General features: G+C 60.0%; 106 protein-coding genes and 1 pseudogene (2 of these 107 cut by a window edge). 64 read left to right on the top strand and 43 right to left on the bottom strand.

Features of this window, described 5'->3' with window-relative positions; translation table 11 throughout:
• Together ACFQJC_RS07405 and sod are read right to left on the bottom strand one after the other, a co-directional pair.
• Positions 1-64: the start of a Rieske (2Fe-2S) protein gene (locus tag ACFQJC_RS07405; protein ID WP_390222679.1), read on the bottom strand. 365 nt of this gene lie to the left of the window's left edge; the window shows 64 of its 429 coding nt (coding positions 1-64); the start codon lies at positions 62-64; the stop codon falls past the left edge of the window.
• An 85-nt stretch (positions 65-149) separates the two neighbouring features.
• Entirely contained in the window at positions 150-752 is a 603-nt protein-coding gene (gene sod, locus ACFQJC_RS07400) for a superoxide dismutase (RefSeq protein ID WP_390222678.1), read from the bottom strand.
• Between the two features lie 130 nt (positions 753-882).
• Here sod and ACFQJC_RS07395 point away from each other — a divergent pair, with 130 nt between their 5' ends.
• Positions 883-1635, top strand: coding sequence for a pirin family protein (locus tag ACFQJC_RS07395; RefSeq protein WP_390222677.1), 753 nt, complete (start codon positions 883-885; stop codon positions 1633-1635).
• 51 nt (positions 1636-1686) lie between these two features.
• Here the strand turns inward: ACFQJC_RS07395 and ACFQJC_RS07390 are convergent, their stop codons facing one another.
• Positions 1687-3750, bottom strand: coding sequence for a hypothetical protein (locus ACFQJC_RS07390; RefSeq protein WP_390222676.1), 2064 nt, complete (start codon positions 3748-3750; stop codon positions 1687-1689).
• A 337-nt stretch (positions 3751-4087) separates the two neighbouring features.
• Here ACFQJC_RS07390 and ACFQJC_RS07385 point away from each other — a divergent pair, with 337 nt between their 5' ends.
• The 5 genes from ACFQJC_RS07385 to ACFQJC_RS07365 all read left to right on the top strand — a co-directional run bounded on the left by ACFQJC_RS07385 (position 4088) and on the right by ACFQJC_RS07365 (position 8028).
• Positions 4088-4231 carry a hypothetical protein gene (locus tag ACFQJC_RS07385; RefSeq protein ID WP_390222675.1) on the top strand — a complete coding sequence of 48 codons (144 nt, stop codon included), beginning with the start codon at positions 4088-4090 and terminating at the stop codon, positions 4229-4231.
• A 61-nt stretch (positions 4232-4292) separates the two neighbouring features.
• Positions 4293-5111: a transcriptional regulator TbsP domain-containing protein gene (locus ACFQJC_RS07380; protein ID WP_465261407.1), complete on the top strand. Its 819-nt coding sequence runs from the start codon at positions 4293-4295 to the stop codon at positions 5109-5111.
• A 77-nt stretch (positions 5112-5188) separates the two neighbouring features.
• The gene (locus tag ACFQJC_RS07375; RefSeq protein ID WP_390222673.1) at positions 5189-5755 is read left to right on the top strand and encodes a hypothetical protein; all 567 of its coding nucleotides are present in this window, start codon (positions 5189-5191) and stop codon (positions 5753-5755) included.
• Positions 5756-5957: 202 nt separating this feature from the next.
• On the top strand, positions 5958-7034 hold the full coding sequence (locus ACFQJC_RS07370) for a 2,3-butanediol dehydrogenase (protein ID WP_390222672.1): 1077 nt from the start codon (positions 5958-5960) through the stop codon (positions 7032-7034).
• Positions 7035-7419: 385 nt separating this feature from the next.
• Entirely contained in the window at positions 7420-8028 is a 609-nt protein-coding gene (locus ACFQJC_RS07365) for a hypothetical protein (RefSeq protein ID WP_390222671.1), read from the top strand.
• 545 nt (positions 8029-8573) lie between these two features.
• On the opposite strand, the gene ACFQJC_RS07360 is transcribed toward ACFQJC_RS07365, so the two are convergent.
• Both ACFQJC_RS07360 and ACFQJC_RS07355 read right to left on the bottom strand, forming a co-directional pair.
• Positions 8574-9416, bottom strand: a complete 843-nt coding sequence (locus ACFQJC_RS07360; RefSeq protein WP_390222670.1) for an ArsR/SmtB family transcription factor — start codon at positions 9414-9416, stop codon at positions 8574-8576.
• Positions 9417-9464: 48 nt separating this feature from the next.
• On the bottom strand, positions 9465-11570 hold the full coding sequence (locus ACFQJC_RS07355; RefSeq protein WP_390222669.1) for a methyl-accepting chemotaxis protein: 2106 nt from the start codon (positions 11568-11570) through the stop codon (positions 9465-9467).
• A gap of 598 nt (positions 11571-12168) precedes the next feature.
• Here ACFQJC_RS07355 and ACFQJC_RS07350 point away from each other — a divergent pair.
• The 3 genes from ACFQJC_RS07350 to ACFQJC_RS07340 all read left to right on the top strand — a co-directional run bounded on the left by ACFQJC_RS07350 (position 12169) and on the right by ACFQJC_RS07340 (position 15244).
• On the top strand, positions 12169-13080 hold the full coding sequence (locus ACFQJC_RS07350) for an ABC transporter ATP-binding protein (RefSeq protein ID WP_390222668.1): 912 nt from the start codon (positions 12169-12171) through the stop codon (positions 13078-13080).
• A complete protein-coding gene (locus tag ACFQJC_RS07345; protein WP_390222667.1) occupies positions 13081-14547 on the top strand; it encodes a fluoroquinolone export ABC transporter permease subunit in 1467 nt (488 codons plus the stop codon).
• A gap of 76 nt (positions 14548-14623) precedes the next feature.
• The gene (locus tag ACFQJC_RS07340; protein WP_390222666.1) at positions 14624-15244 is read left to right on the top strand and encodes a TetR/AcrR family transcriptional regulator; all 621 of its coding nucleotides are present in this window, start codon (positions 14624-14626) and stop codon (positions 15242-15244) included.
• Here the strand turns inward: ACFQJC_RS07340 and ACFQJC_RS07335 are convergent.
• From ACFQJC_RS07335 to ACFQJC_RS07310, 6 genes are all read right to left on the bottom strand, one after another.
• A complete protein-coding gene (locus ACFQJC_RS07335) occupies positions 15223-17355 on the bottom strand; it encodes a type B DNA-directed DNA polymerase (protein ID WP_390222665.1) in 2133 nt (710 codons plus the stop codon). The genes ACFQJC_RS07340 and ACFQJC_RS07335 overlap by 22 nt on opposite strands.
• Positions 17355-17690, bottom strand: coding sequence for a DUF8156 family protein (locus ACFQJC_RS07330; protein ID WP_390222664.1), 336 nt, complete (start codon positions 17688-17690; stop codon positions 17355-17357). The genes ACFQJC_RS07335 and ACFQJC_RS07330 overlap by 1 nt, the downstream gene beginning before the upstream one ends.
• Positions 17677-18354 (bottom strand): P-loop NTPase family protein, encoded by a 678-nt coding sequence (locus ACFQJC_RS07325; protein ID WP_390222663.1) that lies wholly within the window; start codon positions 18352-18354, stop codon positions 17677-17679. Before ACFQJC_RS07325 ends, ACFQJC_RS07330 begins: the two co-directional genes overlap by 14 nt.
• A gap of 98 nt (positions 18355-18452) precedes the next feature.
• Positions 18453-19454: a Cdc6/Cdc18 family protein gene (locus ACFQJC_RS07320; protein WP_390222662.1), complete on the bottom strand. Its 1002-nt coding sequence runs from the start codon at positions 19452-19454 to the stop codon at positions 18453-18455.
• 615 nt (positions 19455-20069) lie between these two features.
• Complete coding sequence (locus tag ACFQJC_RS07315) at positions 20070-21785, bottom strand: LamG-like jellyroll fold domain-containing protein (RefSeq protein ID WP_390222661.1); 1716 nt, start codon at positions 21783-21785, stop codon at positions 20070-20072.
• Between the two features lie 193 nt (positions 21786-21978).
• A complete protein-coding gene (locus ACFQJC_RS07310; RefSeq protein WP_390222660.1) occupies positions 21979-22758 on the bottom strand; it encodes an SDR family NAD(P)-dependent oxidoreductase in 780 nt (259 codons plus the stop codon).
• Between the two features lie 135 nt (positions 22759-22893).
• Between ACFQJC_RS07310 and ACFQJC_RS07305 the strand changes: the two genes are divergently transcribed.
• Together ACFQJC_RS07305 and ACFQJC_RS07300 are read left to right on the top strand one after the other, a co-directional pair.
• Positions 22894-23850 (top strand): mannonate dehydratase, encoded by a 957-nt coding sequence (locus ACFQJC_RS07305; protein WP_390222659.1) that lies wholly within the window; start codon positions 22894-22896, stop codon positions 23848-23850.
• On the top strand, positions 23847-24731 hold the full coding sequence (locus tag ACFQJC_RS07300; protein ID WP_390222658.1) for an SMP-30/gluconolactonase/LRE family protein: 885 nt from the start codon (positions 23847-23849) through the stop codon (positions 24729-24731). Before ACFQJC_RS07305 ends, ACFQJC_RS07300 begins: the two co-directional genes overlap by 4 nt.
• A 294-nt stretch (positions 24732-25025) precedes the next feature.
• On the opposite strand, the gene ACFQJC_RS07295 is transcribed toward ACFQJC_RS07300, so the two are convergent.
• From ACFQJC_RS07295 to ACFQJC_RS07280, 4 genes and pseudogenes are all read right to left on the bottom strand, one after another.
• On the bottom strand, positions 25026-26984 hold the full coding sequence (locus tag ACFQJC_RS07295; RefSeq protein ID WP_390222657.1) for an FAD-dependent oxidoreductase: 1959 nt from the start codon (positions 26982-26984) through the stop codon (positions 25026-25028).
• A 12-nt stretch (positions 26985-26996) separates the two neighbouring features.
• Positions 26997-27512: an ImmA/IrrE family metallo-endopeptidase gene (locus tag ACFQJC_RS07290; RefSeq protein WP_390222656.1), complete on the bottom strand. Its 516-nt coding sequence runs from the start codon at positions 27510-27512 to the stop codon at positions 26997-26999.
• Positions 27509-29653, bottom strand: coding sequence for a hydantoinase/oxoprolinase family protein (locus ACFQJC_RS07285; protein ID WP_390222655.1), 2145 nt, complete (start codon positions 29651-29653; stop codon positions 27509-27511). The genes ACFQJC_RS07290 and ACFQJC_RS07285 overlap by 4 nt, the downstream gene beginning before the upstream one ends.
• A gap of 6 nt (positions 29654-29659) precedes the next feature.
• Positions 29660-31024 (bottom strand): annotated as a pseudogene (locus ACFQJC_RS07280) (transporter permease); the annotation flags it as partial.
• 343 nt (positions 31025-31367) lie between these two features.
• On the opposite strand from ACFQJC_RS07280, the gene ACFQJC_RS07275 reads away from it, so the two are divergent.
• The 18 genes from ACFQJC_RS07275 to ACFQJC_RS07190 all read left to right on the top strand — a co-directional run bounded on the left by ACFQJC_RS07275 (position 31368) and on the right by ACFQJC_RS07190 (position 47791).
• On the top strand, positions 31368-32135 hold the full coding sequence (locus ACFQJC_RS07275) for an IclR family transcriptional regulator (protein ID WP_390222653.1): 768 nt from the start codon (positions 31368-31370) through the stop codon (positions 32133-32135).
• 616 nt (positions 32136-32751) lie between these two features.
• Positions 32752-33450, top strand: coding sequence for a nucleotidyltransferase domain-containing protein (locus ACFQJC_RS07270; protein WP_390222652.1), 699 nt, complete (start codon positions 32752-32754; stop codon positions 33448-33450).
• Positions 33447-33932 (top strand): hypothetical protein, encoded by a 486-nt coding sequence (locus ACFQJC_RS07265; protein WP_390222651.1) that lies wholly within the window; start codon positions 33447-33449, stop codon positions 33930-33932. The genes ACFQJC_RS07270 and ACFQJC_RS07265 overlap by 4 nt, the downstream gene beginning before the upstream one ends.
• Before the next feature lie 129 nt (positions 33933-34061).
• Positions 34062-35270 carry an ABC transporter substrate-binding protein gene (locus ACFQJC_RS07260; RefSeq protein WP_390222650.1) on the top strand — a complete coding sequence of 403 codons (1209 nt, stop codon included), beginning with the start codon at positions 34062-34064 and terminating at the stop codon, positions 35268-35270.
• Positions 35271-35340: 70 nt separating this feature from the next.
• Entirely contained in the window at positions 35341-36357 is a 1017-nt protein-coding gene (locus ACFQJC_RS07255; protein ID WP_390222649.1) for an FAD-dependent monooxygenase, read from the top strand.
• Positions 36358-36359: 2 nt separating this feature from the next.
• Positions 36360-37466 carry a FecCD family ABC transporter permease gene (locus ACFQJC_RS07250; protein ID WP_390222648.1) on the top strand — a complete coding sequence of 369 codons (1107 nt, stop codon included), beginning with the start codon at positions 36360-36362 and terminating at the stop codon, positions 37464-37466.
• A complete protein-coding gene (locus ACFQJC_RS07245) occupies positions 37466-38350 on the top strand; it encodes an ABC transporter ATP-binding protein (RefSeq protein WP_390222647.1) in 885 nt (294 codons plus the stop codon). Before ACFQJC_RS07250 ends, ACFQJC_RS07245 begins: the two co-directional genes overlap by 1 nt.
• Before the next feature lie 144 nt (positions 38351-38494).
• Positions 38495-39763 (top strand): ABC transporter substrate-binding protein, encoded by a 1269-nt coding sequence (locus ACFQJC_RS07240; RefSeq protein ID WP_390222646.1) that lies wholly within the window; start codon positions 38495-38497, stop codon positions 39761-39763.
• Between the two features lie 2 nt (positions 39764-39765).
• Positions 39766-41001, top strand: a complete 1236-nt coding sequence (locus tag ACFQJC_RS07235) for an ABC transporter substrate-binding protein (protein WP_390222645.1) — start codon at positions 39766-39768, stop codon at positions 40999-41001.
• 2 nt (positions 41002-41003) lie between these two features.
• A complete protein-coding gene (locus ACFQJC_RS07230; RefSeq protein WP_390222644.1) occupies positions 41004-42260 on the top strand; it encodes an ABC transporter substrate-binding protein in 1257 nt (418 codons plus the stop codon).
• Positions 42261-42262: 2 nt separating this feature from the next.
• Complete coding sequence (locus ACFQJC_RS07225) at positions 42263-43507, top strand: ABC transporter substrate-binding protein (protein ID WP_390222643.1); 1245 nt, start codon at positions 42263-42265, stop codon at positions 43505-43507.
• Positions 43508-43509: 2 nt separating this feature from the next.
• Positions 43510-44766: an ABC transporter substrate-binding protein gene (locus tag ACFQJC_RS07220; protein WP_390222642.1), complete on the top strand. Its 1257-nt coding sequence runs from the start codon at positions 43510-43512 to the stop codon at positions 44764-44766.
• A gap of 45 nt (positions 44767-44811) precedes the next feature.
• A complete protein-coding gene (locus ACFQJC_RS07215) occupies positions 44812-45738 on the top strand; it encodes a DUF7551 domain-containing protein (RefSeq protein ID WP_390222641.1) in 927 nt (308 codons plus the stop codon).
• Complete coding sequence (locus ACFQJC_RS07210; RefSeq protein ID WP_390222640.1) at positions 45735-46538, top strand: DUF7260 family protein; 804 nt, start codon at positions 45735-45737, stop codon at positions 46536-46538. The genes ACFQJC_RS07215 and ACFQJC_RS07210 overlap by 4 nt, the downstream gene beginning before the upstream one ends.
• The gene (locus tag ACFQJC_RS07205; RefSeq protein ID WP_390222639.1) at positions 46535-46669 is read left to right on the top strand and encodes a hypothetical protein; all 135 of its coding nucleotides are present in this window, start codon (positions 46535-46537) and stop codon (positions 46667-46669) included. Before ACFQJC_RS07210 ends, ACFQJC_RS07205 begins: the two co-directional genes overlap by 4 nt.
• Positions 46669-47049, top strand: a complete 381-nt coding sequence (locus ACFQJC_RS07200) for a metal-dependent transcriptional regulator (RefSeq protein ID WP_390222638.1) — start codon at positions 46669-46671, stop codon at positions 47047-47049. The genes ACFQJC_RS07205 and ACFQJC_RS07200 overlap by 1 nt, the downstream gene beginning before the upstream one ends.
• A 79-nt stretch (positions 47050-47128) precedes the next feature.
• Entirely contained in the window at positions 47129-47293 is a 165-nt protein-coding gene (locus ACFQJC_RS07195; RefSeq protein ID WP_390222637.1) for a hypothetical protein, read from the top strand.
• Between the two features lie 48 nt (positions 47294-47341).
• Complete coding sequence (locus ACFQJC_RS07190; RefSeq protein ID WP_390222636.1) at positions 47342-47791, top strand: DUF5518 domain-containing protein; 450 nt, start codon at positions 47342-47344, stop codon at positions 47789-47791.
• 78 nt (positions 47792-47869) lie between these two features.
• Here ACFQJC_RS07190 and dpsA read toward each other — a convergent pair whose 3' ends face one another.
• Positions 47870-48400 carry a DNA starvation/stationary phase protection protein DpsA gene (gene dpsA / locus ACFQJC_RS07185; RefSeq protein ID WP_390222635.1) on the bottom strand — a complete coding sequence of 177 codons (531 nt, stop codon included), beginning with the start codon at positions 48398-48400 and terminating at the stop codon, positions 47870-47872.
• 403 nt (positions 48401-48803) lie between these two features.
• Between dpsA and ACFQJC_RS07180 the strand changes: the two genes are divergently transcribed.
• Positions 48804-49559 carry a histidine kinase gene (locus ACFQJC_RS07180; RefSeq protein ID WP_390222634.1) on the top strand — a complete coding sequence of 252 codons (756 nt, stop codon included), beginning with the start codon at positions 48804-48806 and terminating at the stop codon, positions 49557-49559.
• Between the two features lie 14 nt (positions 49560-49573).
• Here the strand turns inward: ACFQJC_RS07180 and ACFQJC_RS07175 are convergent, their stop codons facing one another.
• Both ACFQJC_RS07175 and ACFQJC_RS07170 read right to left on the bottom strand, forming a co-directional pair.
• The gene (locus tag ACFQJC_RS07175; RefSeq protein ID WP_390222633.1) at positions 49574-50050 is read right to left on the bottom strand and encodes a hypothetical protein; all 477 of its coding nucleotides are present in this window, start codon (positions 50048-50050) and stop codon (positions 49574-49576) included.
• Positions 50051-50115: 65 nt separating this feature from the next.
• A complete protein-coding gene (locus ACFQJC_RS07170) occupies positions 50116-51621 on the bottom strand; it encodes a sodium:solute symporter family transporter (RefSeq protein WP_390222632.1) in 1506 nt (501 codons plus the stop codon).
• 329 nt (positions 51622-51950) lie between these two features.
• Between ACFQJC_RS07170 and ACFQJC_RS07165 the strand changes: the two genes are divergently transcribed.
• Together ACFQJC_RS07165 and ACFQJC_RS07160 are read left to right on the top strand one after the other, a co-directional pair.
• Positions 51951-54749 (top strand): cation-translocating P-type ATPase, encoded by a 2799-nt coding sequence (locus tag ACFQJC_RS07165; RefSeq protein WP_390222631.1) that lies wholly within the window; start codon positions 51951-51953, stop codon positions 54747-54749.
• Between the two features lie 92 nt (positions 54750-54841).
• Positions 54842-55231, top strand: coding sequence for a pyridoxamine 5'-phosphate oxidase family protein (locus ACFQJC_RS07160; protein WP_390222630.1), 390 nt, complete (start codon positions 54842-54844; stop codon positions 55229-55231).
• Between the two features lie 25 nt (positions 55232-55256).
• Here the strand turns inward: ACFQJC_RS07160 and ACFQJC_RS07155 are convergent, their stop codons facing one another.
• Positions 55257-56828 carry a PAS domain-containing sensor histidine kinase gene (locus tag ACFQJC_RS07155; protein WP_390222629.1) on the bottom strand — a complete coding sequence of 524 codons (1572 nt, stop codon included), beginning with the start codon at positions 56826-56828 and terminating at the stop codon, positions 55257-55259.
• A 120-nt stretch (positions 56829-56948) separates the two neighbouring features.
• Here ACFQJC_RS07155 and ACFQJC_RS07150 point away from each other — a divergent pair, with 120 nt between their 5' ends.
• Both ACFQJC_RS07150 and ACFQJC_RS07145 read left to right on the top strand, forming a co-directional pair.
• On the top strand, positions 56949-58622 hold the full coding sequence (locus ACFQJC_RS07150; protein ID WP_390222628.1) for a sensor histidine kinase: 1674 nt from the start codon (positions 56949-56951) through the stop codon (positions 58620-58622).
• 384 nt (positions 58623-59006) lie between these two features.
• A complete protein-coding gene (locus ACFQJC_RS07145) occupies positions 59007-59939 on the top strand; it encodes a sensor histidine kinase (RefSeq protein WP_390222627.1) in 933 nt (310 codons plus the stop codon).
• 260 nt (positions 59940-60199) lie between these two features.
• On the opposite strand, the gene ACFQJC_RS07140 is transcribed toward ACFQJC_RS07145, so the two are convergent.
• Entirely contained in the window at positions 60200-60652 is a 453-nt protein-coding gene (locus ACFQJC_RS07140; protein ID WP_390222626.1) for a methylated-DNA--[protein]-cysteine S-methyltransferase, read from the bottom strand.
• A gap of 256 nt (positions 60653-60908) precedes the next feature.
• On the opposite strand from ACFQJC_RS07140, the gene ACFQJC_RS07135 reads away from it, so the two are divergent.
• Positions 60909-61229, top strand: coding sequence for a hypothetical protein (locus tag ACFQJC_RS07135; RefSeq protein WP_390222625.1), 321 nt, complete (start codon positions 60909-60911; stop codon positions 61227-61229).
• 53 nt (positions 61230-61282) lie between these two features.
• On the opposite strand, the gene ACFQJC_RS07130 is transcribed toward ACFQJC_RS07135, so the two are convergent.
• The 3 genes from ACFQJC_RS07130 to ACFQJC_RS07120 form a co-directional block, all read right to left on the bottom strand.
• Positions 61283-62773 (bottom strand): aldehyde dehydrogenase family protein, encoded by a 1491-nt coding sequence (locus tag ACFQJC_RS07130; protein WP_390222624.1) that lies wholly within the window; start codon positions 62771-62773, stop codon positions 61283-61285.
• A gap of 289 nt (positions 62774-63062) precedes the next feature.
• The gene (locus ACFQJC_RS07125; RefSeq protein ID WP_390222623.1) at positions 63063-64265 is read right to left on the bottom strand and encodes an FAD-dependent monooxygenase; all 1203 of its coding nucleotides are present in this window, start codon (positions 64263-64265) and stop codon (positions 63063-63065) included.
• Positions 64266-64406: 141 nt separating this feature from the next.
• Positions 64407-65039 (bottom strand): MBL fold metallo-hydrolase, encoded by a 633-nt coding sequence (locus tag ACFQJC_RS07120; protein WP_390222622.1) that lies wholly within the window; start codon positions 65037-65039, stop codon positions 64407-64409.
• A 109-nt stretch (positions 65040-65148) separates the two neighbouring features.
• Here ACFQJC_RS07120 and ACFQJC_RS07115 point away from each other — a divergent pair, with 109 nt between their 5' ends.
• The gene (locus ACFQJC_RS07115; protein ID WP_390222621.1) at positions 65149-66561 is read left to right on the top strand and encodes an SLC13 family permease; all 1413 of its coding nucleotides are present in this window, start codon (positions 65149-65151) and stop codon (positions 66559-66561) included.
• Between the two features lie 73 nt (positions 66562-66634).
• On the opposite strand, the gene ACFQJC_RS07110 is transcribed toward ACFQJC_RS07115, so the two are convergent.
• Complete coding sequence (locus tag ACFQJC_RS07110; protein ID WP_390222620.1) at positions 66635-68179, bottom strand: class I adenylate-forming enzyme family protein; 1545 nt, start codon at positions 68177-68179, stop codon at positions 66635-66637.
• A 183-nt stretch (positions 68180-68362) separates the two neighbouring features.
• Between ACFQJC_RS07110 and ACFQJC_RS07105 the strand changes: the two genes are divergently transcribed.
• On the top strand, positions 68363-69229 hold the full coding sequence (locus ACFQJC_RS07105; protein WP_390222619.1) for a UbiA family prenyltransferase: 867 nt from the start codon (positions 68363-68365) through the stop codon (positions 69227-69229).
• Positions 69230-69271: 42 nt separating this feature from the next.
• Here ACFQJC_RS07105 and ACFQJC_RS07100 read toward each other — a convergent pair whose 3' ends face one another.
• Positions 69272-70039, bottom strand: coding sequence for an IclR family transcriptional regulator (locus ACFQJC_RS07100; protein ID WP_390222618.1), 768 nt, complete (start codon positions 70037-70039; stop codon positions 69272-69274).
• An 865-nt stretch (positions 70040-70904) separates the two neighbouring features.
• Between ACFQJC_RS07100 and ACFQJC_RS07095 the strand changes: the two genes are divergently transcribed.
• Complete coding sequence (locus ACFQJC_RS07095; RefSeq protein ID WP_390222617.1) at positions 70905-74021, top strand: FAD-binding and (Fe-S)-binding domain-containing protein; 3117 nt, start codon at positions 70905-70907, stop codon at positions 74019-74021.
• A 78-nt stretch (positions 74022-74099) separates the two neighbouring features.
• Here ACFQJC_RS07095 and ACFQJC_RS07090 read toward each other — a convergent pair whose 3' ends face one another.
• From ACFQJC_RS07090 to ACFQJC_RS07065, 6 genes are all read right to left on the bottom strand, one after another.
• On the bottom strand, positions 74100-75179 hold the full coding sequence (locus ACFQJC_RS07090) for a cupin domain-containing protein (RefSeq protein WP_390222616.1): 1080 nt from the start codon (positions 75177-75179) through the stop codon (positions 74100-74102).
• Positions 75180-75277: 98 nt separating this feature from the next.
• Entirely contained in the window at positions 75278-75454 is a 177-nt protein-coding gene (locus ACFQJC_RS07085) for a hypothetical protein (protein WP_390222615.1), read from the bottom strand.
• A 75-nt stretch (positions 75455-75529) separates the two neighbouring features.
• On the bottom strand, positions 75530-75937 hold the full coding sequence (locus ACFQJC_RS07080; protein ID WP_390222614.1) for an acyl-CoA thioesterase: 408 nt from the start codon (positions 75935-75937) through the stop codon (positions 75530-75532).
• Entirely contained in the window at positions 75934-76638 is a 705-nt protein-coding gene (locus ACFQJC_RS07075) for an acetate--CoA ligase family protein (RefSeq protein WP_390222613.1), read from the bottom strand. Before ACFQJC_RS07075 ends, ACFQJC_RS07080 begins: the two co-directional genes overlap by 4 nt.
• On the bottom strand, positions 76631-78019 hold the full coding sequence (locus ACFQJC_RS07070) for an acetate--CoA ligase family protein (RefSeq protein ID WP_390222612.1): 1389 nt from the start codon (positions 78017-78019) through the stop codon (positions 76631-76633). The genes ACFQJC_RS07075 and ACFQJC_RS07070 overlap by 8 nt, the downstream gene beginning before the upstream one ends.
• A gap of 113 nt (positions 78020-78132) precedes the next feature.
• Positions 78133-79011: a fumarylacetoacetate hydrolase family protein gene (locus ACFQJC_RS07065; protein WP_390222611.1), complete on the bottom strand. Its 879-nt coding sequence runs from the start codon at positions 79009-79011 to the stop codon at positions 78133-78135.
• A gap of 117 nt (positions 79012-79128) precedes the next feature.
• On the opposite strand from ACFQJC_RS07065, the gene ACFQJC_RS07060 reads away from it, so the two are divergent.
• From ACFQJC_RS07060 to ACFQJC_RS07030, 7 genes are all read left to right on the top strand, one after another.
• The gene (locus ACFQJC_RS07060; RefSeq protein WP_390222610.1) at positions 79129-79638 is read left to right on the top strand and encodes a gamma carbonic anhydrase family protein; all 510 of its coding nucleotides are present in this window, start codon (positions 79129-79131) and stop codon (positions 79636-79638) included.
• 289 nt (positions 79639-79927) lie between these two features.
• Positions 79928-80431, top strand: coding sequence for a hypothetical protein (locus tag ACFQJC_RS07055; protein WP_390222609.1), 504 nt, complete (start codon positions 79928-79930; stop codon positions 80429-80431).
• Entirely contained in the window at positions 80428-81939 is a 1512-nt protein-coding gene (locus tag ACFQJC_RS07050; RefSeq protein ID WP_390222608.1) for a UbiD family decarboxylase, read from the top strand. Before ACFQJC_RS07055 ends, ACFQJC_RS07050 begins: the two co-directional genes overlap by 4 nt.
• Positions 81936-83441: a UbiD family decarboxylase gene (locus ACFQJC_RS07045; RefSeq protein WP_390222607.1), complete on the top strand. Its 1506-nt coding sequence runs from the start codon at positions 81936-81938 to the stop codon at positions 83439-83441. The genes ACFQJC_RS07050 and ACFQJC_RS07045 overlap by 4 nt, the downstream gene beginning before the upstream one ends.
• Positions 83438-84448 (top strand): MBL fold metallo-hydrolase, encoded by a 1011-nt coding sequence (locus ACFQJC_RS07040; RefSeq protein WP_390222606.1) that lies wholly within the window; start codon positions 83438-83440, stop codon positions 84446-84448. The genes ACFQJC_RS07045 and ACFQJC_RS07040 overlap by 4 nt, the downstream gene beginning before the upstream one ends.
• 25 nt (positions 84449-84473) lie before the next feature.
• Entirely contained in the window at positions 84474-85628 is a 1155-nt protein-coding gene (locus ACFQJC_RS07035; RefSeq protein WP_390222605.1) for an acyl-CoA dehydrogenase family protein, read from the top strand.
• A gap of 9 nt (positions 85629-85637) precedes the next feature.
• Positions 85638-86069, top strand: a complete 432-nt coding sequence (locus tag ACFQJC_RS07030) for a pyridoxamine 5'-phosphate oxidase family protein (protein WP_390222604.1) — start codon at positions 85638-85640, stop codon at positions 86067-86069.
• Positions 86070-86102: 33 nt separating this feature from the next.
• Here ACFQJC_RS07030 and ACFQJC_RS07025 read toward each other — a convergent pair whose 3' ends face one another.
• Genes ACFQJC_RS07025 through ACFQJC_RS07005 form a run of 5 tightly spaced genes read right to left on the bottom strand, consistent with a single transcriptional unit; the run spans position 86103 to position 88590 of the window.
• Positions 86103-86366, bottom strand: a complete 264-nt coding sequence (locus tag ACFQJC_RS07025; protein WP_390222603.1) for a PaaD-like zinc ribbon domain-containing protein — start codon at positions 86364-86366, stop codon at positions 86103-86105.
• On the bottom strand, positions 86363-87142 hold the full coding sequence (locus tag ACFQJC_RS07020; RefSeq protein ID WP_390222602.1) for a Phenylacetic acid catabolic protein: 780 nt from the start codon (positions 87140-87142) through the stop codon (positions 86363-86365). Before ACFQJC_RS07020 ends, ACFQJC_RS07025 begins: the two co-directional genes overlap by 4 nt.
• The gene (locus ACFQJC_RS07015; protein WP_390222601.1) at positions 87139-87342 is read right to left on the bottom strand and encodes a phenylacetic acid degradation PaaB family protein; all 204 of its coding nucleotides are present in this window, start codon (positions 87340-87342) and stop codon (positions 87139-87141) included. The genes ACFQJC_RS07020 and ACFQJC_RS07015 overlap by 4 nt, the downstream gene beginning before the upstream one ends.
• The gene (locus ACFQJC_RS07010) at positions 87339-87713 is read right to left on the bottom strand and encodes a metal-sulfur cluster assembly factor (RefSeq protein ID WP_390222600.1); all 375 of its coding nucleotides are present in this window, start codon (positions 87711-87713) and stop codon (positions 87339-87341) included. The genes ACFQJC_RS07015 and ACFQJC_RS07010 overlap by 4 nt, the downstream gene beginning before the upstream one ends.
• A gap of 1 nt (position 87714) precedes the next feature.
• Positions 87715-88590, bottom strand: coding sequence for a Phenylacetic acid catabolic protein (locus ACFQJC_RS07005; RefSeq protein ID WP_390222599.1), 876 nt, complete (start codon positions 88588-88590; stop codon positions 87715-87717).
• 200 nt (positions 88591-88790) lie between these two features.
• On the opposite strand from ACFQJC_RS07005, the gene ACFQJC_RS07000 reads away from it, so the two are divergent.
• The 4 genes from ACFQJC_RS07000 (at position 88791) to ACFQJC_RS06985 (ending at position 91475) form a co-directional block, all read left to right on the top strand.
• Positions 88791-89276, top strand: coding sequence for a GNAT family N-acetyltransferase (locus ACFQJC_RS07000; RefSeq protein ID WP_390222598.1), 486 nt, complete (start codon positions 88791-88793; stop codon positions 89274-89276).
• Between the two features lies 1 nt (position 89277).
• Positions 89278-89562 carry a 2Fe-2S iron-sulfur cluster-binding protein gene (locus tag ACFQJC_RS06995; RefSeq protein ID WP_390222597.1) on the top strand — a complete coding sequence of 95 codons (285 nt, stop codon included), beginning with the start codon at positions 89278-89280 and terminating at the stop codon, positions 89560-89562.
• A 307-nt stretch (positions 89563-89869) separates the two neighbouring features.
• The gene (locus tag ACFQJC_RS06990) at positions 89870-90691 is read left to right on the top strand and encodes an enoyl-CoA hydratase/isomerase family protein (RefSeq protein ID WP_390222596.1); all 822 of its coding nucleotides are present in this window, start codon (positions 89870-89872) and stop codon (positions 90689-90691) included.
• A 4-nt stretch (positions 90692-90695) separates the two neighbouring features.
• Positions 90696-91475, top strand: coding sequence for an SDR family NAD(P)-dependent oxidoreductase (locus ACFQJC_RS06985; protein WP_390222595.1), 780 nt, complete (start codon positions 90696-90698; stop codon positions 91473-91475).
• Positions 91476-91517: 42 nt separating this feature from the next.
• Here ACFQJC_RS06985 and ACFQJC_RS06980 read toward each other — a convergent pair whose 3' ends face one another.
• The 3 genes from ACFQJC_RS06980 to ACFQJC_RS06970 form a co-directional block, all read right to left on the bottom strand.
• Positions 91518-93143: an acyl-CoA synthetase gene (locus ACFQJC_RS06980; RefSeq protein WP_390222594.1), complete on the bottom strand. Its 1626-nt coding sequence runs from the start codon at positions 93141-93143 to the stop codon at positions 91518-91520.
• A gap of 106 nt (positions 93144-93249) precedes the next feature.
• Positions 93250-94089 carry an acyl-CoA thioesterase gene (locus ACFQJC_RS06975; protein ID WP_390222593.1) on the bottom strand — a complete coding sequence of 280 codons (840 nt, stop codon included), beginning with the start codon at positions 94087-94089 and terminating at the stop codon, positions 93250-93252.
• Positions 94090-94264: 175 nt separating this feature from the next.
• Complete coding sequence (locus ACFQJC_RS06970) at positions 94265-94717, bottom strand: MaoC family dehydratase (RefSeq protein WP_390222592.1); 453 nt, start codon at positions 94715-94717, stop codon at positions 94265-94267.
• A gap of 342 nt (positions 94718-95059) precedes the next feature.
• Between ACFQJC_RS06970 and ACFQJC_RS06965 the strand changes: the two genes are divergently transcribed.
• The 3 genes from ACFQJC_RS06965 (at position 95060) to ACFQJC_RS06955 (ending at position 98301) form a co-directional block, all read left to right on the top strand.
• Positions 95060-96328, top strand: coding sequence for an ABC transporter substrate-binding protein (locus tag ACFQJC_RS06965; RefSeq protein WP_390222591.1), 1269 nt, complete (start codon positions 95060-95062; stop codon positions 96326-96328).
• An 87-nt stretch (positions 96329-96415) separates the two neighbouring features.
• On the top strand, positions 96416-97276 hold the full coding sequence (locus tag ACFQJC_RS06960) for a branched-chain amino acid ABC transporter permease (protein WP_390222590.1): 861 nt from the start codon (positions 96416-96418) through the stop codon (positions 97274-97276).
• Complete coding sequence (locus tag ACFQJC_RS06955) at positions 97273-98301, top strand: branched-chain amino acid ABC transporter permease (RefSeq protein WP_390222589.1); 1029 nt, start codon at positions 97273-97275, stop codon at positions 98299-98301. The genes ACFQJC_RS06960 and ACFQJC_RS06955 overlap by 4 nt, the downstream gene beginning before the upstream one ends.
• Positions 98302-98433: 132 nt before the next feature.
• Here the strand turns inward: ACFQJC_RS06955 and ACFQJC_RS06950 are convergent, their stop codons facing one another.
• The 3 genes from ACFQJC_RS06950 to lhgO form a co-directional block, all read right to left on the bottom strand.
• Entirely contained in the window at positions 98434-99126 is a 693-nt protein-coding gene (locus ACFQJC_RS06950; RefSeq protein ID WP_390222588.1) for an ABC transporter ATP-binding protein, read from the bottom strand.
• Positions 99123-99848, bottom strand: a complete 726-nt coding sequence (locus ACFQJC_RS06945) for an ABC transporter ATP-binding protein (RefSeq protein ID WP_390222587.1) — start codon at positions 99846-99848, stop codon at positions 99123-99125. The genes ACFQJC_RS06950 and ACFQJC_RS06945 overlap by 4 nt, the downstream gene beginning before the upstream one ends.
• Before the next feature lie 615 nt (positions 99849-100463).
• Entirely contained in the window at positions 100464-101675 is a 1212-nt protein-coding gene (gene lhgO, locus ACFQJC_RS06940; protein WP_390222586.1) for an L-2-hydroxyglutarate oxidase, read from the bottom strand.
• A 215-nt stretch (positions 101676-101890) separates the two neighbouring features.
• Between lhgO and ACFQJC_RS06935 the strand changes: the two genes are divergently transcribed.
• The 9 genes from ACFQJC_RS06935 to ACFQJC_RS06895 all read left to right on the top strand — a co-directional run bounded on the left by ACFQJC_RS06935 (position 101891) and on the right by ACFQJC_RS06895 (position 111376).
• Entirely contained in the window at positions 101891-102397 is a 507-nt protein-coding gene (locus ACFQJC_RS06935) for a hypothetical protein (RefSeq protein ID WP_390222585.1), read from the top strand.
• A 73-nt stretch (positions 102398-102470) separates the two neighbouring features.
• The gene (locus tag ACFQJC_RS06930) at positions 102471-103037 is read left to right on the top strand and encodes a TATA-box-binding protein (protein WP_390222584.1); all 567 of its coding nucleotides are present in this window, start codon (positions 102471-102473) and stop codon (positions 103035-103037) included.
• An 801-nt stretch (positions 103038-103838) separates the two neighbouring features.
• Positions 103839-104600 (top strand): IclR family transcriptional regulator, encoded by a 762-nt coding sequence (locus tag ACFQJC_RS06925; RefSeq protein ID WP_390222583.1) that lies wholly within the window; start codon positions 103839-103841, stop codon positions 104598-104600.
• A 167-nt stretch (positions 104601-104767) separates the two neighbouring features.
• A complete protein-coding gene (locus ACFQJC_RS06920) occupies positions 104768-106114 on the top strand; it encodes an ABC transporter substrate-binding protein (RefSeq protein WP_390222582.1) in 1347 nt (448 codons plus the stop codon).
• Between the two features lie 18 nt (positions 106115-106132).
• Positions 106133-108106 carry an ABC transporter permease gene (locus ACFQJC_RS06915; protein ID WP_390222581.1) on the top strand — a complete coding sequence of 658 codons (1974 nt, stop codon included), beginning with the start codon at positions 106133-106135 and terminating at the stop codon, positions 108104-108106.
• A complete protein-coding gene (locus ACFQJC_RS06910) occupies positions 108103-108861 on the top strand; it encodes an ABC transporter ATP-binding protein (RefSeq protein ID WP_390222580.1) in 759 nt (252 codons plus the stop codon). Before ACFQJC_RS06915 ends, ACFQJC_RS06910 begins: the two co-directional genes overlap by 4 nt.
• On the top strand, positions 108858-109595 hold the full coding sequence (locus tag ACFQJC_RS06905; protein WP_390222579.1) for an ABC transporter ATP-binding protein: 738 nt from the start codon (positions 108858-108860) through the stop codon (positions 109593-109595). Before ACFQJC_RS06910 ends, ACFQJC_RS06905 begins: the two co-directional genes overlap by 4 nt.
• A gap of 178 nt (positions 109596-109773) precedes the next feature.
• Entirely contained in the window at positions 109774-110817 is a 1044-nt protein-coding gene (locus ACFQJC_RS06900; RefSeq protein WP_390222578.1) for a WD40/YVTN/BNR-like repeat-containing protein, read from the top strand.
• A 166-nt stretch (positions 110818-110983) separates the two neighbouring features.
• Positions 110984-111376, top strand: a complete 393-nt coding sequence (locus ACFQJC_RS06895; protein ID WP_390222577.1) for a DoxX family membrane protein — start codon at positions 110984-110986, stop codon at positions 111374-111376.
• A gap of 108 nt (positions 111377-111484) precedes the next feature.
• On the opposite strand, the gene ACFQJC_RS06890 is transcribed toward ACFQJC_RS06895, so the two are convergent.
• Positions 111485-112621, bottom strand: a complete 1137-nt coding sequence (locus ACFQJC_RS06890; protein ID WP_390222576.1) for a 3-keto-5-aminohexanoate cleavage protein — start codon at positions 112619-112621, stop codon at positions 111485-111487.
• 146 nt (positions 112622-112767) lie between these two features.
• Here ACFQJC_RS06890 and ACFQJC_RS06885 point away from each other — a divergent pair, with 146 nt between their 5' ends.
• The 3 genes in view from ACFQJC_RS06885 to ACFQJC_RS06875 are tightly spaced (each overlapping or abutting the next) and all read left to right on the top strand, a layout consistent with a single transcriptional unit that may run on beyond the window.
• The gene (locus ACFQJC_RS06885; RefSeq protein WP_390222575.1) at positions 112768-114030 is read left to right on the top strand and encodes a CaiB/BaiF CoA transferase family protein; all 1263 of its coding nucleotides are present in this window, start codon (positions 112768-112770) and stop codon (positions 114028-114030) included.
• Positions 114027-115166 carry a thiolase C-terminal domain-containing protein gene (locus ACFQJC_RS06880; RefSeq protein WP_390222574.1) on the top strand — a complete coding sequence of 380 codons (1140 nt, stop codon included), beginning with the start codon at positions 114027-114029 and terminating at the stop codon, positions 115164-115166. Before ACFQJC_RS06885 ends, ACFQJC_RS06880 begins: the two co-directional genes overlap by 4 nt.
• A protein-coding gene (locus tag ACFQJC_RS06875; protein ID WP_390222573.1) for a PhlB family protein crosses the window boundary here: on the top strand, positions 115163-115343 show its 5' portion. Its footprint extends 188 nt past the window's final position; the window shows 181 of its 369 coding nt (coding positions 1-181); its start codon is at positions 115163-115165; the stop codon falls past the right edge of the window. The genes ACFQJC_RS06880 and ACFQJC_RS06875 overlap by 4 nt, the downstream gene beginning before the upstream one ends.

Below are 115343 nucleotides of genomic sequence, written 5' to 3'. Positions count from 1 at the left end.
TGAAGAGGTACGACCCGTTCTCGGGAACGTCTTCGACAGCAACGATTCGTGTACGTTCAGTCATTGCACAATGTGGTACCGTGGTAGTCAAATGCGCATCGGCGTTCGACCCGAAAAAAGTTCGTCGGAGTCGAATTCAGGACGAGAGATTACTCGAACAGTTCGACGGCCTGCTCGTAGCGAGCAGACGGCTCTTCCCAATCGACGACCTCAAAGAAGTTCGAGACGAAGTCGCCGCGGGCCGGGCCGTAGTCGTGGTAGTACGAGTGTTCCCAGACGTCGAGCGCGAGAATCGGGTGGCTACCCCAGAGTGCACCCTGGTCGTGCTTGTCAACGACGACGTTTCGCAGTTGGTTCGAGAACGAGTCGTAGACGAGCAGCGCCCAGCCACCTGCTGCGCCCGCGGCCGCTTCGAATTCGCCCTTCCAGGCGTCGTAGGAGCCGAAGTCTTCGGCGATGCGGTCTGCGAGCGCACCTTCTGGCTCGTCGCCGCCTTCGGGCGACATGGAGTTCCAAAAGAGGTCGTGCAGGATGTGACCCGAGCCGTTGTGGGTCACGTTGCGAAGTGCGCCGGCAGACGAACCGAACTCGCCCGCTTCACGGTTTTCGGCGAGCGTCTCTTCGGCGGCGTTCCAGCCGTTGACGTAGCCCTGATGGTGGGTGTCGTGGTGCCACGTGAGAACCTGCTCGGAGATGTGTGGTTCGAGCGCGTCGTAATCGTACGGCAGTGGGTCGAGTTCGTAGTCAGACATGTGTATCGACGTTCGAAACGAGGGATGGAAACCCTTTGAACGTTCCCTGAATCGTATTTTAGTAACAATACTTTCACGTTCGATTTCCGCTTGCGTGCCGGTTATCTGTGGCAGGTCCCTTGGCTCTCGCATGGACCCCAGTCATTCGGGTCACGACGCCGAGCGCGGACCGGTTTCCGGGCAGATGGTTCGCCACGGGACTGGCGTGAACTCGAACCGTGCGTTCCCGACGAACGACTACCCCGCCAACCTCGACCCCTTCGTCCTGTTCGAGCGCTTTCACATCGACCCCGACAAGGGGTTTCCGATGCATCCACACCGGGGGTTCGAAATCGTCTCCTACATGCTCGACGGAGGGATGGAACACGAGGACTCACTAGGTGTCTCGCACACCGCCTACGAGGGCGATACGATGCGCATCACGACTGGGTCGGGAATTCGCCACTCGGAGTTCCCCGCCGACGGTGCGGCCTGCAACGGACTCCAGTTGTGGGTGAACCTCCCGCGCGAGAAGAAGGAAATCGACGCTGACTACGCCGATGCGAGTGCGTCCGAACTCCCGACCACCGAGTACGACGGAGCGACGGTAACGACGGTCGTCGGCGACGGGTCACCAATCGAACTCCAGACGCCCATGGAGTATCTCGACGCTCGTGTCTCCGCGTCGTGGACGTGGAGCGTTCCGAGCGACTGGAGTGGGTTCCTCTACGGCGTGTCCGGTTCGGGAACCGTAGATAGAGATTCATTTTCGGAGGGTGACGTGCTCCCGGTCACCGGTGGCGGTGAAATCGACGTTCGAACAGAGGGTGCACTCCGTGTCGTCGCCGTCAGCGGCCGTCCCCACGACGAACCGATACGGCAGCGCGGCCCGTTCGTGTTGTAACGCAGTCTGTTCGTGTCGGAATCCGGTTTTCGCCCCTCGTCGAGTTCCCGCCTACAACTCGATTTCACTACTCCACCGAAGTATGTTATCGACCCTGACAGGTGCTTGCTCCAACGAGAGGAAGTTCGCCAACTTCTCGGCCGAGAGGTCGAACGGTCCGTGAGTGTCCGATGTCAGGTAGTACCTTCCCGACGGGCCGATTTGAAGCGAAAAGAGCGACCCCATCCCGAACGTCTTCGTCGGGTACGTCTCGACGGTCGTTCGCCACCCGTCCGACGTCTCTTCGAGTTCGACGAGATACGGCGTCCCGCTCTCTGCTTGGACGAGTTCGACCCCGGCATCGCCGACGGTCGAGTACTGCCCGCCGGTGATGCTCATCGACCGAGCAATCTCCAGTCCGGACCGAATCGTGAACCCTTGGTTCAGCAACTTCGCCAGCATCGCACCGACGTCGGTGGCGCTGTGGCTGTTGATATTCGAGAGGGTGACAACGCCCCCGACCGCGCCCTTCTCGACGAGGTGTCTCCCCTGAGTGTACGACTGGCACGCGTTCAAGAAGAACGTCTCAATCGCAACGTCGTCCAGCGTCTCGACGTCGAGATAGCCGTCGGTACACTCGATTCCCTCGTGAGTCGCGTGGCCGATGTAGTGTAAGAAGTCGATATCCGATTGCAGTATCTCAGCCAACTGCTCGCGCGAGACGGCCTCGTACGTTTGTAACTCGAACTCGAACTGTTTGTGAGTCCCGTAGACGGTTCGGACTTGTTTCGCCTCGGCAATCATCTTCGCGTCGTTGTGGACGACGACGACGGTGATTGGCTGGTCTGACAGCGGCCGGTTCTCACGATTGAGGTACCCCTGCCGGATGAACTCGTTCGCGTTGAGGCAGATGTCGTCACTGACGCTCGTGTGGTGTTTCGAATCGTCTTTTTCGATTCGGACGAATCGCTCGCTCTCGGGCCACTGCTCGCCGTCACCACTCCGTGTCAGTGGGCTTCGAAACGGTGTTCGAAGGAAGAGGTCGAGTGCCTGCGACTCCAGCGTCTGTTTTGGAATCTCCACGAACGGTTCCGTTCGGATGATGGCGAGTTCGTCGAGTAGGTGCGGTATCGCCTCGATCGTCTTCGGGTTCGAACTCACGTACGCGGTCAACAACCACTGTGGAAACCGCGGCCGAAGCTGGTCGATATCGACGGCGAGATAGTGTCGTAACTGGGTGGCGGTATCCATCTCGTACAGCGTGTCGAATCCGACCGAAAAGTGGTCTCTGACGTTCTCCAGCCCGTCCAGTTCGACTTGGTAGAGTCCCTCCGTTCGGACCAGACAATCGCAGTAGAAAACTTGCTTGAGGATATCTGCGAGCGTCTCTTCGTACTGCGCTCCGAGGTCGTACCGCCGGTCACCGACGACGAACGCCGGGTCGCTGTCGAATTCGATGTTCGATTTCAGGTAGTACGCCAACGGTGCTGCTGCGAACACGCCCTTGGGTGTCTCCGGGACTTCGATAGTTAGCTCGTCGTTCGGTCGTGAATCGACCGCGGAGAGGTCCAGTCGGTCAGATAGCTCTATCGCTGGTGGGTGAGGCCGATGCGCGGGATACGAGCGCTCCGGCGAGTCTAACTGCCCGGCCGAGAGTGCAGTAATCGCCTCGGCGAGGTGCGCAGGGTCTTCGGTCGTTTGAATCGTTGCCGTCGGCTGGTTCACGTGAGCGCGCGACGCTAACTCGACCGGAACCTCCGCTTGGAAGCTGATTTGCACCTGTTCCTCGGTGGATTGGACGTCGAACGCGCTGGTGAAGTGGAGATACGACTTGACGGCAGTGTTTAGTTCGACGTAGTATTCGTCTGCCGGAAAGCTATCACTCGATTGGTGTGAAACCTGACCCAGCATCTCTCGGTCTCCCGTTCGAACCACGACGGCAACCGAATTCGGAATCGTCACTGCCGCGGTGCTGAGTGAACACTTCGCCATCGCCGGGAACGGGAACCCCACGGCGTCAGACTGCTGTGGTTCGATGAGGTGCTCGAAGTGAAACGTGCTCTGTCTCGAGTTGACGGTATCGCGCACCACTATCGCCGACTCTTCGAGAACTGGTTCGAACACTACCTCATCCATCTATCATCCATGAAAAACACGCTTACTCAGTAATATCTAACGCTTCAAGCTCTCTATCTGTCATTTAGACATATTTCAATTAACAGGAAAACAGAACTTTTCTATCTCTTTTCAGTATCGAGAATTCGATTTGCGATTCAAAAAACACGTCGAATAATCCAAAGTTGCGCTAAATACGCCCGGATTCGACTACGTTGAACGGAGTTTGTCAGTAAATTCCACCTTCTGACGACGAATTTTACCAGCGCTACCGATAATCTAACGAGAATATTTTTAATGTTATATTCTTCTACCTCAAATTCGAATATTAGATTCTCGGTCCATCGTTCAGCCGGCGATGACCGAAAACAAGCTCAAAACATGGCTCGAATCGCACCCACGCGCGCTGTCACTTGCATTCAGCACGGTGACGTTCATATTCGCAGCGACGACCACCGCCGTCGCCACCAATGGCGGCGGCTCGACCATTGGCGGCCTGTAAAACCAACTACTCGGCCGATTCAATTATAACATTTATTTTTCTATGAGGTAGTGTACTACATATGACGGAGTCTTCGCGGGTGGGTTTATACGGTAATTTAGTCAGGAGTACACTTTCAGCCGCTGTCGATGAGATGGTGATTGCGACCGCTGAAATCGAATTGATCGAGTCGGTCGCCGAGACGCTTCACACGCTCGACGAGCATCCTCGCCGACTGCGACTCATCACGAACCGAGAGACGATCAAAGACGCAGATAACGATTTTGTCATCTCGAGTCGATTGAACCAGTACATCGAAGACGGGACGCTCGACCTCAGAGTCAACCGTGAACGGCACCCTTCGTCGGTCTTCGTCACGGCCGACGACCTCACGTACGTACACCCGACGACGGGAGAGGAAGCGGTCGCCCTGTCGTCTGACGACGAGGACGTCGTCATCGCCGTTCGTGAAAAGTACATCTCGCAGTGGAAAGACGGGCGTAGGTTCCAACTATCGAAGCCCTCCTACGCTCGGATGCTGGAGAGCCTCGGCGACGACTTAGGTGAGTCGATGGAACAGAGCGTCCAGAGCGTCTTCGAGTCCGCTGGGCTGACTCACCGCGGTGACAACCAGATGGACGAAGTCGATATCTACCTGCTGGTTGGTGCCCAGAACAACCAACAGTTCTACGACATCTGTAACTGGGGCGAGGACATGGGAATCGCCAGTCGCGCGAAGTTCTCCAAGCACAAGCGAGCACTCGAAGAAGCCGGGTTGATCGACACGGAGAAAGTCGCCACCGACATCGGCCGCCCGCGCCAGCGATTGATTTTAGCGAACGACTCGCTCACGACGCTCTCCTCTGTGGAAGTCATCCAAGCCGCACAGTCGGTGATGTAACGGACGCCTCCTTCTCGGCGTGATATTCTCGGCTACGACGACTTCGATTGATACTGTTGTGGCGCGACTCTCTCGGTATGGTGGGTTTTGGTTACGAGGGAACTGCACCACGACGAGCGCGTTCGTTCCCTGCATACGGTCCTGTCGATACCGCGATTAGCTACGCCGTGTTCTACATCTTCGTTGACTATGCGACGCCGACCGTCGTAGACGCGGCAGCGATTGTCTTCCCGTCGGTATCGCCGTCGAGCGTACGGTTCGGGCTCGCTGCACTGCTGTGGTTCGTCCTCGTCGTGACGCTTCTCGATCAGGCTCGCCGGCAACTCGCAGCACTCGGCGTCGGTGTGAAAGACGCCTACCAGAGTCGTGGACATCCCGGCGTCCCATCCGCGACGTGGATGGTCGTGTACGGTGGTCTGGCGCTCGTCGGTGGTGCTATCGCGTCTCTCACGTTCGATAGAGCGCTCGAGACCGGCCGAGAACTGATTTTGTTCTTCGCCACACTCGACCTCGCACGCTTCGTTCCCGCCGACTTCGTCCTGCTCGTCGTCTTCTTCGTCTCGTTCGGCGTGGCGACGTTCGCACTCGATAGACTGGTCATCGGCGGGGTTAGAGCGGTCGTTCCACCCACCGGCGGAGTGTAGCTGACGGCTTGCCTCTGTTCTGCGTAAGTTTCCACTCTCCAATTTCCTCTCCAAACAGGTCCCCACGTTCCTGTCTCATGCCCACTTCGTTGCCCAGACATCCAGCGAAATGAGACACTCACGAACGACAACTCGGAATTTATTGAATTATTCAAATAACTGAACCAACACTTAATCTCCAATCTGACGACTAGAGAACGCCATGCGAGCAGCAGTTTACCACGACCGAAAGGACATTCGAATCGAGGACGTCGAAGAATCGGCTGTCGGTGCGGACCAGGTTCGTATCCAAGTCGATTCGTGTGGAATCTGTGGCACAGACCTCCACGAGTACACGGCCGGCCCGATTTTCGTCCCAAGCGGTGAGCCACATCCCATCTCTCAGGAGAAAGCCCCGATTAGACTCGGCCACGAGTTCAGCGGCATTATCACCGACGTCGGCGATTCGGTGACGGACCTCGACGAAGGCGATGCCGTCGCAATTAACCCGATTCTCTACTGTGGCGACTGTCGCCAGTGCAACGAAGGCAACTACCACATCTGCGAGTCGATCGGGTTCCTCGGCCTGTCCGGCGGCGACGGCGGATTCGCCGAGAGCGTCGTCGTGAACGCCGAACACGCCGTCCCGCTCGGTGACGACATTCCAATCGAGTACGGCGCGTTGGTCGAACCACTGACGGTCGGTCTGCACGCCGTCCGGCGCTCGGGACTCAAGGCTGGCGACGCCGTCGCCGTCTTCGGGAGCGGGCCGATTGGCCTGTCGGTGATTCAGTGTGCCCGTGCGGCGGGAGCCGGGACGATTTATGTCTCCGAACCGCGGGAAGCACGACGCGAGCGCGCCCGCTCGTGCGGTGCCGACGAAGTCATCGACCCGACGGAGACGGACGCCGTCGAGTACATCAAGTCGCAGACCGACGGCGGTGCAGACGTCACCTTCGAAGTCGCGGGCGTCGAAGCCTCGTTCAACGACGCCGTGATGAGCACCGCGCCGTCCGGCCGGACGACAATCGTGAGCATCTGGGAGAAGGAAGTCAACACCCACCCGAACAACCTCGTCCTCGGCGAACGGACGATTACCGGCACGCTCGCCTACACGGGTGGTCCCCGCTCTCGTGAAGAGTACGGAATGGTCATCGACATGCTCTCGAACGGACGCCTCGACCCAGAACCATTCATCACCGACCGAATCGCCCTCGACGAACTCGTCGAGAGCGGGTTCGAACGACTCATCGACCCGCAGAGCGAGCACGTGAAGATTCTCGTCAAGCCGGGCGAATAGTCTGAACCGTCCAATTTTTCGACTATTCTGTCTGTGTATCCCGTTCGTTCGTCGGTTCGGGAGTTAACGTTGTGTCGGGTTATTGAATGGCTCTACTTCTGCGGATAGCAGCGATTAGGCTGAGACGTGATGGTTACCCAGTCCGGCCAGAAGTCAACATTGAAATTTCAGGACCCAGTGCATTGATTTCCAGTCGTCGAGCGTACGCTAGCAAATTCGAAAGGGAATGTCACAATTACAATCTAATTCACGAATCGAAGAAGGGGCGTATATAATCTGAAAATTAGTGTATTCATGGATCTCCACACAAGAATCTCAGATGTACCCGCATTACTGATTATTTATTTACACGTATCGCCTATGTTCCCATCGGTGGGTGTGAACTATGACAAATAGCCTTAATGTTGCAGATTATTTGTTGAACCAAGATGGAAGTGTAATAGAAGTGGTGTCTGTATTAATTTTAGCCATCATAGCAGCCATTGGCAAATTGTACGGAGCTAATGTTTATAACTTAATTAATGATGGTTGGGTACAGATAACAACCGGAAGAGAATATTCTGATTCAAAATTGATTACAGAAATGGAAAATCTTTCTATGCAGTTAAGAGAACTTGGTGACGACCTTAGATTCATCCGACTTTCTGAAGATGAATATGAGTTATTTGTTGATTCAGGAGAATACTACAAGGAACAATTTTATCCAAGGTTTAACGAAATCAAAAGAGAATTGAGAAAAAGGAACATTTACGTTGGGGAATTGTCAAAGCAAGAAACCATGGTTGGGACCTGGATAGAAGTGGATTTAGAGTATTGGGAAAGGTGGTTTAATTCCACAACATGGGTAACGCCTGAAAGACTGCTGCACAGTGAAATCAATTCTGACTATCTTATTGAAAAAAGAAACCATTTCTATGACCGAGTTGACCGCATTCCTAGTGCACTTGATGGATTGGCAGAGATGATAGAAGAGACTGCTAAAAAAATCAACTAAGAAGACTTGGCTGTTTAGTGCAGATCAGAGGTGGTAAGGCTGGCAATCGAGAATCCAAACTCCGAAGTCTTGGTTGAAACCCCTGACCATTCTGTATAGCGGTATGTAGCTCATATGTCGATTGCCATTCTATAACCCAATTTTACTAATTGCGGTTGTGTATGACCCACTGCAGCGTATTATCTTGTCCCCGTTATCTGGTCTCCCGACCCGCCGAGCTTCAGTGTTGGGAGCAATTTCTAACTCGTCTAAAACTACTCAACCAGGCCATCTCTATACACCACTTCCCGTCACTGACACGTCGATATTCTGTTCGGAAAAAACCTCTATACCACCGACTGAGACTGCAATCGTTTTTCGACGCTCAGAAGATCACTCCTATTCTTTGCATCACTCGTTTCCCGAACGCTACGTCCTGCGACGAACGCGCTACTCAGGCTCGAACAGGTCCTCGATTCGGCACTCGAAGAAGGCGGCGAGACAGAGAACGCGAGTTCGCCCGACGGTTCACGGTCTCTGCCGGAATCCCGGCGATAGGCGACGCGCTACCATTCGACCGAACTCACGCGCCCCGTCTCGTCGATATGTCCCACCAACTCGTCGCCGTCGATGGTGACGGTGACCGTCGCGCCCGTCTCGTCTGCTTCGTACGTTAGCGTTTGCGGAGTGAGCACTCGCCACGTCGGCGTCGAAGACACGTCGATACCGTGCTCGAAGAAGAAGCCCTGTGTCGCCGGGTGGAACAACAGCGGCATCGAGGCGCTCGCCCGAGACTTGTCGCCACACAAGTCGCAGGTCCACGAGATTGCCGGCGGCTCTCTGTCGGGTTCGAGTTCGCCGGTCAGTCGCCCCGCACAGTTCACACAGAACCCTGCAGTGGTCTGCTGAAACAGCGTGTACATCCATCGGTCGAAGATTTCCGGGAGTTCTTCGGGTTCGTACTGGTCGAGTGTCCCACTCGGGAACCAGAACGTCGAGACGAACTCCTCACAGTGCTGGCACTCGATTTCGACGTGCTCGCCTTCGTAGGTAACCGTGAGAACCGACTCATCGCACAGCGGACAGCGGTCGGTCGTCTCCACTGTCGGTATCTCGGCGTCCGCGGTGTACGTCCCGGCGATGAGTGCGCCCACGACCTGATGGCCGGCGATAGTCAGTTCGTACCCATCTTCGGTTCGTCGGACGAACGTCCCTTCGAGTTTCCCGAGGTGGTAGTTGAACTTCCCCGAGTCGCGCTCCTCGACGCGTGCCCGCAGTTCCGAGAACGTCTGGGGTTCGTCACGAGACTCACTTAGCGCACGGAGAATCTCGATTCGAAGTTCGTTACCGAGGAGCGAGAACACCGCCTCGGGCTGCTTTCGAAGTACGTGAATCGCATCATCGCTCATGAATTTTCAATCGGGCGCGGCCGCTATCATGGTTGTCGTCGAGCGGCCCTACTTCTCGTTTACTCCTCCATCAGCAGAGAGCGACGTCACGGGTTTCCCGCTCTCTTCGTTGACTGGTTCTGTGTGACCGAGACGGTCGGTTCCATCTGCAACCGTCGAACCGCGAGTGTCGAATGCTGCGAGAAGCGTCCGGAGTTTGCCCGCGCGTTCGGTGAGCGTGTCGGCGCTCGTTCGAACCTCGCTGGCCGACGCGACTTGCTGTTCCGTTGCGACCGACACCGTCTCCGCTTGTGCGGACGTCTCTTCGCTCACGCCGGAGACTTCGGTCACCATCGACGAGACTTCCTCGGTCGATTCGGCTTGCTTTTTCGTCGCTTGCGTAACTTCGTAGACGCTCGATTCGGTCTCCTCGATGCGGGTGCCCATCCGTTCGAGCGAATCGATTGCCTCTTCGACCGACTCGGTGCCGTCTTCGACACGGTCGTTCATCTGCGTGACGCTCTCGACGATGGTCTTACGCTGTGCCTGCACGTCTTCGATGAGTTCCGAGACGTCTTCGGCGGAGTTCGACGTCTCTTCTGCCAACTGTTTTACCTCGTTGGCGACGACGGCAAAGCCGCTCCCTGCTTCACCTGCACGGGCCGCTTCGATGTTCGCGTTGAGCGCGAGCAGGTTCGTCTGCTCGGCGATGTCTTGAATTACTGCCACGATATCTCCAATCTCGGCAGTGAGGGCTTCGAACGCACGAACGTCTGCCGCCGTGGTCTGTGTCTCTTTTCGAATCGCGTTCATTCCCGATAGCGCGTCCTCTGCGGCGATACGGCCGTCTGCCCCGACCGTGGCTGCCTCGGTCGCGTTCTCCGCCAAGCCCTCCGCCGAACTTGCAATCTCTTCGACCGTCGTCGAAAGTTCGTCCATCTCCATGGCGACCGACGAGAGTTGGCGCGTCTGTTCTCTCGCTCCGTCGGAGATTTGGCTGACAGACGTTGCGACTTCCTCGCTGGCGTCGTTCATCTCGGTCGCGCCCGTATTGACTTGTTCACTGAGTAACTCGACATCGACGGCGAACTGGTTGACATCTTGGACCGTCGATTCGATATCGTCCATCATCGAGTTGAACGACGTGGCGACGTCGGCCATCTCTTCGCTCTCTACATCTTCGTCGAGTCGTCGTGTAAGGTCTCCCGCCGCGCACTGCTCCATCGTTTTACTGTACGAATCTGCCGACGTTCGGAGTCCTTCGACAGTCTCTTCGAGCGCATCACGCATCCGACCGAATCGGTGATACAACTCGCCGACTTCGTCTTTTCGACCCGTCTCGAGACCGACTTCGAAGTCCCCGTCTTCGAGTCGCTTGGCTTGCGAAGAGAGTTTGTTGATCGACCGCGACGTGTTGCGGACGAAGGTGACGCCAACGACGGCGAGTCCGGCAGCGATCATCACGAAGACCACCACTTCGTAGGTCAACGTCTGCGTGTCAACCCCGAAGACGCTCGTCGGTGCCTGCACGACGAGTCCGTACGTCCCATCGAACGGGACGTACGCGGTCGCAGTCCCGTTCTCGACGATGAGTCCCTGTTCGCCGGCGATACTCCTCTCGACCGCAGCGCTTGGACCGGTATACGCCGTCTGAATCCTCGCCGAATCCTTCGAGAGGACGACTGTTCCATCTCCCGTGACGAGGTGCGTTTGGGCACCTTCGACTGCGGTTTCGAACTCGAAGCCTTTTGCGAGATTAACCACGACGGAGACGGCGTGGGTGTCGTCTGCTGTGGTCGGACTCACGAACGCGAGATAGTGATTCCCGTCCCGCGAATAGATGTCCGTCAGTGCGACTTCGCTACGCTCCGAGAACGTGAGTGACCCCGCCCACGGTGCTGTTTCGGTGACTCCCCCTGTGCCATTCGCTGCGATGACCTCTCCGGTCGTCCGGTCAACGTATTGGATTGCTTCGACCTCTGCTGGCAGGAGTGGACGCTGTGCATCGAACGCCCGTTCGACGGCCGCTGGCTCTCCGCTTGTGACCGCATCGAGCGAAGAGAGCATCTGCGCGCTCGATTGGTGTTCTCGCGCCCAGTCACCGATTTCGACTGCACTATCACCAGCGTCTGTGAGCATGTTCGTGGCGACAGTTTCGTTTTGGCCCTGTGCCACGTCCGCATAGATTCCAACGAGTGCAATAGCGACGACGAACAGAATCGCTGCCGAGACGGCGACGTACCGACGAATGTAACTCCTTTGAATCCAGTTTACAATTTCAATTATGTAATTGTTCACGTTTCGTATTGTCTCTGATTCGAGGATGTAATAACAACTCTCTCCTGAGAATCACGGATGATATTCACTTGGTATGCGAGAGTGCAACCGACAAAAACACCCCACATTCCAGTACGCGTCAATCGTTGGCATGTGGCCTGCTGACCGACTACGTCTCTCGTACTCGTTTTTTAGGTTGGAGTTGACTCCTCGCCTGATTGGTTGACGTGGCGTCGAGAATCACTATCTCGCTCATCCGTGGTGGTTCGCTACAATCGATTGGAACCCGACGAATAGCATCGACCACGACACGCTTTACGTGCTTGAAACAGCACGACAATTTATTTCTCGCTGCATGTACGTACAGGGAGGTTCGTCGTTTGAAGCGTCTAACCCTGCTTCGCCCCGACTTTTCGCAGACTGTCGTCACGTCCGAGTCTGGTTCAAAAATACAAAACAGAAATATTCATAGATTCTCAGAACGTTGTGGCATACGATGGAGTCTACGCAGGCAGACGCGACGACCACCGAATCGACCGAGCGCACTGCCGCCGTGCTCGACGTAGCGGGGTTACGATACACGTATCCGGGAAGCACCGAGCGGACGCTCTACGGATTGGATTTCACGATTCACGAGGGCGAAGTGTTCGGCTTCCTCGGCCCGAGCGGTGCCGGAAAGAGCACGACGCAGAAAGTCCTCATCGGTCTCCTCGAAGACTACGACGGCCGGGCGGTGACCCTCGGGAGAGAAGTCAGCGAGTGGGGAAAAGACTACTACCAGCACGTTGGCGTCTCGTTCGAATCACCCAACCAGTACCTGAAACTCACCGGCCGAGAGAACCTCCAACTGTTCGCGTCGCTGTACGACGGAGAGACGGTGGACGCCGACGAGTTGCTGTCGATGGTCGGCTTGGACGACGCCGCGGACATGCGCGTCGAAGCCTACTCGAAGGGGATGCGGATGCGGTTGAACTTCGTCCGCGCGCTGGTTCACTCGCCGGAACTCCTCTTTCTCGACGAACCGACGACGGGTCTCGACCCCCGTAACGCACGCATCGTGAAGAACATCGTCCACGACTTACAGCAACAGGGTACCTCCGTCTTTCTCACGACGCACGACATGACCGTGGCAGACGAACTCTGTGACCGAGTCGCGTTCATCGTGGACGGCGAAATTCCCGTCATCGACACCCCGTCGAACCTCAAGAAAGAACACGGCGCGCCGCTCGTCAACGTCGAGTACCGACAGAACGGCCTGCTCGAAACGGCGCAGTTCACCCTCGATTCGATTGGCGACGACGAGGCGTTCCAGCGACTCCTCGCCACGTCGAACGTCGAGCGAATCCACTCCAGCGAAGCCACGCTCGAAGACGTGTTCATCGACGTGACCGGCCGGGAGTTGGTCTAGATGAGCGTCCGGTCGATGACCGAGTGGGACGCCCGTCTCCAGTACAGATACGGCTTCTACGCCATCTACGCAGTCGTGACTGCCTTGTTCATCGTCGGGTTGAAGCAACTCCCCGCGAGCGCGCAAACCTCCGGACTCGTGCTCATCCTCTTCAGCGACCCCGGATTCCTGGGCTTCTACTTCGTGGGCGCACTCGTCCTCTTCGAGAAGAACGAGGGCGTCCTCGACGCGCTCGTGAGTTCGCCGCTCTCGGTTCGTGACTACCTCGTCTCGAAAGCCGCCTCGCTGTCGTTCATCGCCCTCCTCGGTGCGACCACCGTCGCGCTGTTCGTCTACGGACCGGGGTTCGACTGGGTGTGGTTCGTCCTCGGAATCGGTCTCACCGCCGTCGTCTTCACCCTCCTCGGGTTCGTCGCCGTCGCTCGATTCGACACGCTGAACACGTACTTCATGACGGCGATTCTCTACTTGACGCCGCTGTCGCTTCCCCTGCTCGATTTCTTCGGCATCGTCGAACACCCGCTGGTCTACTTGTTTCCCACGCAGGCCTCGCTCGTTCTCATCACCGCCGCGTTCGAGGCGGTTCCGACGTGGGAACTCGCCTACGGCGTCGGCTATCTCGTCGTCTGGATGGGGCTGAGCTACCTCCTCGCTCGCCGAGCGTTCGTGAGACACATCGTCCGCGGAACCGGCGACGGTGGACAACCCTCTCGACGACACCGTCCCGGACTGTTCGCGGGCCGGTCGCTCGGCCCGACGGCGACGCTCATCGTGACCGACCTGCGGAACTGGAGCCGTGACCCCCTCTTGCTGTACATCGGTTTTTTCCCGATTCTCCTCGGTCTCCTCGTCCGCTTCGGCCTCTCGCCGCTCGACGCCGCTTTGACGTTCGTGGACCTCTCGGCGTACGCTGGCATCCTGCTCGCGGCAATCCTCTTGCTGCCCGGTGCGACGTTCGGCTTCGCCGCTGGTATCTTCATGCTCGAAGACCGCGAACAGGGAATCCTGCAGGCGCTCCGAACGACGCCGCTCACGGGCGACGGCTACCTTCGCTACCGCGGTCTCGTCTTCCTCACGCTCACGTTCCTGATGACGCTCGTCGTCGTCCCGCTCGTCAACCTCGGAACGCTCTCGCTCGGCACCCTCGTCGCACTCGCCGCAGTCGGGTCGTTCCACACTGCCGTCACCGGGTTGTTGATGGCGAGTCTCGCCTCGAACACCGTCGAGGGCGTCGGCGTGAGCAAGGGGCTCGGCTTCCTGATTATCGGGCCGATGGTCGCACTCGCGCTCGTCGCAGAACCACTCCAGTTCCTCGCTGGCGTCTTCCCACCGTTCTGGGTGATGAAAGCGACCGTTCTCGCACTCGCCGGTGAGGGTGGTGTGCTCACTATGCTCGCTGTCGGCGTACTCTACAACGCGCTCGTCATCGCCGGACTCCTCCGCCTGTTCAATCGGCGCGCCGACTGAGTGTCCCGTACGGCGGTGCTACTTCCGCCCGACTCGAGAACTCACGATTTATGTATTTTTGATTCCTACATCCTCCATGCGAGGCTTCTCCGACGACGAACGCGAGCGGATTCGAACGCGCTTCATCGAGGCCGGTCGAAAGCTCTTCTCTCAGTACGGCATCGGCAAGACCACGATTGCGGACCTGACCGGGGAAGTCGGTATCGGGACGAGCACGTTCTACCAGTTCTACGATTCGAAAGAGGAACTCTACCTCGCGGTGCTCGAAGACGAGGGCGAGGACATCGCCGAGCGGATGGCCGCGGAGGGATTCTTCGAACTCGACGACCCGCGAGAGACGGTCGAGCAGTTCCTTCGGTTCGTCATGGACGAAATCGAGACGAACCCGCTCACACGACAGCTGCTCGTCGGCGACAACATCGACCGCATCCGCGACCAACAGTCACCGGCAGACCGACGCGAAGAACGACAACAGGATATCGACTTCGTGCTCTCGTTTCTCGGCCCCTTCATCGAAGACGGGCGCGTGTTCGGCCAGGACCCCGAAATCATCGCCAGCGCTGTCGTCTCCATTCCGTATCTGACGCTGCATCAGGAAGATATCGGCACCGAGCGCTATCCCGAAGTTCGGGACTACGTCATCGAGTCGTTCGCCCGTGGCATGGTTCGGGAGGGTCACTCCGCCGCGAACGACTGAATCGTCACGTCTTCGGTGTCGGAGAGCGCCCGTTCGATTCGCCGCGCTCGCCATCCGAGCGGCGACAACACGCTCTCACACGCGCGAACGAGTTGCATACGATAGAACTCGAAGTCGTAGGTCGTCGGCCCCTCCTGCACCAATCGGACCCGCTCTCGTGACCGCGTTTCGTCGTCGGCGACGACGTACGAGATCGACTGCCCGGGATGGCGAGCGAGTCCCAACTCGTTCGCTCGTTCGAGCGCCGCCACGTTTCTGGTGTACTGTGAGTAGGCTTCCAGTGGCTTCGAGACGCGGTTCGTGATGGCGAGCGCCGACGGGTCGATAGCGCCGCGTCGAAGACGGTCGATGTGGACCTGGAGGTGCTCGCAGACGACGGCGGGGTCGCGCGACTCGTCCAAGACGCGAATCAACTCTTTCTGTGCGTCTTCGACGAACGAGGGCGTACTTCGCTGACGGCATTCGATTCCGCGGAACTTGTAGGCGTCTTCGCCGACGCTCGCTTTAGTTGCCTCGATAGCTTTCTTCCCGAAGTACTTCGTGAGCGCACCGGTCTCGCCGGTTCGAAGGGGGACGAACGCAATCCAATCGTAGCGCGCCTCGTACTCCAAGCGAATCCCGACGCGTTCGGAAATCTCGTCCGCAACGTCGTCGAGCGGGGTCTGTGACTCGCCCTCGCTCGGCGTCACCCAGACGCTGTCCACGATACCGTGGACGACGTGCCAGCCGTGTCGTTCGAACGCGGCTTTCGCATCGAGGAGTATCTCGCGGGCGAACGCGTTGATGGCTTCGTGGCACTCGATACGTCCGAACTTCGCGTTGGCGAACCCCTGATAGCCGAAACACGAGACGAGAATCCACTTGATTGCGTTCGACCGGCCCTTCAGTTCGGCCGCTCGCTCGGGGTCGTCCGTCTCTCGGAGCTCGGCTTTGATGGCATCTCTGTCTTCGACGAGCGGCCGGAGGACTTCCGGAAGGAAGCCGTCCTCCTCACAAATCGAATAACCGAGTTCGGGGACGTCGCTCCGGTCGGCGTGGCAGTCGCATCGAATCCGCTCGGGACTCACGTTTCGAGAGACGATGATGTTCGGGTAGAGCGACGAGAAGTCGAGTTCGTGCACGTCCTCGTGGAGCCCGACTTCGGGGGCGAACGTGAATCCGCCGCGGTCGGCGTCTCGGAGTTGGCGCATCGTCTTGAACTGCTCGTGACGCCACGAGCGCCACGGAACGAGAACGTTACGCCGGCGTGCTTCCTGAATCTGGATGCCGGTGAGAATCGTTCCAATCGACGACCGCGCCAACTCTTGGAGGGGTCGCCCCGAGCGCGAGACGAGGTCCAGACAGCCGTCGAGGTTCGTCTGGTTCCACATGAACGTGTTCGAGCGGTCGATAATCGCCCGCCCGGGGAGATTGTATCTGGCGGGGGAGTGGCCAACCATTCCGTAGTGCGTGTACGTCGATTGCCCGGCGAGTCGCTGAAAACCGGGCAGCCGGCCGAGTTGGAAGTCGGCAACGTCGAATCGTTCGGCCTGTTCGAACAGGGTGGGAATCACTTCACTCGTGTTTACCAGCAGTACGTCGGGGTCCGTCTCGGAGATGGACGTGGAGAGCCGTTCGAGGAGGTCAGCGGGGGTGCTCGTGAGTCGCTCGCCGTCGAGCGTGAGTTCGGTAATCGGGCCGTGGGCGAGCTGGAGTTCGTCCACCGAGAGCGACGTCGTGGTGGGCTTGCGCGCCGGTGTCGGGTCGATTCCCGCTTCGAGGCAGTACCGAAACTCCCGCGAGAAATCGACGTTGTAGAGGCGATGGTCGCCGGGATTTCCCCATCCACCGAGCGTTCGTGCGAGTCGCTTCACGCCGTCGAGGGTCGCAACGTCGATTCGGAGTACGGGGCTTGCATCGTGCCGAAACGAGATTCGTCGCTCTTCGATACGCGTCCGCTCGGTCAGGGGGTGCTCGCGCACCGCCGCCTCGACATCGGAGAGCGTCTGGTCGCCGTGGACGGAGACGTACAGCGTGGGGGTGTACGAGCCGTCGCGGGTCGCAGTCGCCCCGTCGTCGGTCAACGACCACCGGACGACGTCGCCATCGAGGTAGTCGATTTTGTAGCCCATCAGCGTCTGTGGGGTCCGGGGTCGTTCGCGTCGTTCGTACTCTTCTCGTCACCCTCGCTACTCTCACCACGCTCGTCGTCTCTCTCTTCGAGTGCATCGAGGCGTTCGGCGAGTGTGTCGAGGCGTTTCTCCTGTTCGAGCATGACTGAGACGAGAAACGGCTGTTCGACGAACTGGTGGTTCAGATACCCGCTCGCGTCGGCGTGCTCTCGCGCCTGTTCGAACAGTCGGTCGAAGTGCTGCTGGTCGGGACGACGAAGTGCCCGCCGATACTTCGACCAGTCCCGCTCGATTGCCCGCAGGGAGTCGCGGTAGGTCGGGTTAGTACGACCCACCGACGCTCACCTCCGGCGAGACGGGCGCTTCCGCGAGCGACGGGTGCCGTTCGAGGAGGACGCGCTTCCAGAACGCGAGGGTCGTCTGTATCCAGCCGTCACCGAGCGGGTAGACGAGCGTCTCGAACTCGTCGCCGGTGAATCGCGGACCGAACTGCGTCGATTCGCACGCGAGCGTCTCGTCCGCGACGGATTCGAGCGGTGCCGAGAGGCTGTCTCGTTGCGAACGCGAACAGAGTACCGAGATGTCGAACGCTTCGGCCACTCGTGCGACGAGTTCGACGCCGTGCTCGAACAGCCGTTCGGCCTCTCCCCGAGCGAGGTCGTCGTCTCGGTAGGGACGGTCGAACTCCGGAACGACGACGAGACCAATTTCGGGCGTAATCGCCTCTCCCAGGTCTCGGAGGAGGCTACAGTGCTGCCACGGAGTGAACGACCGGGCGATGCGGATTCGGTCGAGTACGCGCATCGACGGGACGAGTTCGACGAGCGGTTCCGTACAGCCGTTTCCGTGTGTGTCTATCCACAGCGCTCTGCCAGCGCCCAGTAGCACCTGGTCGAGGACGAGCGAGTGGAGCGCACCCATCGTTCGGGTGGATTGCTCTAAGAGCGTGATTCCGCTCCCGAGCGAGGGGAGTTCGGGTCGATTTCGGTTACCCATCATCGTAGCTCACTGTTCGACTGCCATTCATTTAGGCAAGACAGGGCCGCTTCCGGAAGTTCCGAAAGCGGTGCGGGACAGTCGTGGACGACCGACGCTCTCTACTTCACTCGATACGTCCGCGCCCGGTTTTCGCCCTCGGCGGCGACCAACCCGTACTGGTCCATCTTCGAGAGGTAGTTCCGAACCGTGCGCTTCGTCTTCGGGCTGTCTACGGCCTCGGCGTAGGCGTCGTACAACTCGCCGGGATGGAGTTCGCCCTGCTCTTCCAGTATCTCGTAGAGCGTGCGCTGGTGGTGGTGCAGTTGCTCGATCGTCTTCTGGCGCACCTCTCTTCGTCCGTCGGGGACCGCTTCTCGAACCATCGCCGTCGAAATTGTCGTCGCGTCCTCCTGGTCGGCCCGGCGGGCAGCGTTCCGGAGAATGCCAATTGCGACCCGGGCGTCACCCGCCGCGGCGTCGGCGATGAGTTGCAGTTGCTCGGTTCCGATTGCGTCTTCCGATAGCCCCCAGCGGGCGCGGGCGGCGAGAATCGACACGAGTTGAGTGAGGTGGTACTTTTCGAACGAGACGCGAACACTGCTGTACAGACGACTCGTGAGTCGGTCGTCCAACTGGTTGAACAACTCCGCCTCCCGATTTGCGATGAGGACCATCGTGATACCGCGCGTGCGATACAGGTCGTAGAGCACGCGCTTGTCTTCGAGTTGGTCTGCCTCGTCGAGGATGACGACGTACTGCGGGCCGTCGTAGTCGCGGAGGCGGTCCAAGAGTTCGTCTTTCGGCGTCGAACGGCGGTGGATGTCAACCGTTCGGTCGATGCCTTCCAACAGGCGATACAACACCTGAAACCGCGTGTAGTCCTGCCAGCAGTTGACGTACTGCGTGTTGATATCGAGGACGTTCTCGCGGAGTTGCTCGGTGGTGTACTTCGCAATGCAGGTCTTGCCCGCACCGGAGGGACCGAAGAGAAGGCTCGTCTCACCCGGTTGGCCGTCCATTATCGGGCGAAGCGCGTTCGACAGCGTATTGACTTCTTGGTTGCGATGCTCTACTTCCCGCGGAATGAACTCCTGCTGGAGAACCCGAGCATCGTTAATCATCGGTTGTGGTGTCTTTCGGTGCTGGATACATAAGCGGAAGCGTGTGGGTTCCGATTCTTCCGATTGCGTGTGGATGTGGAATCGATGGGGAGATACGGGATCCCGATATGTGGGTGCACCTACACGTGACACTGATCACCAGCCGCAGATACCACGAGAACCTCATCCGAACTATCGAATGATGAATGATGTCGTCTATCCGACACTACAGTCACTCAGAACTGCACCTCTCCAATTGTAACTGAAACGACTATTTACAATTCCTTTCTGAAAAGTGATGACTCCCACTAAACCGAATATTCTAAAATCCTAGTGAATATTCGATGTATGGGAGGCATTTTGAAACTATATGGCGAAAACGATGCGGGATACTGCTGAATAATTAACCATCCCGAATTTAGACTCGACTAATGTCTCTTAATTTACTTATATTCCACATCGACATTCCGCAGTCTCGAACGCAATGTACTACATTAAATTATCTTCCTGCCACATGGCGTACTTCTCGCCTCCCCCACGTCTGTCCTCACTTCGGTACCTCGTGGACCGTCGAGTTTGGGGGACGGCCTCGACGAGAAGAAACGAGTTCGGACGCTAACCAGTGACTTCCGCTACTTACGAGAGGTCGAAGAGCGACAAGTTGGCTGCGTCGTCCGAATCGGTGAGCTTTTCGACGGCGATAGCCGCGTCGAGTCGGTCGTCGGATTCGTAGTACATCCACGGTTGGCCACTCTCGTCTGTGACCAAGAACGGCGAACTACACCGACCGTTGTCCGGGTCCCCACTCGTCGATTGGTTGAACATGCCGAGGTGGTTCTCCATGTCGATGTTCTCACCGACCTCTGCGACCCACTGATTGCCGTCCGATGCGTGGAATGCGAGATAGTAGGACCCAGCGTACTCGAAGAAGAACGGGCCCGAGACGTTCCCGTCGTGTTCGGGTTGTGGTGAAATCACCTCGTCGGGATCGACGCTCCAGTTTTTCCCGTCGTCGGATGTCGCAAGCCGAATGTGGCGGGTACCGCCCTGATTGGACATGAAGAACATCGTGTAGCTGTTCGACCGATTCGGAATCGAGTAGTTGTACACCCGCGCGTACGACGTCTCGGACGACCCGGCGTACATCGAGGTGTCCACGGCGACGCCACCGTAGTCGAACGTCGCGCCGTCGTCTCCGCTGCAGTACCACCACCGCGTCTTATCGTTGTCCCCGTGCGCATAGAGCAGCACTTTGTCGTACTCGTCGGCGTAGATCGCGTGTGGTGACGAGATGTGCGAGACGCCGCCGAAGTCCGATGGGTCGATAATCGGGTTTCCGGAGTACTCTGTCCACGACCCGTCGCCGAGGGTGTCCGAGTAGTACAACGCGACGCCGACCGTTTCACCGTCTTTCGTTTCCGACGTTCCGTGAGGCGCACAGTAGAGGTGATACTTCCCGAGTGGATTATCGATTTTCGACGTTTCGATGATGGACGGGAAGATGAACTCGTCTGCCGGCGAGTAACTCTGGGCGCTCGGGTCGAACGCCACCCCCTGATTGGCGAACTCGATGTCGGTCACCGTGTCGTTTCCGTCGAGGTCTGCCGACCCGGGGTTCGAGTACAACTCGGAGACATCTGCTGCAGAGAGACCACGCGAATACGTGCGAACCTCGTCGATTCTGCCGTCCCAGTAGTTGTGGTCTCCGTTGTCGCTCCCGATTTGAATGTCGGAATCAGACGCGAGAGTGCCGCTTACCGACGTGCTATCGACGCTCGTTCCATCGACGAACAGTTCGAGGGTGCTCCCGTCGTACGTCACCGCGAGGTGGACCCACGAACCGGTCGTCGGAGAGCCACCGGTCACCTTCTGTATCGTCCCATCGAACCGCGCCGCGAACCCCCAGTGGTCGTCTCCGATATCGTACCACATCGAGAGGTCGGCGTTCGGCCAATCGCCGAGTATCGCCTTGTCCTCGGTCAGTGAATCCGCGTTGACCCACACCGAATACGAACCGCTCGCACTCCCCGAGAGGACGTGCGGGACGCTAATCGTATCGCCCGTCCCATCGAAGGAGAAACAGTCGCTGGAGATTCCAGCCGAACCGGGCGAGGCACCGTTGACCGTCCCGTCGTTTCCGTTCCCGGACGAGTCCGTGGCAGACGTCCCATCGAGTTTGTAGTAGGATTCGAGGGCGCTGTCGTAGGCGGACGCCGTCCCGGCTACCGATGTCCCGAGTCCGAGCCCACCCAATCCGAGCATGCCGAGTGATTTGACTACTGTTCGCCGACCGATGTCGAAGTGTTCTTGCATAGCTGCTGCTACCTCGTGGCCCACGCTATCGTGACCCATGACACTATCATCTTTCTTTCTGATAAATCCTTTGTAGCCCAAACTGTGGTTCTGTGACTCGAACGACGTGCCGAGCCACCCGATAGATACGTTCGACCACCTCTCGCAGAAAAGGCGTTCGACCACCCCACAGAAAGTCAGTACTGTTCACACGGACGGGACCTGCTGGTGTTCGACCGCGAATTCGAGCCGATTAGTACCCGCCGATTGAGTAGCCGCCATCGACGAGCAACTCCGCGCCTGTGACCCACTCAGCTTCTTCGCTCGCAAAGAACCGGACGACCTTCCCGACGTCTTCCGGGTCGCCGACGCGAGGAAGCGGCGTCTTTTCGGCCTGTCGTTGGCGTGTTTGCTCGTCGTTTTGGTCCTGCATCGGCGTCTTCACGACTCCGGGGAGGACGGCGTTCACCGTCACTCCCGCCTCGGCGACTTCGAGCGCCAGGTCGCGTGTGAGGTTGACGATTCCCGCCTTCGTGGCCGAGTACGGCGGTCCGCCACCGCCCATGTAGGCGTTCACGCTGCTGATGTTGACGATGCGGCCGTGTTCGGACTCGACGAGGTGGGGAATCGCGTACTTCGCGGCCAGAAAGTAGCTCGTCAAGTTGACGTCTACGACGTGGTGCCAATCCTCGGCGGTAATCTCCTGTGTGCCACCCAGGACTTGCGTCCCGACGTTGTTGACGAGAACGTCCAGCCCACCGAACTCCTCGACCGCAGTTTGGACCGCGAGTTCGATATCGGACTCGTTCTTGACGTTCGTCTCGACGAACGTCGCGTCCACGCCGAACTCCTGTTCGACGAGGTCGGCCGTCGGAACGTGTACGTCCGTCTGGTAGTATTCGCCTTGTTTCGGTGATTCGCGGATGTCTGCGACGACGATGTTCGCGCCCGCTGCTGCGAGTTCGCGTGCGATTCCTCGACCGATGCCAGAGCTTGCGCCGGTAATCAGCGCCGTTCTCTCTGCTAACGACATGTGTGACACCTTGACGTGCTCGGCACCGCCACATTACTGTTTTGGTGGATGTCGTGTTCGCGGGACGTCCGAGACCACCCAGCGAACGGTGATTCGTGTACGAATCTTTATTGCGAGGTATTCGCATGGTGAGGTATGGTTCGACCAGCGCTAGTGCTACCGCCAGCCCCGGACGACAGATGGCAACTTGCGACACAGATGGGCGTCACGGACGCCGTCATCCACACCCTCGAAATCGGTGACGGGACGCAGTTTTGGGACTACGACCACCTTCGGCGCATCTGCAACTGGTTCGAGGATGCCGGCCTGTCGGTCTCGGTCGTAGAGGGAAGCGTTCCACTGACCGATACGACCCGTCTCGGACTCGACGGGCGCGACGAGGAAATCGCCGCGTTCCAACAGTTCCTCAGAGCGTGCGGCGACCTCGATATCGGCGTCGTCTGCTACGACTGGATGGCGGGCATTCGGTGGGCGCGAACGAGCGCCCACGTCGAATCGCGCGGTGGGTCGTACGTCACGGCCTACGAGAACGACAAGATGCGCGGCGGCCCGACCCACGAGGCCGCCAGCCGTTCGAGAGAAGAACTGTGGGAGAACCTCGAATACTTCCTCGAACGCGTCGTTCCCGTCGCCGAAGAGGTCGGTGTGAAACTCGGACTCCACCCCGACGACCCGCCACGCGAGGAGGTACGAGGCGTTCCCCGTATCATCAACAGCGTCGATGCGTACGACCGAGTCCTCGGGATTTACGAGAGCGAACACAACGGCGTGACGTTCTGTCAGGGGAACTTCGCGGCCATGGGCGTCGATATCCCGGCGACGATTCACCACTTCGGTGACCGAATCAACTTCGTCCACTTCCGCGACGTCGAGGGCGACGCCGACGAGTTCGTCGAGACGTGGCACGACGACGGCCCGACGGATATGCTCGCCGCGATGCAGGCGTACAGAGAGGTGGGCTTCGACGGACCGATGCGCCCCGACCACGTCCCGACGATGGCGGGCGAGCAGAACGACAATCCCGGCTACCACACGAAGGGGCGACTGTTTGCCATCGGCTACATGAAAGGACTCCTCGAACAGACACGATGAACGTCGATTCGCCGACGATGTTGGTCGATTCTCACTGCCACACTGGCGAGGGGCCGCTTTGGCACCCTGACGAGGAACGTCTGTACTGGGTAGACATACCCAACGGCGTTCTCTACCGCTACGACCCACTGACTGGAGAACACGAACGATGTTACGAGACGAGTGTCATCGGCGGATTCACGATTCAGACCGATGGTTCGCTCCTCCTTTTCGAAGACGGCGGACGAATCGAACGGTGGCAGGACGGGTCTGTCGAACTGGCCTGGCGCGGAGTCCCCGGCGAATGCGAGTCGCGGTTTAACGACGTCGTCGCCGACCCCAAAGGCCGGGTTTTCGCCGGGACGATGCCAACAGAGGACAGGTTGGGACGACTCTATCGATTCGACACGGACGGAACAGCGACACGGGTGCTCGATGGCCTCGACATTCCGAACGGAATGGCGTTTACCCCCGACGGCGAGCACTGCTACGTCACCGAGTCGGTTCCCGGGACGATATACCGCTTCGACTACGACGAACCGACGGGCAGCCTCTCGAATCGAGAGGTATTCATCGACCGCACCAACGAACGAGGCGTCCCCGACGGTCTCGCCGTGGACGAAGATGGATACGTTTGGTCCGCGCAGTGGAACGGTGGCTGTCTCATCAGATTCGCTCCCGATGGGACCGAGGACCGTCGAATCGAACTCCCCGCTCGAAAAGTGTCGAGTCTCACGTTCGGCGGCGATAGACGCAGCGACGTCTACGTCACGACCGCGCTTGGGCCGGGTGACGGCCCACCAGGTGACCGGGCTGACGAAGGAAGCGGGGCTGGCGCACTCTTCGGGTTCCAGAGCGACGTTTCCGGACTCATCGAGCATCGTTCTCGAATCGACGTTTAATTTTCAGCGACGCGGTCTTTCGGCGTCCTCCCTCGACGCGTGCGAGCGAACGGTCTGTCGAACTCGAATTCGAACCATCAGCAACTGAAATCACAGGAAGTGCATCAAAAGGGGGGCAGAATAGTTCGGCCTCACTGGGAGGCCGTACGGAAAGTGTGGTGGAGTTAGTCACCGACGTAACCCACTCCACGTTTCGGTTGCCTGTCCACGCACTCGGCGGCGAGTGTGGTTACCGTCGTTCGCCGGCGGGGTCGGATTCGGCGGCTATCCCCGTCGCACTCGATTCGGATGCGACTATGCGACTGCGGCGTAGATGAGGCGACAGGCCTCACCACGACTGATCGCTTCGTCGCCTTCGCCCTCGCTCTTCACGTCGGCGCCGACCCGTTCACGAAGTAACTCGGCAAACTCTTGGTGAGTCAGCGGAGGGTCGCTACTCGACGTGTTGACCGCTTTCGCGCGGTCGGTCGGGTCGAACGACGCCCCCGAAACGAGCTTCGTAGCCGTGTCGATCCACTCGGTGGCAACCGAGCGTTCGAGCGGGTCGGTCGGTCGAACGTCGTACGACTCGAAGAAGCCCTTCGTGGCGAGGTACTGAACGGCCGGTGCCCACTCCTCGTCGGCCTCGGCGTTCACGTCGTTGAAGAACGACAACGAGAGCCCTGCGGCGGCAAGCCGTCGCTGAAGCGCAGAGACGTCGAGCGACGCGGGCGCAACGTCGGTTTCGTCGGCGAGCACCGCGGCGTAGCCGGCCGCCTCGCCGATGTGCATCCACGTCGGTTCGAGCCGAATCGTCCCGTATCCGACGTGCGTGGACGACAGCGGGACGGGTACGAGCAGGTTGTTCACTTCCCTCGGGAGGAGTGCTCGGTACGGAATCTGTGATGGCCGAGTCACCTGCGAGGCGTAGAAGAACCCCTCTGGCTCACCGCCGGTTCGTCGAACTTCTCGACAGGCGTGCGAATCGAGCGGATACTCCGCATAGGCGATTGCATCGCCGTGAACCGGTGCCCGGTCGAGTCCGGGTGCCAACCGTGCGTCGCTCTCGGAGAACGTGTACCGGCCATCGAGGCGGCGCGCCTCGCGGACGTAAAACTGCCACGGGAAGTTGTCGTTGTCTACGAACTCGTCCGTAGGGAGTCCCCATCGTCGAGCATCTGCGCGGATGTCTTCCGGGACTGCGTCGTCGTTCTGGAGGAAGTACAGGAGTCCGAGCGCGTACTCGCGGTGTCGCTCGGCAATCGCCTTCCGCGTCTCCCACGACCCTTCGGGGTAGTCGTAGTTCTGGCCGGGCAGGTCGGCGGCGTTCATGTCCGCCTTGTCGTTCGGGAGGTACCGAAGCGTCAGATACGACCGGAGTCCGGACTCGATGACCGCGGGGAGTTCTTCGACGAACTCCTCGCGGTCGTAGTTCGCGGGTCGCTCCGGTAATCGTCGGTTCTCCGGGTCACGCGAGAGACAGAGTCGGTAGTTGTACGCCTGGATGGCGTCGTCGCCGCTCCCGTCGCTCCCGGGGAATATCTCGGTGAGACCCGCCGGGTGGGGAACGAGGTCGAGGGTTCCTTGTCGCTTCTCTTCTGCGACGTGAAGGGGGCCACGTCGGTCCATCGGCGCAGTATCGTCCGCGTGCCCGACGGCCTCGCGGGGGTAGTATCGGTCTCCTCGGATGCCCGTGAAGATTCTCCCCGCGAACTGCTCGTCGTACGCCGACCGCGACTCGCGGCCGACCCGATACGACGACCCAATCGTCGCCATGAGGTCGCCCTCGTAGGTGGCTTCGACGAACACCGACCCCTCGACCGTAACGGAGTGGTGGGTCTCGAACGATTCGAACGTGACCGATTTCACCGTCTCGTTCGTTCGCTCCACGGAGGTGGGATAGTACCCGCGGACGACGGTCAGGTCGTCCTCGTCGGCGACGAGCGTTTCGAACGTCTCTTCGGCCACGTGTGGCTCGAAGATGTAGCCGTCTTCACAGTACTCGTACTGCGTCGAATCCCGTCCGTAGGTCGTCTCGTAGTGCTCTCGCACTGCTTCGAAGAACTCGTCGAGAATGGGGGCGCGCGGCTTCATCACCAGCGTGTCGGTGTAACTGAGCCCGCCCGCCATCATCCCGCCGAGTCGTTCGTTGTAGGTCACCAACAGCGTCGATGTCCCTTCTCGTGCGGCGCGAATCGCGGTCGCAATACCTCCTGCCGACCCGCCGACGACGACGGTGGCGTACGCTTCGTCCTGCAATGTGTGTGTTTCCATGTGGTAGTTGTGTTACGTCGTATCTTCGACTCCTCGGCGGAGTTTCCGACGGGCCGTCTCGGGGAGACGGTCGCCGAGGAGTTCGAGCGCGAACCAATGTGTAGCCTGTTCTTCGATTGCTCGCTCTGTTTCGGCGCTACTGCCCCACGGCGACAGCATCTTGCGCCACGGCGAGCGTGGTTTCGACGCGAGTTCGGACGCGTCGAGGACGTGGTGACCGAGTTCGTGGGCCAAGACGAGTTCCGTGGCGAGCGACTCCTCGATTTCGAGGGTCTCGGAGAGCGCGGGAATCTGTGCGTCGTAGAGCGTGATGACGCCGTCGGCGTACGTGCCGAAGAGTCGCAGTCGATCGACGCCGTCCCAGTCACTCCGTCGAACGGTGACTCCCTCTCTCGCAGCGAGTTCCCACACGTCGGTCGTCTCGTGTACCGACCGAAGTTCGCTGGCTTTCGACTCACCGAACTGCTTGCATTGTGGGCTGACCGCCTTCCCCGCCTGACCGGACCGGAGGGTGTCGCCGAAGTTCATGGTTTCTCCGCGAGGATGACCAGTTCCTCGTCTGCTTCGGTATCTTCCAGTTCGATATCTACCAGCGAGAGCACCTGGTCCCGCGTAGACATCCCGCTGATATCGACGAGGCGGTTCCCCCGCGCGATGTAGATGTTGGGGAGCTTCGTCGCCGAGTTGCTGAACACGGACTCCTTGTTCAGTACTCGTTCGACCGTCCGTTGGAGTGAGTCCCCACGCGCCTCGTAGACGGCCGCGTCTTCGAGTTTCATCTTGACGACACCCGCGTTATCGACGACTGTCGTCTTCGATTTCGTCTTCGAGAGCAACCCGAACAACCGCGTCGTGGTCTCGTCTGCGAAGTACACGTGGAGACCGTCGGTCGATGCACCGGCGTCGATGACGCCGGGTTCGACGTCCAGTGCTGCCGCGGCCGTTTCGCGTCGCTCGTCGGCAGTGACCGCCCCTTGGGACAGGTCACGCGTCTGTAGCTCGGTCGAACCCTCCGCTTCTGCGCGAAGGAGGTTCCGAGACGCGTCGTACTCGACTCGTGCCTCGACCGTCTCTTGATTGGCACCCATCCCGATGACGGAATCGACTGCCTCTCTCCTGAGGTGTTCGATTTCGTCTTCCGAGGGGTCCATCACGTTCCGTTCGACCACGTCTCTGACCATCGCCAATCCGACGCCGATGGTGCTGATGGTCTCGTGGTTCGTCGCCAGATGGACGTCGTAGTCCGTCGTCTCGGCGAGGTACGGGAGCAGTGCGGCGCTCCCACCACCACCGCCGACGAGTTCGAGCAGGTTCGGATTCAGGTCGTACTCGTCGATGATGTTCTCGATGACGGGTTTGATGGTCTGGACGCTCACTTCGAGGACGCGTTCTGCGGCAGTCTCGACGTCGGTACCGAGCTCGGCGGCGACGGGTTCGAACGCCCGTCTCGCTGCGTCCGGATTGCCTGCGGCGTACATGTCCGCATCGACCAAGCCGAGGAGGTTCGCCGCGCCACTCGGTGTGATGGCGTACCGGTCACCGTCGGCTGTTTCGATAGCGACGTACGCCGGGTCGTTCTCCTTCGGACGGACGCGGACGAGTCTCGGGTCCGTGATGTCCTCCGGGTCCGCGTACACGGCGTACGGGAGGTCCGCGATGTGTGCGCTCCGCGGTCCAGAGGCGACGACATCGCCGTCTTCGATTCGAATCATCGACCCGCCGGCGACACCCTCCGTACGGATGTCTAACGTTTCGAGGAACGTCGTGTGGTTACCGATTTCCGCTGGCTTCCACTTCGGTTGGCCCTTCTCGATGACGCTGATGTCGCTGGACGTGCCGCCGACTTCGATGAAGATGCCGTCGGTGACGTTCTCGTACATGAGCGCGCCCGCGACGCCCGCCGCCGGGCCGGACAGAATCGTCTGAATCGGTCGGCGGCGCATTTCGTCTATCTCCATCACACCGCCGTCGGACCGCATTATCATCAGCGGTGCGGTGACACCCATTCCTTCGATACCGTCTGCGGTCGAACGCGACGTCTCCATCATGCGAGGGAGAATACTCGCGTTCACGACGGCCGTTCTCGTGCGGACCTTCAGGCCGTACCGCTTCGAGACGACGTTCGCCCCGATGGCGGCGAAGCCTTCGTCGCGTGCGATGTCGCAGACCCGTTCTTCCGCACGTGGGTCATCGACGCCGAACACTTGGCTTGCGACGATTGCTTCGACGCCGTCCGATTCGAATCTGCCGAGTGCGTCTCTGATTTCGGCTTCGGGAAAGCCGTCGTCGAGGGAGACGAACTCGTGTGCCGTCTCGATAACCTGGTCGTTCTTCAGGTCGATATCATCGACGTTCGTCTCGGTCTTCCCTCGCCGACCTTTCAACCCTTTGCCCATGCCGATGACGCCGACCGTTGCAACGTCACCTTCGAGGAGGGCGTTCGTCGCCTGCGTCGTTCCGTGAGCGAGGAACACGACGTCTTCGGGGGAGGCGTCGATGTCGTCCAAAATCTGCGAGGACGCTTGGACGATACCCGCCGCGACTCCCTCGTCGGCGTCGTGCGTCGTCGGTACTTTCACTTGCTCGAGGAGTTCGAGCGATTCGCTGTCGATAGCGACCGCGTCCGTGAAGGTGCCGCCGACGTCGATTCCGACTCGAATGTTCGTCATTGTTCGTTAGAGTCCGAAGAGGTAGACCGAGGCGATAATACCTGCGGCTGCGGTTATCCACGCGAACGGAAGGACGCTCTTCGTGATACTGTTGACGTTGACACCCATCTCGTCTGCGGTCCACGCGTTGTGGGTGTTCGTCGGGTCGGCCGGGGCCTGCACGCGAAGTGCGCTCACCGCCGTCGTGGTGATCAGTGCCGGATTGACGCCGATGGCAGCGAGCACGCCGATGATTCCGCTCCCGAGGCCCCAGAGATTGAGGGGACCACGGTAGAGCGCCAGGGGGGCCAATGCGATGAACATCACCGCGTAGAGCAGCATGCTCTCGGGGATGATTGCGGAGAGAAGCGGTTCCATCGTCGTCGCAACGGACTCGGCGAACACCGCTTTCAGGAGCCAGCCGATGGCGACCATCAGGGCGATAGCCGGCGCGGCACTCGAAATACCTTGGTGGAACGCGTGAGTCACCTGGTTGAGCGTCTGTCCGGGGTTCTTCAGGCCGTTGAGACCCGGTTTACTGGCGATTGCAGCGAACAGGATGCCGACGACGAACGCCGGAAGCACTGGGATACCAGCGATAACCAGACCTACTGGGATGACTGGTGAGAGAAGCGCGTACGTGGGGACGTTGGAATCGAACTGGGAGACCTCGCTCGAACCCCCGTCAGTTTCCATCGTCCACGTCGCTTGGAGTGAGGACGTTCGCGTCTGGAACGTGATGTATCCGAGGCCCGCGAGGAGTGCGGCCGCACCCGTTGGGAGCGCCCAGACCATCACGCTCTGGAGGTTGATTCCCGTCACGTCGGCGTAGAACACCCAGTTCGCTGGGTTGAACATCACGCCGTTCGCGTAGCCGAGGAGAACGATCCCCGCAGCGACTTTGCGCGGGAAACCGAGACTCACCATAATCGGGAAGACGATCGTCGCAATCATGATGAACGCTCCCAGCCCGGAGATACTCGTTGCGATGACCGCCACCGCGACGTACAGGAGGATTGCGACCATGAACGGACTGTCGCCGCCGAGTTCGGCGGCCGACTTGACCAGGTCTTCGGCGATGCCCGTCTGCTCGACGATGGCACCGAGTGCCGCGCCGAAGAAGACGGCCACGAACGCCGCACTCAACCGCGTTGACCCGCCGACGATGACTTCGTTCAGAATTTGTTCGTAACCTAGACCACCGACTGCTGCGATTCCGAGAGCCATTGCAGCGAGTGCGACAAACGTCGGCACCAACTCAGTCATCATGAGGATGCCGAATATTGCGAACACTACAAGGATCCCGATTGCACCTATCATACTCATTGGTGTGTTACACCACCACAATGTGTAGACTAATAGTATAAATAACCATGGGGAATTACATTCTGCTAGAAAGTTAAGCCAATAGGTACTTTTCGCGTGTGACTTCGATTGTGCGCTCGGCTGGCCCGAAAATGTGGGCTCAACTCATCTCTCCTCTTCGAATGACCGTCGAACTTCGTCTGAACTACACCCGTCCGTAAATGAAATTCAAATTACCATAGACAATTAATACATCGGGATGATTCCGCATGGTGGAACGAATGTTCCAAAACATTGTGAACGCGCCGAAATCTGCCTTATCAATTATTAAGAACTTGCCAACGAACCAATCTTTTCCACGATGTGGGATACATATCCTACGACACAGAACAATGTTTTTGAATGTGGTCTGCAAACGAGTAGACAATCCATGACAAACGACGACACGCCCCCGATGAAATCGGTCGCCACAGCGATGGAGATTCTCGAAACGGTCCAGGACCTCGGAACCGGAGGGGTTTCCGAAATCGCAGAAGTGAGCGGTCAGCCGAAAAGTACCGTACACCGCCACCTCGACACGTTTCGTCAGTGTGGCTACGTCGTGAAGGACGACCGCTCGTACAGCGTCAGTCTGAAGACGCTTCGACTCGCGTCGAGCGCCCTCAGTCGGCAGCTGGTCTACCCCGTGACCAAGTCGGTGGTGAACGAACTCGCCGAAGAGACGGGTGAATCCGCCGCCGTCGCCGCCGAAGAGAACGGTCAGGCGGTCTATCTCTATTACGACCGGACGGACCAGGCGATTCGAACTGATGCCCGACTCGGCATTCGTCTCTACCTTCACTGTACCGGCGCGGGGAAAGCGATACTCGCCCACCTCCCGGAGGAGCGACGAGATGCCGTCATCGCAGAGTTCGGGCTTCCAGCGAAGACCGACCAGACGATTACGGACCGCGACGAACTCGAAACCGAACTCGCGGAGATTCGGGAAACGGGCGTGGCGTTCGACGACGAAGAGCGAGTCGATGGGATGCGAGGTATCGGTGCGCCGATTCAGAACCGCGAAACGGGCGAACTACTCGGGGCACTGACCGTCGCGGGACCGACCCGTCGAATTCACGGTGAGCGGTTCAGAGAAGAACTTCCAGACCTTCTCCAACGTGCGTCTAAGATGGTCGAAGTCAACATCACGTACTCGTAGGCTCTGGCTCGTTCATTACAGATGTATGCCTGTAATTTTGGTTCGTCATCGAGGCGATTCCCTCATTCGTCGGGCGAGTTTCGAGCGCGCATCACGTGCTCGTACTTCTTTACTAGTGTCTCTCGGCTGGCGAGCTACTGCTACCTCGGAAGGAACTGTAGTGCAAATATAACACAACATTAATTTTCTAAATACTGATTACATGATCGGTTGATGATGGTGGACGGTCTGCGTGGTGGTGAGCGATATCGCTTCTGCTCGATTCTTTGAATAATGTGCCTTTCAGTATCGAACTCTCATTTTTCAGGCTCATTTTCGATTTACTAGGAAAAATTGGGACTATTTTATCCATTCTGACGTTTCACATGTAGTGGGTCGAACCTCGGTTGTGGAGTCTATTTTATTTGATTTGAAATTTATATTACCATGAATTGGTGGTCTTATATTGTAGAAATAATACAATGCTTGCTGCCGTCATTTATTATTCCGAACCTCTCAATTCAGCCATCGCTGCACTACCGACTCCGTTGCCACTGTTTGGGTCGCCACGTCCAGTCTCTTCACGTTCCGTGATTCACACCAACCCTTATTATAAGTCGTTGCATACAACGAAACAGTGTCCGACGAAACGAAACACGTGCGAGTCTGCCTTCGCGTCCCGCCGGGAGACGACACGAAGATATTCAGGCTCCGCGCGGCCGACGACGTGCTCCGACTCCTCGTAGACGCCCACGAGTCGGAGTTCACGATGAGCGAACTCGCCGACGAGACCGACCACAGTCGCTCGACGGTCTGGCGAGCGGTCGAACTCTTGGACGAACTCGACGTACTCCAGATACGACAGACGACACAGCGAAAGTACGTCGCCATCGACAACGCACACCTCGAAAAGGACGACCCGATACTCGCTCTCGAGCAGACCGAGTACCACGACCCGATTCGCGCGTTCGTCACGCGAGTCGAGGACGCCGTCGCAGCGACGAGCGACATCGACCGCTTGCTCGGCGTGCTCGTCTTCGGGAGCGTCGCCCGCGGCGAAGCCGACCGCAAGAGCGACATCGACGTGTTCGTCCTCGTCGAGGGCGACCGAACGAGTGCTCGACGCATCGTTTCCGGAGTTGCAGCCGACCTCGGCGAGGAGCGATTCGACGGCGACCGCTACACCTTCGAACCGTTCGTCGAGACGGCCGAGAGCGCCCAGCGCGTGGGAGACAAACTCCGCGAACAGTTCCGTGAAGGCGTCACAGTCTACGGGACCGACGAGTTCCAGCAGGTCCGAAAAGCGGTGATGAAGAACGGAGTCGATGAGCGATGAGCGGGAATCGAATCGAGGAGTTGATAGACGAGGTACAGGCGGCGTTCGACTACCGACCCGACGAGATAGAGACGGGTCTCGACACCGACGAAGCCGACGTGCTGCAACTCCGCAAGTCGTGCCGTCTGCTCGCAGGCGCGGAGTCGCTGCTCGAAGCGGGCTACTACACTATCGTCATCGAGACGTCGTTCGTCGCTATCGAGCGTGTCGTCGAGTTCAAACTGCTCGAAGGCGGCGTCGAACCGCGAGACCTCCCGGGGACCCACCCAGGTGTCTACACCGAAGCGGCGAAACGCGGCATCCTCTCGGAGCGAGTCGCATCCAATCTACGGGACTTGTGGCGAAACCACCGAGCGAAGACGTACTATCAAGATGGGCTCGCTGCGAGAGGGCGTGCCGAGAAACTGTTCGCCCTCGCCTCTGAGACGCACGCGTTCGTTCTGAACCAGTCCACGAAACGGCACGACTGCATCTGTAAGTGAGCTTTCGGTGCGATTTCGGCGGGTGGGCGCGGTATCGACGGGGGGTTCTGTGGGTCTCTGTCACTTCTACTGGTTTAGGACTCCCTAAAATTCGTAAGGCATTTATTGGTTTAGGATAGCCTAAAACCAATGGCATTCGATGAACCGGATTCCGAATCGCTCGGACGCCGCGACTATCTAAAGTACACGGGGGCAGCGATTACGGGTGCTGCACTGGCCGGGTGTACTGGCAGTAGCGGCAGTGAGACGACCACGGAATCGGAGACGACAGAAGCCACGACGACGACCGCGGCGGCGACAGAAACGGAGACGGAGACCGAACCGACGACCGACGAAACCGAAATCGACTCCTACACGGTGTCGATGGTCCCCGTCGGCGACGTGGAGTTCGAATCCGTCCCCGAGACGTGGGTCGCCAACAACGGCAGTTGGGCCGACATGGGTATCGCACTCGGCCTCGAACCGCCGAAGGGCGTCTGGCTCACGAGTCGCTACCACACCCAGTACTACGACGAAATTCCGGGCGTCTCGGTCGATAAGAGCGACATGGTCTCGCTCTATCAAGACGGCGTCAGCAAGGAGTTGTTCTACGAACTCGACGCCGACGTACACGTCATGGACCCCAACTTCCTCATGAACCGCTTCAAGGGCTGGGAGCAGGGTGACGTGGACGAAGTCGCCGAGAACATCGGCCCGCTCTTCGGGAACTGCATCTACGCACAACACTACCCGTGGCACGAGGACTACCGCTACTACTCGCTCTACGAAGGCTTCGAGAAACTCGCGGAGGTCTTCCAGCGTACCGACCGCTTCGAGGCGTTCGAGGAGGTCCACGCCGACTTCCAGGCCAACCTCGCGCCGGTCGTCCCCGCGCGCAGTGAGCGCCCCGCCGTCGCCGTCCTCTGGGGCGTCGGCAACGAACCCGAGCAGTTCTACCCGTACATCGTCGGCGACGGAACCGGCTTCAAGCACTTGACCGACCTGCAGGTCAAAGACGCACTCGCCGAGACGGACATCAAGGACTTCCACGGCAGTCGCGCCGCTATCGACCTCGAAACGGTCCTCGAAGTGGACCCCGAGGTGCTGATGCTCCGCGGATACGAATCGATGACGAAAGAGGAGTTCCAGAGCACGGTCGTCGAGTACCTGAAGAACCACGACACCGCGAGCGCGCTCACCGCGGTCCAGAACGACGACGTCTACCGCGCTGGCGGCCTGTATCAAGGCCCGATTACGAACCTCGTGCTCACCCAGCGGACGGCCGAACAACTCTACGACGTGGACGAACCGCTCTACGACAAGCAGCGCGTCGCCGACATCGTCAACGGAGAGTTCTGAGGATGCACCGAACGCAGGCGAATCGGCGTCTGAACGCCCGCAATGGGTCGATTTTAGAGGAACGTACGCAATGAATTCTATCGCACTTGATACCCGAATCACCGACGATGCTCACATCGATTTCGACTACGACGTGGTCGTCGTCGGCGGTGGCCCGACTGGCTGTTCGGCGGGGATTTTCACCGCACGCCACGGTCTCGACACGGTGATTTTCGACCGCGGGAACGCCGCACTCAAACGCGCTGCATACATCGAGAACTACCTCGGGTTCCCGGGTGGCATCCACATCGAGACGCTCTACGACCTGATGCACGACCACGCCCGCGACGCCGGGTGTGCGTACGTTCCCGATATGGTCGAGGCGGTCACCCACGCCGACGGTGACAGCGACGGCGGCACCGACGCCGACTGCGACGGATTCGTCGTCGAGACGACGGACGGCGAGCGGGTGACGACTCGGTACGTCGTCGCGGCCTCGTGGTACGACGGCGAGTACATGCGCCCGCTCGGCGGCGACGAGATGTTCGAAGAACACGACCACGGCGACGGCGAGGTGCACGAACACTTCGACCCCGACTATTCGGACGAAGATGGTCGAACGCCAATCGACGGTCTCTACGTCGCCGCCCCCGCGGGTGAGCGAAACGCACAGGCAATCGTCGCGGCCGGCACCGGCGCACACGTCGCTCGGTGCCTGCTCGAAGACTACCGACGCGAACTCGGCTTCCCCGAAGCCGTTACGGCGCACTACGATTGGCTCCGCCGGGAGTCGGAACTGTCGGGCGAGTGGGCGACGCGTGACCGCTGGCGCGAGTGGTTCCACGCGCAACTGCCGGAAGACGACCCGGCCCACGACTACGACGAAGACGCAGACTACGACGAGCGACTCGTCGAACTCCGCGAGGCGTACCTCGACCGAGCGTTCCGCACGCAAGTCGCGCCCGACGAAGTCGAGGCTCGGTGGGAAGAGGGCCAAGACCGCCTGTTGGACTACATCGACGACGAACGAATCCTCGAACGCGCTCGACGGCTCGAAGCCGACTCTCAGTCGGACGAGGCGGCGACACAGTCGGAGGAGGCACGTTAACGATGGCGAGTGAGACGACTACTTCGACCGACTCGCAGTCGGCGACCGAGCGATGGTTCGACGGCTCGCTCGTCGCGGTCATCCTCGTGAGCCTCGCGGTCATCCTCGTCGGTGGCCTGTTGCAGGTGAGTTTCGGCGCGTTCTCGATGACGCTCGTCGAGGCGTGGCACGCCGTCTTCAACCCCAAGGTGGTGTTCAGCACACAGGCGTGGAACGCCTTCCTCTTCGGGGGCGAACTCCCGGAGATGAGCAGAGAGAGCCTCATCGTCTGGAACATCCGCCTGCCGCGGGTGTTCGTCGCCATCCTCGTCGGCGCGAACCTCGCCGTCTCGGGTGCGATTTTTCAGGCAGTCACGCGGAACGAACTCGCCAGTCCGTTCATCCTCGGCGTCTCCTCGGGTGCCGGGTTGATGATTCTCCTGACGCTCGTCGTCTTCTCCGGCCTGACGGCGTTCCTCCCGCTCATCGCGTCGTTCGGCGGGGCGCTCGCGTTCCTCATCGTCTACGCAATCGCGTGGAAGAACGGCACGTCGCCGGTGCGACTCGTCCTCGCGGGCGTCATCGTCGGCACCGTCTTCGGCAGCCTGCAGACGGCGATGTTCTTCTTCGCCGACAACATCGGCATCGTCCAGAGCGCAATCGCGTGGACGACCGGGTCGCTGACGGGAACCGACTGGGAGCAGGTTCGGATGGCGCTCCCAGCGACTATCTTCGCCCTGCTCTTTGCACTCGTTGGGTCCCGACAACTCAACGTGCTTCTCTTGGGCGAGCGCACGGCACAGGCACTCGGGATGTCGGTCGAGAAAGTCCGGTTTCTCCTCTCGGGGGTGGCGGTTCTCGCCGCCGCCGCGAGTATCTCAGTCGCCGGCATCGTGGGCTTCGTCGGACTCATCGTCCCGCACATGGTCCGAAACCTCGTCGGCAGCGAGTACAAACGCCTCATCGTCGGGTGTATGTTCGTCGGCCCGGCGCTCATGGTCGTCGCGGACGTTGGTGCCAGACTGGCGCTCAATCCGGTGCAGATTCCGGTCGGTATCGTCACCGGTCTCATCGGTGGGCCGTACTTCCTGTATCTCATGCGCAAACAGACACAAATCGGTGAAATCTGATGACGACGCAACGCTCAACGCCTCGGAAGGACGGGCAGAACGCCGAAGAACTCGTCTCCGAGACCGACTACGAGGGCGACTCCCCGGCGAGTCGTCTCGTCGGCGAAGACCTCGCAATCGGCTATCCGACCACCGACGAACCGATCGTCGAGTGTGAGAAAGTCGTCATCCCCGAAGGCGAAATCACGGCGCTCGTCGGCCCGAACGGCAGCGGCAAGAGTACGCTGTTGAAGGCGATGTCGAACCAATTGACGCCCGAACGCGGGAACGTCCTCCTCGACGGGACCGACGTGCAGTCGCTCAAGCCGAAGGCGCTCGCGCGACAGTTGGGACTGCTCTCGCAGGAGAACCAGTCGCCGGCCAGTCTCACGGTCGAAGACCTCGCGTACCACGGTCGATACCCCCACCGCGGGTTCTTCGAATCCGTCACCGAAGACGACAAGGCCGCCGTCGAACGCGCACTGGCCCTCGCCGGCGTGAACGACATTCGAGACGAGGGTGTCGGCAACCTCAGCGGCGGGCAGAAACAACTCGCGTGGATTGCGATGGTGCTCGCACAGGAGACCGACGTGCTCCTTCTCGACGAGCCGACGACGTACCTCGATTTACACCACCAACTGCGTGTCATGGAGGTCATCGAGACGCTCACGACCGAACGCGACATCACCATCGCCGTCGTCCTCCACGACATCGGCCAAGCCGCACGCTTCGCCGACAACCTCATCGCAATGAAAGACGGCGAACTCTACGACTGGGGACCGCCGAAGACGGTGGTCACCGAAGAACTCCTCGCCGACGTGTTCCGCGTCGATGCGACCGTCGATAACGAGAGTCCGACGGGACCACACATATCGCCGCATCGCGCGATTTCCGACGACCGGTAGCGACGAATCGCTCGCCCTCCATCGAAACCGTACGCTGTCGAACTTTTGCTGGGCAACTCACACCGTGAGAACCGAAACCATCTCTTATTTTAGGCCGACCTAAAAACCGAAGAAGCTAAATTGTTTTAGGCCAGCCTAAACTGTATGTCAGACCAATCCGACGGACGTTCACGTCTCGGACGGCGTGCGTATCTGAAGTACAGTGGTGCACTCGCCGGGGGTAGTTTGCTCGCCGGGTGTACCGGAAATAGCCAGCCGGAATCGGCCGACGACGAGACGGCGACGACCCAGACACCAACTGAGACGACGGTGACCGATACCGAGACCGAAACGACTGAGGCGACCCCCGAGGACACCAGTTACTCGGTGTCCATCTCGCCCGTCGGCGAGGTGACGTTCGACGAGGTGCCGTCGAAGGTGATGGCGTACAGTCCGCAGTACATCGACATGCTGGTCGCGTTCGGACACGAAGACTCGCTCACCAGCGTGGGCTTCCCCGAAGACTACGTCGGTGGACTCGGCTACTTCTACGACGCTCTCGACGGCGTTTCGGCGTCGGCCGACGGTCTCACGCAAGTGTACGACGGCGGGATGGACAAGGAACTGTTCTACGAACTCGACAACGACGTTCACCTGATGGACCCCGCGTGGGTCGTCACGTTCAAAGGGTGGAACCAAACAGATGTTGACGAGATAGCCGAGAACGTCGGCCCGTGGTTTGCGAACCGTTACAGCAGACAGCACGCGCAACCGCCGGCAGCGTACCGCGACGACTACCGCTACTACACGCTGTGGGACCTGTCGGGCAAGGTCGCCGACGTCTTTCAGGAACGAAAACGGTTCGAGGCGCTCAAAACCGAGTACGAGAAGCTCTACGGGCACATTCGCGCGAACCTCCCGCCGAAGAGCGAGCGTCCGACTGTCGGACTCCTCTCGTACTGGGATGGAGAGTTCTACCCATACAAGATCAGCGGCCCTGGCTTTGGGAAAGCGCACGTTCGGCCGATGGGCGCACGAGACGCCTTCGCGGACAGCGACAAGACGTACGCAGAGAACTACGACGCGGCGTACAGCACGGAGGGTCTGCTCGAAATCGACCCTGACGTCATCCTCCACATCTTCGCGGTCGGACCGTGGTACGATTGGGACGAGATTCAGGAGACGGTATCGACGGACCCGGTTGGAAAGGAACTCACTGCGATACAGAACGACCGCTTCTACGCGTCCGGCGGGTCGTTCCAAGGGCCACTGAAGAACCTCTTCCAGCTTGAGATGACCGCCAAGCAACTCTATCCCGAGCAGTTCGGCGAATGGCCGCGCTTCGAGGAGGGTCAGTCGTACCCCGACCTCCCCGAAGAAGAGCAGTTGTTCGACCACCAGCGCGTCGCCGATATCGTCAACGGGGAGTTCTGAACATGAGTCGTGACAACCCGACCCGACGAGACTACCTCAAATACGGCGGGGCCGTCATCGGTGGCGGACTGCTCGCGGGGTGTACCGGGAACACCGAGTCAGACTCGGCACCGACGCAGACGACGACGGAGACGCAAACCTCGACCGAAGCGACGACCGAGACCGAAACGGCGGAGGCGACCCCCGAGGACACGAGTTACACGGTCGAGTTGTCGCCCGCCGGCGAGGTCACGCTCGAAGAGCCACCGACTAACGTGTTCACTCACTTCCCGTGGTTCCCCGATATGGCCAGCGCGCTCGGTCAGGGTGACACCATCAACAACCACTGGTGGGAGGGAATGACCGCCGGTCTCGAGTACTTCACGTCCGGATTCGACGACTTCGAAATCGAGTGGGCGGGCAAGGCGACGGGGTGGGGCTTCACGAAAGAGCAGTTGTACGAACTCGACAGCGACCTGCACCTCGTTGACCCGTCGTGGGTGACGACGCAGGACAACTGGAACCAGAGCGACGCCGACGAAGTTGCGACCAACCTCGGGCCGTGGCTGGGGAACTACTTCAGCTGTTATCACGCCGCGCCGCCCGAGGGGTGGGCCGACTCGTACGAGTACTACTCGCTGTGGGACCTGTTCGACCGCGTCGCCACGTTGTACGACGAGCGAGACCGGTACGACGCGCTCGCGTCCGTCCACGAAGAGCAGCTTTCGACCATCGAAGACGGACTTCCGCCGGAGTCGGAGCGACCGTCCGTCGCCTACCTCTCCATCTCGGAGGACCTCTCGGCAATCTACGTACTCCGGCTGAACGCGCCCGGCTACTGGAACTCTCATACCCGGCCGCTCGGGGCAGTCGATGCCTTCGCCGACGCGGACATCTCGGGACCGTTCAAGGAAGTCGATATGGAGGCGTTGCTCGAAGCCGACCCGGACGTGATTCTCGCGCTGTGGACGGTCACGGAGACGTTCGACTTCGGTACGCTGAAACAGAACCTCGCGGACGACCCGGTCGGACGCGAGTTGTCCGCGGTGCAGAACGACCGCGTGTATCCGCAAGGAACGCGGTGGCAGGGACCGCTGATGAACTTCTTCCAATTGGAGATGACCGCCAAGCAACTATACCCCGACCAGTTCGGCGCGTGGCCGACCTACGAGAACGGTGACGCCTATCCGGAGTTCAGCCCCGACGAGCAACTGTTCGACCACCAGCGCGTGGAGAAGGTCATCGACGGAGAGTTCTGAAGATGAGTGACGACGACACGACGACCCACGAATCGACCCGGCGCGAGTATCTCAGATACGGCAGCGCAGTCGTCGGCGGCGGTCTGCTCGCCGGGTGTACCGGTCAAACAGACTCCGGTTCGACCGACACCGCAGAGCCTACTGACTCGACCGACGAGCAGACCGAGACCGCCACAACGACGGCCGAGGAAGCCACTGAAACCTCAGAATCAACCGAGTCGTGGACCGTCGAAATGAAACCGCGGACGTCGGTCACCTTCGAGTCAGTCCCCGAGTCAGTCGTCGTGTACCGCGCCGACTACGCAGATATGCTGATTGCGCTCGGACACGGCGACGCACTCGTCGGGATGCAGGACACGCAGAGCCTTCCGATGGACGTGCTCGACGTACTACCGGGAGTCTCTGTCAACCCTGAGCAGATTTCGCCGCTCAGTCAGGACGGTGAATACGACAAAGAGGTGTTCTACGAAATCGACGCGGACCTTCACCTCATCGACCCGAACAACGCGAAGCACTACTTCGGCTTCGATGAGGAGGACATCTCGGAGTTGGAAACCAACGTCGCACCGTGGCTCGGCAGTTTCATCCGGAGGCCACAGGAGTCGATTGGGCCGAACTACCCACATTATACGCTGTACGAAGCGTTCGAGAAGGTCGGTGCCGCCTTCCGTGAAGAAGCACGGTACGATGCACTCTCGACGATTCACGACGACCTACTGACGACGATTACTGAACAACTGCCAGCCGAAGCGGAACGCCCCAGCGTCGGGCTTGGGTTCTTCATCCCCGGTGAGCAGTACGTCGGTTCCGGTGTGTTCTATCTCAACGACCCAACGCAACCAGGGATGGCGAAACAGCAGTACCGTGACCTCGGCGTCGAAAACGCTTGGGCCGAGGCTGGTGTGAGCATGGAGGGCCAAGTCAACTACGAGGCGCTCTTGGAGGCCGACCCCGACGTGCTCATCGCACACAACGCATTCGGGTACACCGACTCCATCGAAGACTTCCAAACGAACGTCATCGACGTGATGCGCGAAGACGAACTCGGAAGCCAGCTGACCGCCGTCCAAAACGGGCGCGTCTATCGCGGCGGGAAAAACGTCCAAGGGCCGATTATCAAGCTCTTCCAGACGGAGATTGCGGCCAAACAAATATATCCGGAGACGTTCGGCGAGTGGAAGGGTCTCGGCGAGACGCCGACGGGTGAACAGTTGTTCGACCGACAGCGCGTTGCGGACATCATCAACGGAGAGTTCTGAACATGAGTGACCACATCCGAGGCGGCGAATCGACCCGACGAGAGTACCTGAAATACGGCGGTGCAGTTCTCACCGGCGGCCTGCTCGCAGGCTGTACCGGTAGCAGTGACACCGGTACACAGGGAGAAACGGTGACCGAAACGACTGCGACGCCGACCGAATCGACCGCGACGGCAACTGAATCCGAAGAGACGACCACCGAAGACACCTCGTACACGGTGTCGATGTCGCCGGTCGGCGAGGTCGAATTCGAGTCGCCACCCGAGACGGTGTTCACGCGACTCACGCACCACGCTGATATGGCGTTCGCACTGGGCCACGGCGACACGGTGAACGCGATGCACGCACCCGACTACTATCACGACCTCTGGAACCAGTTCGTCGAACGCCTGCCCGGCGTCTCACTCGACTGGAGGGGTCTCTACTCGTCGTGGGAAGTGAGCAAGGAGAAACTGTACGAACTCGACAGCGACGTTCACCTCGCAGACCCGGCATCGGTCCTGGCACTCGGTAGCTGGAGCGTGGACGACATCGAGGAAATCGAGCAGAACATCAGCCCGTGGTTCGGCAACTCGTTCAGCGCCCGTCACCAGACGCCGCCGGACAGTTGGGAGGGCGACTACGAGTATCCCGGCCTGTGGGAGCAGTTCGAGAAAGTCGCGCAGGTGTTCCAAGCGACCGACCGCTACGAGGCGCTCGCGTCGATTCGCAACGACCTCCTGACGACGGTCGAAGAAAATCTCCCGCCGGAATCAGAGCGACCGACCGCGGTGATGGTCGGGTCGTCCGATATCGAGGGCGACATCTGGGCGTACACACTGAGTAACCCCGGTTTCCTCACGGCACACACCCGCCCGCTCGGCCCGCGCGATGCGTTCGACGGGTCGGTCGAATCGGGCACCGTGGTGGACCTCGAAGCGCTCCTCGAAGCCGACCCCGACGTGATGCTACTGCTCGGCGGCATGCTCCCGACGACGGACATGGGAGAACTCCGGGAGACCCTCGAATCGAACGCCGTCGGGGGAGAGATTACGGCGGTCAAGAACGGCCGCGTCCACCCGCAGGGCGCGCGGTATCAGGGACCGATTCTGAACCTGTTCCAACTGGAGATGACGGCCAAACAGCTCTACCCCGAGTTGTTCGGCGAGTGGCCGACCTACGAGAACGGCCCGTACCCCGAGATTCCCGAGGAAGAACAGCTATTCGACCGCCAGCGGGTCGCGGACATCATCGACGGAGACATCTGAAAATGGGCGACGACAGCAGACGAGACGGGCCGACGCGCAGAGAGTACGTGAAGTACGGCGGTGCAGTTCTCACTGGTGGACTGCTTGCAGGGTGTACTGGAAACACTGACGCGGGTGCACAGGAGACGACCGAAGCAACGACGACCGCGAAGACTGCGATGACTGCGACGACTGAAGCCGAGGAGACCACGACCGAGTCGGAACAGACCACCGCGGAGGATATTTCGTACGACGTCGAGGTGAAGCCGTACGGCGATGTCCTTTTCGACGCGGTCCCCGAGTCCTACGTCACCTTGGGGTCGGGCGCGTGGGCAGATATCGCGTTCGCGTTCGGAAGCGAACCGGACGCGATGTCGAAGCGCTACTACCCGCTCCAGTACTACGAAGCGCTCCCGGGCGTGTCGTTCGACTCCAGCGGTGTCACCGACCTCGGCGACGTATCGGAGGTGGACGCCGAACTGTTCTTCGAACTCGACGCCGACGTCCACCTCATCGACAAGCAACTGCTCGCAAGCTACGCCGGCTGGGACGCCGACGACTTCGAACAAGTCGAGTCCAACGTCGGTCCCTTTGCGGGTTCGTACCTCCGCGGTGAGTGGAGTGGGAAGGCACTCGGCGTCGAATTCTCGTTCCCCTACTACACGCTCCCCGAGGCGATCTCCCTCGTCGGCGAGGTGTTCCAGGCCCAATCGCGGGCGACGACCTGGAACGACCAACTCGACTCGTTCGCGGCCGACATCGATTCGACGTCGCCCGACTCGTCGCCGAACGTCGGCGTCATCTACTCCGGTTCTAACCCGGCCGAAGGGACGTTCTACATCAAGTCGCCGACGGCCGCCGGCGTCGGAAACTACCCGTACGAACTCCTCGGCGTCTCGAACGCGTTCGCGGAGTTCACTGGCGACGGCACGTATCAAATCGACTACGAGGGTCTCCTCCAGGCAGACCCCGACTACATCTTCGTCGATTCGGCGATTAGCGGGCTCTCGACGCAGGAATTCGAGTCACAAATCGTCGAGCCGATGCGCGACCACCCGGTCGGAAGCGAACTCACAGCCGTCCAGAACGACACCATCGTCCGCGGCTGTGGCCGCCATCAAGGGCCGATAATCGCCCACTTCGAGACCGAAGCGATGGCCAAACAGCTCTACCCCGACGCGTTCGGGACGTTCGATGCCGAGGCGTTTCCGTCGGTCCCCGAAGCCGAACAGCTGTTCGACCGCCAGCGACTCGCCGACATCGTCAACGGCGACCGGTAACGCGCCCGAACCGGGTCGAACGAACGCCAGCAACACCCTCCCACCATGGTTGGAACGACACTCATCCAGATACGAACGCACATCGAAACGCTCGCCGACGAAGACGGACCGTACTGTCTCGTCTGCGGTCGGACGGGTGAACGACCCGTCCCGGTAGCGGGACTCCGGTTCGCGGACCGACCGACAGCACAGCGTGCCGCGGGAGCGGCAGAACAGTACCGAACGGCACTCCGGCGGTACGACCCCCAGTTGCCATATTACGACCTCATCGTCTGCGAGGATTCCGAGACTCGACCGACCAGGGAGTCGGCGGTGACCGACCCGTCGGCCACTGACGGAGGCGCTTCAGCCTCCCGACGAGACCCCGATACCGAGGCTACATCGCGGACGCAGTGGCGTATCGAGTTCTGTCACAACGTCGCCGCCGCGGTGTTCGAATCGCTGTGTGATGCCGGCCATCGCGTCGTCGAAACCGCGGTGATGGACAGGTATTTCGACCTCGCGGAGACGGTCACCGACCCCGACGACCTCTGTCTTCGCCTATTGGAGAGCACGGCGATGGAACTCGAAACGCATCTGACGCCCGAAGAACAAGCCGACGTCTTGGCAGGGGCGGCCGCTCGGCTCTCTCCGCCAGCGGATTCGGACGTTCCAATCGAGGCGATTCTCGTACAGTTGCGTAAACTCGGGGTCGTCGGCTCGTATCGGTACCTTCCGCTCCCCGCCACCGTGAAAGCCGATTCGCACACCGTGCGATTCGAACTCTCGGAGTACGCACTCAGTCCGAAAGACGGGCGAATCCCCGTCTTGCCGGTAGTCCTCGACCTGTATCGACGACAGGCGGTCTGGGCGCCGACCGACTGTCACGTCGAGCGCGACGACGACCGGTGGCTCGTGACGCTGACGTTCTCGAAGGATGAGCCACCGGTCGGAGTGGCGAGCGTGGCCATTCACTCGGGTGGGTCTCGATGAGCCAGTGTGGCTGCCTCGACGAGGCACTGGAGCGCGTTACCCGCGAGCGCCGACACGTCGATTCGAAACTCGACGCAGTCAATCGATTCCGAACGCGCGTCCGCAATTTCACGACGAACACTGCCGGTCACTCCGCCGAGGTGACACAGACGACGGCCGGCCTGACCGCTCGGACGATGGCACTCGATACCGGCGAGTCGCCCACTTCGAAGTGGAAGGCACAGGTCCGCCGAGCCTTCGAAGAGACGATTCGGCCCCATAGCGTCGCCGACCTCTCAGAGCCTGAATCGCTCTCTGAGACCGTCCGTGCAGAACTCGGTTCGGAGGTCGAACTCGCGCTCGCCACCGGTTCGAACACGCCGTTTCTCCCCGCCGTGAAGCAAGCCGTCCTCTCTGCGTCCAAAGAGCGAACTGCGGAGTTGCGAGCGATGCGCCGCGGCTTACAGGTCGAAGCGCAGTCGGTCAGTGACGCGCGAGACGAGTTGTCGGCGGTGGCGGAGTGGCTCGAACTGAAGGACTGCTCGCTCATGTCGCTCGGTTTCGACACGCTGTGCGAACGGCACGAGACGCTGGCGGGGTATCGAACTCACTGCACGAGACTCGGCAGCGAACGCCAGCATCGACTCCACGAGAGTAGCGGGTACGAACACGCCGCACGAATTTCCCACCAGTCGCTCGCGTCGTATCTGTACGACGACCTGCCGGTCGCTCACCCGGTTCTCGATGCTGTCGTTCGCACCGATAGGCGCTGTGCCGACCGACAGCGAGCGATTCGAGACCACCTGAGTCGCCGCGTATGATTCCGCGAGGGCTTCGCCGAGAACGTGCTCGGCTGTGGGCAGGTCTCTACGCACTCCTATTCGGCGGCGAACTGGACGACGAAGACCGAACGCAATCGACAGACGACGAATCGGGTGGCGCGAAAAACTGATGGCCGGGACCGCTCAGTATCTGCTCGTGTTGCACCACCTCGAGGAGGACGAAGGTCCGCCGGTTTCGCCGGGCGACGTCGCGGCCGAACTCGACCGCTCACCGTCGGCGACGACGGAGATGCTCCAGCGCCTCGCCGACAGAGGCTTGCTCACCTACGAACCGTACGAAGGCGCGACACTCACCGAAGACGGTCGGCGAACTGCCGAGACGCACCTACAGGAGTATCTGACGCTGTGTCGATTCTGTCGAGACGTACTCCACCTCGATGAGTCCGAGGACGAAGCGATGCAACTCGTCGGGAGCATCAGTCCACTGGTGCTCGACCGTCTCTCCTCGACACTCCTCGCAGACGAACCGGCCGTCGCCACGAGTGACTGACGCTGTGCTGCCCACGGACGAGGTCCTCACGAGAGCGAAACCGCACCGTTTTTATTTTAGGTCTCCCTAAAAGAATCCGATGGCTGAAGTACGGTCAGACGCACCCGACACGCGCGAAGACGTTTCGCACTCTCTCCCCGAGATTTCTGTCTGTGAGAGTTGCCCCGGAAAGTCAGTGTTCCTCGAATCGGGAAACACCGACGGCTGGATTTCGAGCGACGTGACTGTTGACGTAACGCAGTAACGCAATTTGGGGCGATAATTTATCATTCACTGACGCTTCTAGGGGACGATGAGGCTGAGTGGTTTCCATCCCCGAGAACTGAGTGACACGTGGACGTTCGCGCTGCTCGGCGGTGTCGCTTCGATTCCGTTTACGACACTGAGCTACATCGAAACTGGGTCTGAGATGTCGCTCTCGGCGGTACTCGTCGCTGGGCTACTCGCTGGCTATCTCGCGCAACGAACGACTGGAACCAGCGACGGAGTCGGCATTCGGGTCGGACTGGTCGGCGGCCTGCCGGTGGTTTTGGTCATTGCCGATATTCTCGCTGCCGCGTCCGGACTCGGGGGCCCGACGTGGTTCGTCGTCGCGGGATATCTTGGGATGGTAGGCGTTGTACTTCTCGTCGCCACGCTCGGGTTCGGACTGTCCGCGCTCGTCGGCAAAATCGGCGCGAAAATCGGCAGTCGGCTTGCAGGTTCCGGCGGACGGCAGAGCCCCCCTTCTAGCAGTATCTGAGCCGGAGCAGATTCTTCGAAGACGCTACTCAGGGGCGATGTAATCGTCGAAAAACGGCCGTCCGCTAGCAGCGGGCGCTCACTGAACGAGCGTATCGTCGTCGAGGTAGTGGTCGATGACGTGCGCAACTTCCTCGATTTCGATGAGCTGCTCGCGCAGCATGTGTGCGGTCGTGTGGTCACCGAGACCTTGTGCGAGTTCGATGTGGTCGCGGTAGCTCTCGATAATGTCGCCGAGCATCACGAGGTCGTTCTCGAACGAGGTTCGGATGTCGTAGACGTCTTCGTCTTCGGGTTCGACGGTGGCGACCTCGGCGAGCGTCGCCATGCTGGCGTGTGGGACGCCGCCCACTGCTTGGACGCGTTCGGCGATTTCGTCGGCCGCTTCTTCGACTTCCTCGTACGCCTCTTGGAGGAAGCGGTGGATGCCGAGGTGTTCGGCACCTTCGACGTTCCAGTGGTGCTTGTGCAGTTGGTGATAGAGTGTGTAGGCGTCTGCGAGGTCGGTGTTCAGCGCATCGACGATTTGTGCTGCTTTCTCGGGTTCGAGACGCAGCGGGTTCTCGCCGACGGTTCCAGCCTCTTGACGGACTATCTTCTGTGTGCTCATCGTACTTTGCTATTCGTTCGGCCACTACTTAATTCTTTTCAGCAATCAGACAATTTTTCGTACCACCTAAAACTGGCTGAATTCGTCGTTTTCAGAATTCGGTTCTTTCGCCCAATCGGTCGTTTGAGTGCCAAATACTACACGATACAGTCGTTCAATACACAGGGTATGAACGAGAAACGTAACGAATGAAATCTAAATTATTATCTGAACCCTGATATATGACAACTGCCGTTCTTCGTCAATCACCCTGTAGAGTACCGAACACAGTAGTCCACTCCCCCGGCGTTCGAAAGTGGAGGCACGTCACCGAGGGAGAACAGTCGGCAGTCGTTTCGTCCCACACCACCCAACAGATAGGTAGTTTTTAATTTATTGGCGGAATATATCAGATTGTTACATTGTGAGTTTGCGGAAGTTCATCCCGGCCGAACAAACGGACGATTACTCCCTCGTCGTGGTCAATCGAACGTCGCCACAACCGCTCCAAAACATGTTGGAGGGGGTCTTCGAGCACCAGCAGATTTCTGTCGAAGAAGATGCCGTCCCCGAGGGGGACGAAGACGTCGTCTGTCTGTTCCGGGAGACGACCTGTATCGCAACCTCGCCGCTCATCGACCTGCAAAACGCGGTGTTGCTCATCAACTCCGACCTGTTTCGAACCGGAGTTCACGGACTCGAAGGCGACGACATTCCGTCCGTCGTCAAGAACCTCGACGACATCCCGTTCGTCCTGCGAGGCTATCCCGAGTCCGACAAAGAGAAACTACTGCTCATCATTCTCTCCCGATACATCGAACGCCTCTCGTTGGACTGCGACGGCGGGAAACACCGGGCATCGTTCCAGCGCCTCTCTCGAATCATCGACGAGCGCGGAACGCACAGCGTCTACAAGCGATTGGCCAACTCGGCCGTCGATACGCACGTCTACGGCATTCCGGACTGGGAACCCAGTTCGGAGATTGATATGACGCTCCACGGCGGACGGTCGGAGGACTTCACCGACTCGTGGTTCGTCACCCACCTCCCAGACGACGAGACGGAACCGCACGCCGCGCTCGTCGCAATCGAGATTCGACCGCGTGTCTGGGAAGGTGTGTGGACGTTCGACCCCGAGCGCGTTCGGGAAATCGACCGGTACATCGAACGAGAACTCTGAGGGCCGGCCGCTTTCTAGGCTGGTTCTGACGTGACTTCGATTTCGAGCGGAGAGTGTTGTGTGCGTCGGTTCTGACTTGGTGTCGCGTGCGAGGTAGTCGTTTTCTGAGCGCGTTCTCTGACCAACGCGCGCTCGATTTGACGCTCCATCTCGACGTCGCCGATGTCGCCCGCGACGTATTTTGCGGTAATCTTCTCGAGTGGCGTGCGGATGCGCAACTTCTCCATGAGGAATCGGTCTGCCTTCCGTGCCAGAGAGACCAGAACGACTTCGATCGCCGTGACGGTGAGCAAGCCGAGGACCACGGCGGTCAAGAGGAACGCCGTGCTCGCCTCGCCGAAGAGGACGAACGACGCCGTTCCGACGACGGCGAGGAAGCCGAGCATCGTCAGCGAGAGGCCGACGAGTGCGAGCGTGGTGCCAATCACGACGGCGTAGAGCAAGACCCTGAGGACGGCCACGGAGCGGGGGTATCTCACGCGCTGGTTCATAGAGGCCGTATGTCGTGTATCGACATATCATTGCATGCCCAGCGTCGTGAACTACCGGACTTACGTCACGTTCGTTGGTCGAGTCGCCGAATCTCGGAACTGAGACGGTCCAATTCGAACTCGGTGGACGAGAGACGGGCCGCCACCACCGCGAGTCCCATCGAGACGAGGAACGCACCGCCGAAGGAGGCGAGGTACAACGGGTCCGCCGCGGGCAACAGGTCTCCGACGACCGGAATCGAGGTGAGGACGGGCCGGAAATCCGGGAAGTACGCCAGGCCGACACCGAGACCACCGAGACTGCTCAGGAGTGCGCCGGTGCCGGTGAGGTGCACCGAGTAGAGACCGTAGACGAGCGGGAAGGCCACCGCCGCACCGAGTAAGTCGGCGAGGAAGAAGAGTCTGAGCACGCTCTGTGCGCTGAGGCTGACGTAGATTGCACCGAGCGCGACGACGACGGTCAAGAGTCGCGCACCGAACAGGAGCGAGCGGTCGCCTTGGTCGGTCACGCGTGCGAGGTCAACAGTCACGAGGCTCGATAGTGCCGTAAAGAGCGTATCGACAGAACTCATGACCAGCATGAGCGCGAGCAGGACGACGACGAGGACGAGCCATTCGGGAAACGTCGTGAGCAAGAGGACGAAGAACGCGACGTCCGCGTTGTACCCCGCGCTCGTCACGTCGGTCACGATATCGGCGTTCGAGACGGCGATGATGCCGAAGAAGGCGGTCACGAAGACGATACCACCGTTGAGGAGGGTCGCATCTCGGAAGCCCTGTCGAACCGTCTCGGCGCTCTCGCTGGCGTAGATTCGCTGCCACCACGTCTGATTCAGTAACTCCGCGCCGAGGATAGCGAACGCGAGCGCCAGTCCGAACTGGAGACCGGCGACGAACCCGAGGTCGAGGAGCACCGGATTCGAACTGGCGATACCGTCCCACACCGTGAGCGGCCCCCCGAGCGAGACGAGCGCCCCGCCGAGCGCGAGGAGCAACAACGGGACGACGAGGAGCGCCTGCACCGAATCGGTGAACATGCTCGCACTGAGACCGCCATAGCTCGTGTAGAGGAGGACGAACCCGCCGACGAGGACGGCCGTTTGCCACTGTGGCACGCCCGCGACGAGCGAGAGCGCACCGGCGATGCCGGTCAACTCGGCCGAGAGAAAGATGAACATGTAGAGGGCACTCACAACCACGACGAACACGTACATCGGCGTCCCGAAGCGGGCGTGGGCGTACTCGGTGAGCGAGTGACCGTGGGGGATGAGCCGTCGAATCCGCGGGCCGAGTTTCGAGTAGACGAGCATCGGAACCGCCTCGCCGATTGCGTAGCCGATGACGGCGGCGATGCCGAAACTCGCACCCGCTTCGGGAGCCGAAAACAGCACCCACACGCCCATGACCGACGCGACGAGCGTCGCCGTGGTCCGCCGCCGACCAGCCGAATCGCGGGCGCTGATGAGGTCCTCGACGGAGTTCACGCGTCCGCGTGAGTACCAGAGACCGAGACCGGTGAAGACGAGCAACGTCACGACGGTCAACGTGAGTGCCGTGGCGCTACTCACCATTCGTCGTCACCGCCGCCGATTCTGCCTGCCGTGTCGAGAGCGTCCATACCTGATACTCTTCGAACGAGTGCAAAAGTATTATGACTCGGTGGTATTTCTAATTAATATCTCGGACAGGTGCTCGGCGTGGTGTCTGTCACACCGCCGAGACCGTTCGCTGGCCACGGAATTTGCTGGTTGACATTCTGGCTTTCTGGAAGTGTCATCTCCGCTGGCGGAGCAGTTCCGTTGCTACTGAGAACTGACTTGCGCTAGGCTCATTTAGCCTCGGGATGTTAGTTATCTTGCACTAACCCCCCCGTGAACGTTGACTCGACTGCCACCTCACGATGAAACCAGACACCGCTCTCGACGCGGATGACCCAGAGCAATTCAGCCCGCGGTGGCACAGCGAGTCGCTCGAACGCGTCTTCGAACGCGTCGATGCCGACGAGACCGGTCTGACGGCCGACGAGGCAGAACGCCGACTCGACGCGTTTGGACCGAACGAAATCCGCTCGACAGACTCAATCTCTCCACTCACTCTCTTCGTCTCGCAGTTTCGGGACTTCCTCATCTACATCCTCGTCTTCGCCGCACTCCTGTCGCTGGGCGTCGGACTGTTGCCGGGGTACGAACCCAACTACGCCGATGCCGCACTGATATTTCTGATTCTCTTCGCAAACGGCGTCTTCGGGTTCGTCCAGGACTATCGGGCCGAGAAATCCATCCAAGCGCTCAGAGAACTCTCCTCGCCAGAAGCCACGGTGCTCCGCGACGGAGAGAAAGTCTCCATCGACTCGACCGAACTCGTCCCCGGCGATGTCGTCTTTCTCGAACAGGGAAACGCCGTCTCGGCGGACGCGCGCCTCATCGAGAGTTCGGGTCTCGAAGCGGACGAATCTGCACTCACCGGCGAGAGCACCACCGTCTCGAAATCTCCCGAACCGGTGACCGAAGACACGGTGCTCGCCGACCGGTCGAACATGGTCTACACGGGCACGTCGGTGGTCCGCGGGCAGGGAACGGCCGTCGTCGTCCACACCGGAATGGAGACGGAAGTCGGCGCGATTGCGACACAAATCGAAGCCGTCGAAGAACAGGAGACGCCGTTTCAAGCGGAAGTCAACCAGCTGGGAAAGCGCCTCGGTTACGGCGTCATCGGACTCATCGTGGTCATCGCCGCGGTACAACTGATTCTCACCGCGGCCAGTCCGCTCGCAGTCTTGCTCGTCGGCGTCACACTCGCCGTCGCGGCGGTCCCCGAAGGCTTACCCGCCGTCGTCACGCTCACCCTCGCGCTCGGTTCTCGCCGGATGGTCGAACGCGACGCGCTCGTTCGTCGTCTCTCGGTCGTCGAAAGCCTCGGGTCCGTTGACGTAATCGTCACTGACAAGACGGGGACGCTCACCGAGAACCAGATGACCGTCGAGCGGGTGTACTTCGACGGTGAGACGTACGCCGTCTCGGGAACGGGAACCGAGACGACTGGCGAGTTCTCCCGCGACGGAACGGTCGTCGGCCCCGAAGCGGTCGAACCAGTGTTGCGCTGTGGTGCGGTGTGTAACAACGCCGAACGCGCACCCGAGAGCGCCGAAAAGGACTTCTACGGCGACCCGACCGAGGTTGCGCTCCTCGTCTCGGCAGCGAAGGGTGGGTACGATATCGAGTCACCACCGGCGCGAGTCCGTGAGATTCCCTTCTCGTCCGACCGAAAGCGGATGAGCGTCGTGGTGAACGAAGAGACCTCTGCTCTGTGCTCTACGGTCGCAGACGGGGAGCGGGCGACTCCTTCCGGGTCGGCACCGACGAGGGCTTATATGAAGGGCGCACCGGCGGTCGTACTGGACCACTGTTCGCACGTCCTCGAAGCCGACGGCCCGGTTCCACTCACCGAGGAGCGACGAGCGGCAATCTTGGCAAATAATCGAGCACTCGCACGAGGGGCACTTCGCGTGTTGGGGTTCGCGGCGAAACGCATCGACGACCCGGCTGCACCCACCGAAGAACTCGAAGACGACATGGTCTTTTTGGGATTGCAGGGCATGTTCGACCCGCCGCGAGCGGAAGTCGAACGGGCGATTGCGGACTGTCGGTGCGCCGGTATCGGCGTCGTCATGGCGACTGGCGACAACGTCGAGACCGCGAAGGCGATTGGGTCGGCCGTCGGATTTTCGCCAGACAGCGCGTTGACTGGCGCGGAACTCGAAGAGATGTCCGACGGCGAACTGCGCCAGAAAGTCGAGTCCGTCGAAGTGTTCGCGCGGGTCACCCCGGAGCACAAGGTGCGGATACTCGAAGCGTTGCAGGCGAACGACCACATCGTGGGCATGACCGGCGACGGCGTCAACGACGGCCCGGCGCTCCGAAATTCGGACGTTGGAATTGCAATGGGTATCCGCGGCACCGACGTGGCGAAACAGGCGAGCGACATGGTGCTGTTGGACGACGACTTCGGTACGATTCGTGACGCCGTCGCCGAGGGGCGCGGCATCTTCGACAACATCCAGAAGTTCGTCAACTACCTCCTGTCTGCGAACGCGGGTGAGGTGCTCGTGGTGTTCGTCGGCGTCCTCGTCGGGACGTTTCTGTTTCCCGAGCTGTTCGCCTCGCAGTCGGAGGCGCTCATCCTCACGCCCGTGATGTTGCTCTGGATAAACCTCGTGACCGACGGCCTGCCGGCACTCGCACTCGGCGTGGACCCGAAAGCCGATGGGATTCTCGACCGACCGCCGCGCGACTCTCACGAGTCGATTCTCGACCGCGAGATGGTCGCTTCGGTGCTCTCTATCGGCGTGTTGATGACGATTACCGGTCTCGGGGTGTTCTTCTACTCGCTCACTTCGACCGGGCAACTCGTCCGCGCACAGACGCTCTTGTTCACCTTTCTCGTCGTCGTCGAAGTGGTCCGTCTCCAAGTGATTCGCTCTCGGTACGACCTCTCGTTGTTCTCGAACCCGTGGCTCGTCGGGGCGATTGCGCTCACACTCGCCGTTCAGTTGCTGGTGCTCTACACGCCGCTCAATCTATTTTTCGGCATCCTGCCGCTCTCACTCGTCGATTGGAGCGTTATCGGTGTCGGGTTCGTCGTCTTCCTCGGACTCAACGTGGGCGTCGATTTCCTGTTCGACCGATTGTTCGACGACTAGGTAGTACCCACTGCACGAAAGCCACATTCGACGCAGGAGTGGGTTCGGCGCTGGCGTAGCTCTAATGCGGCCGGTGATGTATTGTTCAACTGATGAACAACTTCGAAGCGGCGGCACGGTTGCTGACGAGCGAACCACTGATGGCGCATCTCGCCACCTGTGTCGATGGTCGTCCCCACGTCGCTCCGGTCTGGTTCGACGTCGATGTGGACGAGCGAACCGTCGAGATTCTCACGACCGGTCGAAAGCTTGCGAACATCCAGGAGAACCCACGGGTCGCGCTTTCGGTACAGAAAGACCGGAGTGGTGACGCGGTGTGGCGAGTGACGCTCCTCGGAACTGCGGCGGTCATCGACGACGAGGGCGCGAAACTCGCGGCAACACGGCGCATCAATGCGAAGTACGGTGCGGGTGACTCCGCGTGGCCCGAAAACGAACTCGTGCGGATTCACGTCGGAAGCGCCACCGTGAACGAGTACTGAGCGTGGGCGAGCCAGCGCCCTGACGCTACGTCGTCTCCTCGGTCCCGACGGTCGGCAGCGTGAGCACGACTGTCGTTCCCCGAGATTCGTTGTCGTTGATGCTGACCTCACCGCCGAGTTGCGTCACGATCCAGTTGACGGTCCACAGTCCCAACCCCTCTCCGTGCACGAGTGCCGTCTCTTCGCCCCGCTGCAGAATTGTCCGTTCGTCGTCGGGGATTCCGGGTCCGTTGTCCTCGACGAGGATACGAACCTCGGTGGAGTCATCGCTCTCTGTCGTGAGCGAGACCGCTGGCTGGTCGTGGTCGTTGTGTTCGAGCGCGTTCGTGACGAGTTCGCCCACCGCCAATCTGAGTGAGGTCGTGTTGCCGCTCACCTTCACGTCGGTTTCACCGACATCGATAGACGCCTCCGGATACTGTCCCGTATAGCGACGTTCCACCTCGTCGAACACCGACTGCAGGCGCGTCGTCGAACTCCGCTCTTCGGATTTGACCGCCTGTTCGAACTTTCGTGCCTTCTCGCTCGTAGACATCAACTCCTCGGAGTGCTCGACGATTCGGTCGGTTTTCTGTACCGCTTCTTCACTCGAAAACTCGCTCACCGCTTCGATGGTCTTCTGCAGCGTTTCGAGTTCGGCATCCATCTCTTCTGTGACGTGTGAGATGTTTTCGAGTATTGCCGTGAGTTCGGGCTCTCGTCCCTCACTCTCCTCCGGTATCTCAAGAGCCGTGATGTCGGACCGCAAGGACGCTGCGTATCCCGTGACGATGTTGAGGGTGTTTCGTAAATTGTGCCGGAGCACCCTGTTCAACACCATCAACCGTTGTTCGCGTTCTTTGCGTGCCGACACGTCACGAATCGCCCCGCGGATGAGTTCGCCATCATCGGTTACGTTTCCTCTCACCTGCACCCACTGCGCCGTGTTCGTCGTGCTTCCGACCCGAAGCTCCAAGTCGAACGTTTCACCCGAGCGCTTCGAGGACCGAACGGCACTCTCGAGGGCGTCTCTCGCTTCGGAGCTGAATAAATCGAGGAACTCAGAGAGTCGTACGGAGTCTGTTGACGACGCGGCGAGTAGTTTCCGTGAACCCTCGGTCAAGTGTACTCGCTCAGTTTCGGTGTCGTACTCCCACCCAGCCACGTCGGCCAACGCCTCGGTGCGTGCGAGTCGGTCACGACTCCGCTCCAGTTGTTCTTGATACGCTCTCGTCTCGGTGTTGTCTCTGACTATCTTGGCGAACCCGCACAGCGTGTCTTCGTCGTCGTACAGCGAATTGAACGTCGCCTGTACCCACAACCGCGACTGGTCGTCTCGGCTGAACCACCCGACGTGTTCGTAACTGCCTCGGGTCTCTGCGTGCGAGAGCGCAGATTCGATTTGGGACGCTTCGTCTGGATAAAATTCGGTAACGTGCTGGCCGATGGCGTCTTCGGCGGAGTATCCCAAGATACGCTCTGCACCTTCGGTCCACCTTACGACGTTCCCGTCCGTGTCGAGCAGACAGAGCGCGTACGTTTCAGTCCCTTGAAAGAGTTGATGGATGGCCTCCCATACCTGGCCGAGTCCATCCTCCTTCCGAGTCCACTCAGACATTACCAACTATTTATCACAATGGTATAAAAGAAGCACTCTCGGCACGCGAGTGCAGATTTCGCTGCCCGCTCAGGTAGAGCAGGCATATTTATGCCAATATAGTACCAATCGAAAATAATCGTGGCAACCTCATCGATTTCACTTCCCCAACTTTACTACACCGTACCATTTTCCGTTGCCGCGCTCGTTTGTTTTTGGACGCTCTCCAAGGTGGAGGGAATCTCCGATAGGGATACGCGACGCGGACTGACTGCACTGTTGCTCACCAGCGGGTGCTGGGCGGTTTCGCACGTCGGCTTTCTCGTCGCACCGTCAATCTGGTTGAAAGAGGGATTTTACATGGCGGGCCTGATTGTGGGATTCAGCACGATTGGCGCGTGGTTGTACTTCTGTTCGGCTTACACGGGGCGCTCGTTGCACCGAAATCGGTCGTATCGAACGGCTGCAGTTGCCATCTTCATCGCCGTCGTCTCGGTGAAACTGACGAATCCAGTGTACCACCTGTACTTCACGACCCAGGTCGTACAGTCGCCGTTCGTCCACCTCGAAGTTCAGTATCACACCATCCACTGGATCGTGGTCGGTCTGTCGTACGCACTCGCGTTCGTCGGGTACTTCATGCTCTTCGAACTGTTCGCGGAAGTTGACGTGAACGCGAGACCGCTCCAGTTGCTCGTTGCAATCACTGGTCTCCCCGTCGTCCTCGACATACTCGTCTATTCGACACCGTCGCTCATCGACATTACGTTCGAACCACTCGGCGTCGCCGTGTTCGCAGTGGGGGTTTGTGTGGTGTATCTCGACACCTTCGAAGAAGCCCAACTCGCGGGCGAGATGGACGACCCGGTTATCTCTCTCACGCAGGACGACACGATTCGAGATTCGAACCATCGGGCGAGAGAACTGTTTCCGCTCCTCGCTCGTTCGACAGGAAAACCGCTCGCACGTGTGCTCCCATCGGTCGCTGAGCAGTTGGAGACCGACGACTCGATTCTCGAACTTCGGCACGATGGGTCGTCGAGATATTTCCAACTCATCACTTCCCCGGTCGGCGCACCCAAGTCGAACTTCGGGACCACCGTCCGCTTCGCAGACGTAACCGACAGAGAACAGTATCGCCGTGAACTCGAACGTCAGAACGACCGCCTCGACTCCTTTGCGGGGATGGTCAGCCACGACCTTCGGAACCCGCTCAACGTCGCACAGGGCCGACTCGAACTGTCGCTCGAAGAACACGGAGATTTGTCGAACCTCACCACCGTCCGCGACGCGCTCGACCGCATGGAGTCACTCATCGAGGATATCCTCGTCCTCGCACGACAGGGCCAACCGGTCGAAGAGAGTGAGCGAATCGAACTCGCGGCGTTCAGTTCGAAGTGCTGGGAGATGGTCGATACAGAGACGGCGGCACTCGAAGTAGAGGAGGACTTTCGGTTCGGCGGCTCTTCACAGCGCCTCCAGCGCCTCTTCGAGAACATCTACCGAAATGCAATCGAACACGGGATGCCGGAGAGCCCGGCCAGCGACGGTAACTCGGCCCCATTCACCGTCACCGTCGGCCCACTCGAATCCGAGAACGGTTTTTTCGTCGCAGACAACGGGTCTGGTATCTCGTCCGACGAACGCGACGACGTGTTCACCTCAGGATATACGACCGACCGACACGGCACCGGATTTGGGCTTGCTATCGTCTCAGAAATCGTCGAGGCCCACGGGTGGCAAATCGATGTCACCGCCAGCGAATCGGGTGGTGCTCGGTTCGAGATATCGAACGTCACTCGATTCGCCGACTGACTCGAAATGACCGTTCGGTGACAACCACTCGCAGATTTCAATTCCCACTATCGAACCCTACCCGCACGTATAACTCACATTTCGAACTCTCGCGTCTTCTTTTGTCGAAATATTAACATTGACTTCGTCTCGTACGTGTACGCCCGCTACGTCCCATTTGCATATCATATTTGATATTTTCTGAAAAGTATTATCTCATGTTACAATAATACCAGACCAATGCCGGGCTATCTCTCTCGTTTTCCCGTTTCCCGCGAGCGTATCGGGGAATTGCTGATTTATGTGACGGGCAGTGCGTTCATCTCGTTGCACGTCGGTTTCGTTTTGAGGGGGGAACTTTCGGAACGGGATTATCTCCTTGGGTGGATCGCCCCGACGCTGTTGGTGGTGTTGGTTGGATACGTCTACCGGTGGCTAACCACGAGACAGATTGGAGACGAGACGCTTCGACTTGCGGGTTGGATGTTCACCGGCATTCTCGTCTTCGGCGGGTCCGGCGTTCTGGTGATTCTCTACCAGCGGTTACTCGGCGGCGTGTTCCTCCGTTCGACCTACTCCGTGCTCGGTTGGGCGACGGGTGGCATCGTCATCGGGCTTATCGTCGGGATATACGACGTCGCGCGACGAATTTCGATGCGTGAGATGGTCGAAGCGCTCGCACGTGCCGAACGGCTCTCGGAACAGCTTCGAGTGTACAATCGCGTGCTTCGTCACGACGTACGAACGGCCGCGAACATCACCGCTGGGTACGCCGACCTCGTTCTCGAATCGCCAGCCTCGCAAGCCAAATCGGTCGAAGTCATCAACCAACAGATGGACCGAATCGTCCGCCTCACCGACCAGTCGCGGAAGATTGCGAACCTTCATCGGCACAGTGGGGACAGTGACGAGTCGTTCGATTTCACCGACGAGATCGAACGGCGCGTTGCCGAAATCGAAACAGAGTTTCCGGCGGTCGAAGTCTACCTGTCACTCCCAACTCCTCCTGTGGCAGTCACGACTCCCTCGTTGACGATTGCGTTCGGCGAACTCCTGCGCAATGCTGTCGAGCACAACACCAATTCGACTCCCGAAATCGAGGTGCTGTTGACGAGAGACGAGGACGAACTCACGCTCCGAGTCGAAGATAACGGTCCCGGGACGCCGCAGGCCGAAATCGACGTTCTCGATGCGGGCTACGAGACACAGCTCGAACACAGCGACGGCACCGGTCTCTGGCTCGTCAAATGGATCGTAGACGAGTTAGACGGTGACCTGACGTTCGAGAACGACGCGCGGAGTACCGTCACGATTGCTGTCCCGACGGCCACCGTGTAAAGCGACTAACCGAGCACCCCGATGCTGGAATTTGACGTCTTTCTCGACCGAACCAGAATACGCATCGATTTACATTATTTGAACAATTTAAATCATCCGAGTTCTGTAGATTATCCGAATTTGGGCTTTGAGACGGGCTATTACGAAGACTTATTTTGAAAGCAACTCCGGAGACGGAGCCGACACCGATTGATTCCTCTCGGAAATGGTGGTCCGCTGTGGCACCTGTCTGCGGGTCGCCAAATCAGCTCGAAATTCGACTACTTCGACCGCGAATGTTCGGACTGCACGACCTCGCCGAGTGTCGCTTGTGTCGAGTCGGGTTCCCGTATCGCTCCTTCGAGCGTGAGGAGTTCACGTTTGAGCGAGACGCCGCCATCGGCGGAGAAGCCCCCCAGCGAGTCCGCACCAACGATGCGGTGGCACGGAACGACGAGCGGAACGGGATTTCGTCCACACGCTTGACCGACGGCGACCGGTGAACTATCGAGTCTCGCGGCGATTTCGCCGTAGGTCCTGGTTTCGCCGTACGGGATTTCGAGCATACACCGCATCACGTCGCCGGTGAAGTCGTCGGCAATCCGTACGTCGATGTCGAACTCCGTTCGCTCGCCGCGTTCGTACTCGGCGACCTGTTCACGAATCGTCTCCGGAGACGCGTCTACGAGCGACTCGTCCACCGCCACGCGTGAATCGAAAATCGTGGCGTCCATCAGTCCCACTCCGAGTGCGTGGGGTTCGTACGTCGGCTTCGGGGGGCGAGGTGAGTGTGCATCGTCGTTGGACGTTCGTTCGGTTTCGAGTACGATATACGCTTCCTCTCCCGGCGACACCAGGGGGCGTTTTCGCGCCGAACACGTCTCGAATCAATCGACTGCGCCACCGATAGCCAGTCGTGAGGTCACACCTCGCCTGTGCGAACGACTGACTACCAAGGGTTTTAGATAGTATTAGCTACCAGTATCTCACATGGTGTTCGAGTTAGATCTGGAAGCGAAAGCCGACGCTACGGACGACGTACCGTCCGCAGCAGACGTGCTCGACGGGCGCGGAGAGATTACCATCGACGAACTGTTCAGTTCGTCGTTCGTGACCCAATACACGGACTTCGAATCGTTCGACGAGATGCTCGCTGCGAGTCCGTCGGACGCGTCGTCGGCCGACGAACTCTCGTTGATTCCCGACGGAACGTGGGACGAGTTCGTCGCCGAACACACCGTCTTCGACGACGAAGAGGCGATGGTGCTCGCGGTTCGAGACCACTGGGTCGCCGAGCAACTCGACCTGTAAGTTACGACGAACGGACAGTCGAACTCTTTTCACCCGAAAAATAGGGACGCCGATTAGAAGGGGTACTCGCGCGGTTCGTGCTGCAGGGAGACCCACTTCGTCTCGGTTATCTCGTTCAGGAACTCGTCGGTGTTGTAGCCGCCCATCCCGGACGCGTTCGTCCCGCTGAACGGCACGTGCGCCTCGTCGTTGATTGGCTGGTCGTTGACGTGGACCATTCCGGTGTCCAACCGGTCGGCGATTTCTTTTCCGGTGCCGACGTCGCCCGCGTGGACGGACCCTGAGAGTCCGTACTCCGTGTCGTTGGCGAGTTCGACCGCCTCGTCGATATCCGAGAACGGAATCACGGGTGCGATGGGTCCGAAGTGCTCGAAGCACGCCGCGGACATATCGTTGGTCACGTCAGAGAGGACCGTCGGCGCGACGACGAGCGAATCGACCACGTCGTCGAGTTCGACCGTCGAGCCACCGGTTTCGAGGGTCGCACCCGCATCGACCGTCTCCTCGACGTATTCGAGCATCTGGTCGCGCTGTGACTCGTCGATAATCGGCCCGACGACCGTCTCTGGGTCGTGGGCAGAGCCGACGGGGAGCGACTCTGCGCGCTCGACTAACCGCTCGACGTACTCGTCGTAGACGTCCTCGTGGACGAGGTGGCGATTGATGGAGATACACACCTGTCCCTGATGGACGAACGACCCGAACACCGCGGCGTCGATTGCGGCGTCGAGGTCGGCTTCGTCGGTGACGATGTGGGCGTTGTTGCCGCCGAGTTCCATCGCCGGCGTGGCGAGGTTCTCTGCGGCCAGCGAGGCGACTCGTTTGCCGACCGGTGTCGAACCGGTGAAGGCGACGACGTTGCTCTCGGGGTGACTCGCCACGCGGTCGCCGATTTCCGACCCGCGGCCGGTGACGACGTTCAGGACGCCGTCCGGCAGGCCCGCCTCTTCGAACAGTTTGGCGAAGAGTAACCCGCCGACGATGGGGGTGTTCGTCGATGGCTTGAGGACGACGGTGTTCCCCGCGGCGATTGCGGGGGCGACGGCGCGCATCGAGAGATTGAGCGGGAAGTTCCACGGCGAGATGACCGTGACGACGCCCGCCGGCTCTCTTTCGACGATGTTCTCCTTGCCGGGGATGTTGGAGGCGACGTGTGAGCCTTTCATCCGGCGCGGAAGGGTCGCCGCTTCCGCGGCTTGATCTTCGGCGAGGTGGACGGACGTTTCGCCCATGATTTTCGACCCGCCTGCTTCGTGCCCGAGGAGTTCGACGATGGACTCGTGGTGCTCGTCGATCACCTCCAGCAGCGAGTGAATCACTTCCTCTCGCTGTGCCGGCGGTGTCGCGGCCCACTCGGATTGTGCCGCTGCCGCCGCCTCGTAAGCGGCATCCACGTCGGCTTCGGTGCCGCGTGGGACGTACGCGAACGACTCGCGGGTCGAGGGGTCTTCGACCGCAATCGTCTCGCCGCTCTCGCTTTCGGTCCACTCACCGTTGATGTACAGCGCGTTCCAGTCCGTATCGAGGGAGATACCATCCACCATGTGCACTGTTGTGTTATATCTCGAACACTAAACCCGGTTGGAAACCAGAGAGAACTTCTCGTTCCGATAGCCTCAGATACCTGCTCTGGACCGTCATCCAGCCATTCGTGACTATCTGAGAAACGAGACTCGAAGTCGAAACGCTCCGTCAGTCGCCACTGCTGCCGAGCGAAAACGACCGCAACGGAGGGCCCCGCCGCGAGTCGCGGGCGGAGTAACGCCGTCGTGATTCGACCGTGTGCCTCGATTACTGCTTGGCTTCGAATACTGCTTGGCTTCGATCACCGCTTCAGTAGTTACCGGTCGTCACAATCGGCGGTGGGGTGTGCGGACCGTACGGCGCGTCGTCGAGGTACTCGCCCGCCGGTTCGAAGTAGTCGGCGAGCGCGGCGGCCGCCTCTTTGCGAAGGACGGTGACCGGGTCGTCGCCTTGTAGGTATTCGAGTGCCTGCCCCGCTGCGTCGAGGTTGTAGCGGGCGGCCTTCTCGCGGCGTGCGGCGAACAGTTCGACTTCGTCGTGAGCGACCGAATCGTACTTCGAGCGGGCGGCGACTGCGATTGCGGAGGCCGCCTCGTCGGCGTCGGCGACACCGGAGTTCATCCCGCGAGCACCGAACGGTGCGAGCAGGTGGGCCGCCTCACCGACCAACAGCACGCGCCGGTGGTCGTCGATGAAGGTATCGGCCATGACCTGCAGGAACTTGTAGCTCGAAACCCACGTGAGGTTGTCTGCGTACTTCTCGCCCATGACTTCGACCACGAACTCGCGCATCTGTTCGTCGCTACTGAGTTCGTCCGGGTCGTCGCCTTCGATACACTGGATGTCGAGTCGCCAGCCACCCGTAAACGGAACGAGCAAGACGTTTCGGCCACCGACGCTCGGGTCGTCGTAGTGGAACAGGCGTTCGAGCGGGAGCGGGTCGTCTTCGACTTCGTCCACGTCGGCGATGATGAACGAGTTCTCGGACTGGTCGCCGGCGAACTCGGCACCGATTTCCTTGCGAACTGTCGAGCCACCGCCGTCTGCACCGACGAGGTACGGCGTCTCCCACACCTGCCCGTCGGACGTTTCGACGGTCACACCGTCTTCGGTCGAATCGACCTTCTCGACGGCCGAATCCCAGTGAATCTCGATACCGGCGTCTTCGAGCGCCTCGTGCATGAACTCCTCAGTTCGTACCTGTGGGATGCTCGTGAAGTGCGGCAGGTCGCCCTTCCCGCCGGGAGAGTCGTACGTCCGACAGAACACTTCCTTGCCGCGCCAGCAGGTCCGCCGCGTCGGCCACACGAGTCCGTTCTCGACGAGTTTGCTGCCGAGTCCGGGCGAGACACGATTGAGCGTTCGGAGTGTCGAACCGTGGACGTAGATTGCTCTGCTCCCAGAGCGGTCACGGTCTTCCGATTCTGCTTCGAGAATTGTCACTGGGATTCCGCGAGCGTGCAGGGCAAGCGCCGTCGTCATCCCGACTGGGCCCGCACCTGCAACTAACACTGGGGAACCCTCGCTAACGTTTCTCATGGATGGTAGAACGTTGCTACACGACCCATATATGCATTTTGGTCAGCGATACGAATCACCCGACTACGGTCGCTGAACGGCAAGTACGCTGAGTGCCTACCGACACGGTGGTGCTCAGTCCTGTGGTTTTCCAACGAAGTTGACGAACGCTTCGAGTTTTTCACTCGCCTCGGCAGAGACACTCGACCCGTGGTAGACGAGACCGACGTCGAACGAATAATCGAGAAGCCGTTCGAGGCTCGCATCTGCGGTGTTGAGGTCTGCTGAGTAGAATCCGGTCGGGAGAACGAAGTATCCCGCAGGCAAGCCACGAGCGTCGGCCCCGAAGACTGCATCTCCGAGCACCGCGACGCCTGTTTGCTCGTCGATGAGGACGTGATGGTCTTCGGCGTGCCCGGGCGTGTGAACTGCGACGAAGTCCCCGACCTCGTCGCCATCGCCGTATCTGTGGTCGGGTGTGTACGACGAGTCGAGGTCGGTCTGTTCGGGGACCCACGTTTCGAGCCCGTAGTGGTCGGCGAGCCTTTCGAGGCCACCGATGTGGTCACCGTCACCGTGAGTGATAACGAGTCGCTCAGGTACGATTTCGAGTTCGCTGAGCGCCTCGACGACGGTATCGACGGTGTGTTCGAACCCCGAATCGACCAGTGTCGGTACCTCGCCATCGAAGACGAACACTCGGTATCTCGCATCGTTCATCTCTGCGACCGTGAGGTCGTACACGTCGGGAGCACACTCGTCTATCATCACGTGTAGGTGTGACACCGACCAACATAGCGTTTTTCGAAGTTGTGTGTATATCCGCAACACACATCACGGCGGCCTTCGTGGTACGACTAACGTGGTGTAAGAACACATGACGATACGGTCGTTCTTGTCTCTAGACCGCTCTCTCGACGTTGACGTGTCGTGGCTCTCGATTCCCGTTGCGATGGTCGCCGCCGGGAGCATCTCTCTCTATGCGCCAGTCTCCGGTGAGATGGCGACGATGCTTGCGATTACGGTGTTCTCGGTCGTGCTGTGGATCGGCGCACCTGTCGAACCGTGGTTCACCGGTCTCATCAGCGTCGGCCTGATTGGTCTCGCGTTTTCGACGCAACTGGCGCTCGTCGGGTTTCGCCTGCCGGCGACGTGGCTCGTCGTCCTCGGGATTCTCCTTGGTGAGGCGACCCGACAGAGCGGACTCGCCTCGCTCGTCGAACAGTACGTCCTCCGGGCCGTCCCAGAGACCGGCACCCAAGACGCGGTGACGGTCTATCGGTACGTCCTCGGCGCAACCTCCGTGGCCGCTTTGGGACTCGTCGTCCTCGTGCCGTCGTCGCTCGTCCGCGTGCTCATCCTCGGGCCGATTCTCATCTCGCTCGGCCGACTGTTCAGCGAGCGCCGAGCGAAACTCGGCATCTTTCTCGGGCCGCTCTTTGTCACCTTCTCGGGGTCGAGCGGCGTACTGACTGGCTCGCTTGCGAACATCATCATCACCGGCATCGTCGAGGCGAACGGCGGGCTGTCGATTGGATGGATGGAGTGGCTCGTCTGGCTCGGGCCAGTCATGGCGATCGGGCGTTCGCTCGTCATCACACTCCTCGCGTACGTACTTTACCGCCCGACCGAGGCGGGCGGACTCGCAAAGCGTGTCGCCTCGGCGGCCGACGTGCGAGTGTCGTCCGAAGAGCGCCGAATGTTGCTGTACCTGCTCGTCGGCGTTGCCATCTGGGCGACCGATTCTATCCACGGATTACACCCGCTGTACGGCGCGCTCGTCGTCACGCTTCTCGCGTTTGCCCCGCGTATCGGTGTCGTCGCCCCCGAACGCATCCGCGAAGCAGACTTCACGATAATCTTCTTTCTCGGCGCGATTTTCGCAATCGCAGAAGGGCTTCGACAGACCGCCTTTACGGACCTCGCGGCGACGAAGATTCTGTCGTACTTGCCTGCAGATGCGTCGCTCGCAGTCGTCTTGGTCTTCGTCGTCTTCGCCTCGCTCGCCCTCGTCTTCGTCATGGAGGGTCTCGCCGTCGCCAGCGTGTTGACGCCGGTTCTTATCTCGTTTACCGCCTCCGCCGGGATTCCACTCCTGCCGGTTGCGATGACCGAGGCAGTCGCCTTGAACACCTACTTCTTCCCGTACCAGTCGGCGGTTCTCGTCGCAATACTCGGGCTAGAAATGGCGAACTCTCGGGAATTGATTCGGATGACCGTCATCTGCTCTCTCGCAACACTGGTCGTACTCGTTCCGATTCAAATTGCGATATTTGCGGTCGTGTTCTAACGCTCTCCCCGCGGTCAGCCGGTTTGAAACCGAATCCCCGATTTCGGACTCGAATCGGTCCAGAACACCGGACTCATTCGGGGAAATGCTCGCTGATAACCGCTCCGCGTTGGACGGTTCCCGTATCCGTTCTCGGGAAGGATTCGGTCCGAATCGCATACTCACGCGGCCGTTTGTAGTTCGCCAACGAGTCGTGGTGCTTGCAGAACTGGTCGAGTTCGTCTTCGGTTACCGACCCGTCGGTGACGACGATGGCAGTGACTTTGCTGCCCCAGTAGTCGTCGTCCAAGCCGAAGACGAGCGCTTCGGAGATTGCACTGTGTGATTCGAGCGCGCGCTCGACCTCCTTTGGGTAGACGTTCTCACCGCCGCTGATGAACATGTTATCGACGCGGTCAACGATGTAAAGATAGCCGTCTTCGTCCACTTGGGCGACGTCTCGTGTCCGAAGCCACTCGTCGAAGAACGTCTTCGCCTCGCTCTCGGGGTTATCGAGGTAGCCGTCTGGGACGCCCGGCCCTCGCGCGATGACTTCACCTTGCTCGCCTGCATCGACCACTGCCCGAGGGTCGGGATGCTCGTCCACCGGTGCCGCTTCGACGACGCGAACCTCCCACGAAAACGACTCTTTGCCGACGGTTCCCGGATGTGCTTCTTGGTCCGACGGGTGTGCAAACGTGAGATTTGGCCCGCCTTCGGTCATCCCGTAGGTGTTGTACAGCCCTTCTGCGAGGTGCTCTTTCGTTCGTTCGACGAGTTCGGCGGAGACGATGGCACCACCCGTTCGAATGTAACGAAGCGAACTCGTATCGTAGCCCTCTCGCTCTTGAACTGCGTTGAGTGCACTGAGTTGCGTTGGCACCGCGAGAAGCCCCGTCGCCTCGTGTGACTCGACGAGTTCGAGCGCTTCTGCTGGCTCGAAACTGGAGTGGAGCACGGTCGTCGCACCGGCGAGCCAGTGTGGATATAGCCACGCATCGGAGGTGACCATGTGATACCAGGGCGTCGTTACAATCGCAACGTCGGTCTGGTCGATGCCGTGTTCCATGACGCCCTGATAGGCACCGAGCCACATCTGCTCGCCCGTGAACGAGACCGCTTTGGGTTGGCTCGTCGTCCCACTGGTAAAGAAGATGCTCGTCTTCTCTCCCATCGGAAGGTCGGCATCGACGTTTTCGGGTGCAGAATCGAGAAGGTCTTCGTACGATTCGACTCCCTCCACATCGATGTCCCGTTCACCGGCGTGCACCGCGAGTTCGAACGTTCCCTTTTCGAGCAGTTTCAACGCGGTCTCGGCGTTGGCGTCGTCGAAGAGCAGTCCCTTCGAGTCGGCGACGTTCGCCATCGTCACTAGCTCGTCCGGCTTTCCACGGAACGAAAGTTGAACGGTCGGCACTCCCCGTTTGTGCCCTGCAATCATCGACTCGGCGGCCAAAACCCCATTCAGTGCTAAAACCGCACACGGCGCGTCGTCGAGGCGTTCGGTAAGTGCGTGTGTCAGTTGGGTGCTCCGCTGGTCGAATTCGGCGTACGTGTATTCATCCCCGTCTTCTGTGATGAGCGCGGTATCGGACCCGTGTACACGGACCGTGCGCTGGAACGCAGTTAGAAATTTCATACTGTATGGTATGTGCTATCAACACCATCTCCGGGCATTAATTGTATCGGTAATTGCTGATGGACACGTCACGTGACGCGGTCCGAATGATTGCGGCGAGGTCTGTCGCAGACGTTCGCCGTTCTGGTTTACTCACCTCCCGGTACCGACCACATTTTTTGCAGGCATCCCCAATTGATGTGTATGACCACCGCAGACGGCACGTCCTTCGTTGGCGGATTACTCACGCAAGTGAAGCCGACGTTCATGGCCCCAGCAGTTGGGATGTCTGTTTTTGGTGGTCTGTTGGCTCCGTCGGTTTCTCTCTGGAGTGGCTCTCTCCACGCGGCCGCGGTTGCTTCGGCGCTCTATACGGCGCACGTCGTTGACGAGTACGTCGATGCTCACCTGCGCGGCGAGGAACCTCCCGCGCTCTCACTTCGCAGGACGCAGTTTGCCATCGTCCTTGCCAGTCTCTGTTGCCTGTCACTGGCGGGATTGCTGGCACTCGATTCCAGCGTCGCGGCCGCTGGGTCTGTGGTCGTCCTTTGGGTGCTTGCGATTCTTCACGCACCAATTCTCGATACGAATCCGGTCGGGGTCACCATCGACTACCCGGTTGGTATCGCACTCGCACTCGTGGGTGGGTACCTCGCGCAAGAGTCGTCGCTCGCGCAAAGTGTGGTCGCTATCGGGGTGCTGTTCGTCGTCATCCTGTCTGGTGTCAAGGTCTCTATCGACCGCACCGACATCGAATTCGACGAGCGTATCGACAAACGCACGATTCCGGTCGTCCTCGGCGAGCGGCGTGCGAGGGTGGTGAGTGCGGCGCTGTTCCTCAGTTCCGCAGTGCTCGTCGCAGTACTCGTCACCCAATCGACACTCCCACGAACCGCACTCGCGTCAGTGCCAGTTCTCCTCGGCGGTGGTGTCGTCGCGTTCGACTCCGTCGCAGAGCGAGTCGTCGTTCGGCAGATGGTGCTCGTGTACCCGGTTACGGCCGTCCTTTTCGTCGCAGCGTGTCCCACGACGAGTTGCACTGTCGAACCACTCCTCTCGGGACTCTCGTAGTCGTCTCCGAAACGGTGAACCGAGAAAGACGACGCCGACGTGTTAGCTGTAGACGAGGTTGAGTTCGATGTCGTTCCGCGCGGCGAACAACTGTTCGGCGAGTTCCTCTTCACACCGCTCTCTGGTGACCCGGTGGGCTGGTCCGGCGACCGCAAGCGCGCCTTGGACCTCCTCGTCGAACAACAGTGGAACTCCAATCGCGTGGATTCCTTCGAGGTCCTCACCCATGTTCAATGCGAACCCCTGTTGGCGAATCGTCGTGAGTTCGTCGCGCAACTCGTCGGGGTCCGTCGTCGTGTACTCGGTTCGGGCCGGAAGTCCGTGTCGCTGGATGATTTGTTCGACTTCCGAGTCGTCGAGGTGTGCGAGTATGGCCTTCCCCGCTGAGTTGCAGTGCATGTACGCCCACGAGCCGATGAGGCTGTTCGCGTTGATATCGGTCGCTCCCGCGTGCCCGTAGAGGTACATGATTCGACCGTTCTCGTGTGCGATGAGCCAAACCATCTCCCCCGTGCGCTCGGTGAGCCGGTCCACGACCGGTTTTGCCGCCTCGTAGATTTTGAACTGGTTTCGAACGTACTGACCGTAGCTGAAAAATTGCAATCCGAGGTGATACCGTTGGCCTCGCTTGACGAAGAATCCATACTCACGCATGGTTACGAGGTGGTCGTAGACTGTACTTTTCGCCAGTTTGAGATGGTTCGCAATCTCCGTGACGCCTGCCCCGTCGGCTTCCCGGAGATATTCGACGATAGAGAGGAGCGTCTCGTCCGACTTCACCATCCGTCGTTCGGTGTGACCGTCTTTCACATATCCACGTGTGAAGCGCTCTGTACTAAATGTTTCAGTACCCGTCTCCCGAGATAGTCGAATACGGACGTAATGAACGCGTTCGTACTTTCGGTCGTGCCGAACAACACTGTGTTACTAATTATCGTGATAAAAGTATTCAGTACTTTGTACACTAGTATTCGATATTTCAGTAGATCCATCGATTCTCAGATTTTCCGTTCGGTGAGGCCGAATTACACGGGTAATTTTGTCTAACGATCGTTCGAGAACCACTCTCGACTTCTATTGTGACGATCCTCCGTACGCTTTCTCTAGGTCTTCACAAAGTCGTATACGGCCGCGTTAACCGTCCGAAAGTTGAAATAATGCGGCTTTCGTCCACTGTTGGTGGACAGAGACTGCACTCTCGCAAAGACACACGAGAACCTTCCGTGCAGTAGTTTTACAAATATACTCCTGTAATATCTAACGTAACCCCCGTCTTGGACGACTCGATGGCCATTCAGGCGAAGATGTTGCACAGAACCCTGATTCTATCCGTGATAAACAAACAAAATAGTGTTTCTATTCGATTATTGGGTAAGTATTGAAATAAAGGACTAGAAAATGCTGTTCGTCGTGACCGAATATGTGGCCTTCGACGCCCCCTCCCACGTGGTTCTGTGTTACCGACGTCTTGGTCGAACTCGGTATACGGTCAGACTTATGACCATGTGTGATATACCCACGACTAACCATGCCAACCCACCGTATCGATAGTGGGCGAACTGCAGTACACCGGAGAGATTTCGAAGGGGTACATCGATGAACGAGACCTGTTCCCGGACGCCGAGCGAACGTCAGCAGACGGCGGCGTCGTGTGAACGAGGTAGTTATCACAACGATGTCTAAACCGTCACGTCACCCGGAGCGTCTCAGACCGGCAACTGATTCGCGCGCCGATTACGATTACGTCTCGGGTGCGGTAGAACGTCCGGAACTCGTCGATGCTCTCGAAACCCGCATCGCGGGAGACGTTCGATTCGACACCTACACGAGACAGTTGTACGCCACCGACGCGAGTGCGTACGAGATAACGCCCATCGGCGTCGTGTTTCCGAAGACGACCCGCGACGTCTCTGCTGTCGTCTCGTACTGCGCCGACAACGAGATTCCAGTGTTGCCCCGGGGAGGTGGAACGAGTCTCGCCGGGCAAGCAGTCAACGAAGCGGTGGTACTCGATTTCACTCGCTACATGACCGATATCCTCGATATCGACGCCGCAAGCGAGCGGGCGAAGGTGCAATCCGGCGTCGTCTTGGCGGACCTGAATGCCGCACTCGCTCCGGACGGGTTGAAGTTCGCCCCCGACCCCGCGGCCGGAAATCGGAGCGTCGTCGGCGGTGCAATCGGCAACAACTCGACGGGAGCGCACTCGCTCGTCTACGGGAAGACCGACGCCTACGTCGAATCCTGCGAAGTCGTCCTCGCAGATGGGACCGTCACGACGTTCGGCGAGATTGAACTCTCTGACCTCCGTGCTGACGCAGACCCAGATGGAGACCTGCTCGAACGAATCTACGCCGAAATCGTCCGCATCATCGACGAGGACGCGGCCGAAGTTCGTGATCGATTCCCCGACTTGAAGCGGAACGTCTCTGGCTACAACTTCGACGTACTCGTGGAAGAAGCCGAGAGCGGCAGTGTCAACCTCGGACGACTGCTCGCGGGGAGCGAAGGGACGCTCGCCATCGTCACCGAAGCCGAAGTCTCACTCGAACCCCTCCCCGAGACAAAGGCAGTCTCGCTGCTCTTCTACGAGAGCGTCCTCGAAGCCGTCACCGACGTGCAGCACGTCCTCGAACACGACCCCGCGGCCGTCGAACTCATCGACGACGTGCTCCTCGGGTTGGCTCGCAACACGGCCGAGTTCGAAGACGTCGCCGCACTCGTCCCGACAGACGCGGAGGCCGCCCTTCTCGTCGAATTCTACGCGGACGACGACGACCACGGGCGCGAACAGACCGCCAGGCTCCTTGCGGACCGCGTTCCGAATACCGATACTAACGAAGCGGTCGCCGACCAATACGTAGAGGAGACCTTCGCCTTCGAAGGACTCGAAGCCCACGATGAAGCCGACCGGACGCAGTTCTGGACGCTCCGAAAAGCAGGACTTCCAATCCTTCTCTCACGGACCTCCGACGAGAAGCACATCAGTTTCATCGAGGACTGCGCGGTCCCGCCGGAACACCTCCCGGAGTTCGTCGAGCGATTCCAGTCACTCCTCGCAGCGAAGGACCGCGACGTAGACTGCGCCTTCTACGCCCACGCGGGCCCCGGCGTGCTTCACGTCCGCCCGCTCGTCAACACGAAGGCGCTCGTGGACCGCCAGCACATGGTCGAAATCGCCGACGAAGTGACCGACATGGTCGTCGAGTTCGGCGGAAGCGTCTCCGGCGAACACGGAGACGGACGCGCACGGACGCAGTGGAACCACAAACTGTACGGCGATACACTCTGGGAGTCGTTCCGAGCGCTCAAAACCGCCTTCGACCCCGACTGGCTCCTCAATCCGGGGAACGTCTGTGGCCTGAGCGAAGGCGAGGCTTCGGAGGACGTCGATTCGGCCGCGGTCGAGCGACACGACATGACCGAGCACCTCCGATACGACGATTCGTACGACTACGACGCCGGATTCGACCCCGCGCTCAACTGGACCAACGAGAACGGAATGCAAGGAATGGTCGAACTCTGCCACGGCTGCGGTGGTTGTCGCGGCAATCAGGAGACGACCGGCGGCGTCATGTGTCCGACTTATCGCGCTGCGGACGAGGAGATAACCGCGACTCGCGGGCGTGCGAACCTGCTCCGGCAGGCGATGAGTGGCGACCTCCCAGACGACCCGACCGGCGACGAGTTCGTCGAAGAGGTACTCGACCTCTGTATCGGCTGTAAGGGTTGTGCACGAGACTGCCCCAGCGAGGTCGATATGGCGAAGCTCAAGACCGAAGTCATGCACGCTCGCCACCAGGAACACGGGTCGAGTCTCCGAGATAAACTGTTCGCTAACGTAGACGTGCTCTCCCGGGTCGGCAGCGCATTCGCTCCGCTGTCGAATATCGCTCAGTCGCTCCCCGGCGCTGGTGTGCTCACGGAGAAGACCATCGGTATCGCCCGTGAACGCTCCCTTCCGAACTTCCAGCGCGAGACGCTCCAAGACTGGTTCGAGGCCAGAGGCGGCTCGCGTGTCGCAGAAGGAGAGGCGACACGCAAGGCCGTCTTCTTCGCAGACACCTACACGAACTTTGCCCACCCCGAGGTCGGGAAAGCCGCGATTCGGGTGCTCGAAGCCGCTGGCGTCCACGTAGACGTGGCACGTCGAACGAACAGCGGTCGGCCACCGCTCTCGAAGGGATTCGTCGAGAAAGCCCGCGATGCAGTCGGAGCGAACGTCGCCGAACTCGCACCACGGGTCAGAGACGGTTGGGATATCGTCCTCGCAGAACCTTCCGACGCAGTGATGTTCCAATCCGACGCCCTCGACCTTCTCTCTGGTGAGTCGGTCGAACTCGTCGCCTCGAACACCTACGGCGCGTGTGAGTACATCGACACGTTCCGACTCGACGAGCACGTCGAGTGGGACGCGCCGAACGTGTCGCTCGCGTACCACGGCCACTGCCACCAGAAAGCCGTGAAGAAGGACCACCACGCCGTCGGTGTCCTCAGACGCGCTGGCTACGGTGTGGACCCGCTCGACTCGGGGTGTTGTGGGATGGCTGGAAGCTTCGGTTACGAGAAAGAACACTACTCCATGTCGAAGGCAATCGGCGACATCCTCTTCGACCAAGTCGAGAGTAGCCACGCGGAAGTCGTCACGGCACCCGGGGCGTCCTGCCGCACGCAACTCGGCGATGGGCGCGTGAAGCCCGTCCCCGCGGCCAGCCCGCTCGCAGAGACGTCACTCGACGGCGACGAACCGCCGACGCCCGTCGAACTGCTGGCTCACGCAGTCTCGAAGTAGCATCGAAGGAGCGCACTCGTCGGATATTTTTCTGAGACGAAGAGAGAACGAGAACGAGAGTAGGGACGCCTATCGCAGTTAATTGGGTTCGGCCTCGGCGTAGAAGTTGAACGCCTCGAACACCGGGCGGTCGGTCATCCCGAGGAGAATCGCCTCACCGTCGGGGTCGTGGTGGTGAATCTCGTCCGGCGGCACGACGAAGATGTCCCGCTCGCCCCATTCGAGTACCTCGTCGCCGACGTGCGTCGCACCGTCGCCTTCGATGACGAAGTACACGTCAACGGCGTTGTGGAAGTGCGGATTCGTCTCCTCTTGGAGCAACTGCGCACGGAACGACATCGTCGGGAACAGCGGCGCGTTCCCCGTCGCGGGGTTGACGTAGGACAGGCAGTAGCCGTCGTGTGGGTCGGGGTCGTCGTTCGCCGCTCGCTGTCGGAGGGTTTCGAGGGTATCTTTCCAGCTAAATCGGTACGGTGGTGTCGCCGCGCAGTTCCCCTCGAACGGGCCGGGAATCCCGTCCTTCTTCGAGTCTTCGTACGGACGGGCACGGCCGTACTGCGACTCCCAGTAACCCTGTGACTTCGTGACCGGTTGGCGTTCGAGTTCGTGGTTCTCGAAGGTGTTGCGGGCGTTGAGGGAGTCGAGGACGAGCGGCAGGTCGAGCACGTCGAGCCACGCGGCGGTTTCGTCGGAGTCGTTGACGTGGTCGTGCCACTCCCACTGCGGCGTCGTGATGAGGTCGTTGTCCCGCATCGGGAACTCCTCACCCGCGACGACCGTCTTCATGTCCTCGCTGCCGTCGATGGTGAACCGAAGGGCGTTCGCACCGTGTCGGTGCGATGGTGCGGTCTCACCGGGCGAGACGGTCTGGACACCGAGGTAGATGGTGTTCGAGACGGCGTTTCGATAGCCCGTGTTGATGGGAACCGCGACGCGTCGCTGGAATCCCGGTGGGAGGTCCTCGATTGGCACGTCCTTCTCGATGGCGTCGATTGACGCCTTGATATCCTCCCACTTCCAGATGTCGGCTTCGAGGTCGTTGAAGTGGTTTCCCAGGTCCTTCTCGACTTCCCAGAGTGGTCGGAGGTCGTTCTCTTCGAGGAGTCCCCGCGTATCGGCACTCATCTCTAAGAGTTCCTCTGGCTCTTGTTCGGCCATGGTCGAAATATTCTGGAGGATTAGTGATAAATGTATGGGTCAGTTCTCGATTTTCGGCGGCTCACCCGCCCCAGAGTGGCGTTTTGCCTCACCGTATGCTATCGCTTTGCTTGCTCGTCGAAGATGTCTTCCGAGGGGAACGGGTTGCGACAGTCCTCACAGACCATCTGCCCCTGAATGGCGTACTCCCAGAGTTTCCCGCCGCACTGAGGACAGTCGAAATGCGCTCGGACGAATGGGTTCGATTCCGCGTAGATGTTGTCGAACTCTGCCATACGTGCACACGGGTCGGCGGTCACAAAAGTATGTCGTCAGCGACGATTCCCGACGGAGACCCGTCAGGCGGCACACTACTCCTCGATGTACGGTTCGATCGCCTCCCGCAGGTCGTCGGGAATGTCGCGCGAACTGACCTCGTCTTTACTCGCACAGACGCGGGTCTCGTGGCCCGTGAACGTGACTTCTCCGTCCTTGCGGGCGACGTAGTCGAACCGAAGGCTCCGCGTTCCGAGCGTCGGTATCACGGAGATTTCGATGTCGTCACCCGCCTCCATCGGCCGTTCGAACTCCATGTCGATTTCGACGAGTGGCAGTCCGAAGCCGTGGTCGATGGAAATCTCCCAGAAGGGGAATCCGAGCTCCTCCATGAACATATCCGCCGTCTCGTGGAGCGCGTCGATGATTCGCGGGTAGTGTGCGATGCCGAAGGGGTCGGTATCGGAGAACCGAACCGTCCAGGTGCGTTCGAACGTCGTCATTCTTCGAGCACCACCAGTGCGTCCAGCGCCAACGCGCCGTCTGCCGTCGCAAGCACCGGATTCACGTCGATTTCTGCTATCTCGTCGTACTCGACGAGTAAGTCTCCGACTCGCCGAACGACGCTGGCGAGCGCGTCGAGGTCGGCTCGCTCGGTTCCGCGATACCCTTCGAGGAGTGGTGCCGACTTGAGTTCCCGAATGGCGGCCAGCGCCGTCTCGTCCGCGATCGGTGCGAGTCGGTGGGTCGTGTCTTCGAAGATTTCCGTGAAGACGCCACCGAGACCCGTGAGAACGACGGGACCGAACGATGGGTCTCGGAGGCCGCCGACGATGACTTCGGTGCCCGCATCGACGTTTGCGGCGGCCTCGACGAGCACGTCCGCGTCGATTCCGACGTCTTCGGCGGCGTCGAAGATGTCCGCCGCGACGCCTGCGGCCTCGTCTGCGTCCGCCACGCCTACCGTCACTCCGAGTCCGTCCATCCACTCGCTCTTGTGGGTCACTTCGGGCGAGGAGACCTTCAGAACGACCGGGAAGCCGACGCGTTCTGCCGCGTCGGCGACGTCCGCCGGTGTCGAGGCGACTTCGAACGCCGGCGTCTCGATTCCCGCCTCAGCGAGGAGTGACTTCGCCTCTGCTTCGGTGAGCGTCACCCGCCCGTCGGCGCGGGCTTGGTCGAGTACCTTCTCGCCGTCACGCATCGTCGATCACCCCCGCGGGCGCGGCATCGTCACGGAGGCGCGCGTACGTGGCGAGCGTGGCAACCGCGTCCGCAGCGCGTTCTGGTGATTCGAACACTGGAACGCCCGCGTCTTCGAGTTCTGTACGGTCCGGTGCGAGGTCGGATTCTGGGCCTGCCGTCGCAAAGACGACTGGCTTTCCAACTTCTTCGGCGAGACCATCCAGCTCCTCGATTGGGAAGCCGAGTGCGGCTTCGTGAAGTTCGTAGACGAGCACTGCGTCGATGTTCTCGTCGGTCGCCACAGCACGAACGACCGCTCCGAACTCCGGCATCGGTCGGCCCGTATCGACCGGGTTTGCCGAGTACGTGATGCCGGGGAGGATATCGTTCACGGTCTCGGTCGTCTCGTCTTCGAGCGACGGAAGTGACACGCCCGCTTGCTTCAAGCGGTCGGCGATGATGATGCCCGGTCCCGCTTGGGCGGTCACGACGCCGACGTTCGTCCCGTCAGGGAGCGGCGCGCTCGCGGCGACGTGGCCGGCGTCGAGGAGTTGACTCGTGGAATCGACCGTCGGCACGCCGTACTGTGCGAACCCGGCCTGGTAGAGTGCGTGGTCCCCGGTGAGGGCACCCGTGTGAGACGCTGCGAAGTCACCGACGTCAGCTTGTCCGACTTTGTAGGCGAACACGGGGGTGTCCGCATCGTGGCACGTCTGCAAGAGGGAGCGGGCGTCGTCTGTTCCCTCCACGTGGAGGATGATGGCACCCGTCTCTGGGTCTGCATCGAAGTACTCGATGACTTCCTCGAAGCCGACGTTCGCGCGATTGCCGAGACCCACCATCGCGGAGATGCCACGTCGCTCGCGTGTCGCCTGAAACGCGAGCGAGTGGGCGACACCACCGCTCTGTGCGACGATGGCGACACCGCCCGGTGGGAAGTTTTCGACGCCCGTTGCGAACGAACCGAAAAGTTCGGTTCGCGGGACGACGAACCCGCTCGTGTTCGGGCCGAGGAGCGCGATATTGTGTTCGTTGGCGATCTCAGTCATCCGTCGTTGAATCTCCACTCCCTCCTCACCTGCCTCGGCGAAGCCACCGGAGTAGATGACGGCCGCACCCACGCCCGCCTCGCCACACTCTTCGATGACGTTCGGGACGATTGGTGCCGGGACGCAGAGCAGTGCGAGGTCAACGTCGTCGTCGATGTCGGTGACGGACCCCACGAACGACGCACCGAAGATACTCCCCTCTGCGGACGGGTTGACTGGATAGACCCGACCGCCGAAATCGTGGACGTTCTCCATCGCCTCGTAGCCGATTTTTCCCTCTTTGGTAGACGCCCCGACCACCGCGATAGACGATGGATCGAAGAGTCTGCCGAGTTCGAATGTGTGTGTCACAATTTCCCATAATCAGAACAGTAGCATAGTGCTTTCGACGCCGATTGCGACGTCGCCGCGGCTCGGAGGCGACTCGCGGAGAATAAAAACGAAGACTGGATGCAGTACTGGCGTTAGTGTTGCCCGTGCTTTTGGACGTCAACGTCTTCGAACGCCACGTCGCGCTCGACGACATCGATGGACAACGAACCGATGTTCTCGATGGTCGCATCGACCACGTCGCCGTCTGCGAGCGGGCCGACACCCTCGGGCGTGCCGGTGGTGATGACGTCGCCGACTTCGATAGTCGCCCCGATGGACGCGTACTGGACGACGTCGGCACACGTGTAGACCATGTCGCTCGTGTTGTCCGACTGGCGAACTTCGCCGTTCACAGCGAGTTCGAGGTCGAGGGCTTGCGGGTCGCCGACCTCGTCGGGTGTGACGACGCACGGGCCGACGACGGTGAAGGTGTCGTAGGATTTGCGGTTCGAACGGTCTTGGTCGCCCCGCACGGAGATGTCGAGGAGGATGGTGTAGCCGAAGATGTTCTCCCACGCTTCCTCGTTCGAGACGTCCTTCGTCTCTGCTCCCATGATGAACCCGAGTTCGACCTCGTGGTCGATGCGGCGGTCCTTGAACGGGATGACGATGTCTTCGGATGGACCGATGACGCTCGACGGTGCCTTCAGGAAGTATCCTTTGTCCTTGATGGAGAACCACTCGTCGGTCGTGATGTCCTTGTCGGCGATTGCCTCCTCGATGTGGTTCTCGTAGTTGAGCGGTGCGGCGATGACCTTCCCCGGTCGGCCGACCGGTGCTTCGAGTGTGACGTCCGCGACGTCAACGTCGGCGTCGGCATCGACGTACTCGCTCGCGTCGTAGTCGCCTTCCATATACTCGACGAGCGGTTCGTCGCTCGTGAGACCAAGGCGGTCGGTCAAGTCGATGATACCCTCGCTGTCGTCGGTCAGCAGGCCGAGTTGGCTCTGATCGTATCGAACGAACCTCATTTCGTCCGTAGATTCATCCCCAGGTGTTTAAATTACACCGGTTCGGGTAGAACTGGTGATAATATCGACTCGGTGAGACGGGAATTACTATGTCGCTCGGCGACACTCGTCTTCACGATGCAGTACCCGTTCGACGGAAATGAGCCGAAGATAGCCGAGAGCGCATTCGTTGCCGACCTCACGTATCTCGTGGGTGACGTTGACGTCGGGGCACGGGCGAGCCTGTGGCCGTTCGTCTGCCTTCGGGGGGACCGTGGTGCAGTCACGGTCGGTGCGGATACGAACGTACAGGAGTTCACGATGCTCCACGGCGCGACGGTCGGTGACGGTGTGAGCATCGGCCACGGTGCGGTCGTCGATTTCGCCACTATCGAAGACGAGGCACTCGTCGGCATCGGAAGTTGCGTGCTCGGTGGGGCGACTGTCGAGTCCCACAGTATCGTCGCCGCCCACGCCGTCGTCACCCACGACCAGACCGTTCCGTCAGGCCACCTCGCCTACGGCGTCCCTGCGAAGACTCGACCACTCACGGACGACCAGCTAGTGAAAATCGCGGACACACGTGACCACTACGTCGAACTCAGCAGAGAGTTCGTCCACCAAGACACCGGTTTCGACGAGGAGTGAGCGCCACGTTCGGCTTTGACGCGGACTGACGGCCAATTCGTTCAGACCCAAAACAAGCGGAAATCGACGCTCTGCAATGGCCGGCCACGTTTTTGGCTCTCAACAGCTCGTAGTAGTTCCAACGCTCGATTACTGGTTCCAACGCCGCAGTTTGCTGTTACGTATACGGAATGTGTATTCTCGCGCCTCGGGGCTTCAGGTGACGTAAAACGGGCACGGTGATTTTATCTGCCAGGAGTACGAGCGTGGTAGTAATGGCACGACGAGACGAACGATGTGGGTGGGCGAGATGAGCTCTCAGTACATCACGTCGGAGGACCACCTCCCGGCTGACACGGACGGCGAAGTGACGATTCAGGTGACGAATCAGGAGACGAAAGAGATCTTTCAGACGCGCGCTCGCCTCTCGCAAGACAGCGACGAACTCGACGACCCAATCCCGTTGACTGTCCTTCGCGGCCCCCACGAGAACACCGAAGAGCAGTGGTACATCGAGGTCATCGAAGCCGACTTCGATATCACGCCGATCGACGACCAGATTCTCGACCAGTGTATCGAAGAGAGTCGAACGAAGACCGACGTCGTCACCGTCCGGAGCGAAGACGTTCGCGCACTCGTTACGTACCTCGTCGAGACCGGTGAGTACGATTCGGTCTCAGAAGCGGTTCGCACGTTCGTCCGACAATACCTCGCTGAGACGCGCCCAGAACTCCTCGAACAGTACGTGCAGCGCCGGACGGCACTCGAACAAGAAGACCTCTCGAGACAACTCATCGGGAGGGATGAAACGTGAGTACGACCCAGCCGACCGACAGTTTCAGAGAGTATCTGGACCGCCTCGACGAGCGAGGTGACCTCACGCGTATCGAGCGTTCGGTGTCGTGGGACCTCGAAGCGAGCACGATTACGATGCTCGCTAACCAACGAGACGACCGGATTCCCGTCTTCGAGTCCGTCTCACACTCCGGTATCGACGCCCGACTCGTGGGTGACCCGTACCGAGGAAGTCGGCGGCAACCGTGGGACCGTGTCGCCCTCGCGCTCGGACTTCCGACAGACCTCCCCGCGGACGAGTACTACGAGACGGTCATCGACCGACTCCAACAGCCGATTTCGCCGGAGACCATCGACCCGTCGGACGCACCGTGTAAGACGGTCGTTCGACGTGGCCGAGATGCCGACTTACTCTCGCTGCCGTGGCCGTACATCCACGCTGGTGACGGCGGTCGATACTCGAACCTCCACACGATGGTCGTCAAGGACCCGGAGTCTGCGTGGTCTGACTGGTCGTCGCATCGCTCGATGGTACAGGACGGGACGCACATGAGCCTGCTGCTGCTCGCCGGCGAGCAAACCCCGAACATCTACTACTACAAGTACGAGCGCCAGGAAGAACGGATGCCGGTCGCACTCGTCATCGGCGGTGAACCGGCGACGCAGATGACCTCCTCGATGTGGATTCCGACTGGACGCGACGAGGCAGGGTTCGCAGGCGGACTGAAGCGTAAGCCAATCGAACTCGTCGAGTGTGAGACCAACGACTTACTGGTTCCCGCGAACGCCGAAATCGTCGTCGAGGGCCACGTCGTCCCGAACAAACGTCTCGACGAGGGACCGTTCGGCGACTACTTCGGGTACATGCACGGCCCTCGACGGTCGATGCCGGTTCTCGAAGTCGATGCGATTACGCACCGCGAGCGACCGCTGATTCCGTTCTGTGTGGAGGGGTCTGGGGTCGGACACACGCTAAATACGAGTGCAACGGTCGAGGTTGCGTGTGTCGGGCCGGACGCCACACTCGGCCTTCGAACTGCGGGCTACGACGTCGAGAAATGTGTTCCGTGGCGGTTTACCCCACGAACGGTGTACGTCGTCTCTACCGACGTCTCCCGGCCGGGGTACCTCCACGAACTGGCGAACTTCATCTTCACCACGTGGGGAATGCTCCACGTCGATTTCTTCGTATTCGTTGACTCGGACGTCGATCCGCTCTCGACACGGGAGGTACTCGAAGCGCTCGCCCTCAACGCCGACCCCGAGTCCGACTTCCACCAGTTCGGCACCGTCGCAATGCCGAAGGTCCCGCTCAACATCTACCAGACGCCGGAGGAGAAAGGTGACGACGAGACGGGAACGTCGAAGACCAAGACCACGAAGGCGTACATCGACGCGACGTCTGGTGACGAGGAACCGGCCGACAAAGGGGCCGTCGTTGACGACTTCGTCCGCGAACGTGCGCGTGAAATCCTGACCGATGCCGGTGTCGATGTGGGTTCATTCGCGGGAGGCGACCTTCGATGAGTGGTATCCGAGCGCACCTCGACGCGCTCTCCGACGCTGGTGACCTCGCCCGCATCGACGAACGAACGCACTGGGCCGACACCGCACTCGCAGTCGCCGCGGAAGCGGCACGAGCGAACGGTCCGGCAGTCTTGCTCTCGGATGCGGGCGGGTGTGCCCGGTTGCTCGGTGGGGGCTACGGTGGCCCCGACCGACTCGCGGTGCGCTCGCGGGAACCGTGGTCGCGTATCGCGTCGGCACTTGGACTCGGCTACCGTGCTGGATACCTCGATGTCCTCGATGCGTTGGTTGCCGCCCGACGCGGTGGGCCGACTCCCGAGGTGAGGCCAGCAGTGGCGACCGTGGCCGAGACTGACCTTCGGTCGCTCGGGCTTCCGGCCGTTCACGACACGGGAGTACCGACGATTACACTCGGCATCGGCGCGTACGCGACGGAGCCGAACGAATCGAACGATAGCGATACGCGGTCGTCCACGGACGAGTTCGACGTCGATGCGGTCGAGTGGTTCCCCGTCAGAGGGTCGATTCGAGGGAGCAATCGGCTGCGACTCTCGGTTCCGACGAAGGTCTCGCAAGACCTTACGACGGGGTCCACCTTTTCGCTCGCACTCGGCGCGCCACCTGCTGCACTGGTGGGCGCGCTCATGCGATGGACTGGCGAGACGCAGGTTGCTGGCGCGCCGTTCATTGCGAACGCGTTCTGTCCCGTCCCAGTAGCCTCGCCAGACATCGGACCAGTCCCCGCGGAGAGTGAGGTACTCGTGGAGGTGACAGTGACCGAGAGCGCCGCTACCGACGAGACGGTTCACGACCCCGAGAGAACTCGTGAACCGTGGGAAGACGTCGTCTCGACGGCGACTATCGAGGCCCGGACGGAGCGAATTGCGACTCGTGAGAACCCTATCGTGCCGTTTTCGCCGACCGGTGCACCGATGGCTGACGACCGTTTGCTTCTCTCGATCGTCGAGTCCGCCCGGTTGTACGGCCGCGTGAACAACTACTGGGGGGTCTCGCCCGTCGAGTGGCTCTCACTGCCTGCGGAGGCGGGACTCGGAATCTGTCTCGTCGCCAGCGACATCCTCTACGCGGGTTTCGAGTGGCAACTCGCCAACACCCTCTTTTCGTTCTCCCGACTCTTCGACAAAGTCGTCGTTCTCGATACCGAGACCCCGCCGATGGACCTCGCGCGGGCGTTCGACGACATCTGGGTGAAAGCACACCCCGCGAACGACTGGGAGTTCTCCGACTCTGCAGCACCGGCCGCGCGTGCGCCCCACTATCGGCGGGACGGCTCGACGGGTGCGAACGTCTACGTCAATGCCGCGTGGGACCCGCGTTGGGACGAAGAGTACATCGCTCCACGAGTGACCTTCGAGACGATGTACCCTGCAGACCTTCGAGCGTCCGTCAGGGCCGAGTGGACCGAGATGGGGTTCGAACACGGGAGCGAACACGAACCGCGTGGGTGGCAAGACCCAGTCGAAGGGGGTGACGAAGCGTGAGCGACGAGACGACTGTCGAACGCATCTCACACACCGCAGCGAGTCCAGAAGGTGCGAACAGTACGTACGTTCTCCCAGCGTGTGGACTCGTCGTGGACCCGGGCCCACCCGGAGACGAGTCGTGGGGCGTGTTGAGAGACGGTCTCTCTGCGATCGGTCTCGACGTCGAATCGGTCGAAACCGTCGTCGTCACGCACTGGCACGCCGACCACGCCGGCTTGGCTCCGCGCCTCGCTGCGGCGGCCGGAGCCGAACTCGCAATGCACGAAGCCGACGCGCCACTGGTCGCTGACTACGGCGCGGAGCGAGCTCGACGGGTCGAGCGAGACGCTCGTCGCCTCCGCGAATGGGGTGTCCCCGACGAAATCGTCGATGCGGTCCGTGCAGGTGACTCTCCATCACCGATGCCTGCCGAGTGTCAAGTGACGGGTCTCGTAGACGGAGATTTGCTCGGGGACATCGAGGTCGTCCACGCCCCGGGCCACACCGCTGGGCACCTCGTTCTCGATGCTGGAGACGCGCTCTTTCTCGGTGACGCAGTGTTGCCGATGTACACGCCGAACGTCGGTGGAACCGACACTCGAATGGACGACTCGCTTGCGACGTATCTCGACACCCTCGACCGCGTGGTCGAACGCGTCAACTCCCATTCGGCCACACCGAACGCGTTCCCGGGCCACGGTTCGACCGTCGATCTGTCGGACCGAATCGCTGTGATTCGTGCCCACCACGCCGAGCGGGTGCTGAACGCGCGAGCCGAACTCCCTGCGCCGGGGAGTGACGGGCGGACGCCGTGGTCCGTCGCTCGGTCACTCTTCGGTGAGATGCGTGGTATCCACGCGAAGATGGGGGCAGGAGAGGCCGCTGCGCACCTCGAGTACGCCGTCCGTCGGGGATTGGCAGAACGAGTCGATGGGGATATCGACCGGTACGTCCGCACCGATGGTACGGTGCCCGATTCCGATGCCGTATTGCTCGACACGGACTCTCCCTCACGGTACAGATAAGGTCCTTCACTCACGAAGGGAATGTATGTCGTTACTCGACCGTGCTCTCTCCGAGGAGCACACCGACGTTCTGGACCGTGCAGACTCGTTCGCAACTGAGACGCTTTCACACCGTGCGGAGGAAATCGAGCGAACCAGGGAATTCCCGCGTGACGTCGTCGAACGCGCCGGCGAGGCTGGACTCTTAGGAATCCTCATCCCCGAAGAGTACGGTGGTCTCGGCGGTGATTTCATCTCGTACTGTCTGGCAATCGAGCGAATCGCTGCGGAGAGCGGTGCGGTCGCAGAGACGATTCAGGGCCACACCTTTGCGATGTTGCCCGTGTTGAACTTCGGCACCGACGAGCAACGCGAGCGACTCCTCCCTCAGATGGTCGCCGGCGAGGCTGTCGGCTCGATGTTGCTGACCGAACCCGGTGCTGGTTCGTCACCGACGGAACTCCAGACGGTCGCCGAGGCGACCGACTCCGGGTACCGACTCTCCGGGACGAAGTCTTTCGGGACGAACGCCGGCGTCGCGGACGTACATCTCGTCGTCGCGCGAAGACGCCCACAACCCGACGACTCACACGGAGTGAGCGTCTTCCTGGTCCCGAGTCCCGACGACGTCGAGGGCTTCACGTTCGAACGCGGCGAGTATCTCGGAATGCACGGCCACATCACCGGTGACTCGACGTTCGAGGACGTGGAAGTCGATGCCGACGCGCTCCTCGGGTCTATCGGGCAAGGATTCCGCATCGCTATGGGAACTATCGACATGGCGCGGACCGGGCTGGGGGCAATCGGCTGTGGCATCGGTCGCGCCGCGTTCGACCACGCGGTGGAGTACGCTGGCGACCGAGAACAGGGAGGAAAGGCCGTCGGAGAATATCAGGCCGTTCAGGTCCTCATCGCCGACATGGACTCTCGGTTGGAGTCTGCACGGGCGCTCGTCTACGACTCGGCAGTTCGCATCGCCGACGGCGAGGGAGACACCCGCGTCTCCTCACGGGCGAAGTTCACTGCGAGTGATGCCGCAGAGTTCTGTGCGCGTAACGCCATGCAAGTCTACGGCGGAAAGGGATACCGAACGGACCTCCCACTCGAACGGTACTACCGAGACGCTCGCATCCTCTCTATCATCGGTGGCACCTCGGAGATTCAGAAGACGACGGTGGCGAGCAACGCGCTGGGGTTCTGAGCCGTATCCATGGCCCGTAATTACGACCGCATCGCGCTCACTGAAGAAGAGCAGGCGGCTCTCTTCGAGGACGCAGCCGTCGCACGTGTCGCCACCGTCGGACCCGATGGCCTCCCACACGTCGTCCCAGTCGCGTTCGCTATCGTCGATGGAGCCCTCTGCTTCGAGACCGACGCCGACTCGGTCAAGGTCGCAAACATCGAAGCGACGGGCGTCGCGGCGGCAATCGTAGACGCCGGGGAAGACGAGTACGCCGAGCACCGTGGCGTTCAGTGGCGCGGCGAGGCCACCATCGTCACCGACAGCGAACACGTCGCAGACATCGAGCGTGCGCTGTTTGGGACGGTCAAGTCGATTCCCGACGCGAGCGGTCACGAGCGAGTCAAAGTCGAGCTGACTCCCGACCGAACCGTCTCGTGGGACTTCCGGAAACTCGGATAGAAGAGACGAAACGCAGATTTCGTTCGTTTTTACTCACCGACTCCCGTCTCGTTCGCGCCCAGTCGAGGGGGTCGCCCCGTCGAACTTGATACGTTCGAAGACGGTGTGACAGCCGTTGCAGTAGTACTGGCTCTTCGAGACTTCGCCGCCGAATCTCGATTCACGCTCGTTGTCTGCCGACCCGCAGAACGGGCAGACTATCTCGGGCGTCTCGCGGTCTTTGTCTCTGTCGTTCATCGTGTTGTTCCCGTGGTCGGTACCGGAGCTGGCGCCAGCGAATGAGTCGCTAGAACTCATTTGATGACGTACTCTCGGTTCGTGACGCCCTGGAGCTGTTCGACCACACTGGTATCGACGTGGCCGTCGCCGGTCCGGCGTCGCGTCTCGTCCCACGCCGATGGGTCTGGTACGTCGTCTTCGAGTGCGGGGACGGTGACGTCGGTCCCTGCGAACAGGTCCTCGTAGTGCTCGTGAAGCGCCCCGCGAATCTCGGCGACTGGGCGGTCGGTGAAGCCCGTCTCGACGAGTGGGTCTTCACTCTCGGTGTAGGTTGCGGGTCCGACGAACGCGAGCGCACCCGGGAAGTACCGTTCGAGGGCCATCTCGACCGCTTTCGGTTGCGTGTCGGCGAGCGTCTCGAGGCGAGCGTCGTGGTGCTCCAGGTGGAAGTACTCGTCTTCACCCATCTTCTGGACCATCCCTTTGAAGTCGTCGTGTTGGATGGCATCGAGCAGCAACCACGCGGCTCGGTCGATGAGGGCGACCTGAACCATGAACGTTGGCCACGCCTCTGCTTCCTCGTCGAGCGGTTGGGCGTTCGCGTACTCGGCTGGTTCGCGGTCCGTCTCGAGCCAGTCGCGGTCAACGCCCTGTCGCTCCAGCAGGCGGAACAACTGTCGAACCTGTCCGATTTCGTCTTGGCCGTTGGAGGCTCCCGAGATGTCGTCTTCGAGGTTCGGGCCCTTCAACATCCACTCACCGTATCGCTGGCCGAGCAGCAACTTGGTGTCGGCGATGGCCTGAACGTAGTCGATTGCGACTGCCGGCCAGCCCGCGTCTTCGTCTCCGCTCATGCGACACCTCTACTCGAGATTGGTTCCTCATCGACTTCGAGGAGATTGTCCTCGCGGACGACGCCCATGAACTCCCACGCCTCTTCGTCGTACGTCCGGTGTGCGTAGATGCGTGCGAGCCGGTCGGAATCCGCCTGTACTGTTCCTGCGTGAATCAAGTCGTCTCCTGGTCGGTTACGGGTGAATACGTGGTACTTCATAGTCCAATTCCTGCATCTCGGAGTTCTTCGCGTGCGCTGTCGGTGAGCATGTCTTTCGACCAGACGGGGTCCCACGTCACTTCGATAGTCACGTCGGTGACGCCGCGAACCGTCCGAAGGACGGCACGGACGTCGTCCTGAATCATGTCGTAGGCTGGACATCCCATACATGGATACGTCATCGTGACCGTGACGTGGCCACCGTCGGCCTGGATGTCGTAGATCATCGCCATGTCAACGAGACTGACGGGGATGTGCGGGTCGGGAACCTCGTCTACGTTCGCCCAGAGTTCTTGTTCGAATTCGTCGGCGTCATCGGCGGGTCCAATCCTGAACCCGGCCGTGCCGACACCTGCGGTGTTTGCGCTCATGTCAGACTTCGACCTCTAACTTACCCGACTGGAGGAGGTTGACGTACTTCTCGTTCGCCGGCCCGCGCGAGCGCCAGCGGTCGAGCACGTCGTCCCAGCCGATTGGTTGGTCGAAGAGCCACTCTTTGTTCTCCGCATCGAAGGCGACTGGCATGTCGTATTCCAGGACGTACTCCTCTGCTTCGTCGTCGAAGTGCGCCGGCACGTCGAGACCGAGCTCGTTGGCGAGCGGGACGGTGTGGCTCATCCACTCTTGGCGGAGTTCGTCGTTGGTCTTGCCTTTGATTCGGTAGTCGAGTTGGGAGGTGTTGTGCTTCTTCTCGTCCGACATGCCGAACCACTCGATTCCCATCGGGAACATCCAATCGACCGCGTCTTGGACGCGTTGTTTTGTGTTGTCGGACTTGTTAGCCAATCGGCGCATCCACGTCTCGCCGTGTCGGAGGTGGAACTGCTCTTCTTTGCCGACTTTGCGAAGTGCACGCTTCCAGGGTGCGTACGAGGTGTTGGCTTCGATGTCGCTCAGGAGAACCATCCCTGCGCGGTCGAACAGCCCGTGTGCACAGACGAGTTCGGCGAACGTCTCGAGGTGCTGGTCGAACCCGTAGGTGTTTCTGAACTCGTGGGGCTCGCGCTCGTAGATGAGTTCTTGGCGGTCTTCACCGAGGTCTTCGAGGAGGCGGTAGGCGATGTGTCCGTGGCCAAGTTCGTCCTGAATGACACTGATACAGGAGGCGCGAGCGTCGAGGGTCGGTGCGTTCATCGACATCTCGTAGTAGGCGGGTGCGCTCATGAGTTCCGTGTCGGCGGACACTTTGAGCGTGGCCTTGAGCGCCTTCTTGTAGCCTTCGGTCATCTCCGATTCGTCTTCGATCATTCGACCGTTCTGCAGCTGGTCTTTAAATTGCTTTTCGGTTGGCATGGCTTGTCTAAGGTCGGCTATTCAAACCTTGGAGCGCGAGTTAATTAATGTTTCTCTCATCTTCACGCTTCGTGTAGTTGGCAACTCGCGGATAAGTTAACCGAAGGCTCAGGTTGATAAGAATATTTTAGGCATTTGGGGTTAGTACACGTAGTATGGGTATTCGTACACGACACGCTGTTGAAGCCGATGGAAGCGAAATCCTAGACCTCTGGCACGGATTCACGAGCCATCTTTCGAGCTTCGACGACCGATACGGACACAGCGACCAAGCCGACGAACGCTGGCTTCGATACTTCGAGAATCAGCTCATCGACTCGAAATACGGGACCGTCATCTTGGCCGAAGCTGACGACGAGGATACCCCGATTGGCGTCCTCGAAGCGCGGGTGATGGGTGACCATCCAATCTTCCGCCTTGCGAACCACGGCTACGTCAATGGACTGTACGTGCGCGAAGAGTACCGCGGAGAGGGCGTCGCTGGCGAGTTACTGGACGCGGCCGCCGAGTGGTTCACGGAAGGCCCACGCGCGGTGAACTATTACCGAATCGACGTGCTGGCTGGTGACGAGGCAGCCTCGAAGATGCTCGAGTCCCACGGGTTGGAACCCGTCGAACTTGTCTACGAAGAACGCCTCTAACATGGTCGAATACTACGAAGTCGAATTCGTCGATGAGGGTCGCACCATCGAGGTCCCGGACGACCGACCAATCTTGGAGGTCGCCGAAGAGGTTGGAATGGACCTCGCATACCAATGTCGCATGGGTGTCTGTGGCGTCTGTTCGGCGTTACAGGTCGCCGAAGGCGAAGTGGACCAGGTAGAGGCGATGTTCCTCTCTGAATCTGAAAAGGAGGAGGGATACGTTCTCACGTGCGTCGCAAAGGCACGCTCGGATCTGAAAATTCGTTCGAACTGCGGGCCCTGATTTCCCCGAGTAGGTTCGTTTCACGGCTCTTTCTTTCGTGAGCACTTCCACCCAGAGCCATTCGTATTGCATCGTCGCCGATTTTGTATACGTTATTGTATACTAACCAATGGTGTTTTTTCGTTATAGTTTACTGGCTCTGAGGGTCCACATCTCATTACAGTACTACGATTGTAATCTTGGAGGAGTACGTGTCAACGTTTCATTCCCATCCCGTGAATGTATACGGAATTGTATACTGGCATACTACGCGGGTCAAATTCGGCCGTCGTTAAGTATTAATGGACCGGTGAAAAACTGACAGTCGATGTCAGAGACAAACTACGAGACTATCGACTGGTCTTTCGACGAAGAATCTGGGCTGGGACGTATCACGCTCGACCGTCCCAAGGCGATGAACGCCATCAACATCCAGATGCAGCACGAACTCATCGACGCCTTCGATGCGTTCCAGGCACTGGACGACGAGGCTGATGGTATCGCAGTCCGTGCGGTCCTCGTCGATTCGGCGGGTGACAGGGCGTTCTGTTCCGGGTTGGACGTCGGTGAAATGAGCGACTTTTCGACCTATCACGAGAAGAAGCGAGTGCCCGACCTCTTCTGTGAGATGTGTGCGGCCTTCGAGGAGTACGATGCCCCAGTCATCGTCTCCGTCGATGGGCTTTGTCTCGGCGGTGGGTTCGAAATCGTGATGTCGTCGGACTTCCGCTTTGCAACCGAAGACGCGTCGTTCGGTCAGCCCGAGGTCAACTTCGGCGTCCTCCCTGGTGGTGCCGCTGCCCAGCGACTGACTACTATCGTCGGTGCAAGCCGTGCGAAAGAGATTACGATGACCGGGGACCGTCTCAGTGCGACGGAGGCAGCAGAGGATGGCATTCTGACCGACGTCTTCGCCGAACGCGACGAACTCGACGAGCACGTCAACGAACTGGCATCCAAGTTGACGAGCAAGCCTCCGCTGGCACTTCGTTCCATCAAGCAGGCGGTCAACATCACGCGCAACGTCGGCTACGACGCTGGCATCGAGTACGGTAGCCACGCGTGGCCGGCCCTCGCGCAATCCGACGACTACGCGAAAGCAATCGACGCGTTCGGTTCTGACGAACGCCCCGAATTCGAGGGGAAGTAAGGTCGTGACCATCGAGTCGCCAGACATTCGGCAGGCGTTCGACTTCACTGACAAGACTGTCTGTGTAACCGGCGCCGCCCAGGGAATCGGCGAAGCCGTCGCGGAAGCGTTTGCCTCCCTCGGGGCGAACGTCGTCATCGCCGACCTCGACGAAGCAGGGGCACGAAAGGTCGCAGACCGTCTCGCTGATGCGTACGACACCCGAACGATCGGGGTCGAAATCGACGTCTCTGAGTACGACGCCGCCGTCGCAATGGTCGAAGCGACGAACGAAGCGTTCGGCGCACTCGATGTTCTCGTCAACAACGCAGGATTAGCGGGCGTCAAACGATTCCTCGACTCTGAGCCGTCTGATTGGGACGAGAAACTTCGCGTCTCCCTCTACGGGACACTCAACTGCACCCACGCTGCACTTCCGGGGATGGTCGAACGGAACGAGGGTGTCGTCATCAACTACGCGAGCTCATCGTACCGCGGCAACGACCCGGGACTGGCAGTGTACGGCGCAGCCAAAGCGGCGAACAAGTCGTTCACGAAGACGATGGCCAAGGAAGTCGGCGGCGCAGGTGTCCGAGTCAACTGCGTCTGTCCGGGAACCGTCGAGACACCGTCCACCACCGAGTGGATAGAAAAGTACCGCGAGAAATTGGGAGAGTCGTACGCGCTCGAACGCGTCGGTCAGCCAGCGGAGGTGGCAAATGCAGTCGTCTTCCTCGCAAGCGACGCCGCCAGTTGGATTACTGGCGAAACCGTGCACGTTGACGGCGGGTACATCCGGCGATAGGACGCTCTTTCGTTCGTAAAAAAATTTTCTCGATTCTCGCGGTTACTGCTCGCGCTCGCGGAGCTTCACGCGCTGAATCTTTCCGGTCTCGGTCCGTGGGAGTTGTTTGACGTACTCGACCCGGCGTGGGTACTTGTACGGTGCCAGCGTGTTCTTGACGTGATTCTGCAACGACTCTGTCAACTCGTCGCTACCCTCGTATCCGTCTGCGACGATGATGAACGCCTTTACGACCTGTCCGCGTTCGTCGTCTGGGACGCCGACGACGGCCACCTCTGAGACCTCTTCGCGTTCCTGCAGCACTGCCTCGACCTCTGGGCCGGGGATGTTGTAGCCGCTGGAGATGATGAGGTCGTCTTTCCGAGACTTGTATTCGAGACGGCCATCGTCACGGTGAATGTAGATGTCTCCGGGGAGACTCCATCCATCGACGGTTGCACTCTGCTGTTTCTCGGGACGATTCCAGTACGTGATTCCCGTTGGACCACGCACTGCGAGCATCCCTGCTTCACCGCGCGGGAGTTCTTCGCCCGTGTCCGGGTCGATTACTTTGCACTCGTATCCGGGAACGGGGTAGCCCGTCGCACCGGGGTCGATCTCCTGTCCTTCTTGATGGCTCACGAAGATGTGGAGCATCTCCGTCGTGCCGATGCCATCGTAAATCTCGACTCCGTAGCTGTCGTAGAAGGCGTTGAACGTGCTGTGGGTCAGTGGCTCACCCGCACTGACCGCCATACGGAGTGAGGACGTGTCGTACTCCTCGGGGGCATCGGGGTATTTTTCCAGAATCTGGTTGTACGCCGTCGGAATCGAGCAGAGAATCGAAATACCGTGGTCTTCGACGGCCTGGAGGAGGTCACCGGGTGTGGCGTTCTCGACGAGGCTCGTGGTCGCACCGAACCGGAGCGGGAACGTCACCAAGTCGCCGTAGCCGTACGCGAATGGAAGTGGTGGATTGCCACCGAACACGTCGTCCTCGGTTGGATTGAGACAGTACCGTGCGTAGCTGTCGGCGGTCGCCAGGAGTTGGCGGTGCGTATGGACCGTCCCTTTCGGTTCGCCGGTCGTCCCCGAGGTGTAGAGCATCAACGCGATGTCGTCGCGTTCGGTCTGGTACGCTTCCAACTCATCGTCCGCAGCCGAGGTGAGTTCGTCGTAATCAGTGTGGTCGTGTTCGACACCGTTGCGCTCGACGACGATGACGTTCTCGACCGAGTCCGTCTTCGGCAGTGCGAGGTCGATCTCTTCGAGCAGGTCGTCGTAGACGACCACGGTCGATGCCTCTGCGTTGTTGATGATGTGAACGAGTTCCGCCGCACGCAGCAGTTTCATCGACGGTAACGCGACTGCCCCGATTTTCTGGGCTGCGAGACAGGCGACGATTGCCTCGGGGCGGTTCGTGAACCGAACGACGACGCGGTCTCCCGGCTCGACGCCGTGTTCGAGCAACCCGTTGCCGAGACGATTGACCTGTTCTTGAAGGTCGGCGTACGTGATTTCGTCGTCTTCGAACCGTATTGCGACGTTGTCTCCCCGGCCCGCCGAGACGTGTCGGTCAACCAGCTCGGTAGCGACGTTGATCTCCTGTAGATAGTGGGTTTCTGGCAGTGCGTGTATGAGCTGAGGTCCCTCCGTTGGCAGATATGACTCTGGTATGTTCTCTTGCATCGCTTAGTTTAAGCATCAGTATTAATCGTCAAATAGATTGTGGTTAGTGCCATTGAATCAACTCCTTTCTCCGGTGTAGGTGGCGCAAGACTGTTCATCTCGACACTTATTCGAAAGGAGTGAGCATCTCCGCAGTGAACGTCGTCGGGATTCCAGTACGGTCGAAGCAACCGTACTCGCTGACGCCACGAATTCGAGTTTCTCCCGCTGTTCGGAACGTGTGGTCGATTCGAATCGTCTCGTCGTCCACTGCTCGAACGTCACATTCGACCGTGAGTTCGGAGTTGAACTCGACTGGTGACTTGAACTCCCAGTGCCAGTCGCGGATACGGAACGGTTGATACTCGCCAGCGAGGTCGGCCAAACGCACTCCTTCGCTCTCTAAATGAGACTCGAGGGCGATATCAGCGAACCGTGGATACTCTTCGAAGTACGCGAGTTCCGAGGACTCGATATGGGGTGAGTTCACGCTGAACGATTCTTCGAACGTCGGATACGACTCGTCACCAGTCGGTTCCTCGCCGGGGCCGACGTTGACAGTCCGTTTCGTTTGGCGTTCGGCGAGTCGTTCTTTGACGTCTGCTGGATGGGCGAGTGCGCCTCCCGCAGGTGCAATCGTCACGTGTGTCATTTGGGCTGTCGAGAGCGGTTCACCGTCACCATCGGTCATCTCGTAAATCAATTTGAGACTCGAATTGCCGACGTTGCTCACGATGACGTCCACGGAGACCGTCTCACCGAACGTCGGATATCGATAGACGGTCGTATCGACCCCAACGGGGGCATACGGAATCGCGCCGTCGGCGACGAGTTCCTCGAACGAGTACTCCATCCCGCGAGCGAACTCCTGCGTCGAGACGAGTTGCCAGTCGAAGAACATCGCTCCATGTACGAGTGGTCCCGCGAGTTCGCCGAAGCGAACCGGGTGCTTGTCAATAGTACGCACGTGTACGTGATTGCCATGATCATATAATATAATTCAGTTTTCGGCAAGGGTGTCGAAGGCTGGCGTCCTTCGAGAGGATGTCCCGGAATTCGTTCGCGTGTGTGCTCGGGTCGATTCCGCCGAGGACCACTGTCGAAGATGCAATCCACCTCGGCCGACGCGCGGTCGTGAGGCGTCAGTCTTCTGTTGTTCTCAGGAAGATGTTCGTCGCCCGCCAATAGACGACTTCGTCTCCGTCCTGATTCTTGGCTTCAGTCTCGGACGTGATGTAGCCACGGTCCGCTCGACTGGTAGACTCGGTCTTTTCGAGGATTCGGACTTCGACTGTTATCTCGTCACCCGGATAGACCGGCGTTCTCCATCGGAGTTCGTCGAGACCGAACGACCCCAGCGTCTCTGTCTCCGAGAGGAATTCATCCACGAGCAAGCGCATACAGGAACTCGCAGTGTGCCAGCCGCTCGCAATGATTCCACCGTACATCGTCTCTGCCGCGACGTCCGGGTCGATGTGAATCGGTTGGGGGTCGTATCGCTCCGCGAACGCGAGGAGTTCTGCGCGGTCCGCCTCGTAGGAGCCGAGGTCGTGAACTTCTCCAACCTGAATGTCTTCGTAGCATCGGAGTGCCATCGCACTCTACGTCGTGTGAACGAATTAATAAGTGCTTGCGTCGGCGACGGAGGTCGGTGACGAGTTCACGTCAGTGTCTCACCGAGCGGTTCATCGGCCACGCCCTCGCATCGACGTCGTCCGCAGACTGACCGTGCGGACAGACCGCCACGACAGCGTCAACACGTGTGCAGTATCGCAATCGTCGCCGATTCTCGACTCGCCACGCTTCATCTGGTTTTTCGACGAACTCAATCCGTCGAAATCGGGCGTTCATGGCGTCCTGTCTGTCGAACGTACAGTGCCATCACAGACGAGAACACACTGCAAAGATTTTTAACGGTGTGAATAATTGTGAACGTCATGGTTAAGCCAAAACTGATGCGTAGACGGAACTTTGTGAAACTGAGTGGCGTCGCGGGTGCCGGATTACTCGCCGGATGTACCGGCGGCGACTCGGGTTCCGACGGCGGTAGCGGAAGTGGAGGCGACGGAGACACGACGGGAGACGGTGGGTCGGGCGGTGGCTCCGGTGACCCAATCGTTATCGGCTCTCTCCAACCACTCTCGGGTCCGTTCACACCGTGGGGGAACGCCCACAAGGCCGGATTGGCGTTCGCCGTTCAGGAAGTAAACGAAGACGGCGGTGTGCTCGGACGGCAACTCGAAATCGTCGAATCCGACACGAAGAGTGACGCCGCCGCCGCGGACTCGACGTTCCGCCGGTTCGTCGAACAGGAGAACGCCGTGGCGACGGTTGGCCCCGTCTCCTCTGACGTCGGTATCCGAACGGCGCGAACGGCACAGGAACTCGAAGTGCCGATGCTTCTCCACATGTCGGGGTCGAACGAGACGATTACTCCCGATACGACCTACACGTTCCGCGTCGGGTTGCTTCCCGCGGACACGACGATGCGGGCACAGGCCAGTCTCGTCGCGGACGCCGGCTACTCGAAAGTCGGTGCGATTATCGGTGACTACGCGTGGGGCCGGTCCGTCGAGGAGGGGATCGAAGAACACTTCGACGTTGACGTAGCCATCGAGGCTGCACCCGTCGGGGCGAGCGACTTCAAGTCGTTCATCCGGAAGTTCCCAGAGGACATCGAAATGATGGTCGCCACGGGTCACCCGCCGGGGTCGCTCACTATCGCAAACCAGCTGAACGAACTCGGATACTCGCCAGACGTCATCACCGGTCCGAGTTTCCCGCCGGGCGTCATCGCGGGTGCACTCGGCAACCTCGCCTTCGAGGGCGGGTTCACTCACGTGCACAACTCGGACCCGTACAGCGACGAGTTCGCGGAAGTCGCACAACGATTCGGGGAGGCGACTGGCTCTCAGTTCGACACTCACACCGCCTACGGCTACGTCTCGGGCAAGATGCTGGCCCAAGCAATCGAAGACGCGGGGTCGGCAGAGCCGACGGCAATCGCCGAGGCCATCCGCAGCATCAAGTTCGACACCCTGTTTGCGAACCCAATCGAGTACACCGAGAACGGCGAACTGAAGAACCAGGTGCAGATTTACAGCAAGCTGACGGCGGAAGCTCCATCGTACTTCCCGGACGGTGACTTTGGTTTCGAAGAACAGTTCCGCACCGAAGCACTGCCCGCACTCCCCGCAGACCAATGAAGGGGCCATCAGCACGGGACAGCACCGACGCACTCCCCACCCACCGGAGCGGGGGTGCAGACCGCTTGGTGATATCGGAGTCGTAACATGGTCACGACTAGTACACTACTGGGTGTCGCCGTTGACGGACTCGCCTTCGGCGTGTTCCTCGCCCTGCTCGGTGTCGGAATCACGCTCGTCTTCGGGCTTGGTGAAGTGCTCAACCTCGCCATCGGTACCTTCGCCGTGCTCGCGGTGCTCGTGGCGACAATCGTCGTCAACAGCGGCATGAGTCTCACCGTCGCGGCGATCGTCGCGCTCGTCGCAGTCGCAGGCTTCGGGTTGCTCGTCGATCGGACGATTCTCTCGCTCGTCTATCGGTCGGACGGCGAGGAACGCATCCTCCTCGGCATCTTTACCACACTCGGGTTGACAGTGTTCCTCGACGGCGTGCTCATCAACTACTTCCCGTCGCGGTACACGCTCCCGTTAGACATCGGGACCGTCTCGGTCGGCGGTGCGTCGCTCACCGGGAGTTCGCTCGTCATCGTCGCAGTCGGGACCATCGTCCTCGCCATCTTGTTCGGCTTCCTCCGGGGCACGTTCCTCGGAAAAGCGACCCGGACGGTGTTCCAAGACGAACGCGGCGCACGCCTCGTCGGAGTCAATCCACGCCGGATTCGGACGCTCATCTTCGTCCTCTCGGCCGCAGTCGCGGGTCTCGGCGGACTGGTGTTCGCCGCCGGTTCGGCAGTCGCGGTGTCGAACGGGTTCCAGTTCACGACGTTCGCTCTTATCATCTCCATCGTCGGCGGTGTTCGGAGTTTGGTCGGAGCGATTACCGCAGGCGTCTTACTCGGTCTCGTGAACCAGTTCGCCAACTTCTTCGTCGGGTCTTACATCGCCACGATCATCCTGTTTGCGACAGCTATCGTCGTTCTCCTCGTCCGGCCGGAGGCGATATCATGAGTTCCAGACCGTCGCTTCGAACCGAAGTCCGAAACGTCACCGCGGTCAGTGTACTGTTCGCACTCGCGCCGCTGGCGGTTCTCGGCAGCACGTACTACGAGAGCGTTCTCACGCACCTGCTGCTCATCGCGCTGTTCGCAGTCGCGCTCAACATCGTGTTCGGGCACACGGACCAGTTGTTCCTCTTCATCGGAGGTCTCGCCGGCTTCGGTGCCTACGGAACGGCATTGCTAGCCGATTGGTTGGCCATCTCCGCGTGGGTTACCCTTCCCATCGCGGCACTCGCGTGCGGTCTCATCGGCCTGCTCGTCAGTTACGTCTCGGCCAAGCGCAACTTCACCGTCGTCCTCATCTCGATTCTGACGCTGAACCTGCAACTCGTATTCAGCGAGATATTCGTCGGGGCCCGCGACATCACCGGCGGATCGACTGGGTTCCCGTACGAGTACCTCGGGCTCGACGTCGTCGCCGACGCCCTCGGTATCGAGACGAAACTCGTGCTCTACTACCTCGTCTTGCTCTTGTTCGTGGGGACGCTCGGCATCTACCTCCGACTCGTCCACTCGAAGTACGGTATCGCCTTCGACGCCATCAGAGAGGACGAAGTCGCCGCCGAGTCGATCGGTATCGACGTGGTTCGGTACAAGACCATCGCGGGATTCATCGCCGCGTTCCTCGTCGGTATCATCGGCGTGTTCTTCGCCCGCGAGTCGGGTTACATCCTCCCGGGTAGTTTCACCTTCCTCGCCGTGGACGTCATCGTCCTCATCGTGCTCGTCGTCGGCGGACTCCGTACCACGCTGGGTCCGATTGTCGGGGCCACTATCATCGTCGCTGTCGAAGAGTTCCTGAGTTCCGCTCAGAGTCTCCAATCGTGGCAGTCGGCTATCTTCGGCGCACTCCTCATCGTGCTGTTCCTGTACTTCCGCCAGGGCGTCGTTCGGTCTATCCGAGACATCCTCGCGGACGTCGGACTCACGAGCGAACGAGAAGGAGGTGGAACAGACGTCGAAGGCGGCCGCTGAACGAGTGCGATTCTACTTTTTGCAGAACCTGCATCGGAGTCTACGGAAGAATCAAGGCGAATGCCTCGGGGCTTGACCCCGGGGCGGTTCACCAGCGACTGAACGAAACGAAAAGAAAAGCTCGCGCGGGAGTTAGAGGTACGCTTCTTTGATGTGGTCGGATTCCAAGAGCGCCGGCCCAGTGTCCTCTGTGACGATCTCACCGTTCTCCAACAGGTACGCACGGTCGGCCAGCCCCAACGCTTTGTGCACGTGTTGTTCGATGAGGAGTACGGTCACCTCCTCACTAATCTCGTCGATTTTCTCGAACACGCGGTTCGTAATCTTCGGTGCGAGTCCCTCGGAGGGTTCGTCGAGGGCCAGAATTTTCGGTTTCGCCATCAACCCTCGACCGATGGCGAGCATCTGTTGCTGGCCGCCGCTCATCGATGCGGCACGTTGGTTCTGCCGCTCTTCGAGAATCGGGAAGAGTTCGAACACCTCTTGCATCGTCTCTTCGAGAGAACTCCGCTGCGTGTAGGCCCCCATCTCGAGATTCTCGCGGACCGTCATGTCTCCGAACAGGTTTCGCTCCTCTGAGACGTGAACGAAGCCGCGTTGGACGATTTCGGAGGGGGTCATCTCGGAGACGTCTTCACCCCAGGCGGTCACGCTGCCATCGTCGAACGGGTGGAGTCCAGACATCACACTGAGGAGCGTCGATTTCCCCGCGCCGTTAGGTCCGACTATCGAGACGACTTGGTCTTCTTCTGAGATTTCGAAAGAGAGGTCCCACAGCACCTGGATGTTGCCGTAGGAAACGTCGATCTCGTCCACTTGAATCATGCTTCGTCACCCAAGTAGGCCTCGATGACCTCCTTGTTGTCTCGAATCTCGTCGGGCGTCCCCTCGGCGAGCTTTCTCCCGCTGTTCAGAACGATGATGCGGTCGGCGACGCCCATAATCGCGTCCATGATGTGTTCGATCCAGAAGACCGAGATTCCGCGTTCGTCACGAAGGCGACGAATCGTGTCGGTGAGTTCGGCGATTTCACCGGGGGTGAGCCCGCTCGCAATCTCGTCGAGGAGGAGCAGACGCGGCTTGGACGCGAGCGCTCGCGCCAGTTCGAGTTGTTTCTTCTGTGCGATCGGGAGGTTACCCGTCGTCATGTCTTTCTTGTCCATGAGTCCGATGAACTCCAGTGCATCGCGCGAGCGCTCTTCGGCCTCTCGCTCCGAGACGGACTCCTCGTTTCCGAAGAGTGCTCCGGTCATCACGTTCTCGAAGACGGTCATCTCGTCGAACACGCGCACGATTTGGAACGTTCGAACCAGGCCCTTGCGGGCGATAGCGTGCGTCTCGAGTGCCACGATGTCCGTCCCGTCGAACTCGACTCGGGTACCGTCTTCCGGTTCGAGGACCCCTGTGATACTGTTGAACAGGGTCGTTTTCCCCGCTCCGTTGGGACCGATCAGTCCGACTATCTCTTCGTCGCCAATTTCGAAGTTGACGTCATCTACTGCTACTAGGCCGCCGAACTCCTTTCGGAGGTCGGTTACTGCTAACATGCTACAGAGAGGTTTGCCCATGGTTATAATGTTTTCTCGAACGTTCGACAGAGGCGAGCGCTTTACCACGCGAATCGTTCAACGGCTCGTCATTTGAGGTGCAAAAATGCGAGCCTCTGTTACTCGGATTGTACGTACACGATTTTCGACTCTCCGGGCCACCCTGTTCGTCGAAGTAACAGGTTCGGCGTCCGCTTGGAGTTCACTCCGGCGTTGACAGAGACGACGGACGTCGCCGTGGAGGCGTGAACCGAGATTCAACATCGACACTACGACCACGCACGAGCTGTTTCAATCCTCAAATCTAACACAGATGGTATTTCAACAATTAAACAATATCAGAAAGCAATTGTTTGCTGTCTATTTCTCGGCAATCTCAGGAAATCCCAACTCATAGGTTCTGAAAGCTAATTTCTCTATTATCTCACTGCCGAATGCGTTCTTTTGGCCAAGCCAGCGTCAGTTAGCGCTCTTAATGGCTCTGAACTGCGTGATATCGAGACTATTGTGATTTGCAGAGAGTCGAGTTGGCGTTCGATAGAATTGTGTGATTAAAACAATAGCGTGTGAAGAGGAATAGTCTACCACTCGTCACTTCGAACTCGTCGAGTCGGACTAGAGTCTTTCTGCTCTTTCAGCGATGAGGCCTGCGACGTGTTCTCCGAACGGAAGCGAACACGTGAGTCCGGGTGAAACCGCGTTGAGGACGTGTACGGCGTCCGCCGTCTCGATGGTGAGTGGGTCCTTGACGAGTTCGCCGTCGTCACTCACGAGTTGGGCACGGATTCCCGCGTAACTCTGACGTAAATCGGCTTCTCGAACGCTCGGGACGAGTCGCTGGGCCGCTTCGGTGAACTTCTGTTTGCGATAGGACTTGTTCAACTCTGACCACGCGACAGTGAGCATCGTCTTCGAGGCGAGCAACTTTCGGAACCCGCGATAGGACACCGTCTCTGCGAGTTCTCGAACGTCAACGTCGGTGTTCTGGTACGCTTCGCGGCCGAATGCGAGGACTGCGTTCGGCCCGACGATGACCTTCCCGTCCGTTCTCCGCGTGTAGTGAACGCCGAGGAAGGGTAGTTCCGGGTCGGGGGTCGGATAGATCATCGTCCGGCACAGGTCCGCCCGTTCGGGGACGACTTCGTAATACTCGCCTCGGAACGGCACGACGCTGTACGACTCTCCGACGCCGACTTGGTGTGCGAGCGTGTCTGCATAGAGACCGGCGGCGTTGACGAGGTACGACGTCTCTATCTCGCTGTTGCTCGTCGAGAGCAGGTATCCCGACGAAAGGGGTCGAAGCGTTTCGACCTCGTGACCAAGATACAGTGACACTCCCGCCTGTTGGACTTCTCGCGCGAGCGAGTAGACGTACTGTTGAGAATCGACCGACGCTGCTTCTGGCGCGTAGAACGCGGCTCGTCCCACCGCGTGCGGCTCGTGCGCTCGGATCTTCTCTCGGGAATCGAGGAGTTCGTACTCGACACCGTTCGCCGTCGCTTGCGATGCGAGCGTCTGTAGATGTGCCTCTTCACGGTCCGTCTGCGCAACGACGAGGACTCCCAACTCCTCGCAGGGGATGTCGTGGGCCTCGCAGTACTCCTTCATCCGTCGCGTTCCCTCCGTTGCGAACCTGGCTTTCTCCGACTCTGGAGGGTAGTTGAAGCCAGGATGGAGCACGCCGGAGTTGCGCCCGCTTTGATGCGCGGCTAACTGGTGTTCTTTCTCCACGACGGCGATGTCGAGGTCCGTTCGTTCGGCGAGGTGCTTCGCCGTGGAGAGGCCGACACAGCCCGCACCGACGACGGTCACGTCGTGCTGAATCATTGCTCGATTGCCACAGAATTACCGACTGCCACAATAGGCGTGTCGCTCCACTTACTGAGACACTCGCCGTGTCGCTCCCGCTCGTTCTCACTGTTCGAACGTCAACCACAGCTACGAACTGTGGTCGCCCCATCACCTCCCAGAGTACCGAACTGGCAACAGCGGACGTTTCGCCTGAGTGAGTGTTTATTCTCTTTCGTCGCATTCTAGTAGGTATGGGCCTTGATGTTCCAACTCCCAACCCCCCAGCAAGTTATCGAGAGGCCCGCGACGACGAGTACGTCACGGACAGGTCGCGTCGGGCCGAAATCCAAGCGTATCTCACCGGGGTAGAGAACGCGTGGACAGAGGCGTTCACTCAGTGGTCTATCGACACGTCCCTCTCTCTCGACGAGTATCAACTCGTCTTGCGAGTCGGCTTGCTCGACGAGTTCGACTTCTACTGGGACGACGAGCGCCAACGTATCGAGTACACCGCGCCGAAAATCCCGGACGAGTGGGAGCAACTGGACGAGTTCGACTCGCTCGATTCGTGGGCGACCGTCTCGGCGATAAACGACGAACTCGACGAGTTAGGAGACACGGTCGCTGGTGTGCTCACCGACTACTACGTCTCGTGGGACTCCGAAGACGGCGTCGTCGATATGTTCGGCTCACAGTTCAACGCCCGCGACGACGTTCTCACCGACGTTCAGGACGCCTACGAGGAGGGGAGAGACTGATATCAATCTCGTATCAAGCATGTCTGACAATCAGCGAGGTTCTTTAAGTAGTAGTATATAAAATACTTGTACGATGTCTCACGAAGCCCGCCTCGACTCCCTCGAAATTCAAAACGTGGTCGCCTCAACGGCGGTCGGCTTAGAGTTGGACTTAGAGTCACTCTCGTTGGACCTCACGGGGTCCGACTACGACCCGGAGAACTTCCCCGGTCTCGTCTACCGAACGCAAGACCCGCGCGCTGCGAATCTCATCTTCCGGTCTGGCAAAATCGTCTGTACCGGTGCGAGCAGCGTAGCCGACGTGGACAAAGCACTCGAAACCGTCTTCGGTGAGTTGGGTGACCTCGGTATTCCGACCGACAATCGAGAGGAGGTAACGATTCAGAACATCGTTTCGAGCGCAGACCTCGGAACGACCCTCAACCTGAACGCACTCGCTATCGGTCTCGGTCTCGAAAACGTCGAGTACGAACCGGAGCAGTTCCCCGGATTGGTGTACCGCATCGACGAACCGAACGTCGTCGTACTGCTGTTCGGCTCCGGTAAAATCGTCATCACCGGTGCGAAACAAGTCGAACACGCCCGAGAAGCAATCGACGTCGTTAGCGACAAAATCGAATCGCTCGGACTGCTCGGCTGACGATACAACCCGTTTAGGGTTCCTGTATTGCGGAACAGCCTTCGAACTGGTCCGCATCCGCTGTTTTCGAAGTCGCTGTGGAGCCGTCCACACGGATGAATAAACACAATAGTGTTTACTTATGGATGTCCGTATTCTGAGTAGATTCTCTTTATAAATCGTTTAGTTTATTGTGTTGTCTCTATCATCTTCACCGAATGCCGATTATCTCCAAGACATTTGTTTAAACAATTGAATGTTTATTGGTTGTTGTCGAAGGTGGAGTGGTCTCTATTGTCTGGAGTAACGCGGCAGGCCGAACAGTACTCACGGGGTAGTAGAACCTTGGTGCTCACGCGCTTTCACTCGCTAGTGTCGTTCGTGAACGTTCGAGATCGAGTGAACCGTACGCTGTCGATTTAGTCGGATTATGTTCGATGACGCGGAATACCGAGTCTCTCTACACCAACGAACCACTTCTGGCTCTCACACCTGTGAGATGGCGCATTCGATTCATTACATGAGTACGCATGTAATGTATGGCGTTTCCGAGTTCCTCTCTGCACATATCTATCCCGAATTCCGGGAAATGATGTTAGAAGCATTCGGTTTCACCGCCTCATCCCGGCGAACTCCGCTCGCGGAACAGCCTAATGACACACATATTCCCGAAATACGGGAAGCGTGGCCCTCTAGAATTCTGCCCGGAAAAGAGAACTCTTCACGAGCGTTTGAATCTCGGTTTCGCCACTCGTTGGAAACGCTATTCGATTTCCGAGTATGCGGGAATTATTTATTCTTCGACTGTGATTCTCTCTCACGATGGGAAAATCCAGCTCGAAGGTGAAGACGACCGAAACGTCCTTCGACATCGTGGACGTGCTCTACGAACAGGGCGGACAGACGGTGGAGGAACTGGAGACGAAGTTAGGACTGACCAACAGCACGGTCCACCGACACCTGACGACACTCCAGGGCCGGGGGTACGTCGTCAAAGACGGGAGTTCGTACCGGTTGGGGTTCAAACTCCTGACGATGGGTGGGAAACTCAGACGCGACGTCACCGCGTACCCGATGATCAAAGCGAAGGTGGACAGTCTCGCCGAACAGACCAACGAACGCGTGCAGTTCATCATCCGAGAGCAAGACGAACGCGTGTATCTCTACACACAGACGGGCGAGAGTGCGGTCCAAACCGGTGCGTACACCGGCCGTCGCGGACCGATTCATTCGAGCGCCGCCGGGAAAGCAATCATTGCGAACTTACCGAAGGGAGAGCGGAATCGACTGCTCGACGCGCTCGACCTCTCGAAGACGGGACCGAACACGATTATCGACCGCGAGGAACTCCGAGAAGAACTCAGAGAGATACGCGAGCGCGGGTACTCTATCAACCTCGAAGAATCGACTGCGGGTGTACACGCCGTCGGCGCCGCGGTCCGAGGCAAGAACGACGAAGTGGTCGGAGCACTCAGTATCTCGGGTCCCGCGACGAGACTCAAGGGCGACCGTTTAGAGCGAGAGCTTCCTGACGCCGTGCTCGGTGCGACGAACGAACTCGAACTACACATCGAACACGCCTGATTTCCGATTCTGTTCTCGCATCGAATCCCGCATTCTGGGAATTTTTTTTGTCGTGCTTTGGAGACCATCTCCTGTGACTGTATCCCCGAAAATCTGACGCCAGACACCCTCACTCCGATGCTCCATCATACCAAAGCTTTAATAGTGATAATAAAATCGTTTGCGGTATGGCACCAAACGCCAACCGAGAGAGTAGCTACCCGAGCCGTCGCCAAATTCTGAAACACGCCGGAGCAGCCGGTACAATCGGTCTCGCCGCACTCGCTGGGTGTGCAGGCCAGTCCGAATCCGGTGGTGGCGGAGGGAGTGGTGGAGATAGCGGGGGAGAAGACACGACGGAAGCTGAAACAGAGCAGGACCAGACGACGGCCGACTCCGGTTCGAACGACTTGAAAGTCGGCTTCGTCGTCCCGCTTTCCGGACCGCTTTCGGCACCGGGAGAAGCAGAACAGCGAGGAGCAAAGCTTGCTGTCCAGCACATCAACGAGGAGTTCGGTGGCATCGACGGCCGCAACGTGGTCGGCGTCTTCGAAGACACACAGACCGACCCTGCCGTGGGGCGTGAGAAGGCGAGAAAGCTCGTCGAGTCCGACGGTGTGGACGTTCTCATGGGTGCCGTCTCCGGTGCGGTCAGTCTCTCCGTGGCCGACTACGCGTACAGCGCCGGCGTGCCGTACTATACCTACGGTGGGTCGAACTCGATCACGGGCTCCGAATGTAAGCCGACGACGTTCCGCTACCAGTTCTCTGCCGACCAGGACGCACGCGCGGGGGCACCGTGGGCGCTGGAGAACCTCGGCCAGAACGTCTGGATTCACTACGCCGACTACAGTTTCGGCCAGTCCATCCGGGACACGTGGCAATCGGTCATCGAGAACACCGAGGGGTCGAACATCGTCAACGTGACCAAGACGCCGCTCGGAACGTCGGACTACTCCTCGTACATCAGCCAGATGCAGTCGTCGAACGCGGATTGGGTGCTGACGGCACTCAGCGGGTCGGACGCCATCAACTTCCTGAAACAGGCCGACCAGTTCGGTCTCAAGAACCAGATGGACATCATGAGTCCGCTCAACTCCCAACAACCACTCCGTCAGGGTGCGGGGATGGCCGCCGTCGATACGTACACCATCATTCGATACTCGTACAAGTACGACACCCCGGCGAACGCGGAACTCGTCGCCGCGTACGAAGACGCGTACGACGCGCCGCCGGACGACCCGGGCGCGGTGATGTGGAGTAGCATGCGACTGTACGCGATGGCCGCCGAGAACGCTGGCGGAACCGAAACCGCGGATATCGTCGCCGGGATGGCCGATTTGGAGTCCGAAGAACCGATGGGTCCGGTCACCATGCGCGAGTGCGACCACCAGGCGGTTCGTGATTACCCCGTCGGAAAAATCGTCGCTCCGGAGGAGTACGACTGGCCCGCACTCAGCGTCAGCGAGGTCAGACCGGCCGACGAAATCACCAAAGCCTGTGAGGATACTGGCTGTGAGATGCCCTCGTTGTAACGTCGATAGCACATGAACATGGAGTTATCAACAATCGCACTCGCCGGTGCGAACACACTCGTCCCCCTGCAAGGTGGGTTCAGTATCGAACTCATCTTGTTACAGCTCCTGAACGGGCTTGCACTGGGAGTGCTCTACGTGCTGCTCGCCTCCGGGATGTCGGTCATCTTCGGGATAACCGATATCCTGAACTTCGCCCACGGAGCGTTCTACATGATTGGAGCGTATCTCGCGCTCGTCGTCATCGGCGCGACGGGGAGCTTCTTCGTCGCGTTGTTCCTCGCACCGATCGGTGTCGCACTCATCGGCGCCGGGCTTGAGCGGGCGACACTCAACCGAATCTACGACCGAGGTCCGCTGTACCACGTGTTACTGACGTTCGGACTCGTCCTCATCATCACCGACGCAGTCGAGTTCGTCTGGGGCGGCGGCCAACAACTCATCAACACGCCCGAAATCCTCGCCGGCGCGGTCCAGCTCGGACCCATCTTCTACCCGAAGTACCGCTTGTTCACCATCGTCGCGGGCGGCCTGCTCGCGGTTGCGACGTGGATGCTGTTTCGGTACACGAAGTTCGGACTCATCGTCCGCGCGGGTGCACAGGACCAGCAGACCGTTCGCGTCATGGGCGTCGATATGGCGAAATACTTCACGCTCGTGTTCGCGCTCGGGTCGCTCCTCGCCGGGGCGGCCGGCGTTCTCGCCGCTCCGTTCCTCAACGTGAACCCCTCGATGGGCAACGAGATTCTCGTCATCGCGTTCATCGTCGTGGCGGTCGGCGGACTCGGAAGCTACCTCGGGTCGGTTATCGCCGCGCTCGTCATCGGGATGTTGCAGACCATCGGAAACGTGCTCGTCCCGGAACTCAGCGGCTTTCTCATCTACCTCATCATGTTCGGTATCCTGCTGTTCAGACCGCAGGGGATTCTCGGCTCGTACGAGATTCGTGACGAGGTCGCCAAACTCTCGTTCAAGGAGACCATCAACCCGATTCCGCTCACCGACCGGCGAGTGCTCGCGTTGCTCGGACTCCTCGTCCTCGTCCCGTTGGGCACTCATCGCGTGTTCTCGCCGTACGTCCTCGGACTCATCTCGCTGATGTTCATCTGGGGGCTGTTCGCGCTCAGTCTCGACATCGTCATGGGCTACATCGGACTCATCTCGTTCGGCCACGCCGCCTTCTTCGGCGTCGGGGCGTACGCGGTCGGTCTGACGACGATTCACGTGACGAACTCGTTCGTCCTCGCACTCCTCGTCGCCGTATTGGTGACGACGGTTCTCGCGTGGGTCATCGGCGCGCTCTCGATACGACTGACGGGGGTGTACTTTGCGATGATTACGTTCGCGTCGGCTCAGTTGCTCTACCAACTGTCCTTCACCATCCCCGATATCACGGGGGGGAGCAACGGTCTGACCGGCATTCCGGACATTCGGCTCTTCCAAGTCATCGACCTCGCCGACCCGATCGCGTTCTACTACCTCGCGCTGGTCTGTCTGGCGGGGTGTTACTTCCTCGCCGTTCGCGTCATGGACTCGCCGTTCGGGCGCGTCTTGACCGCAATCCGCGAGAGCGAGCGCCGGGCGTCGTTCCTCGGATACGACGCGAACAAGTACAAGCGCCGAGCGTTCGCCTTCTCGGGCGCAGTCGGTGGTGTTGCGGGCGCGCTGTTCGTCACCTACCAGACGTTCGTGAGTCCGAACACGCTCTACTGGTTCGTCTCCGGTGACGCGCTGTTCGCAATGGTGCTCGGCGGGACCGGAACGCTGTACGGTCCCATCATCGGCGGGGCGGTCCTTGTCGGACTCGACCACGTCCTCTCGACGTACACCGAACAGTGGCGGTTCGTCCTCGGAATCTTCCTCGTGCTCACCGTGCTGTTCGCACCGCGCGGGTTGGTGAGTATCGGCATCTCGATTCGAGAGCGAATCGATGCGCAGCGTGCGACCGGCACGCCAACGGCGGAGGAGCCTGTCTCCGGTGAAAACCAATGAGCCTCCTCTACACCGACGGACTGACGAAGCGATTCGGCCTGCTGACCGCAGTCGATGACGTGGACCTGCGTATCGAGCGCGACGAAATCCACTCCGTGATTGGCCCGAACGGCGCGGGGAAATCCACGCTGTTCAACCTCATCACCGGGTTACTCCAACCGAGCGAGGGCCGCGTCTACTTCAAGGACGAAGACATCACGGACCTTCCGCCGCGTCAAATCGTCCACCGCGGCATCAGTCGGTCCTTCCAAATCGCGGACCTCTTCGAGGGGTTGACCGTGCGGGAGAACCTGCGAATCGCCGCACAGTCGCTCGACGACGACCACGACTCGTTCTGGAAACGGGCCGATTCCCTCTCGGGACCCGCTGGCACCGCCGACGCGATACTCGAAGATATCGGCCTGACCGACCTCGCGGAGGCTCGTGCCGACGAACTGAGCCACGGCGACCGTCGGAAACTCGATATCGGTCTCGGCGTCGCGGTCGAACCCGAACTGTTCCTCCTCGACGAACCGACCGCCGGAATGGGCAAAGAGGAGTCGGTGAAGACGGTCCGCATGATTCAACGCGTCTCGGCAGACCGCGGTATCACGCCCGTCCTCATCGAACACGACCTCGAAATCGTCATGGGAATCTCCGACCAGATTACGGTCCTCAGCGAGGGCGGCATCCTCGCGCACGGACCGCCGGAGGAGATTCAGAACGACCCCGCCGTCCAGAAGGCCTACCTCGGCACCCGAGGTGAGTACGCATGAGTTCCGACGACTCGCTGCTCTCGGTCGAGCAAATCGACACGGCCTACGGCAAGAGTCAGGTGCTCCGCGACGTGTCGCTGGAGGTCGGAAACGGGGAAGTCGTCGCACTCCTCGGACGGAACGGTGCCGGGAAGACGACGACGCTCCGTTCCATCTCGGGCGTCATCAAGCCGTTCGACGGCACCATCGTGTTCGACGGAACCGACATCACGTCGCTTCCCGACCACGAGATTAGCCGCCTCGGCGTGAGCTACGTCGCAGAAGAACGGGCCATCTTCCCCGACCTCACGGTCGCGGAGAATCTGGAGATGGGGCGCGTGAACCGCGACGACGGGGTGTTCACCATCGAGGAGGTGTACGACTTACTCCCGCGATTGGAAGAACGCAGCGAGCAGTTGGCCTCCCACTTGAGCGGTGGCGAACAGCAGATGCTCGTCATCGCTCGCGCCGTCGTGGGGCAGACCAAACTCCTGTTGCTCGACGAACCGACCGAGGGACTCGCTCCGCAGATCGTCGAAGACGTCCTCGACATTATCGAGCACGTCAGCGACCAGGGGATTCCAATCCTGCTCGTCGAGCAGAACCTCAACGCCGTGCTCGAAGTCTCCGACCGGAACTACATCCTCAACAAGGGCGAAATCGTCTACGAAGGGACGACCGAGGCACTCCAAGCGGACGAGGAGACCCAACAGCAGTATCTCGGCATCGGCGCATCTATCAGCGACGAACTGTAGGTGGGTTCTCCTAGCCGCCCACTCATCACTGACTGTGGGTGTGTGCCCCTCGGCCAACCCTCTCCGCCTCGTTTTGCCGCCGACCGCTTCGGGTAGCCCCAGCGCCGAATCCCCGTCGCGGAATCTCGAATCGTCATCCACCTAGTTATTTAATACCACGAGCCATGAGAGTCAATGTATGTCGTTGTTAATCGGCACAGATAACGGGCTGTACCGTGTGAGTGACCTCCCCTTCGAGCAGGACGACGCGGAAATAGTCCTCGACTGCGGGATGGTCACCGGCGTCGAGACGTACGACCACACCGAGGATATCTTCGTCTCCTCGACGGCGGGCGCGTTCCGCTCGTCGGATGGTGGCCATACGTGGGAGAACCTCGGCGTGCCAACCGGGAGTCGATACTGGCACGCCGGAAAGAGCGAAGTGTGGTCCGTCCTCTCGACACCCGACGCGTTGTACGCCGGGACGAACGACCCCTACGTCTACCGCTCCGTGGACGACGGTGAGACGTGGATGGAGATGAAGGGCTTTCGAGACATTCCGTCGCGCGGGCACTGGGAGTCGCCCATCGACCCTCATTACGCGCGACTTCGGTGTCTGAAGACCGTTCCCGGCCGTCCCGAACAACTCATCGCCGGCGTCGAAGCCGGCGGGATTCATCTCAGCCGCGACGGCGGCCAAACGTGGCTCGACCGACGTGACACCATCATCGACGACATCCACGAAATCGTCCCGATTACCGAAGACGTGTGGTTGGCGGCCACGGGCTACCTCGACCACACGATAGAGAAGATTGGACTCGGCCACGCAGTGGGCGTCGGCGGCCTGTACCGAACCGTCGATGGCGGCGACTCGTGGACGCGAATCGACGTCGGAAATCCCTACGCGTACATCCGCAACGTGTTCGTCCACGACGGGACGATGTTCTTCGGCGGCGGCGAGGAAGCACCGCCGGAGTGGGTCCACGACGACCACGGCGCGGCGCTCTTCGAATCGACGAACTTCGGCCGCACCCTCGACCGAGTGTCGTACCCGACCGAGGAGACGCAAGTCATCGAGACGTGGGACATCTACGAGGGCGACGTAATCTGTGGGTCGGGTCTCTTCGACGTGCCCGACCAGCGCGACGATATCGAGGGCTGTATCATGCGCCGTGACGACGAGGGGACCTATCACGTCGTCGGGCGCGTCCCCGCCAACATCGGATTCATCGCAACGGTCTAACTCGGACTACCGCCCGCTTTTCGGCACGAGTACGAGCACAAACGGACTCTCTGTCCCACCGTTGGCGATACAAATATATGCTTTCGGACTGCTGTATTTGCTATACGATGACACCCGACAGTGAAGCGTCCCGAACGACTCCAATCTCTGTATCGACCGCAAACCAATGACCGACTCATCATCCTCGAAGACGGCCCCACCAGTGCTCGCCAGACTCCTCTACAGTGGCGTGCTCGTCTACATGTCCGTCGATGGTTTCCGCCACAACGAGACCCGAGTCGAAATCGCACGCGAGAAGGGAGTCCCGATTCCGGAGGTTCTCGTCCCCTTCACGACGGGCATGCTCTTGGTCGCAAACCTGTTGCTGCTCGTGTGGCGATTCCCCAAATTCGCCGCCGGCGCGGTCATCGTCTTCTTCGTCGGGACGACGCCCGCAATCCACAACTTCTGGGAGTTAGAGGGGGAAGAGCGACACGGAAACAAGATAAACTTCTGTAAGAACCTCGCGCTCATCGGCGGCGCAATCGCACTGCTCGACGAAGCGGCGAAAGACGACTGAGTCGCCACTTCAGATTTTTCGAACTCGTGGGTCGAACGACCGATAATCGACTGGAGAGTCTCGCGTGTTGGTGTACTCGAAAAACGGTGAGAGAGATTCGTGACCGACTCAGGTCAGCTCGATACCCATGATGTCCCGTGCCTGCGCTGGGGTGGCGACCTCGCGGCCGATGATGTTACAGAAGTCCACGATTTTGTTCACGACCTCGATGTTCTCTTGGATGACTTCGTCTCTGTGCGGATACATCCAGTAGTAGTCCTCGATGCCGACGCGGACGTAATCGACGCCGCGCAGAATCGCCTCAATCGTGATGGGAAGCCAGTTGCGGCCGCCCGAGCAGACGCCGATGACGGTGTCGTCGGGGAACCGCTGTTTGGTCTGTTCGAGGCTCGTAATCATCTCGATTGGCATCCATGGGTCTTGGTCCAACGGCCATCCGAACGGGTGGCCCATGTCGTGAAAGACACAGAGCGGGCCGTCGCCGTCGTCAAGGAGGCCGGTTGCGTTCAGGTCGCGGTAGAGTCGGCGGGTGTTGTAGGAACTTCGAACTTTGTGAATCGGCTTGATACCGTGTTCCCGGTAGAACTCGACGCCCTCTCGCATCCGCTCGGTGTACTTCTTCGGATAGGAGTCGAACGGCGGCCAGAGCATCACGCTTCCCTGGATGTACTTGTTGCTCCCGCCGGCCGCGGCGAGTTTCTGTTCGGCCATGTCGATGTAGTCGATACTGTTGTCGGGGGTGATTTTCCACGAGTGTTGGACGGAGACGACGTCAGTCTCCTCGAAGATGCGCCGGTAGATGTCGGCGAGCATGTCCACGTCGTCGGTTCCCAGACAGTCCGCCGGGTCTCGGGGGTGGATGTGTGCCGCCGCGCATCCCGCCTTTGCGGCTTTGACGATTTCGTCGGCTTGCGCTTCGAGCGAGCATGGGACGGCCGGGTACCGAGTGTCTCCTGGTTCCGTGTAATTCGGCGGCAATCCCTCGGGGTACGCGTCTTCCGGTGGCCACTCGTCGGGTTGCCACCCCGGACTCGCACACTCGATGATGAGCGGTTTGCCGAGTGTGTCGATTCGCTCTTCGAGTTCGATGGGGTGCCGTCGGGCGATAGTCGAGATAATCTCTTCTTTGGGCCGCGGGTCGTTCTCGGTTTTCAAGACGCCGTACTGCTCGTCGGTGACTGGATTTTCGTCGGTACCGCTCCCGGTCTGTTGGTCGTGCTGAGAGCTCTCGCTGTGCGAACTCATACCACAGTCAATACGGGCAGTTGATAAAACAGTTTTCACGAGGGTAGTGTTCCCGATAGCTTTACGCTGTGGTACCCAATAGTACCGGTACAGGATAGCACGTGTGTCAATAGCAAACGCACGGTTCCACTAGCGAGGCCATTAGCATGTCAAAAACTAGTACATCGACGGGACAGAACGAGAAAATTCTGGAGGGAATCACCGTCCTCGACCTTTCGACGTTCGTCACAGGCGGCTTTTGCTCTGCGATGTTGGCGAACCTCGGGGCAGAGGTCGTCAAGGTCGAACAACCGGGGTACGGTGATGCGATTCGCCACTCGGGACCGCCGTTCATCCACGGTGAGTCTCCCTACTACTGGACGGTCAACTACGGGAAACGGAGCCTCGAACTCAATCTGAAGAACGAGCGAGCGCGCGAGGCCCTGTACGAACTGGCCGAACACGCGGACATCTTCATCCAGAACTACCGACCGGGCACCGCAGAACGACTCGGTGTCGATTACGAGACCATCACGTCCTACAACGAGGAGGTAATCTACCTCGCAATCTCCGCCTTCGGCCAGACCGGACCGTGGGCAGAGCGGTCCGGATACGACCTCCTCATTCAGGGGATGAGCGGCATCATGAGCGTGACTGGCGAGGAAGGCCGCCAGCCGGTCAAAGTCGGGCTTCCGATAACGGACCTCATCACCGCCATGTGGGCGGCGTTCGGTGCGACGTCGGCGCTCTACCGACGCGAGCGAACCGGCGAGGGCGAGTACATCGACCTCGGGATGCTCGAAGCGACGTTGCCGTGGTTGACGAAGCAAGCAGGACAGGTGTTCGCGGACGAGACGCCGACTCGGATGGGAACGAAAGACCCCGTGCTCGCTCCGTATCAGACGTTCGAGACGGCCGACGGCTACCTCAACGTCTGCATTCTGAACGAAAAGCTCTGGCACGAGTTGTGCGAGGTCATCGGTCGGACCGACCTCCCCGCCGACGAGCGGTTCGAGACGAACGCCGAGCGAGTCGCCCATCAAGACGAGTTAGAGGCGGAAATCGAAGCGACGTTAGGAGAGAAGACGACAGACGAGTGGATAGAAATCATCGCCGACGAGGGCGGCGTCCCCGCCGGACCCGTCTACGAAGTCGAGGAAGCGCTCAACAACCCACAGGTGGATGCTCGCGGAGCGATATCCGAAATCGAGCACCCCGAACTCGGGACGATTCCGGTCATCGAGCACCCACTCAAGTTCGAACACAGCGACAGCGGATTCGAGATGGCACCGCCGCTTCTCGGCGAGCACAACCGAGAGGTGTTTCGTGACCTCGGCTACACCGAGACCGAAATCGACGAGTTCGAATCGAGAGGGGTGTTCGGCGCGCAGACGGTCACCGACGGCGACGGCGGCGGCGACAGCGAATGACCGGGGTAACCATACCCGGCGTCGGCATGACGAAGTTCCGTTCGGAACTGCCGTACTCTATCGTCGAGATGGCGAGTGTCGCGGCGACGCGGGCGCTCGACGACGCTGGCTACCCCGCCGCCGACGTGACCTCACTCCACGTCGGCACCGCGCTCGCCGATTCGCTCGGGTTGCAAGCGGGTCTCGGTAACGCGCTCACGTCCTCGCTCGGCATCGAAGGCGTCACTGCCGACCGAATCGAGAACACGAGTGCGACAGGCGCGAGCGCAGTCCACCGCGGTGTCGAAGCGATAGAGAGCGGACAGTCCGACGTCGCGCTCGTCGTCGGCGCGGAGAAGATGTCGGTCGGTGAAACTGCGAACGTCACGGAGGCTATCAGTCGAGTCACCCACCAACGGGAGTACGCACAAGGGCTGACCCTTCCCTCGTTTGGCGGACTTGCCGCGGGTGTCTACCTCGACCGGTACGGTGCACCGCGCGAAGCCCTCGCGGCAGTCGCTGCGAAAAACCACGGCAACGCTGTCGCCAACCCGGTAGCGCAATTTCGGAAATCGATCAGCGTCGCATATGCGCTCGAATCGCCCGTCATCGCCGACCCGCTTCGACTCTACGACTGTTGTCCGATGACCGACGGTGCGGCGGCCGTCGTCCTCGCCCGAGACACGGCGGACGACGTACGGGTGACGAGCATCGGCAGTGCGACGGGAACGCATGCCGTTGCGGACAGACCGGACCCACTCGAAATCGAGAGCGTCCGAGAAGCTGGTGAACGAACCTTCGACGACGCGGGGATGACGCCGCACGACGTGGACCTCGTCTGTATCCACGACGCGTTCACCATCTTGGAACTCCTCGAACTCGAAGAGTTGGGGTTCTACGACCCCGGAACGGCGTGGGAAGCGGTGATGGACGGCGAAACACAGCGTGATGGTCGCCTGCCGGTCAACCCCGGTGGCGGGTTGAAAGCGCGTGGTCATCCGCTCGGCGCAACCGGAATTTCGCAACTCATCGAACTCGTCTGGCAACTCCGAGGCGACCTCCCGCCGGAACGGCAGGTGTCGGATGCCAGGACTGCGTTCGCAATCAACGTCGCAGGGTTCGGCAACAACAGCGTCTGTACGATAGTAGAAGCATGACGAGGCACGACCCACACGACCGAATCGAACGGATTGGTGTCGAGGAAGCGTTCCAGTGCTCGCACTGCGGGCATCGATGGTACTACACGCGAAGTTACTGTCCGAACTGCCGCGGCGAGACGTTCGAAACCGACGCGCTCGGGGTGGGAACGGTCGTCGCGGTGACGACTGTCGAGG

It is taken from the genome of Haloferax namakaokahaiae, assembly GCF_042663225.1.
GTDB classification, from domain to species: Archaea; Halobacteriota; Halobacteria; order Halobacteriales; family Haloferacaceae; genus Haloferax; species Haloferax namakaokahaiae.
The sequence above is the reverse complement of the archived record's forward strand: the minus strand, read 5'-3'. Positions and strand labels throughout refer to the sequence as shown.

Coding starts and splice junctions, on each gene's coding strand:
- ACFQJC_RS07240 (WP_390222646.1), top strand. CDS start 38,495: ATGTCAGACCAATCCGACGGACGTTCACGTCTCGGACGGCGTGCGTAT.
- ACFQJC_RS06920 (WP_390222582.1), top strand. CDS start 104,768: ATGGCACCAAACGCCAACCGAGAGAGTAGCTACCCGAGCCGTCGCCAA.
- ACFQJC_RS07260 (WP_390222650.1), top strand. CDS start 34,062: ATGGCATTCGATGAACCGGATTCCGAATCGCTCGGACGCCGCGACTAT.
- ACFQJC_RS07225 (WP_390222643.1), top strand. CDS start 42,263: ATGAGTGACCACATCCGAGGCGGCGAATCGACCCGACGAGAGTACCTG.
- ACFQJC_RS07250 (WP_390222648.1), top strand. CDS start 36,360: ATGGCGAGTGAGACGACTACTTCGACCGACTCGCAGTCGGCGACCGAG.
- ACFQJC_RS07230 (WP_390222644.1), top strand. CDS start 41,004: ATGAGTGACGACGACACGACGACCCACGAATCGACCCGGCGCGAGTAT.
- ACFQJC_RS07130 (WP_390222624.1), bottom strand. CDS start 62,773: ATGGTGGATGGTATCTCCCTCGATACGGACTGGAACGCGCTGTACATC.
- ACFQJC_RS07205 (WP_390222639.1), top strand. CDS start 46,535: ATGATTCCGCGAGGGCTTCGCCGAGAACGTGCTCGGCTGTGGGCAGGT.
- sod (WP_390222678.1), bottom strand. CDS start 752: ATGTCTGACTACGAACTCGACCCACTGCCGTACGATTACGACGCGCTC.
- ACFQJC_RS06900 (WP_390222578.1), top strand. CDS start 109,774: ATGTCGTTGTTAATCGGCACAGATAACGGGCTGTACCGTGTGAGTGAC.
- ACFQJC_RS07315 (WP_390222661.1), bottom strand. CDS start 21,785: ATGGGTCACGATAGCGTGGGCCACGAGGTAGCAGCAGCTATGCAAGAA.
- ACFQJC_RS07045 (WP_390222607.1), top strand. CDS start 81,936: ATGAGTGGTATCCGAGCGCACCTCGACGCGCTCTCCGACGCTGGTGAC.
- dpsA (WP_390222635.1), bottom strand. CDS start 48,400: ATGAGCACACAGAAGATAGTCCGTCAAGAGGCTGGAACCGTCGGCGAG.
- ACFQJC_RS07220 (WP_390222642.1), top strand. CDS start 43,510: ATGGGCGACGACAGCAGACGAGACGGGCCGACGCGCAGAGAGTACGTG.
- ACFQJC_RS06905 (WP_390222579.1), top strand. CDS start 108,858: ATGAGTTCCGACGACTCGCTGCTCTCGGTCGAGCAAATCGACACGGCC.
- ACFQJC_RS07110 (WP_390222620.1), bottom strand. CDS start 68,179: ATGAAATTTCTAACTGCGTTCCAGCGCACGGTCCGTGTACACGGGTCC.
- ACFQJC_RS06915 (WP_390222581.1), top strand. CDS start 106,133: ATGGAGTTATCAACAATCGCACTCGCCGGTGCGAACACACTCGTCCCC.
- ACFQJC_RS07190 (WP_390222636.1), top strand. CDS start 47,342: ATGAGGCTGAGTGGTTTCCATCCCCGAGAACTGAGTGACACGTGGACG.
- ACFQJC_RS07385 (WP_390222675.1), top strand. CDS start 4,088: ATGACCGAAAACAAGCTCAAAACATGGCTCGAATCGCACCCACGCGCG.
- ACFQJC_RS07345 (WP_390222667.1), top strand. CDS start 13,081: ATGAGCGTCCGGTCGATGACCGAGTGGGACGCCCGTCTCCAGTACAGA.
- ACFQJC_RS06890 (WP_390222576.1), bottom strand. CDS start 112,621: ATGAGTTCGCACAGCGAGAGCTCTCAGCACGACCAACAGACCGGGAGC.
- ACFQJC_RS06955 (WP_390222589.1), top strand. CDS start 97,273: ATGAGTTCCAGACCGTCGCTTCGAACCGAAGTCCGAAACGTCACCGCG.
- ACFQJC_RS07245 (WP_390222647.1), top strand. CDS start 37,466: ATGACGACGCAACGCTCAACGCCTCGGAAGGACGGGCAGAACGCCGAA.
- ACFQJC_RS07390 (WP_390222676.1), bottom strand. CDS start 3,750: ATGGATGAGGTAGTGTTCGAACCAGTTCTCGAAGAGTCGGCGATAGTG.
- ACFQJC_RS06990 (WP_390222596.1), top strand. CDS start 89,870: ATGTCAGAGACAAACTACGAGACTATCGACTGGTCTTTCGACGAAGAA.
- ACFQJC_RS07200 (WP_390222638.1), top strand. CDS start 46,669: ATGGCCGGGACCGCTCAGTATCTGCTCGTGTTGCACCACCTCGAGGAG.
- lhgO (WP_390222586.1), bottom strand. CDS start 101,675: ATGATTCAGCACGACGTGACCGTCGTCGGTGCGGGCTGTGTCGGCCTC.
- ACFQJC_RS07295 (WP_390222657.1), bottom strand. CDS start 26,984: ATGGAAACACACACATTGCAGGACGAAGCGTACGCCACCGTCGTCGTC.
- ACFQJC_RS07360 (WP_390222670.1), bottom strand. CDS start 9,416: ATGAGCGATGATGCGATTCACGTACTTCGAAAGCAGCCCGAGGCGGTG.
- ACFQJC_RS07175 (WP_390222633.1), bottom strand. CDS start 50,050: ATGAACCAGCGCGTGAGATACCCCCGCTCCGTGGCCGTCCTCAGGGTC.
- ACFQJC_RS07005 (WP_390222599.1), bottom strand. CDS start 88,590: ATGATCGAAGACGAATCGGAGATGACCGAAGGCTACAAGAAGGCGCTC.
- ACFQJC_RS07335 (WP_390222665.1), bottom strand. CDS start 17,355: ATGGGCTACAAAATCGACTACCTCGATGGCGACGTCGTCCGGTGGTCG.
- ACFQJC_RS06935 (WP_390222585.1), top strand. CDS start 101,891: ATGGGCCTTGATGTTCCAACTCCCAACCCCCCAGCAAGTTATCGAGAG.
- ACFQJC_RS06895 (WP_390222577.1), top strand. CDS start 110,984: ATGACCGACTCATCATCCTCGAAGACGGCCCCACCAGTGCTCGCCAGA.
- ACFQJC_RS07165 (WP_390222631.1), top strand. CDS start 51,951: ATGAAACCAGACACCGCTCTCGACGCGGATGACCCAGAGCAATTCAGC.
- ACFQJC_RS07380 (WP_465261407.1), top strand. CDS start 4,293: ATGACGGAGTCTTCGCGGGTGGGTTTATACGGTAATTTAGTCAGGAGT.
- ACFQJC_RS07020 (WP_390222602.1), bottom strand. CDS start 87,142: ATGAGCGGAGACGAAGACGCGGGCTGGCCGGCAGTCGCAATCGACTAC.
- ACFQJC_RS07310 (WP_390222660.1), bottom strand. CDS start 22,758: ATGTCGTTAGCAGAGAGAACGGCGCTGATTACCGGCGCAAGCTCTGGC.
- ACFQJC_RS06930 (WP_390222584.1), top strand. CDS start 102,471: ATGTCTCACGAAGCCCGCCTCGACTCCCTCGAAATTCAAAACGTGGTC.
- ACFQJC_RS07140 (WP_390222626.1), bottom strand. CDS start 60,652: ATGGACGCCACGATTTTCGATTCACGCGTGGCGGTGGACGAGTCGCTC.
- ACFQJC_RS07215 (WP_390222641.1), top strand. CDS start 44,812: ATGGTTGGAACGACACTCATCCAGATACGAACGCACATCGAAACGCTC.
- ACFQJC_RS07290 (WP_390222656.1), bottom strand. CDS start 27,512: ATGAACTTCGGCGACACCCTCCGGTCCGGTCAGGCGGGGAAGGCGGTC.
- ACFQJC_RS07375 (WP_390222673.1), top strand. CDS start 5,189: ATGGTGGGTTTTGGTTACGAGGGAACTGCACCACGACGAGCGCGTTCG.
- ACFQJC_RS06880 (WP_390222574.1), top strand. CDS start 114,027: ATGACCGGGGTAACCATACCCGGCGTCGGCATGACGAAGTTCCGTTCG.
- ACFQJC_RS07035 (WP_390222605.1), top strand. CDS start 84,474: ATGTCGTTACTCGACCGTGCTCTCTCCGAGGAGCACACCGACGTTCTG.
- ACFQJC_RS06980 (WP_390222594.1), bottom strand. CDS start 93,143: ATGCAAGAGAACATACCAGAGTCATATCTGCCAACGGAGGGACCTCAG.
- ACFQJC_RS07365 (WP_390222671.1), top strand. CDS start 7,420: ATGACAAATAGCCTTAATGTTGCAGATTATTTGTTGAACCAAGATGGA.
- ACFQJC_RS07195 (WP_390222637.1), top strand. CDS start 47,129: ATGGCTGAAGTACGGTCAGACGCACCCGACACGCGCGAAGACGTTTCG.
- ACFQJC_RS07080 (WP_390222614.1), bottom strand. CDS start 75,937: ATGACGACGTTCGAACGCACCTGGACGGTTCGGTTCTCCGATACCGAC.
- ACFQJC_RS06970 (WP_390222592.1), bottom strand. CDS start 94,717: ATGGCACTCCGATGCTACGAAGACATTCAGGTTGGAGAAGTTCACGAC.
- ACFQJC_RS07090 (WP_390222616.1), bottom strand. CDS start 75,179: ATGGCCGAACAAGAGCCAGAGGAACTCTTAGAGATGAGTGCCGATACG.
- ACFQJC_RS06965 (WP_390222591.1), top strand. CDS start 95,060: ATGGTTAAGCCAAAACTGATGCGTAGACGGAACTTTGTGAAACTGAGT.
- ACFQJC_RS07370 (WP_390222672.1), top strand. CDS start 5,958: ATGCGAGCAGCAGTTTACCACGACCGAAAGGACATTCGAATCGAGGAC.
- ACFQJC_RS07275 (WP_390222653.1), top strand. CDS start 31,368: ATGACAAACGACGACACGCCCCCGATGAAATCGGTCGCCACAGCGATG.
- ACFQJC_RS07285 (WP_390222655.1), bottom strand. CDS start 29,653: ATGACGAACATTCGAGTCGGAATCGACGTCGGCGGCACCTTCACGGAC.
- ACFQJC_RS07055 (WP_390222609.1), top strand. CDS start 79,928: ATGAGCTCTCAGTACATCACGTCGGAGGACCACCTCCCGGCTGACACG.
- ACFQJC_RS07075 (WP_390222613.1), bottom strand. CDS start 76,638: ATGCGTGACGGCGAGAAGGTACTCGACCAAGCCCGCGCCGACGGGCGG.
- ACFQJC_RS06910 (WP_390222580.1), top strand. CDS start 108,103: ATGAGCCTCCTCTACACCGACGGACTGACGAAGCGATTCGGCCTGCTG.
- ACFQJC_RS06995 (WP_390222597.1), top strand. CDS start 89,278: ATGGTCGAATACTACGAAGTCGAATTCGTCGATGAGGGTCGCACCATC.
- ACFQJC_RS07060 (WP_390222610.1), top strand. CDS start 79,129: ATGCAGTACCCGTTCGACGGAAATGAGCCGAAGATAGCCGAGAGCGCA.
- ACFQJC_RS07325 (WP_390222663.1), bottom strand. CDS start 18,354: ATGATGGGTAACCGAAATCGACCCGAACTCCCCTCGCTCGGGAGCGGA.
- ACFQJC_RS07235 (WP_390222645.1), top strand. CDS start 39,766: ATGAGTCGTGACAACCCGACCCGACGAGACTACCTCAAATACGGCGGG.
- ACFQJC_RS07395 (WP_390222677.1), top strand. CDS start 883: ATGGACCCCAGTCATTCGGGTCACGACGCCGAGCGCGGACCGGTTTCC.
- ACFQJC_RS06945 (WP_390222587.1), bottom strand. CDS start 99,848: ATGTTAGCAGTAACCGACCTCCGAAAGGAGTTCGGCGGCCTAGTAGCA.
- ACFQJC_RS07265 (WP_390222651.1), top strand. CDS start 33,447: ATGAGCGGGAATCGAATCGAGGAGTTGATAGACGAGGTACAGGCGGCG.
- ACFQJC_RS07010 (WP_390222600.1), bottom strand. CDS start 87,713: ATGAGCGCAAACACCGCAGGTGTCGGCACGGCCGGGTTCAGGATTGGA.
- ACFQJC_RS07255 (WP_390222649.1), top strand. CDS start 35,341: ATGAATTCTATCGCACTTGATACCCGAATCACCGACGATGCTCACATC.
- ACFQJC_RS07170 (WP_390222632.1), bottom strand. CDS start 51,621: ATGGTGAGTAGCGCCACGGCACTCACGTTGACCGTCGTGACGTTGCTC.
- ACFQJC_RS07160 (WP_390222630.1), top strand. CDS start 54,842: ATGAACAACTTCGAAGCGGCGGCACGGTTGCTGACGAGCGAACCACTG.
- ACFQJC_RS07300 (WP_390222658.1), top strand. CDS start 23,847: ATGAACGTCGATTCGCCGACGATGTTGGTCGATTCTCACTGCCACACT.
- ACFQJC_RS07120 (WP_390222622.1), bottom strand. CDS start 65,039: ATGATAGACGAGTGTGCTCCCGACGTGTACGACCTCACGGTCGCAGAG.
- ACFQJC_RS07320 (WP_390222662.1), bottom strand. CDS start 19,454: ATGATTAACGATGCTCGGGTTCTCCAGCAGGAGTTCATTCCGCGGGAA.
- ACFQJC_RS07350 (WP_390222668.1), top strand. CDS start 12,169: ATGGAGTCTACGCAGGCAGACGCGACGACCACCGAATCGACCGAGCGC.
- ACFQJC_RS07030 (WP_390222604.1), top strand. CDS start 85,638: ATGGCCCGTAATTACGACCGCATCGCGCTCACTGAAGAAGAGCAGGCG.
- ACFQJC_RS06885 (WP_390222575.1), top strand. CDS start 112,768: ATGTCAAAAACTAGTACATCGACGGGACAGAACGAGAAAATTCTGGAG.
- ACFQJC_RS07305 (WP_390222659.1), top strand. CDS start 22,894: ATGGTTCGACCAGCGCTAGTGCTACCGCCAGCCCCGGACGACAGATGG.
- ACFQJC_RS07065 (WP_390222611.1), bottom strand. CDS start 79,011: ATGAGGTTCGTTCGATACGATCAGAGCCAACTCGGCCTGCTGACCGAC.
- ACFQJC_RS07340 (WP_390222666.1), top strand. CDS start 14,624: ATGCGAGGCTTCTCCGACGACGAACGCGAGCGGATTCGAACGCGCTTC.
- ACFQJC_RS07095 (WP_390222617.1), top strand. CDS start 70,905: ATGTCTAAACCGTCACGTCACCCGGAGCGTCTCAGACCGGCAACTGAT.
- ACFQJC_RS07025 (WP_390222603.1), bottom strand. CDS start 86,366: ATGAGTTCTAGCGACTCATTCGCTGGCGCCAGCTCCGGTACCGACCAC.
- ACFQJC_RS07000 (WP_390222598.1), top strand. CDS start 88,791: ATGGGTATTCGTACACGACACGCTGTTGAAGCCGATGGAAGCGAAATC.
- ACFQJC_RS07105 (WP_390222619.1), top strand. CDS start 68,363: ATGACCACCGCAGACGGCACGTCCTTCGTTGGCGGATTACTCACGCAA.
- ACFQJC_RS07115 (WP_390222621.1), top strand. CDS start 65,149: ATGACGATACGGTCGTTCTTGTCTCTAGACCGCTCTCTCGACGTTGAC.
- ACFQJC_RS07135 (WP_390222625.1), top strand. CDS start 60,909: ATGGTGTTCGAGTTAGATCTGGAAGCGAAAGCCGACGCTACGGACGAC.
- ACFQJC_RS06960 (WP_390222590.1), top strand. CDS start 96,416: ATGGTCACGACTAGTACACTACTGGGTGTCGCCGTTGACGGACTCGCC.
- ACFQJC_RS07210 (WP_390222640.1), top strand. CDS start 45,735: ATGAGCCAGTGTGGCTGCCTCGACGAGGCACTGGAGCGCGTTACCCGC.
- ACFQJC_RS06950 (WP_390222588.1), bottom strand. CDS start 99,126: ATGATTCAAGTGGACGAGATCGACGTTTCCTACGGCAACATCCAGGTG.
- ACFQJC_RS07015 (WP_390222601.1), bottom strand. CDS start 87,342: ATGAAGTACCACGTATTCACCCGTAACCGACCAGGAGACGACTTGATT.
- ACFQJC_RS06925 (WP_390222583.1), top strand. CDS start 103,839: ATGGGAAAATCCAGCTCGAAGGTGAAGACGACCGAAACGTCCTTCGAC.
- ACFQJC_RS07085 (WP_390222615.1), bottom strand. CDS start 75,454: ATGGCAGAGTTCGACAACATCTACGCGGAATCGAACCCATTCGTCCGA.
- ACFQJC_RS07155 (WP_390222629.1), bottom strand. CDS start 56,828: ATGTCTGAGTGGACTCGGAAGGAGGATGGACTCGGCCAGGTATGGGAG.